Genomic DNA, 115,343 nt, shown 5'->3' on the forward strand with positions numbered 1-115,343 from the left:
GCGAACGTATTCCATGGGCTCCGGCTCGGCTGCGACGATTGCGTCGGCTGCCTGAGCGCCGGAAACTGCTGCGAGAGCTGCAGCGGAGCCGAGAAGAAGGCTCTTGATGTTCATTTCTGACCTCCAGACAAAATTAGGTCCGCGTTCTGGCGGATGCGGCTGATCGTCAGCGCCGAGCGCTCGGCTTTTGAAGGCGCGGAGAACCTGGTGAACCCAACGAGACCAGCGAGTAGTTATCACCGCGTTGCGCGGTTCGTCGCAGGCTCAAGCCCCTTGCCACGGTAGGTAACGGGGATACCGAGTTCCTCGTGGGTTCGCGCCAGCGTTTCCAACCAGGTCGCCAGTTCCTCCGGCACCTTTTCGTCCCCGGTCTCCATCGCCTCGATCCATGCAAGGTTGCAATGGAGAGCGCTTGCCAGATTGATCGGCGTCCAACGAAGAACGAGAAGGCATTGGGTGAAACGGGCGGGGGTCATCGGTTGTGCTCAAGGTTGCATGTGGAATGGATGAAGCAGGCTTTACACGCGGAAATAAGTCAAGGTGATGACTTGTTGCGGCCAAAAGCCGTGATCTTTTCGTGAGTTACAATTAAATGGGTAAAATGCCGCGGTGCCGCATGCAAATAACGCCTTTCGCGCGGCATTTGCCGGGAATGCCTTGACGCGATTGTCGCGCCCATGTGAAAATTGGCGAAACTATGGGGCTGACCGAGGTCTTCAGCGGGTTCTCTGCCCCTAGCCGGTGCGAATCGCCCGCCTTTGAGGTTGAATGGCCGCAAATCCAGAGGACCGATTCGGTCCTGGACAAGCGCTGAGGCGATCAACCGTTGCATGCACCCCTCTATCAGACCGCGATCAACATCGCCGCGAAGGCCGCGTTCTATCTGTCGCTCGCGATGCTGCTGCCGGCCGCAGTCGATCTGTTCTATGGTCATCCCAACTGGAGGGTGTTTGCCGGTTCGGCCTTTGCGACTGGTGGTCTGTCGCTTCTGGCGATCGCCGCCACGCAGGGCGGCTCGCCGCTGTTCAGCCGCAAGATGGGCTTTCTGGTCGTCAATCTTCTCTGGATCGTCGTGTCTCTCGTCGGCGCCGTGCCCTTCTGGCTGTCGTCGCTGAAGCTCGATTTCGCCAAGGCCTTCTTCGAATCGGTCTCCGGCATCACCACGACGGGCTCGACCGTCATCAGCGGGCTCGACCATGCGCCTCCGGGCATTCTTCTCTGGCGCTCGGTTCTGCACTGGCTCGGCGGTATCGGGATTGTGGCGCTCGGGCTCTTCGTCATGCCCTATCTCAGGGTCGGCGGCATGTCCTTCTTCAAGATGGAGTCCTCGGACACCACCGAAAAGCCGTTCGCCCGCATCGTCACCTTCACGCGCGCCTTCATCCTGATCTATGTCGTGATGACGGTGACGTGCACGATCATCTTCTCTTATCTGGGCATGAGCCGTTTCGACGCGATCAACCATGCTATGTCGACGGTCGCAACCGGTGGCTTCTCCACTCACGATGCCTCGCTCGGCTACTTCAACAGCCTGCCGATCCTCTGGGTCGCAACCTTTTTCATGACGCTGAGCAGCCTGCCGTTTTCGGTGCTCATCCTCTTCATCGTTCGTGGCCGGCTCGATACGCTGAAGGATCCGCAGATCATCGTCTTTCTGTCCTATCTGACGGCACTTGCGCTCGCCGCAAGTCTCTACCAGCGGATCGTCAACGGGGTCTCGGCGCATGAGGCTTTGGCGCACGGCTTCTTCACCGTCTCGTCCATCCTGTCGACCACCGGTTTTGCCAGCGACGATTACATGCTCTGGGGTGAGTTCATCGTCGCACTTGCCTTTGCCGCCACCTTCATGGGCGGCTGCTCCGGCTCGACGGCGGGCGGCATGAAGGCCTACCGCTTCATCATCATCTTCAATTCAATCCGCGCCGGTCTTTTCAAGCTGATCTACCCCAATGCGGTCCACACGGTGCGCTACGGCAAGACACTTGTCGACATAGACGTGCAGCGCACCGTGTTCATGTTCTTCACGGCCTACATGTTCATCTGGGCTTTCGGGAGCCTCGCCATGGGGGCGATGGGCTATGATCTCGTCACGGCGGTGTCGGCGGTCGCAACGGCGCTTTCAAACGTTGGCGCCGGGCTCGGCCCGATCATCGGGCCGGCCGGTAACTTCTCGACGCTGACCGACCCGGCGCTCTATCTCCTGTCGCTCATGATGCTGCTCGGCCGACTGGAAATCCTGACGGTCCTGGTCATCCTGACACCGCTCTTCTGGAGGGACTGAGCGACAGGTCGAAACGAGGCGCGCCCTGTCAAGCGGCCTCGGTCTTGCGGCGAGTGCTGGCGCTTTCGATGTAGTACTTCTCATAGCGGTGGCGATAATGCTCGGCACCGCCAAAGTCGCTGTACTTTGCCAGTTCCTGCATATCGGTCTTGTTGAGGATCACGCCGAGGATCTTGGCATTGATCTGCGGCTCCGAATGCAAGAGGTCGCGCACCAGGCGCGACGGCGTCCGGCCCCATTCGGCGACATAGAGGAAGCCGTCCGCAAGCGGCGCGAAGGCCTTGGCATCGACGACCGGGGCGAGTGCCGCGAGGTCGACGACGACATAGTCGAAGGACTTGCGTGCATTGTCGATAAGCTCGGCCATGGCCGGCGACGCAAGCAGCTCATGGCTGTCATACGGGCCATTTCCGTCCACGGCTTCACCTCCGACCGGCAGGATCGCAAGCTTCGTCTGCTGGTCGATCTTGATGCCCGCCGGCCAGGATGCCTGCCCGGTCAACGCTTCCACCAGACCCGCCTTCGGTGGCGGATTGATCATCTTGCTCAAACCCGGCTTGCGGATGTCGGCATCGATCAGAAGGGTCTTCTTGCCGCTTGCGGCAAGGAGGGCTGCAAAATTCGCGGCGATGATCGACTTGCCTTCATCGGGCACCGCCGAAGCGATGCCGATGACGCGCGAGCCGTTGCCGGTCAGCATACGGTCGCAGGCAAGCTTGGCGTTGCGGAAGGTCTCTGTGAAGGACGAGCGTGGAGCGTCGAGCACGATGCGGCTGAGGCGCTCGAACGACGGCGCCCCTTGCGTTACCGGTGGCGGCATCTTGTTCTTCATCAGCTTGGCGCGAACGAGATCCGTCGTTCCAGGGTGACGTGGGCCGACCAATGGAATGTAGCCGAACGACCGGTGCCCGAGGATGGCGCGCACGTCGCCTTCGAGCCGGAACGTCCGCTCGCGGAACTCCTGGAAGGCGGCAAACGCGCCGCCCGCCATCAGGCCGAGTACCGCCGAAAGGGCCAGCACCATCGTCTTCTTCGGGCTCGAAGGCGAGGCCGGGACGCCGGCGCTGGAAATCACCCGCGCCTTGGCGATCGGGAAGGAGCGCTGCTGAGAGGCCTGCTCGTAGCGGTTCAGATAGGTCTCATAGAGCGTCTTCAGCGCGGCTGCCCGCTGCTCCAGTTCGCGCAGGTGCACGAGCGAGACATTTGCATTTGCGTTGCGGCCGGTGGTGCCTTCTATGTTTTCGCGCAGCGACGCTTCGCGTGAGCGCGCCACCTCGTATTCGTTGCGGTAGCTTGCCGTCAGCTGCTGCAGTTCCTGGAAGATCTGGCGGCCGACATCGGTTTTCTCCTTGCGCAGCGACACGGCCTGCGGATGGTCGGCGCCGAAGCTCTGGCTGACGTCCTGTTCACGCTTGCTGACCGCAAGGTAGCGCGTGCGCAGATCGCGGATGACCGAGTTGTCACCCTCCTTGGCGGAAATCGTGGCGTTCTTGACCGCCGTCTCCGGTCCCTGGTCGACGATCGCCTGGAATTGCTTGTAGCGCGCCGAAGCGCTTGCGCTATCGGCCTGGGCAATGATCAGCTGGCTGTTGAGATCGGCGAGCTGCTGTTCCGACATGAGTTCGCCGCGCGCAAGCGTCAGGCCGTTTTCGCTGCGGTATTTTTCGACCTCGAGCGACGCGGTCTGCGTGCGCTGCCGAAGGTCTGCAAGACGTTCCTGCAGCCAGACCGAGGCCCGTTCGGTCGCCTCGAAATTGGCGTTGAGCTGGTCGTTGAGATAGGCGTCGGCATAGGTGCGAACGATGCCGGCGGCAAGCTGCGGATCGCTGGAACGATAGGCAAGCGAGACGACGGAGCTTCGCGTCACGCGTTCGACGGCCAGTCCCTGCTGGAGCAGTGCCGCCGCCTTTTGCCTCCGGCCGTTGCGGGCCATATCCTCGGAAATCTCCGGCCCGCTCGAGAAGATGCCCGTAACGGACTTCAACCCGTCCTTGACGACGTCGAACGGCGAGCGCGGTGGATTGAGGACGGTATCGTTGTCGGCAAGGTTCATCTTGTCGACGACACGCAGGGCGAGTTCGCCGGATTTCAGGATTTCCACGGCGCTGGCAATCTGGGTGTCGAGCAGGGCGCTGTTTTGCGGCGGCGCCTGTTCTTCGGCAAATTTCGACAGGTTCTCGTCGAGAAGGACCTGCGTTGCCGATGTGTAGAGCGGTGTTGCGAAGACCAGGTAGGCGACACCGAGCGCGATGAAGAGCGCCACAAACAGGCCGACCATTCTGGCGCGACGCAAGACGACCGAAAACAGACGATCGAGGTCGATGAAGCCGTCGGGCTCCTCCACGTTGCGCGGTACGACACTGTTGAAGGGGAGACTTCTTTGATTCATTGGGTCGCTCTGTCCGTTTCCCTTTGGTCCGAAGGCTGGCGCCTCTTCTTTTCAAAAGAGGCGCCGAAGCCAGTTATGCGGCGCGGATGCGGCCTTCGTGAGACAGGACCATGTCCTTGACCGAGGCATAGACCGCGTCGCCGAGATCGGAACGCGCCAGCGCGAAGGCGACATTGGCCGCGATGAAGCCTTCCTTGGAGCCGCAGTCGAACGTGCGCCCATCATAGGGATGAGCGTGAAACGCTTGATTTTGCGACAGTTTCAGCATGCCGTCGGTTAGCTGGATCTCGTTTCCGGCGCCGCGCGGCTGATGGGCGAGTATGTCGAAGATCTGCGGCTGCAGGATGTAACGACCATTCAGATAAAAATTGGACGGGGCTTCGCCCATAAGCGGTTTTTCGACCATTTGGGTGACTTCGAAGCCATAGGGGACGGCCGTACCCTTGCCGACGATGCCATATTTCGAGGCATCTTCCGGAGCGCATTGCTCGACGCCGACAACGTTGCCGCCGGTCTGACGGTAGAGGTCGACAAGACCGGCCATGCAGCCGCGTCCGCCGTGGCAGAGCATGTCCGGCAGGAGCAGTGCGAAGGGCTCGTCGCCGATGAGATCGCGGGCGCACCAGACGGCATGGCCGAGGCCGAGCGGCGCTTGCTGGCGGGTAAAGCTGACGGAACCGGCGCGCGGCAGCATCTGCTCCAGTTCGGAAATCTGGGCGTTCTTACCGGAGCGGGTCAGCGACGAGATGAGTTCAGGCGTGTCGTCGAAGTGGTCTTCGATCGCCTGCTTGTTGCGGCTGGTCACAAAAACGATGTGCTCGATGCCCGCTTCACGGGCTTCATCGACCGCATATTGCACGACCGGACGATCGACGATCGTCAACATCTCCTTCGGTATCGCCTTCGTCGCGGGAAGAAACCGCGTTCCATTGCCGGCGACCGGGATCACAGCTTTCCTAACGGTCCTGATACGGTCCATGGTCTTATCCTTTACTTACGTGTGGGCTTTCGCCCGAGGTGGGTCGTTCGGCCGCCACCGTCGAGGTGGCAGGCTTCATGCGTGCGATTGGCGCAAGTAGCCGGCGCAATCGCACGGCGATCGGCATTCTGAGGTGCCGAAGCGCTCTGGGGTTGGTCAGAGCCACCTGGGTGGCTCCGGCCAACGATTTGGATTTCAGGTGTTCGACAAGGCGAAGGAAGGCGTGCGCCTCGACGAGGCTTTTGTCGCGCCGGCGCTGCATCGCTAGCGCCTCGGCATCGAGCGTGTGCCTGGCAAGGAATTCCCGGTCGGCCGTCATCATCGCGTCGATGTGGCGCAGTTCGAGCACGCGCGAAATCGAGCCCTCGCGGATGTGATAGCAATAGCCGGCCGAGGGATCGATGACGCATCGGCCGCCATGGGCAAGCGCCGAGGCGAGCAGGATGTAGTCCTCGCCGATGCGGATCGTTTCCTCGAAGCGCAAGCGATGTTCGTTCAGAAACCGGCGCTCAAAGATCGGCTTCATGTAGCCGAAATTGAAGGTGGAGCGGAAAAGCACGTTGGAACCGATGAAGGCCGCAAGCGTCAGCGTCCGACGGCGCTCAAGCTCGGCTTCGGGAAACATGCGCTCCAGCCGCCCATCGAGATTGAGGACGTCGATGTTGTCGACCACAATCGAAGCTTCGGTCGAGGAAGCAAGGCCGATCATGCGCGACAGCCGCTGAGGGCTAACCGTGTCGTCCGCGTCAAGAATGGCGATCCAGTCGCCACGGGCCGCTTCGAGGCCGGTATTGCGCGCGCCGCCGGGCCCGCGGTTCTCGGCAAGTCGCAGCAGCCGCACGCGCGGATCAGCGAGTTCTTCGACGACCGCACAGGTCTCGTCCTTCGAGCAATCGTCGACGACGATCACCTCGACGTCGACGCCCTTCTGCGCAAGCGCACTGTCGATGGCGCGTCGGATCGTGTCGGCAGCATTATAGGCCGCGATGACGAAGCTGACGTCGGGCGCGCGTTGCGTCATCAAGCGGTCGCCGCTCCGTATTGCTGGAGTTCGCGCACACCAATGAGGCCGCTGACGACGCCCGCATGCATGATTGCGCGAAGCGCGTAGCGCGAGCGAGCGACCGGCGATCCGAGCAGCATAAGACTTGCGATGGCGCAATAGCCTGATTTCGCCGTCGCGCGGACGATTTCGGCAACTCGGCTGCCGGCTTGGCCCGGTTCACTCAAGAGCCGGCCATGGGTTTGGCCGGAACGGAAACGACGCTTTGCAAGCCAGGCAAGTCGCGCGCGTTTCTCCGGTACCGGTTCGAAGACCAGCGCATCGGGCGCATAGGCCAGACGCCCACCATCCGCATGCATGTGGCGGAAGAACTCCGTATCCTCACCGCCTGTCTGCCCGAGCGCCAGATTGAACCGCCTGTTGAAGACGACCGGGCGAGTGAGATCGATCAGAACATTGCAGGTGTAGCCCGTGCGGATCTCGCCATCGACCCAGACCGGCCGGGTTGAATGAAAATCGCCGCGGCGCATCCAGTTCGGGGCAGACAGCGTGTATTCGGCACGAACCGGGCCGAGCACGACATCGGCGCCGGTCGTTAGGGCGGTATCGAGCAATTGCACGAGCCAGGTCCTCGACACCGTCTCGTCGTCGTCGACGAAGGCGAGATAGTGCCCGGTGCTGTTGTCGAGACAGGCGTTGCGGGCGATGGAAATGTTCGACGCCGGGCAATGCACGTAGAGGATCTGGCAAGGCATGGTCGGGCGCATCTGGTTGACGAGCGCCTGCGCGCTCGGCGTCACGTCGTTGTCGGCGACGATAATGCGGATCGCCACATCGGCAGGCACGGTGATGAGCGCGAGGGAATGCAGCGTTTCTGCAAGCTCCGGCCGGCGAAACGTGCACACCGCTATGTCGATCTGTGTCCGGGCGACGGTGTTGGTCATGGTGCCACCCTCCGGTTACGCGTGGTGAGCAATTCCCGCCAGAAGCCGGCCGACCAGGCAAAATGCATGACCATTGCCGAGATGGCCGCGAGCGGGCCGTAGGGGTTCTTCTGGCCGAGCGCCATCCACATGCCGTAGCCGATGCAGGCCACAGCCCAGAGCACGACCGGAACGACCGCAAGCCAGCTGACGACCGCGAGCAGTGCGCCGACAGCGACCGGAGCGACGGCAAGCGGCAGCAACTGCCTGAGGCTCGGCCAGGCGCGATGCTTCAACACATTGCGCGCGCGTCCGCGCCCATAGGCGAAGTACTGGCGGAAGAGCGGCCCGACCTTGGCGCGGGGGTAGTAGACCATGCTGGTCCGGTCGGTCATCCAGATGCGATAGCCCGCCTGGCGGAAGCGATAGTCGAACTCCGCGTCTTCGTTGTGGCTGAAGATCTCGTCGTAGCCGCCGATCGCCTGGAAGGCGGAAATGCGCATCAGTGCATGGTGACCGTGATCGGCCCAGTGGCTCGCCGCGCCGAGACGGTGCTTGGCGCCGCCATTGCCGAGCTTGGAATTCTGGGCGTAGGCCGTGGCCTTCTGGAAGGGCGTGAAGCCAACCGTCTGCATGGCGACGACGACGGAGTCCGCGCCGGTCAGAAGAGCCTCCTCGACGAGGCGCTCGCAATAGTCATCCGGATAGGTGCCGTGCGCGTCGATGCGGATCATATAATCGAAATCGGTGCCATGGCGTGCGACGGCGAGATTGATCGCAGCACTCTGGATGCGTTTCGGATTGTCGAGCACCAGCACGGCCGGATCCTTCTCGGCGAGACGCGCCGCGATCTCACGGGTGCCGTCGGTGCTGCCGCCGTCGGCGATCAGGATGGCGCCGTTGAGGCGCCTTGCCGCGGGTAGCAAGGCTTCGGCGAGGCCCTGCAGATGTTCCGCCTCGTTGAGGCAGGGAATGACGATGAGGACACGTATGCTCATGACAATCCACCTTCGTTTTGGGGCGTTGAGGTGTTTTGATGTGCTTGCGGAAAGTCCAGCGCGATGCGCGGCGGAGCGGCGGACGTGACGGCCGACAGACGGCGCACGAGGCCCTCGCAATCGCTGCGATTGAAGATCCAGGTTTCCGGCGCGCAGGCGGCGATCCGCCGGGATGTGGCGTCGTAAATCTCGGAGGTCATCGACCCCATGAGCGCGGCAAGCGCGTCGGCATCAGCTTCTTCGAGCAGCACGCCAAGGCCACGTATGGCCAGAAACCGCGCGGTCTCGGTGCCGCGAAGCGCAATCGGCACCCGCCCGAAGCGGCAGCCTTCATAGAGCCGGTTCGGGAGCAGCCATTTGGAGTTCTGACCTTCCTCGAAGAAGTCGATCGCCCAGGTGAAGTGCACGTCGGAGTAGATCGCGCCAAGCTCTTCCGGGCTGCGATAGGGGCCGTGGAACGTCATGAAAGGTTCGTTGCGGATGAAGCCGTCGAAATCGTCGAACTCGCGATAGGCCGGCCGGCCGCGCAGCACGATCTCGAAGCGACCCTCCATGCGGCGCGAGAAGGCCGCCAGCAGCGCAAGTGATTTGCGGCAGCGCAGAGCACCGAACCAGCCAATCCGCCATGGGCCATGTGTCGGTGCGGCGGCAGCGGTCACCGATGGTCGCGCATCGGTTTCGTCGAGCTCGAGCACTTTGTTCTCAAGCATCATGGTCGGTGCCGAGATACCCGATAACGGGCGGAAATAGTTCTCGACGAAGGCGGGAGAACTGGTGATCAAAAGGCGCGCGTCACGGCCGAGCAGGCGCTCGCTTGTCCGCAACGCCTTGCCAGCGATGCCGGGGGAAAGGAGTAGGCGGTGAATGTCGAGGCATTCGTAGACGATTGGGACGTCGCCCCCGAAGAGGCTGACGGCCTTCCTGGCGATAGCCAGCATGTCGAGATTGCGGGCTATGATCAGGTCTGGACGTTCGACGCCGCGCAGCGCCTGCTTCAGCGAGAGACAGCTCTTCGCGATCGCACCGACGCGCTGGACGAACCGGCCGTCATGGGTGTTGCCGAGCTCGACAGGGACGATGCCCTCGATCGCCGCGAGCGGGTTTGCGTCGCGCCTGAACCCGGCAAGCGTCACCTTTGCTCCGCCGGTAAGCAACATCAGCACGCGTCGGCGAACGGCGGGGTCGGCAAGATCCTGGGCGAAGTAAAGTATCTGCAGCATGAACATCCAGTTTTCTGTCCGGCTGCGCCGGACATGGTTCAAATTTTGCGCCTTGCAGCGGCGAGAGCCACGCCCACCGACGCGGCTCCCGATCGTCGGCTAGTTTATTTTGCAGGCAATCGACTCGGGGAACTGGCACTCGTCTCCCGGCGCGGTGAAGGCGACCCGGTCGACCTGCATCATCGAGGGACCCTTGTAGGCAAAGGCGCCCATCCAATCCGTCAGGGTATCGGTTCCCCAAAGGCTGAAGAAAATCTTTTGCGGATTGGGCGGGATCTTTGCTGGGTCGGTGACCTCGTGGACCAGTTCGCCATTTACGTAATAGCGAATACGCTCCTTCTCCCAGACGAAAGCGTAGTCGTTGAAGCCCTGGTTGGCGCCGCCCGGCACGTCGACCAGCTTCTCGTTGCCGCCCTTGGCGGAGACGTATTGATTGATCTGGACCTTTGCCGGGTTCTTGCCGAGCACTTCGAAATCGATCTCGTCATGCGGCTTTTTGTCGGCCGGACCGATATAGGTGAAGAAGGCGGAGTTGAGCCCCGAGCCGTCGGCCGTCTTGATCCGCGCCTCGTAGGTGCCATAGCTGAAGCGCTTGCGCGTCTGAATTTCGCCGCAGGCGTAATTGCGCTCGCCGAGTTTTCCTTCGGCAAACGTCAGTTCGGCGATGCCGTTGACGACCTTCGCCTGTTTCTTCGACCAGGTGCAGTTCTGATGCGCGCCATTGTTCCAGCCGTCCGAGACGTACCAGACGGCGGTGTCGAGTGTATCGAAGTTGTCGATGAAAGACGCACCCGTCGTGGTCTCTTCGGCCATGGCCGGACCGGCAAGGCCGACGGCGACAAGGGTGAGCAGGGCGAGGCGGTGAGGTCGTTTCGATCTCATGGTCAGGTCCTTTGCTGGGGGGAGGGACCGGCGCGAACAGCCCCTGTCCGCGCACGCATGTCGCGGGCGGAGCCGGTCCGGCTGCCGGTGAGAATGGCGGTGAGGGCTGGCAGCCAGCGCGCGGAAAGAGCGTAGGCGCCCGCGAGGAAGGCGATTGTTATGAGCGGAACCGCGCAGTAAAACGCCGGGTAGTAGCCGATGTCCGAGCGGTTCCAGATCATCCAGAAGAGCACGAGTAGCGGAAAGTGCGTGCAGAAGATCCAGAAGCTGAGACCGCTGCCGCGCGAAAGCTGAGCGCCGATGTTTGTCCGCACGAGAAGTGCCGAAACCGCCCAGGAACCGACGATGCCGGAAATCGCTATCAGGCTGCGCAGCATCTCGAGCCACACCGGAAAATTCGGGCCAAACTGATAGAGCAGGATGGACAGGAGCACGGCTGCGCTCAGGAACGCGATGGTAATCGGCCAGGAAAAGCGATCGAAGCTGCGGACATCGATGCGATGCAGGCTCATGTAGATGCCGGCGCTAAACCCGAAGAGGATCGACTTCTTCAAAAAGATGCCGTTCGGAACGGGCAGCACCGCATAGGCGAAGAGGACGGCGAGCGTCTGTGCCGGATAGCGCTTGATCAGCCAGGCGAGCGCTGGCGAAAGAACGATACAAAGCAGGAGGTCGCGCAGAAAATAGAGCGGCAGATTGATTGGTAGATCCTCGAGCGCGAAGGCAAAGCTCAGCCACTCTCTGGGGCTGGCTCCGATGACCTCCGGCAAATAGCCCGAACTGATGTCCTTGCTCTGCGCGACGAAAACCAGCGCGAGAAACGCCAGGTTCCACAACAGGAATGGCAAAAGTACCGTCCGAGCCTTGGTCTTCAGCGTCCGGCCATAGTCGAAATTTTCGAGACCGCGACGGAATAGGAGATAACCGGAAATTGCGCTGAGGCAGGGGACGCCGACACGGAAGAGGCTGTCGCCCAAGAAAATGCGCAACCAGTCGATGCCGCCATAGGTGCCGACATACGGACTGGTCGCCGGATCATAAGGCACATGCACAAAGACAATGCCTGAGATCAGCACGATGCGCATCAGATTGATCCGCGAGGAGATATTCGCGTTCACATCAACGATATCCGTCACCCCCATCTGGCAGCGCGTTTAGAAGCGGCCGTTTCAACAGAGCAGACCAGAGCCCGCACCCAGAAGATTAGGCTCGGGCACGGATCAAAATATGGCGCCGCAGCAAACGAATCGGCCTTGGTTTGCTGCGGTGCAGCATTAGAAATCGCGGCAATACTAGGAAAATAGGCCTATCCCCGCACTTGGACTGGGAAAAAACCATGACGAGGGCGTCAGTTGCGGAATATTAACGGCCGCTGATTTTCTGATGCTTCTGCTTGTTAATGCGCATATGTAACGCCGAAAAGTTGTGCGCTTTTTCTTCTGTTTTTCAGTTGAGACAATGCCGCGGATCTCATTCCTCGCCGAAATGCGGCAAGGGTGGGGCAGTCTTTAGCGCTATTCCAGCCGTTATTCGGCGGCGGCTGGTACCGAGCTCGAAGCACCGCGGGAACGAACCATATCGGTGAGCTTTGCCAGCAGCGACCGTTCGGTAACGAGTACCAACACCAGATAGATCAGGGCACCGATCGCGGCGCCAACAAGAACCTGGAGCACCGCGCTTGGAAGAAGCGTGCCGTAGTGGTCCAGCAGCAGCCTTACGACGACAGCCATGATGAAAGCCGAGACCAGCGGCCTCACCGAAATCAGGAACCCGCGCAGGAAGGGCAGCTGGTCGGCGCGAAAGACAACCCAGGAATAGCCGACAAGCGTCGCTAGGTTGACGAGGCAGAGGGCGATCATCGCTTCGACGAGCGATCCGCCGATCGCGGCATAGGCGACGGCGGCAGTGGTGGCGATTGCCCGGATCACCGCCCACCAGAAGAGGGTCGTGCCCTGGCCGATACCCTTGAGATAGGGAATGTAGGTGCTGCAGGGTGTCAGCAGGCCCTTCGACAGGGCGAGCAGGCCGAGCACCGGCCAGGCTGAGGCCCATTGCTGTCCGAAGAGCACGAGCATCGCCGGCTCGGCAAGCGCCCAGAGGCCGAACATCATCGGCGCGAGCAGCACGGTGGTGACCTGCGTGCTGAGCATCAGCGCTTGCGAGCGCCGCTGGCGATCCTCGCCCATATGGCTGAAGGCGGGAAAGAGAACGCCCATGACTGCTGAAAGGACGATCTGGTTCGGAATGCTGGAAAAGCGGTTCGCCGCCGAATAGGCGCCGGCATCCGAAAGGCCGAGATAACGGCTGATGACGACCATCGGCGATTGGAAGGTGACGAAGTTGGCGATCTCGGAGCCCATCATGCCGAAGCTGAAGCGGCAGAGCGAAAGTACGCGCCGTGCCGAAAACACGAAACGCGGGACATAGCCGGAGACGGCGTAGAGACCGGCCAAACGGATGAATGCAGAAACGAAAAGCTGGGCGAGCAGCGACCACACCCCAAAGCCGAGAAGCGCCGCCCCGACCGCGATGAGCGCGCCGAGGATTTCGGAGAGCATGGTCCAGACCGCGTCTTTGCTGAAATTCATCCGCCGGGCAAGCAGTGAATAGGCAACATCGCCGGCAAGCTGCAACGGGATGAGCAGGCTCATGATCTGGAGCAGATGGCTTGCCTCCGGCGCACCGAGCAGGCTCGCCAGCGGTCCGGCAAAGACGAAAAGCCCAAGCGCCATCATCAGCGAAACCACCAGATTGGCCCAGAAAGCGGAGTGGATGAGTTCCATGTCCTCGTCGCGCTGGATGATCAGAGCGGAGGCAAGACCGGCGCCGCCGATCATCGCCAGAAACTGCACGACGGTGAGCGCGACGGCGACCGTTCCGAACTCCTCGGGCGTCAGGATACGGGCAAGAATCGGCACGGTGACAAACTTCAGCCCGAATGTGCCTGTCTTTGAAAGGACGCTCCAGCCGACGTTCCGAGTCACAGACTTGGCATTTACGTTTGAAGGCATGTGAGCATCCCGTGATGCCTTTGAAGGATTTCCGACAAAGGGCAAGCGCTAGATTTGAGGTCGCGACCCGGTGGGAGGAGACCACGAAATACTCTTTTAGAGAAACCGCAGGGGCGAAAAGATGGCGAAGCTGACTGTTATTATTCCCTACTACCAGAAGGAGCCGGGTATTCTTCGGCGCGCTCTCGCGTCCGTCTTTGCCCAAAGCTATCAAGACTTCCATGTCCTGGTGATAGACGATCAATCTCCCTACTCGATCGACGAGGAGTTGAGGCCGCTTGCCGATGGCGAGCGGGCGCGCGTGACGGTGATCCGGCAGGACAACAAGGGTCCAGGCGGCGCGCGCAACACCGGGCTCGACAACGTTCCGGCCGACGCGGCGTTCGCCGCGTTCCTCGATTCCGACGACATCTGGACCACCGATCATCTCCAGAATGCCGTCGACAGCATGAGCCGCTTTGGTGCCGACTGCTACTGGGCGTCGATAACAGGCGGGGAGGCGTTCTACTACCATTTCGGCATCGCCGATCTCGAGGCAAGCGATACGGTCGTGCGCTTGCAGGAAAGCCCGCTTGTCGTCGAAATTCCCGATCTTTCCAATGTCATGCTGCGGAACTGGAGCTTCCTGCACCTGTCTTGCATGGTGGTTGGTCGCCGGCTTTTCGAGACGGTGCGCTTTGATGCCGAGCTGCGTCTCGCGGCCGAGGACGTGCTGTTCTTCTGCGACTGCATTCTGGCGGCAAATCGTGTCGTGCTTTGCGATGCAGCCGGTGCCGTGCGCGGGGAGGGCATCAACATCTTCCACTCGATCGACAACGATTCGCCGCAATTCCTGCAGCAGCAGTTCAACACCTTTGTTGCCCTCGAGACGCTTGAGCACCGGCTTTCGCGCAAGCCATCGGCCGTCGCGTCGATCCAGTCCTACCAGCACACGGCCCGTCGTCAGGCGCTCTGGAGCCAGGCGCGCCGGCTGAAGCGGCGGAAGTCGCCGCAGTTTCGACTGCTGGCACGTTGGGTCCTGCGCGATCCCAAGCTGTTGCAAAGCGCATTCGAGCTTGCCGTCGGCAAGTTTTCCCGTTCACGCTGATCCGGACAGAAACTCCTTTTGGAGGAAGAACAAGCCCGCCAGGCGCGGCATCGAACCTATCTCGCATTTGAAAGAAGGGACCGCCCATGAAGCCCTATTACTGGGAATCTCAGCACGGCAATTTCGGCGACGACCTCAACCTCTGGCTTTGGGATTTCCTGCTGCCGGGTTTTCGCGATGTCCATGACGACATCCTCCTTGTCGGCGTCGGCACGGTGCTCAACCGCGCGCTTCTGCCTGATGGCGTCCGCAAGCTCGTTATCGGCAGCGGTTTCGGCTACGGCAGCTTGCCGGACATGCGGGATGCCGCCGAATGGGACCTTCGCTGTGTGCGCGGGCCGTTGACAGCCGAGAAGATCGGCCTTGCGCCGGAGCGCGGTATTGTCGATCCCGCGGTCATGGTCGCCGACATGCCGGAATTCCGGAACCTGCCTAAGCTATACAAGCGCAGTTTCATTCCCCATTGGGAAAGTGCGATCGCCGGTATGTGGCCCGTCACCTGCGGCACCGTCGGCATGCACTACATCGACCCGCGCGGCGAGGCCAAGAGCGTGATCCGCGAGATCGCGCAATCGGAGTTCATTGTCGCCGAATCGATGCATGGGGCGATTCTTGCCGATGCATTCCGCGTTCCCTGGGTGGCGGTGACGACGTCGGACAGCATCAACAGCTTCAAGTGGAACGACTGGGCAAAAACCGTCGGCGTCGAATACCGTCCCCGCCATGTTCCGGTCTCCAGCCGCACCGAAGCCATGATCAAGGGCGCACGTTTCTGGGGCATGGGCTTCGAGGCGCAGACCGTGCCGGAGGCTGCGAACCTGCGATCCGCCGACGGCGAGGTGATCGTCGCGGCCAGAGAACCGCGTCAGACGTTCTTGCGCAGCGCGGCCAAGCAGGTGCTTGCGGCGCCGTCGACGCTTGCACTTTGGCAGGCCACTCGCGCAGAGCCGCAATTGAGCAGCGACAGCCGGCTCGCCGAACGCAAGGAACGCTTCCAGGATGCGTTGGCCGCCGTACGGCGCGCCTACTTCTAGGATGTGACAAACGACGCTCCGGACGAGATGCCGGAGCGTATTCCGCTCGCGATGTTCGACGTGGCGCCGACGCCGCAACGCGTGGTGCTAGCGCGCGTGCTCCGCGCCGATGGGCAGAAGGTAGCGCACTGCCGCGCCTCCGCCCGCCGGTGCCGCATCCTGGCGCGGCCTGAAGCGCTCCGTCTTGTCGGCGAAAATACCGGCGGTGACGGCCGGCGCGGCGCCCGGGCGCCGCATGAGGTAACCGATCGCAGCCATAGCACCGCGCTCTTTCTTGAGGTCGAGGAAGTGGCGGTGCTGGTAGCGGCCACGCACGTGACGCTCATGCCGTCGCACGGCAGCCGCTGCCTCACCGTCGAGGTCGTTTGCCGCGAGTATAACGCGGTCGGCCTCGTAGAGGCGCTTTAGATCCTCGGTCCGGTGGCTGCCGCTCAACGAATTGCCGCGCACGATCGCCGCATAGCCACAGCTTTGAATGACCTTGTAGCGTGCACCTTTGGCCAGTGCGCGAAGATAGAGGTCATAATCCTCCCCCAGACGAAGCGCCTCCTGATAGCGGATGCCATGCTTATCGAGGAAGCGGCGGCGCATCAGCGGCTTCAGGAAGCCGATCTCGCCACGTTTCACGCCCGGCTGCGAAATATTGCCCTCGACGAAATCAATGAGGCCGAGAAGGCGCGGCCGTGGCGGGAAGTCATCGACCCTTGGAGCCGCACCAGTCACTGCGGCCTCGCCCATGAAGGCGATATTGTCGGCGATGAAATCCCACTCCTCTACTGCGAGCAGCCTGCCGAGCCTGCCCGGTAGAAAGAAATCGTCGGCGTCGAGGATCGCCAGGACCGGGGCGCGGCTGATGGCAATCGCATGGTTGCGCGCTGCTGAAGGACCGCGATTGCTTTCAAAGCGTGCGATCGTCAGCCGTCCGCTGTGATCGTCGGCAGATCGCGCCGCGGCGACGGTCTGATCGGTGGAACCGTCATCCACCACGATCACTTCGGCGGTTTCCTGTTCGGCCAGCGCCGACGCGACCGCGCGGGCGATGGTCGCCTCGGCATTCTTCGCAGCAATGATGACGCAGACATCTGTCCGGGCGACTGTGGTCATGGGGGCCTCCAGTATCGTGTCTCGCGGGCAGCGCGGCGCCTAGGGGCCAAGTGGACTGCACCAGTTCTCGATCGCTGCATGACGCAGCCGGGTCATTGGCGACCGGCTAGATCATGCAGCCCGGCATGGAATCTTGCCGTAACGGGCCGCACCATGCAGGGCGATCATGTCGCAACCGCGTCAAAGGCGATTTTTTTGAAGAATGGCGAGGCAGGCTTGTCCGGCCGTGCGGTCAACGATTGAAGTGACCGGGCCGGTCCAGGCGGTGGCTATTGCTGCCCGGCTTGTCGTCATTGGCCGATTGCAGCACTTCAGCCGCTTTTTTTCCGCGCTCGCGCGCTTTCCTCCAGATTAGGAAAACGACCGCGAGGAAATAGCCGATCTGAATGAGGACCGCACAGATCGCCGTCTGGATCAGCGTGGATGTGAGAGAGCCATTGAGGAAATAGGTGACGACAGCAAAAACCGTCAGGGCGCCGATCATACTCACGAAGACGCGTGGTGCGTACATGGCACTAGCTCGCAATCGGTTCTATCGCTGCAGACGTCATCGCAAAATCGGCCTTTCCTCTGCAAATGTTAATATATTGGCGACGGACATCGGCTGCAACCGGCAATAGCCGCCGCTTTGGCACATAGAAACAGGCAAATCTTTATGTCGCGTTTCGAGCAGCGTCGATCGAATCAAAATCAGTTGATTGGCCTCGAACGCCATTGTGACGCGAGCCTGCGCTCGGCAGCTGATTTTCCACCTCCCGTCGGGAGACGGTCTCCGCATCGCCCGATGGTTGCCGCCACACTCACGTGCTGATCAACTTTTATTACAAGTTTGAACGATGTTGCGAGTCTTTGTGTGCGCCGCGAAGACTTGGTGCGACGCAGCAAAATTTGGGAAATACGGACGACCGTTAATTTTGGAGCAGGGGAAATCACGCTCCCGAAGCTCAAGGAAAACATCGGCCTGCGAAGATATCGCCACTTCTCCGGAAATGTAATTTGGCGCGCCAGAAACAATACAGGAATACGTGCGAGGTGATACTGTTTCTCGCAATAATATAACAGCGCCTGTCACGAGAAATATTTCATATTCGAAAGTGGTGATATACGCATTTTGGCCCCTGCTCGGATACTCGCCTTTATTTCGCCTTCAAAAAGCAAATCCTTACCGGACGTTCATTATTCACGATGAGCGCGCCCCAGTGTGGGCTGTAGGCCCCCCTGGGGAGACCGACAAATCGCCAAACGTAAATGGAGTCACCTCTATGAAGTCTGCGACCAGATCGGCCAATTCGCCGTTTTTCAGTGCCGCAGAGTTTGCGGCAATCCCACCCGTGGGTGGCGTTTCGAAGCGTGGCTTCGACGTGCTTGCCGCTTCCCTCGCCCTCGTTTTCTTAAGCCCGCTGTTCCTGATGCTCATGGCGCTGGTCAAGTTTTCCGACGGCGGCAGCATCTTCTACGGCCACCGCCGCATCGGCCATAACGGCAAGTCGTTCCGTTGCCTTAAGTTCCGCACCATGCGGCCTGATGGGGACCGTATCCTGCAGGACTACCTCAAGGCCAATCCGGCCGCCTACGAGGAATGGCGCGCGACGCGCAAACTGCAGGACGACCCGCGTGTCACGGTCGTCGGCAGTGTCCTGCGCAAACTAAGCCTTGATGAACTGCCGCAGCTCGTCAACATCGTGCGCGGTGAAATGAGCATGGTTGGCCCGCGCCCGGTGGTGGAGGACGAACTGGAGCTCTACGACAGCGCCGCCGTCTACTACCTGCAATCCCGACCCGGCCTTACCGGCCTTTGGCAAATCAGCGGGCGCAACGACGTATCCTACGCAACCCGCATCGCGTTCGATACCCAGTACGTCCAGAACTGGTCGCTGCTGAAGGACTTCTCCATCGTTGTCAGAACCATACCCGCCGTTTGCCTTTCGCGCGGCAGCTACTGACGAAACAGCGCCTGGAAAGCCCGCGCGACCGGTCGCGGGAAGGCGCCTTCATTCGGGAAGCCCAAATGAGAGAACATCATCTGTCGGGAAAGTCGCGCATGCCGCGCACGCTACCCCGTTTCCTGCGCCGGGCGGTTTTCATCGCCGCGGCGCTCACTTGTGCTTTTCCGGCTTGGGCCGATGAGTATCAGCTCGGCACTATGGATAGGCTGAAAATTCGCGTGGCCGAATGGCAGACCGCGGAGGGGGCTGTCCGCGACTGGTCGGTCGTCAGCGGCGAGTACACCGTTGGTCCTTCGGGTGCTCTATCCTTGCCCTTCATCGGCGACCTGCCGGCGGCGGGCAAGACGACGACCGAAGTTGGTGAAGCGATCGGCGAGAAGATGCAGACGCTCTTCGGTCTGCGCGATCGGCCGTCCGCCTCCGTCGAACTCGCGCAGTACCGCCCGGTTTATCTCGCGGGCGAGGTGCAGAAGCCCGGCGAATATCCTTTTGCCCCCAATCTGACGGTGCTGAAGGCCGTAAGCCTTGGCGGCGGATTGCGCCGTTCGGAAAGCGGCCAGCGCTTTGCGCGCGACTACATAAATGCGCATGGCGATTCGAGCGTCCAGACGTCCCAGCGCAACCGGCTGCTGATCCGTCGCGCCCGCCTTCAGGCTGAGATCGCCGAAAAGGATGGCATCGAACTGCCGAAGGACCTTCAGGGTGTTCCCGGTATCGACAAGCTTCTCGCAAACGAGACCGCATTGATGGCCTCGCGTGACAGGAAGCAGAAGCTGCAACTGGAGTCGCTCGCCGATCTGAAGTCCTTGCTCGAAAGCGAAATCCAGTCGCTGGCAAAGAAGACGGAAACCCAGAACCGCCAGCTCGAGCTCGTCGTTGAAGACCGCGAGAAGGTCGAAAGCCTCGCCGAAAAGGGCCTGGCGCTCAGCCAGCGCAAGCTGTCCCTGGAGCAGCGCGTAGCCGAACTGCAGGCCGCCCTTCTCGACATCGATACTGCTTCGCTGAAGGCGAAACAGGATGTCAGCAAGGCGGGCCAGGACGAAACCAATCTTCGCAACGATTGGGACGCTCAGCTGGCGCAGGACCTGCAGAACACCGAGGCCGAACTCGACACGCTTTCGATCAAGCTCGGCACCAGCCGCGACTTGATGGCCGAAGCGTTGCTGCAATCGGCCGAAGCCGCGCAGTCGAAGGACAATACGGCGGAGGCGACGATCGCCTATTCGATCATGCGCGAGCGCGACGGAAAGCCGACGGAGATCTCCGCCGACGAAAATACGCCTGTATTGCCGGGTGACGTGATCAAGGTCGAAGCCAACCTGGCAACGCAGTAGGAACGGCTGTGAAAATTTCGAAGGCGAGCCTGATTTCTCCCGATCGCAATGGTGTCTATGGCACTGTTGCGATCGCGCTATCGCTCTTCGTCTTCGCCTATTCCTCGCGCTTCGGACAGGCGTCGATCCTGCTCTACTATGGCCTGTGGCTGCCGCTGGTGCTGGTCGATTACCGTCGTGTGCTCGGCAACTACGGAATCCGCCTCTGGATCTTAGGATTTGCGATCTTCGCCTGCCTGTCGGTCTTCTGGTCGGCGGCGCCCGGTATGACGGCGCGAACGGGGATACAGTATCTCTCCCACGTGATCTGCGCCCTGATTGCCATGCGGGTTGTCGGCATCAGGACCCTGGTGCGCGGCGCGATTGCCGGAACCGGCGTCGTTCTCGTCTACTCACTCCTCTTCGGCGTCTACCACCTCGATCCTCTCGACGGCACTTACAGCTTCGTCGGCGCTTTCGCCTCGAAGAACCAGCTGGGATTCTACGCCTCGCTCGGCATCTATTTCGCCTTTGTCGCGCCGATCGCGCTTGGCGAACGCGGCCTGTGGTTCGCGGCAGCCAGCCTGGTCGCGTTGCTGTCGGCCTATTCACTTTTTGCCTCGCAATCGGCGACGTCGGTGTTGACCACAGTGGTCATCATCGGGGTGTGGCTGGGCATGCGGTTGGTCGGACTATTGTCGCCGGCACACCGCAAGGGGCTCTTCCTCGCCGCCGCCGTCTGTGGCGTCATGGTCGCCGTTGCGGCCATCTATGGTGGGGGCGTCGATCTTGTCCTCGGGCTTTTCGGCAAGGATTCCACCCTAACCGGACGGACCTATCTGTGGCAGCAGGGCATCGAGGCGGCCATGTCGTCACCGCTGGTCGGTGTCGGCTATCAGGCCTATTGGGTCCAGGGCTTCTCGGAGCCCGAACGCCTGTGGGAAGAGTTCTATATTGCCACGCGCTCCGGCTTCCACTTCCACAACACCTTTATCGAAGCGATGGTGGAGACCGGCGCGATCGGGCTCGTGCTTCTGTCCGGCATCCTTCTGATAACCGTGCTCGGGCATACCAAGCGGTTGTTGACGCAGGATCATGACACGCAATCTTCCGTGCTCTTCGGCATAGCGCTGCTTCTGCTAGTGCGGTCCTTCGTCGAAATCGACATCATGAACCCCTATCACATCGGCTCGTTCCTGCTCTATTTCGCCGCCGGAAAGCTGACTTTACCGGAAGCGCGCACGCACCAGAGCGTCGAAGATCGTCCGGCGCCGGCCGTATCGGAGATCCCGCTACGACTGAGGTATCAATGATCAGCGCCCCGACGACAACGATCTACGGCATTCAGTATCTGCGGGCCGTCGCAGCGCTCGGGGTCGTCGTCTTTCATGCCGCCGAGCGCACCGGGCACCACTTCGCAATTGGTGCTGCCGGCGTCGACGTCTTCTTTGTCATCAGCGGCTTCATCATGTGGGTGATCAGCGAACGGCGGCCGGTGTCACCGCTCGCCTTCCTCCGCGATCGCATCCAGAGGATCGCGCCGATCTACTGGCTCGCAACCGCGGTCATGGTCATCGGCGGCGTTGTTGGCCTGTTTCCCAATCTGGTCTTGAGCAACGCGCATGTGCTTTCCTCGCTGCTGTTCATTCCCATGCGATCGCCAAGCAGCGGCGAAATCTGGCCAGTGCTGGTGCAGGGGTGGACGCTGAACTACGAGATGTTCTTCTATGCGGTCTTCGCCTTGACACTGCTGTTGCCGCGGTCGAGACGGCTGCCGGCGATCGCTGGCTGTTTCTCGGCGCTGGTTGCCATCGGCGTTGCCGTCGACAGCGACAGCGCGCTCTTCGTCACCTATACGCGGCCGATCATTCTTGAATTCGTGGCAGGCATGATCGTCGCCGAGTTGTGGCTGAGAGGCAGGGTGCCCGGCGCAATGTCCGGCCTTATGCTTGTCGCCGGCGCGTTTTCAGGATTTGCGGCGGTCGCCGTGCTTCGCCTGCCTTTCGACGAATTCATCCTCGGGCCTTTGGCCGTCATGCTCGTCTTGGGAACGCTGGCGCTCGAAGCGCAGGGCTGGTTCCGCCCCAGCAGGCTGCCGATGATGCTCGGCGACGCATCCTACTCGATCTACCTCTGGCACACCTTTGCGATTTCGGTCGTGGTCAAGGCTTGTGGAATGATGGGTATAGGGCTGCTCACATCGGCGCTGCTGGCGGTCATTGCGGGGACCGCGCTCGGCGTTTTCGCCTATCTTCTGATCGAGAAGCCGCTGGCCACACGGCTGCGCTCGGGTTTTTTCTCAAGGCCGGTGCAGCACACGGCCTGACAAATCGGAGCCGTCTGGCGCGGCGATCACCGCCGCGCCAGACGTGGTCTGTATCTCAGACACCCTGATTACGACGGGAATGCCAGTTCCAGGCCGTGCGCGTGATGTCGGTGAGACCGTATTTCGGAACCCAGCCGAGAATGTCGCGCGCCTTGTCGTTGTTGGCGACCAGGGTGGTCGAATCCCCTTCGCGGCGGTCGACGAGATCGACCTGGAATTCGCGTCCCGAAACCTCGGAAATCGCCGTCAACAGTTCCTTGACGGTCGTGCCGGTGCCTGTGCCGAGGTTGAGCTCGACGCTGTCGCCGCCCGAAAGCAGGTATTCGACCGCGCGCACATGGGCGTCGGCAAGATCAAGCACGTGGATGTAGTCGCGCACGCAGGTGCCGTCGCGGGTGTCGTAGTCCGTGCCGAAGATCTTGAAACTCTGGCGTCGGCCGAGGGCCGCGTCGATGGCGAGCGGGATGGCATGCGTCTCCGGCTCGTGCCACTCGCCGATGCGGCCTTCCGGATCGGCGCCAGCGGCGTTGAAGTAGCGCAGGATCACCGAGCGCAGGCCCTTGTACTGCCCGTAGTCCTTCAGTGCCTGTTCGCACACCCATTTGGTCCGGCCGTAAGGGTTGATCGGCGCCTGGCGGTGCTGTTCGTCGATCGGCACGCTCTCCGGCAGGCCATAGGTGGCGCAGGTCGAAGAGAAGACGAAAGCTTCGACGCCCGCGGCAAGGGCAGCCGAAAGCAAGGTCAGCGTGCCGATGACATTGTTGTCGTAGAAGGAAACCGGGTCTTTCACCGATTCACCCACCTCGATCATCGCGGCAAAATGCAGGATGGCGCGTGGCTTGTGACGGGCAAGGACTTCGTCGAGCCGCTTTCGGTCGCGGATATCACCCTTTTCCAGCACGCCCCATTTGACGAATTCTTCGTGGCCGTTCGAAAGGTTGTCGTAAACGACAGGCTCGAAACCCTTGTTGGCGAGTTCGAGGCACGTATGCGAGCCGATGTAGCCGGCACCGCCGACGACGAGGACTTTATTGCTTTCCATGATGCTTACGATCCTTGGGAGGTTCAGAGAAATTGCCAAGATTTTTCAACGGATGACGACAATGGTGTCAATGCCGCGCGCAATCAAGCACGTGTCCATGTCGCGTATGTGGCGGTGGTTACCAGCGGGCTTCTTTCCACACTTCCGTCGATCCCGGCCCTTCAAAATTGGTGGGAAAAATGCGGGAAGGGACAATTATCTCCCCGGCGACGGCGCGCTAGATGCTTCTTTCGGTTCGGGTAAAACATATAGCATATTAATTTACTAGATTTAATTGATTACGCCAGCCGCAGTCGTACCATAGCCTCCAGATTTCTGAAGGAAGGCTCTCATGACGACGAAACTGAAACGCTTGGCACTGACGCTCGCCACACTTGCGACCACTGGCCTGGCTCTGAGCGACGCGCAGGCGCAAGCGGCAGATCCGGTCAAGGGCGGTACGCTGATCTATCTTGAGCAGCAGGCCCATACGAACCTCTACCCGCCGGCCGGCGGCTTTTATCCGAACGGTGGCATCCTCAACCAGATCACCGACAAGCTGACCTATCAGAACCCGAAGACACTGGAGATCGAGCCCTGGATCGCTGAATCCTGGACGGTCAACGCGAATGCGACCGAATATACGTTCAAGATCCGTCCGGGCGTGACGTTCTCCGATGGCTCGCCGCTTGACGCGGCTGCGGTTGCCAAGAACTACGACGTCTTCGGTCTTGGCAACAAAGCCCTGAAGCAGCCGGTCTCCGAGGTCATCAACAACTACGAGCGCAGCGAAGTCGTCGATCCGCTGACGGTCAAATTCTACTTCAAGAAACCGTCGCCGGGGTTCCTTCAGGGAACGTCCGTGATCGGCTCGGGCTTGGTCGCGGCAAGCACGCTGGCGCTGCCCTTCGAAGAACTCGGCGACGCCACGAAAATCATCGGCTCCGGCCCATTCGTCGTCGAGAGCGAGACGATCGGCAAGGAACTGAACCTGAAGGCGCGCGACGAATACAATTGGGGCCCGGCCAAACTCGAACACCAGGGCCGCGCCTATCTCGACGGCATCAAGTACATCATCACCGGTGAAGACAGCGTGCGCATTGGTGCACTGCTCGCAGGGCAGGCGGATTTCATCCGCCAGGTCCAGGCCTATGACGAGGGCCAAGTCGAGGCGCAGGACTATCAGATCTACGCGCCTTCCACCCGCGGGGTGAACAACAGTGTCGTCTTCCGCCCAGACAACCCGTTGGTGTCCGACATCAGGGTGCGTCAGGCGCTGCTGCATGCGACCGACACCAAGGAAATCGTCACCACATTGTTTTCTGCCAATTATCCGCAGGCAACCTCGATCATCGCGTCGTCGGCCCTCGGCTACAAGGATATCTCGGCCAAGCTCGCTTTTGATCCGGCGAAGGCCAAGGCCCTGCTCGATGAAGCGGGCTGGTCGGTCGCCGCCAACGGTCTGCGCCAGAAGGACGGCAAGGAACTGGTGCTGACAGCTTATGAATCGCTGCCGCAGCCGCAGAACAAGGAAACGCTGCAACTGGTCGCGCAGCAGTGGGGAAAGGTGGGCGTCAAGCTGAGCGTTCTTGCCGGCGATAGCGGCAGCAAGACGGTGGATGATCTCGATCCGCTGAAGACGCCGGTGTCGCCTGCCATGGTCGGCCGTGCCGATCCCGATGTGATCAAGAGCCAGTACTATCCGAAGAACCGCGATGTGCTGCGCCAGAAGGGCGGGCTTAGCGACAAGGTCCAGAGCTTCGTCGATACCAAGCTGAATGGTCTGCTCGATGCGCTCGCGTCCGAGCCGGATCGCCAGAAGCGCCTCGCGATTGCCGGCGAGGTTCAGGATTACGTCGTCGATCAAGCCTATGCGATCCCGATCTTCGAGGAGCCGCAGGCCTATGCAGGTGCGCCCTACGTCCAGGGTGTGGCATTCGAGGCCGTCGGGCGTCCAAGCTTCTACAGCACCTGGCTTGCTGAACATTGATCGGTTCGACGGCCACCGCAACGCCGGTGGCCGTCGTCTCTGAAATCCGCCTGCGAGGAACGGATCATGTCCGCCTATTTGTTCAATCGTGTTGCTCAGGCTCTGTTTGTGCTTTGGGCCGCATTCACGATCTCTTTCGTGCTGCTGCAGGCAATGCCCGGCGATGCGATCCTCATTAAGTTCCAGAACCCCGATCTCGGCCTGACCGCCGAACAGGTCGCCGAAATCCGCGCCTCTTATGCGGTCGATAGCTCCATGCCGGTGCAATACGCGCGGACTATCGGCAAGTTCCTGGCCGGCAACTTCGGCTACTCGGTTCAAGCCGGTGTTCCGGTTTCAAGTCTGCTTGCTGCGCATCTGCCGGCAACGCTGAAGCTCGCGGGGCTCGGCTTCCTGCTAGCTGCGATCCTGGCGACCGTCATCGCTTTCGTCTCCAGTCTCGCGCCGTTTGCGTGGCTGCGTGGCGCGCTGCAGTCGGTTCCGTCGCTCTTCATTTCTATCCCGACCTTCTGGCTCGGCATCATGCTCATCCAGATCTTCTCCTTCCGCCTGAAACTCGTGCCCGTCATCAACCCTGGTCCCTGGCAGGAATTGATCCTGCCGGTCGCAACACTTGCCGTGCCGATTTCCGCGCCACTGGCGCAGGTGCTCGTTCGCAACATCGACGAGGTGATGACACGCCCCTTCGTCGCCGTGGCGCGGGCAAAGGGCGCCACTCGCCTTTGGGTTCTCTGGCGGCACGTCGCGAAGAACGCGCTGCTTCCGACGCTGACGATTGCCGGCGTGTTGTTCGGCGAACTGATTGCCGGGGCGGTGGTGACCGAGACCGTCTTCGGGCTGAACGGCATTGGCGGGCTGACCGAACGCGCCGTGGGCAGCCAGGACGCAGCCGTGCTTCAGGCGATCGTCGTTCTGTCTGCGCTGGCCTTCGTGATCATCAATCTCGCTGTGGACCTGCTCTATCCGGTGCTCGACCCACGCCTCAGGACCAAAACAGGAGCCGTTGCATGACGACCTTCGATACGCTTCACGATGACGCCGTTGCGGCGCCAAGGGCAAGGAGCGAGCGGCGTTCTGGCGCGGCATCGCGGCTGCGCCGTGTACCCGTAGGACTGGCCCTTTCCTGGCTTATCCTCGGTTCTGTTTTCCTCTGGGCGGTCGCCCCCTCGTTCTTCACAGGCTACAACCCGCTTGAGGGCGTCGGCGGCGCGCAGTTGCAGCGGCCGAGCGCTGATCATCTGCTCGGAACCGATGCGCTCGGGCGCGATCTCTATGCGCGCATCGTCTACGGGGCCGTTCATTCCCTGACAGGTGCTTTTGTCGCCGTTGGGCTGGGACTTGCGGTTGGCACCGGTCTCGGCGTCGTCGCTGGTTCGGTGCGGCGTCGCTTCGACGATGCGATCATGCGCGTTGTCGACGTGCTCCTGTCGATCCCTCCGCTGCTGCTTTCGCTCAGCATCATTATCCTGCTCGGCTTTGGAACTGTGAACGCGGCAATCGCTGTTGGGGTCACCTCGGTCGCAGGCTTTGCCCGGCTGGCGCGGGCGGAAGTCGTGCGCGTGCGTCGCAGCGATTATGTCGAGGCGGCCTTCGGCAGTGGCGGGACCTTTGCCTCGGTTCTGTGGCGCCATATTCTGCCGAATTCCTTAACCTCGGTCGTCGCCTTTGCCGCGCTGCAATTCGGATCGGCCGTACTGCAGATTTCGACGCTCGGATTTCTCGGCTACGGCGCGCCGCCGCCGACCCCGGAATGGGGGCTGCTGATCGCCGAGGGGCGCAATTACATTTCGACCGCCTGGTGGCTGACCACCGCGCCCGGCATCGTGGTTGTCCTCGTCGTGCTGGCTGCCAATCGCGTCAGCCAATCTTTCGGGAGGGCCGCAGCATGACCGTCATACCTGGATCTTTTCCCCCCGTTCTCGAGGTCGAGGATCTTTGCATTGCCTACGCTGACAGCAGCGGCGAACGCCGCGCCGTTCATGACGTTTCGTTTCGCATCAATCCAGGTGAGGTTGTGGCCCTTGTCGGTGAATCCGGTTCCGGCAAGACGACGACCGCACAGTCGATCATCGGTCTGCTCGCTGCGAATGGCCGAGTGGAACGCGGAACCATCAAGCTGAATGGAACCGACATTGCCCGCTGGACGGATCGGCAACTGGATACGGTGCGCGGCGCGAGGATCAGCCTCGTGCCTCAGGATCCGGGAAGTTCGCTCAACCCGGTCAAGACGATCGGCTCGCAACTTGGCGAGATGTTCCGGATCCACGGCGCGCTGAGATCCGACGAGATCGAGGCCCGGGTGCTCTCTCTTCTGGCCCGCGTCGGCTTGAGCGAGCCGGCACTTCGGGCGCGGCAGTATCCGCATGAACTGTCGGGCGGCATGCGCCAAAGGGTCTTGATCGCTATGGCGATTGCGCTGAAGCCGCAGCTGATCATCGCAGACGAGCCGACGAGCGCGCTCGACGTCACAGTCCAGAAGCGCATTCTTGATCTCATCGACGAGTTGCGAACGGAGTATGGTACGTCCGTGCTTCTGGTGACCCACAATCTCGGTGTTGCCGCCGACCGGGCCGATCGGATCGTCGTCCTACAGGGCGGCCGGATTCAGGAGCAGGGCGCAACGGGCGCTGTTCTGGCCGCACCACGCAGTCCCTACACGAAACAACTGCTTTCGGACGCGCCATCCTTTACCGCCCCCCCGAGGTTGGCAACGGTTCGACCACCCGTTGCGGAGGCTCCGGACGATATCGTCGTCGTCGAGGGCCTTGTCCGCGAATTCGTTCGCAAGGACGGCGGGTCCCCGCTACGCGCCGTCGACGAACTGAGCTTTCGCGTCCGGCGCGGAACGACCCATGCGATCGTCGGGGAATCCGGTTCTGGGAAGACGACGACGATCCGCAACATCGTCGGCTTTGACAGGCCGACGGCCGGGCGGATTGAGATCGACGGCACCAATGTCTCGGGCCTGAGCGGAGAAGGGCTTCGGCAGTTCCGCCGCAAGGTCCAGCTCGTTTACCAGAATCCCTACGGCTCGCTGGACCCGCGTCAAAGCGTGCTGAAGATCGTGACCGAGCCGCTGACGAATTACCCGGGGCTCCTGCGTTCTGATCGTGAGGAGAAGGCAAGGGCGATCCTTGGCCGCGTCGGTTTGCCTGAGGACGCATTTGCACGGCGGCCCCATGCGCTTTCCGGCGGCCAGCGCCAGCGTGTTGCCATCGCCCGGGCGCTCGTGCTCGATCCGCAACTGGTTGTGCTCGACGAAGCGGTTTCCGCACTCGACGTCAGCGTGCAGGCCCGCATTCTCGACCTCTTGGACGAACTGCAGGGCGACCTCGGGCTCACCTACCTCTTCGTTTCCCACGACCTCGCCGTGGTGCGTCAGATCTCGGACACCGTTTCGGTTCTGAAGGATGGGCGTCTGGTCGACGGCGGAACCGTTTCCGACGTCTTCGAAAACCCTCGCAGCGATTACACCCGTGAGCTGATCAATGCCATTCCCGGACGCAACCGCCGGGCTGCGGCCTGAAGCAGCGGACTACAGACAGGACCGACCATGATTGAGACGACGCCACGCAAACGCCTTGGCTTTTTTACCCGGCTGCTCGACGACGTTCAGGCGGGCACCCGCTACTACTACGCAAAGGAGCAGATCGTCACCGCCGAGCGTTTCGGCTTTGACACGGCCTGGGTCGCGCAGCACCATTTCCACGCGGACGAAGGCGGCCTTCCGGCGCCTCTGGTTTTCCTTGCTCATGTCGCCGCGGAGACGACGCGCATCCGCCTCGGGACCGGTGTCATTACGCTGCCGCTCGAAAATCCGATCCGGGTGGCCGAGGACGCCGCCGTTTTCGATCTGCTCTCCGGCGGGCGACTGGAGGTCGGGTTCGGGACCGGCGGCACGCCGTCCTCCTTCACGGCCTTTGGCTTGGAAAGCGCCGATCGCGGCGCGATCTTCGGCAGGCATCTCCAAACGGTTCTCGACGCTTGGGCAGGTCGTGGCCTTCCAGGCGGAGATCGCCTCTACCCGTCAGCGCCGCAACTGCTCGGCCGTATCTGGCAGGCAACCTTTTCGGTGGCGGGTGGCGAGCGGGCGGGGCGGGCCGGCGACGGCCTGATGTTGTCACGCACCCAACCGCGGCCAGAAGACAATCCGCACGCTTCGCTGGCGGAGTTGCAAAACCCGATCATCGACGCCTATCTGCATGCGCTTCCTTCCGGCCGCGCGCCGCGTATCCTCGGTTCTCGCAGCCTGTTCGTTGCCGACAGCCGCGCCGAAGCGTTGCGGCTTGCCGAGGTTGGGTTGAGACGGGGTGCGGAACGACTGATCGCTAGCGGTCATACAGTTCCCGGCAATTCACTTGCCGATCTGATTGCGGCCTTCGACGTGCATGTCGGCTCCGTTGACGACGTCATCGCCAGTCTCAGCGCAGATGAGACGCTGGAGCGTGTCACCGATCTGGTGTTCCAGGTTCATTCCGTTGATCCGCCGCACCCATTGATTCTGCGCTCCATCGAGCTCATCGCCAGCAAGGTCGCTCCGGCGCTCGGCTGGTCGCCACAGGAGAAATTCCATGCCCGGCGTTTCGGCGCCGTCGGTTGAAACGGACAGCTGGTTCCATTTTTCAAAGGAGACGACGTCATGACCACCACGTCACCGGATATCATCGATCTGCTGGCCGGCATCACCGCCGGGTCGGCGCTCGACCGCATTCGCGCCCAACGGCCGGAAACCCGCGAACAGGCGCAGAAAAGCTATCTTGCACTCTTTCAGCCCGCGGATTTCGGCGACGTGTCGGCGGCGGAGCGGCATGCGATCGCAAGTTTCGTTGCCGGCCTGCACCGTCAGCCAGACATTTTCGAATTTTACAGCAGTCCTTTCGAGGATAGCGACACCGATCGCTGGTTGATCGAGGTTATCAAGGCCGAGATCGGGTCAGGACGGGCAACAGGGCCATACGGCAACTATCCGGACGGGCCCCTTAATGGAGAGAATGAAGCCGGTCCACTCTATCAAGTATCACGGTCAAGCCGCGAGGTGCTCGGCCGTAAGCTGTCCGCCGCGCTGGACCACGCCCACCTGCTCGTCTTCCATTTGCGTGATGCCAGCCCGCAGGCGTTGCAAGCCTTGCTCGACGCTGGCTGGACGACAAATGGTGTCGTGACCCTGTCGCAGCTGATTTCCTTCGTTGCGTTTCAGATCCGCGTCATCACCGGTCTTGGCTTGCTGTCGACCGCCACGAAGCGCGCTGCGGCTTAAGAACTCAAGAGGACATGCGAATGACCGAACATGCCATCATCCCGATCGTTGAAAATCCGCCTGTTACCTTCACGCAGGCCGAGATCGGCTGGACACCGTGGCTGCAGCCCTTGCCTGAGGAAGAGCTGACGGAGCGTCACCTCAAAGGCCTGGTCGAGGCTGGGCGCGCAAAGTCGCCCTACTTCCGCCTGCTCGTGCGCGATCCGGAAGTGCTTGAAGCGCGCACGAAAACTGACAAGGACATCTTCTACAACACCCGCTCGGGCCTGCCGCGCGCCGAGCGCGAACTGGCGGCGACCGCCGCGTCTAGATATAACGGCTGCATCTTCTGCGCCTCGGTACATTCGCGCTTCGCTTCGCATCACTCAAAGCGCACAGAGGATGTGCAGAAGCTCCTCGACGAGGGCGTCGGAACCGATCTCGGCGAACGCTGGAATGCAATCGTCGCCGCTTCTGTGGCGTTGACGGCGACCCCGCCCGCCTTCGGAGAGGAGCACATCTCCCGACTTTCGGCAGCGGGCCTCGACGAACTGGAGATCGCCGACGTCATCCATGGTGCCGCCTTCTTCAACTGGGCAAACCGGCTGATGCTCTCACTTGGAGAGCCGACACCGGCAAACTAAGCCGCTCACGCGATCCGCCGTAACTGGCACAACATATAGAGAGCCCGCAAGGTCGAGAGATGTTGCGGGCCTCCTTCATCCGAGTTTAATCGGGTTAGAAGTTACGCTGCAGACGGACGTAGCCGAGAACCTGGTCGTCCGACTGCCACCTAGATCGCTCTCGGCTCCGCTGCTGCTCTCGCAGCGCATTTTCCGGCGCCCAGGCCGCCGATCCCATCGTTGCAGCGGAGCCGGAGCCATGGAATACGTTCGCGTTTGCGACGCTTCGGCACTGGATACTTCTACATCCCGGGCACCGAAATCTGCCTCAAGATCGGTGGCTTCATCCTCTTCCAAACCTCGTTTGGTAGAGCCGGCCTTTAAGAAGAGAGACATCCGGTGAAAGCGCCGTCAACTATGAACAGTAGGCGGCGCAATTATTTTCTAGCGATATATTTGGAGGTTCTAGGCTTCTCCGGCACTCAGGACCTACTGCGTCGTCGCCACCGGCGGCTCGGTGTTTCGCCTTACGACCTTGCCTTCCTCAGCCTTGTAGAAAAACTGACTTGAGACGAGCCAGCCCTTCAGGGGGCGAAGCGGCGGAATGCAGGTCAGCAGCATGAAGGGCCCGGTCACCAGTAGGTGTATCCAGAGCGGTGCGCTGTATTGAACTTCCAGCCAGACGCCAAGGAAAACACTCGGTACGCAGGCAAAGCAGATGACGAAGAAAGCGGGGCCATCGGCCGGATCGGCAAAGGAGTAATCCAGGCCACAGACTTCGCATTCCTTGCGCATCTTCAGGAAGCCGTTGAACAAGTGCCCTTGCCCGCAGCGTGGGCAGCGGCCGCGCAAGCCAGTCTGCATGGGCGGGATCGGCGGCCAATCACTATCGGAAGACATGTTTGTTCCTTTCAGGCGTTCCGGTTGGCGCTGGAGTTTTGCGCCGAGATTGCCTGGATATGCGGCCGCTTCTTCTTCTTGGGGCCGCATCAGGCTCGCCAAGATTAGGCGCCGAAAAACATACATTGTCAATTTATTGTATGCATACATGTCTGCGACAATTTCGCCCGCCGACCATTTACACCACACCATTTACACCACGAAGCTTGAGGCGGCGGGGGGCTGGCCGATGAGGTCGTTGATGACAAGAAGGCTGCGTCGCAGCTCCGCGTGGCCGGCAGCCGCGCCGAGGCCGAGGCGGACGGCTTCCGGTGGCGCGCCGAGCGCAAAGGCGTCGCTTGCAACGACACTGATGCCGGCTGCCTGCAATCGCGCGCTCAGTTCGCCGCGTGTCCAGGGCGGCGGCAACTGCAGCCAGGCGTGAAAGGCGTGCGGATGCGTTTGTGCGACGCCGGCTGGAAGAAGCTCGGAGACAATGCGCTGTCGCGCCGCCGTCTCGCTGCGTATGGCTGCGAGCACGGCGTCAGCCGTCCCGTCCTCGATCCAGCGCGTGGCGATAGCGGCCGCAAGAGGGGACGCCATGCCGACAGTGGCCCGGATCGCGCCTTCGACGCGGACCGAGCTTCGGCTGTCCGGCACGACAAGATAGGCGATGCGCAAGGCCGGCGACAGGCATTTCGCAAGGCCGCCGACATAGTAGACGAGGTCAGGCGCCAGCGCCGCCAACGGGCGCGGCGTCGAAACGGGAAGGGCGCCATAGGCATCGTCTTCGATGATCGCTACGTCGTGCCGCCGGGCAATTGTGACGATCGCCTGGCGCCGTTCGAGCGAAAGTGTCGTTGTCGTGGGATTGTGAAGCGTCGGATTACAATAGAGCGCTTTCGGCGTTTCCTTCGCGCAGAGTTCTTCGAATGCTTCGGGCAGGAGGCCCTCTCGATCCATGGCGAGGCCGTGCAGTCTGATGCCGAGATGTGCTGCGAGCGCGCGGAGGCCGGGGTAGGTGATTGCCTCGGCGCAAATCATGTCACCGGCCTTGGTCAGGCTGCCAAGCGTGGCAAGCAGAGCCCCTTGCGCGCCAGCGGCAATCAGAACGCGCTCAGCCGGAACCTCGCCCAGCCTGGGTTTCAGCCATGCGGCGCCTGCAGCACGGTTGTGCAGGGTGCCGCCCGGCGGCTGGTATCGCATCAGGAGTTCGAGCCCATGCTCGGCCTGCAGCGCCGCCATGTCGTCCCAGAGCCGAGCGGCGAGCATCGGGTCGTCGAACAACGGCGGCAGGTTCATGCTCATGTCGATGAGGCCGCCTGCCGGCGTACGGCCGGTTCGGATGCGTCGCGTTTTCACGTAGGTGCCCTGGCCGACCCGGCCCTCGACGAGGCCGCGATGCCGGGCTTCGTTATAGGCGCGACTGACGGTGGTGAAGTCGATCCCCAGCGCCTCGGCAAGCGTGCGCTGCGGCGGCAGACGCATCCCCTCGGAAAGGCGCCCTTCGCGGATATCGGCAGCGATGGCGTCGGCGATCGCGAGATAAAGCGGTCCATCCGATTTACGGATTACCGGTTGCCACGAAATTCCCAAGCGCACGTCCGTCATCGCGATTACCTCATGCTAATTGTATGGATATTGCATGGTTATCCGATTGAGGGCAAGTGTTAACAGTGGGAATGCAGCGGCGCGCCCGCGACCAAGCGTCGCCTAGCGTGTCACGCTTGCCGTTGCCAGCAACGCGCCGAAGCCGACGAGCAGGGCGCCGAAGGTGCGATCGATCCAATGGCGAAGCGCGATAAGACGAAGCCGTACCGTGCCGGAGGAAAAGAACAGGGCAACGATTGCGAACCAGATCAGATGTGCGGCAGAGATAAACGCGCCGTAACCCATCTGGACGGGCAGAGCCGTGGTCGGCCCGACGACTTGCATGAACAGGCTGACGACAAAGATCGTCGTTTTGGGGTTGAGCGCGTTGGTGAGAAACCCCACACGCAGCGCACCAATGTCGGAGAGGGCGGGATGTGCGGCCAAGCCCGTCGTTTCGGCTGGCTTGGTGCGTAGCATCCTGATGCCAAGCCAGATCAGATAGGCGGCGCCGACGAACTTCAGAACTGTGAAGAGAAATAGCGACTGGCGAATCAAGAGGCCGACGCCGAGCAAAGTGTAGGCGACATGGACCCAGACGCCGGCGGCGATACCGAGCGCCGTCAGGACGCCGGCCCGCCGCGACAAAAGCAGGCTGTTGCGTGTCACCATCGCGAAATCCGGTCCCGGACTGATGACGGCAAAGATTGTAATGGTTACTACAGCTAACAGTTCAATCATTGTCTTTCCCGTTCGTCTCTTTCACTAATGTCTGAATAACTTGATCGATGAGAAGCGACTAACGATGAGTTCTGACCATTTTGGTGAGCTGCACTCACAGATCTCGGCGATGCGGCTTCCGCCGCTGGCGGCGCTGCGCTGTTTCGAGGCGGCGGCCAGACTCGAGAGCTTCAGTCGCGCCGCGGACGCGCTCCATCTGACGCACGGCGCGATCAGTCGCGCGGTCCGGCTTATCGAAGATGAACTCGGCGTGGCGCTGTTCGAACGCCGCAGCCGGCGTGTCTTCCTGACAGAAGCCGGGCGAAAGTTGGCGGCGGCCGTGCGCGAAGGTTTCGGTCTGGTGGAGAGTGCCGTCCGGGAGATCAGGGACGTGGCGCGGACGCCGGCGCTGGTGGTGTCCTGCGAGCCGACCCTTCTGATGCGCTGGCTGATACCGCGCCTTCCTGATTTCCAGGCGCGGCATCCGGAGGTGTCTATCCATCTCGTTGCCGGAGGTGGGCCGGTGTCCTTGGGCCGTGGCATCGATCTGGCGATCCGACGCGATGATTTTCCTCGAGCGGGCGGCACGCATGCCGTGCCGCTCTTTCCGGAGCGAATAGGTCCGGTCTGCCGAACGGACAAAATCGCCCTGTTTTTTAACGAGGCTGAGGCCGGCTCTTTGCCTCAATTGCGCAAGGACGCGATCCCCTTGCATACGCGAACGCGGCCAAATGCGTGGGAGACCTGGGGGACGACGGCAGACCGCGCCGCACCCGAACAACGCGGCCAAGTCTTCGAGCATTTCTATATCAGCCTTCAGGCGGCCATCGCCGGGATCGGCGTGGCGATCGGGCCTTGGCAACTCGTCCGCGACGATATCGACAATGGCATCCTGGCCGCGCCATGCGGATTTATCGAAGACGGTCCGGCCTATCATCTGCTGTCGCCGTCAGCGATCGGCGACCATGGACCAAGCGCGGCGTTGCGTGACTGGCTGCTGGCCGTATCGATCTGAAACGAACCGTTTTCATTTCTGTCATTTGCATAAAGGCGAGCAACGTCATACGTTTAACGAACACGCGCGCATGACCGGCGATGCCAGTCGGCGGAAAGGCGCGCGAAGCACCTGATATGCAATCGATTCGACCCTCGGGTCCTGGAGCGGCGCCATGAACATCCTCAAAATCAATCTCGGTCAGGAGCGCGGTACGCTGCGCCCGGCTAGCGCAAAGGCATCGAGGATCGTGGCCGACGTCATGAAGGCACTGGTCGTTCCGGCGGCGGCTATAGGCCTAGTGGCGTTCGCAGCGCCGTCGATGGCGCATGCCGCCAGTTGCAAGGATTCCGCATCGCCTGGAGCCGATTGGACCGACTGCAACAAGAAAGCGCTTATGCTCGGCGGCAGCGACCTTCAGGGTGCCAATCTCGTCAACACCGACTTCACCTTGACGGATCTGCGCGGTGCGAACCTGACAGAAGCCAATCTGGAAAAGGCAACTCTGGTTCGATCCTCGATTGCGGGGGCTACCGCGAATGGCGCGAACTTCTCCAAAATCGAAGCCTATCGGTGCAATTTCGCAGGCGTCTCCGCCGAGAAGGCATCGTTCGTCAATTCCGAGCTGCAGCGGGCCAATTTCAGCGGTGCCCGCCTGACGGGGGCAAGCTTTGAAAAGGCCGAACTCGGCCGGGCGAATTTCGACAAGGCGGAGCTCACCGGAACCCGGTTTACCCATGCCAACCTTTCGCGCGCGGACCTGACCAGCACGAGTTTTTCCGGCCCGATCGATTTCCAGGGGGCGTTCATGTTCCTGACACGTATCGAGGGCGTCGACCTGTCCGAGGCAACCGGACTTGAACAGGAGCAGGTCGACATGACTTGCGGTGACAGCTCGACCAAGCTTCCCGCCGGCATGAGCACGCCGGCGGGCTGGCCCTGCGCCAGCGACTGATCGCCGTCACAAAGCCGCGGCCCAATCGGTCGTTATGCCAAATGCCGCTTTGCGGCAATCGCAAGGCATTCCTTGAAGGCTTGCAGGTCGGTCAGGCGATCGGCCTCAGGCACTTCGCGCTGGACGAGCCTGCCTTCCCTTCGCAGAACGCCGCCATCGAGCATCAGGTTGTCGGCCATATCGAAGTCTTCGATGCTGAGCCCGTCCGGACCGGCCATGCGGCCGTCGAGGCGCAAGCCGGCCTTGCCGCCGTAGTGGTCGTGCAAGATGCGCTCGTAGTAGCTGCGGGAGGTGTTCGTATAGGCATAGACGTGCTTGCTGTGACCGCACATGAAGCCGAGTTCGAAGACCGTGCCGACATCGGCGCTGATGCCGCGAAACGGTGTCAGGTTGGCGATGATCATGTCGGCGGCAAGCATCATGCCTTCGTCGACGGCGTAGATCGCAAGGCCGCGCTGATGCTTGGTCGGAGCCGGCGGAATCTCAAGATCGCCGGGCACGAGCGGTGTGAACCCGGCTGCACGCGCCAACTCTGCCTTCAATTTCTGAATCTCCGCCGCATTGGGCAGAAACACTTCCGGGCCAGCGAGATAGACTTTCACGCGCATTTCTCCTCACATTTTCGAGCGGCCAATCTAGGAGAGCTGCAGCGCCGAGCCTAGCCATGGACTTCAGCTTGCCCACGGTTTTTTGGAGCGTGGGAAGCAGGTATGCTGGCTGAGCGCATTGCCCCACCGGTGGAGACGCCCGTGGCCCGCCATGTGCCACCTTCGGCCAATTCCGGAGATTTGCGCATGCCACGCGGGCGAGCTGGACATGCGGACGTGTCAAAATCTGCAGCCGATGTCAGCGGGGGCTGCGATCGCAACCGCCGCCACCGGCGCGCGCACCATCCCACGGGAAGGCTCGCGGGTCGTTGGTGGCAAGGTCTCCGCCACGTTCACATGCGGAAACACTCCTAAATACGCGTGTTTCCTAACGAATCCTGTTTGCACGCAGGCATGCCAGAATGCCCGCCGCCGGTTTGCAAGGGCGCTTCTCCGGTTTCGATTCGCTCCATGGTTGCCGCTTCCCCCTTATTTTTCCCTTGCCCTCGTCCGCTGGTGGGCCGTCGTTTTCACCGCCGTATGCGACTTTAAACAATCATGCATACAAAATTGTCGACAAAATAGTTGACATTGTCGCCGACAGCTTCAAATCTAGGGCAACTTGCTCACGAGTGGGTGAGGGCGCCTGCATATGGCGACTGATGAGAAAACAGAGGGAACGACATGAAACTGAGAAAGCATCTCCTCGCGGGGTTGGCATTTGCCTTTCTCGCATCCTCGGCCTCCGCCGAAACGCTGCGTTGGGGTAGCCCGCGGGATATCTTCTCGCTCGACCCCTATTCCTATGGCAGCACCTCGAACCTGGCCTTCCTCAACCACGTGTACGAAGGCCTGACCCGCTATACGCCGGAGTTCAAGGTCGAGCCGGCGCTCGCCACGAGCTGGGAGATGGTCAAGGACAGGGTCTGGCGCTTCCATCTGCGCAAGGGCGTAAAGTTCCAAAACGGCGCCGAGTTCAACGCTGACGACGTCGTCGCCTCCATGGCCCGCGTCAGCCATCCGACCTCGCCGCTGCGCGGCAACATTCCGGCCTATGTCTCGACCACCAAGGTCGACGATTACACGGTCGACATCGAAGTCAATTCGCCGAACCCGCTCTTCCTCAACGACATGACCAACATCTTCATGTTCGACAAGGACTGGCTGGTCGACAACAAGTCCGAGCTGCCGACCGATGTCGGCGCCAAGGTCGAAGGCTACGCCACCTACAACACCAACGGCACCGGCCCGTTCAAGGTCGAATCGCGCGTGCCCGACAGCAAGACCGTTCTCATCAAGAACGACGGCTGGTGGGATACGCCGAAGCACAATCTCGACCGCATCGAATTCATGCCGATTACCTCGGCCGCAACCCGCGTTGCAGCGCTGCTTTCGGGCGAAATCGATCTGACCGATGGTGCGCCGGTGCAGGATCTTGAGCGCCTAAAGAGCTCGCCGGACATCAAGGTCATCGAGCGCACCGACCTGCGCACCGTGCACATGGTCTTCAACCGCCACGAGACCTTCGCCGACGGTCGTGAAAACTTCTTCAACAACATCAAGGTGCGCCAGGCGATTGACCATGCCATCGACCGCCAACTGATCTTCAAGCGCGTGATGCGCGGCAAGTCGCATGTCGCCGGCACCATGGTTGCTCCGGAAATCCCGGGCTACAGCGCCGAACTCGATGTGCCGACCGCCTATGATCCGGAACTCTCCAAGAAGCTGCTCGAAGAGGCAGGCGCCGTCGGCAAGGAGTTCACGCTCGTATGCATGAACGACGAAAGCGTCAACGAGGAAGACGTCTGCAGCGCACTGGTCTCTATGCTGTCGCGCGTCGGCCTGAAGCCAACCCTCGACATCGGTCCGCGCGCCGTGCAGGCGCCGAAGCGCGCCGGCGGCAAGTCCGACGCCTACATGATCGGCTGGGCCAACGAGCCGACCCTCGATGCCTATTCGATCCTGGTTCAGGTTCTCTCGACCCGTGAAGGCGCGGCCGGCGTCGCCAACTATGGCGGCTGGTCCTATCCGGAACTCGACGCGATGGTGAAGAAGGCCGCGCTCGAGATGGATCACGACAAGCGTCTGGCGATCGAAACCGAGGCGCTGAAGTTCGCCAAGGATGAGGTCATCATGATCCCGTTGCATCAGCAGCCGATGGCCTGGGCAATGTCGAAGAACGTCACGGATGTGACCATTCGGGCCGACAACAAGCCGCGTCACTGGCTGACCCGTATCGGCGATTGAGTTTTCTTGCCCCGGCAGAGCGTGCTTTGCCGGGGCTCCTCATTCAGCGAGAAACCCAATGATTGTCTTTCTCATCAAGCGGCTGGCCAATGCCGTGCTGGTCATGCTCGCCGTCGCGCTGCTCGCCTTCCTGATCTTCCGCTTCGCCGGCGATCCGGTCGAGTTGATGGCCAACGAGCAGATGTCGCAGGCCGACCGTATCGAGCTGCGCGAAAAGCTCGGGCTCAACGATTCGTTCCTCACCCAGTTCGGTCGCTTCGTCGGCAATGCCGCCCAGGGCGATTTCGGCATCAGCTACCGCAACGGCCAGGACGTGATGAAGCTCATTGCCGAGCGCTTCCCGGCAACGATGGAACTGGCGCTGGTCGCAACCGTCCTGTCGCTCCTGATCGGTCTTCCACTTGGTGTCCTGACCGCTATCCACCGAGGGCGATGGTATTCCGAGGGGTTGCAGTTCGTCAGTATCATCGGCGTCTCCTTGCCGAGCTTCGTCGTCGGTATCCTTCTGATCCTCGTCTTCGCCGTAACACTCGGCCTCGTACCTGCTTTCGGGCGCGGCGATGTGGTGCAGCTCGGCTGGTGGAGCACCGGCCTGTTGACGTCGTCGGGGCGCGCATCGCTGCTTCTGCCGTCGCTCGCACTCGCGCTCTACCAGATCACTCTGGTCATGCGTCTGGTGCGCGCAGAAATGATGGAAGTGCTGCGCTCGGACTTCATCAAGTTCGCACGCGCCCGTGGCGTGCCGCGGTGGCGGATCTATTTCCGACATGCGCTCAGGAACTGTCTGATGCCGGTTGTCACCATGACGGCGATGAACTTCGGCTCGCTGATCGCCTTCGCGCTGATCACCGAAACCGTGTTCCAGTGGCCGGGCATGGGCATGCTCTTCATCCAGGCGGTCACCTTCCTCGATATGCCGGTCATGGCGGGCTATCTCTGCATCGTCTCCTTCATCTTCGTCACGCTCAATACGCTCGTCGATATCGCCTATGCGGTCATCGATCCGCGGTTGCGCGATGCAACCCGCTGAGGTCGTTGCCATGACAGATCACGTCCAGCAAACCACACCTGCGCGCAAGCCTTCGCGGCTTGCCCGCTGGCGCCAAAGCGATCTCTGGTGGTCCTTCACCCACAAGCCTTCGGCAATCATCGGCGCGATCATCCTTACGTTCCTGATCGCGACCGCCTTTGCAGCACCTTTGATTGCGCCGCAGAACCCCTTCGATCCGGCTCAGCTCGAGCTCTGGAACTCCGAGCTGCCGCCGATCTGGGAGGCCGACGGCCAATGGCCTTACGTGCTCGGCACCGACACGCAAGGGCGCGACATGCTCTCGGCCATTCTCTATGGCTCGCGCATCTCGATCCTGATCGGCGTCGCCTCGGTTGTGCTTTCGCTCGCCGTCGGCCTTAGCCTCGGCCTCGTTGCCGGCTATTTCGGCCGCTTCATCGACAACTTCCTGATGCGCATCGGCGACGTGCTTCTGTCGATCCCGACGATCCTGATCGCCATTCTCGTCAGTGCCGTCGCGCGCCAGATGCTGCCGCCGGAACTGCGGGACGTTGGCTCTGCCGCCGTTCTGGTGCTGGCGATCACGCTCAGCGCCTGGGTGCAATATGCCCGTACCGTGCGCGCCCAGACGATCGTCGAGCGCGGCAAGGAATACGTTCAGGCGGCGCGTCTTCTGAAAACGCCAGCGCGGCGCATCATGCTGAAGCACATCCTGCCGAACACGCTGACGCCGATCATGGTTGCTGCGACCCTCAACTTCGGCATGGCGATCCTGACCGAAGCGACGCTTTCATTCCTGGGTATCGGCATGCCGCCGAGCCAGCCGAGCCTTGGAACGCTGATCCGTCTCGGCAACCAGTTCCTGTTTTCGGGCGTATGGTGGGTGGTGCTCTTCCCCGTCGTCCAGCTTTGCCTTCTCGTGGTTTCGGTCAACCTTCTCGGTGACTGGCTGCGCGATGCGCTCAATCCGAAATTGAGGTGAATGATGTCCAATCTCCTGATCCGTAACGTCAGGCCCAATGCCGGCGAAGCGACCGACATCCTCGTGCGCGACGGCAAGATCGCCGCCTTCGGCAAGGGCCTCGCCGCCGATGGCGTGGCCGTGGAAGACGGCAACGGTCATATCGTGATCTCCGGTCTGATCGAGGCGCATACCCATCTCGACAAGTCGGTCTGGGGCATGCCCTGGCACGTCAACGCCAAGACCGCAACGCTGCGCGAACGCATCGATTTCGAACGCGAAAAGCGGCTGGAAATCGGCATCGACCCGCACCGTCAGTCCATGCGCCAGGCGATCATGCTCGCTGCCAATGGCGCAAGCCACATCCGCAGCCATGTCGACATCGACACCACCCACGGCCTTCGGCTGATGGAAGGCATCATCGAGACCCGCCAGGTGCTGAAAGATGTCATCGATATCGAGGTCGTCGCATTCCCGCAGTCGGGCCTCGTCACGCGGCCCGGCACTGTCGAGTTGCTCGACAAGGCTCTGAGCAATGGCGCGGAAGTCCTTGGCGGCATTGACCCCTGTGGCATCGATCGCGACCCGAAGGGCCATCTCGACGCGATCTTCGGCCTTGCCGAAAAACATGGAAAGCCGATCGACATTCACCTGCATGAGCAGGGCGAACTCGGCGCCTTCAGCATGGAGATGATGTTCGAGCGCATCCGCGCGATCGGCATGCAGGGCAAGGTCGCAATCAGCCACGCCTTTGCGCTCGGCGCACCGGATTATCTGCGCGTCGGCGGTCTCATCGAACAGATCGCCGAACTCGATATCCGTATCGTCACGACAGGCTCTCCGTCTTCGACCGTGCCTTCGATCCTGCGTCTGAAGGATGCCGGCGTGAAGGTTGCTGCCGGCTGCGACGGTATCCGCGACACCTGGGGTCCGTGGGGCCAACCCGACATGATGGATCGTGCCCGCATCCTCGGCATGAAGAACGGCCTGCGCCGCGACGTCGATCTCGAACATGCGCTTTACGTCTGCTCCAAGGGCGGCGCCGACGTCATGGATATCAAGGGATATGGCCTCGATGTTGGCTGCGATGCCGATTTCACCCTGCTCACCGGCGAGACGCTGGCGCATGCCGTCGTCGACGTCGCGCCGCGGCCGCTGGTCGTCAAGCGTGGCCGCGTCGTCGCCCGCAACGGCGTTGCGGAGGTGGCGATCCCATGACCAACATCAAGGATTTGACGCTCGGTGAGCGCGCCGAAGGACGCACGCTTCTGACAGCACAATGGGTGCTCGGGCACCGCGACGGTTCGCACCGGCTGATCCCGAACGGCGAAGTCGTCATCGAGGGCGGCACGCTGCTCTATGTCGGCCCACGTTTCGAAGGAGAGGTGGCACGCCGCATCGATCTCGGCGCAGCCATGATCAGCCCCGGGCTCATCGACCTCGATGCGCTGTCTGATCTCGACACGACGATCTTAGCGATCGACCATCAGCCTGGTTGGGCCAAGGGTCGCGTCTGGCCGCTGAGCTACATCGAGCGCGGCCCCTATGAGATGTACACGCAGGAGGAGCTGGCGTTCCAGAAGCGCTTCGCCTTCGCGCAGCTTCTCTTGAATGGCATTACCACCGCAGCGCCGATCGCCTCGCTTTTCTATCGTGAATGGGGCGAGACCGTTGCTGAATTCGCCGCCGCATCCGACGCCGCAGGTGACCTGGGTCTTCGCGTTTATCTGAGTCCGGCCTATCGCGCCGGCGGCATGATGGTGACGGGGCCGGGTCAGCTCGAAGCGATCTTCGACGAGGCAAGGGGTCTGAAGGGCCTTGACGACGCGATTGGCTTCATCCGTGACCATGAAGGTCGCCATGGTGGCCTGGTGAAGGGCCTGCTGGCTCCCGACCGGGTGGAAACCTGCACCGAGAAACTGCTGGTGCGCACCGCCGATGCGGCGCGCGACCTCAATTGCCCGATCCGGCTTCATGCTGCGCAGGGCACGATGGAGGTCGACACCGTCCGCCGCCTGCATGGCAAGACGGCGCCGGAATGGCTGGCGAGCTTCGGTTTGTTGAGCGACCGGCTGATTGCGCCGCATGCGACCCAGGCGACCGACAACGATCTGCGTCTCTATGCCGAAAACGGCGTGAGTATCGTGCACTGCCCGCTGGTTTCGGCCCGCGGCGGAAGCACGCTCAACTCGTTCCGCTCGGTCAAGGCCCGCGGCGTCAATATTGCCATGGGCACCGATACGACGCCGCCGGACATGCTGATGAACCTACTCGTCGGCCTGATCGCTGCCCGCGTCGTCGAAGGCGACCCGTCAGCCGTCAGCTGCGCCGATCTCTTTGATGCTGCGACACTTGGCGGCGCCAAGGCCCTCGGTCGCTCGGATCTCGGTCGCCTGGAAACGGGCGCCCGTGCCGATATTGCCGTGTTCGATCTTATGGACCATCACATGGCGCCGGCGATCGATCCGATCACGACGCTCGTCGTCGGTGGTTCCGGACGCGTCACCAAGGCTGTCTTCGTCGATGGCCGTCTGTCGATGCGCGATGGCGAGGTGGCAGGCTTCGACATGAACGCGGCACGCGCGCAGGCACAGGTCCAGTTCGATGGCCTGATTGCCAAGTATCCGGAGCGGAGCTTCGGTCACCCGCCTGTCAGCGAGATCTTCCCGCCGAGCTACCCATTGGAGGTGCAGCGATGACTGAACATACCTCATCGGCCGTGCTCGACGTGCGCGATCTCTGCGTCGAATTCCCTGGCCGCCATGGAACAGTGCAGGCGCTATCCGACGTTTCGCTCAGCATTCGCCCCGGCGAAATTCTTGGCGTCGTTGGTGAATCCGGCGCCGGGAAGTCGATGACCGGTCTTGCTGTCCAGGGTCTTCTGGAGCCGCCTGGCCGCATTTCCGGCGGCGAGGTCTGGGTCGGCGGCCGCCGCATCGACCAGCTCGACGACAAGCAGATGCAGCAGGTGCGCGGCCGGCAGATCGGGGCGATCTTCCAGGACCCGTTGACCTCGCTGAACCCGCTCTTCACCGTCGGGGCGCAGCTAGTTGAAACCATCCGCCTTCACCTGAAGCTTTCCAAGGCCGATGCCAAGGCGCGGGCGATCCAGCTCCTGAAGGAAGTTGGCATTCCGGCGCCCGAGGCACGCTATGACCACTACCCGCATCAGTTCTCGGGTGGCATGCGCCAGCGCGTCGTCATCGCCCTGGCACTTGCCGCGGAACCGAAGCTGATCATCGCCGACGAACCGACGACGGCGCTCGACGTCTCGATCCAGGCGCAGATCACCTCGCTGCTTCGCCGTCTTTGCGATGATCACGGAACGGCGGTCATGCTCGTCACCCACGACATGGGCGTGATTGCCGAGACGGCCGATCGCGTCGCGGTCATGTATGCCGGGCGGCTCGTCGAAATCGGCCCTGTCGCCGAGGTGCTGAAAAACGCCCGTCATCCCTATACGCGGGGCCTGATGGGCTCGATCCCGGCGCTTGGCCGCCGCGTCGAGCGGCTGAACCAGATCGACGGTTCCATGCCGCGGCTGAACGCGATCCCCGCCGGCTGCGCCTTCAACCCGCGCTGCCCGGATGCCGGGCCGCGTTGCCGCAAGGATCGGCCCGAACCGGCGCCGGTCGGGACCGGCGTCGCCGCATGCTGGCTCAATGCAGGAGGAGTGCTATGAGTGATGCCCTGACGGTCAACGACCTGACCTGCAATTTCGACGTTTCGGCACCCTGGCTGAACCGCGTCATCGAGCGCAAACCGCGGCAGTTCGTGCGCGCCGTGGACGACATCAGCTTCAGCGTGCCCATGGGCGGCTGTCTGAGCCTCGTCGGCGAATCTGGCTGCGGCAAGTCGACGGTGGCGCGGCTGGTCACAGGTCTTTATCGCGCCAGCGAAGGCGAGGTGCGGTTTGCACCGAGCAAGAACGGCGAGCCGCTCTCGGCCCAAATGATCTTCCAGGATCCCTATGCAAGCCTCAATCCGCGCTGGCGGGTGCGCAACATCATCGCCGAACCGCTGCGCGAGTTGAAGCTGCGCAACTCCGAAGCCGAGATCATGGACCGGGTCGGCGAACTGCTGACGATCGTCGGCCTTGCGCCCTCGGACGGTGCCAAGTTCCCGCACGAGTTTTCGGGAGGCCAGCGCCAGCGTATCTCGATTGCCCGCGCGCTTGCCGGCGAGCCGGAGTTCCTCGTCTGCGACGAGCCGACCTCGGCGCTCGACGTGTCGGTCCAGGCGCAGATCCTCAACCTCATGCGCAAGCTGCAGGACGAGATGGGGCTGACCTATCTGTTCATCAGCCACGACATGAGCGTGGTTCGCCACATGTCGGACCGGATCGCCGTGATGTATCTCGGACGCATCGTCGAGGAGGCAGACACCGAGACGCTCTTTGCCAATCCGAGGCATCCCTATACCCAGCTGCTGCTGGAGACGATCCCGGATATTACCCATCCAAAGCGCGGGCGCAGCATTGCGGCGAGCGAAGTGCCAAGCCCGCTGAACCCGCCGTCCGGCTGTACCTTCCATCCGCGTTGCCCGTTTGCAGACCAGCGCTGCAAGAGCGAGCGGCCGGAGATGCGCAGCTTCGCTGACGGCTCGCGTGCCGCCTGCCACCGCATCGAAGAAACTGTGAAGGCGATCAACGCAGCGTAACGCCCACCTCTTTCCCTGAAGACTTGGGCTCCGTGTCGTACCAGTCGCGGAGCCTCTTTTTTGCCGCCGGCAATTTCAGTATTTGCGCCAAGCAATTCCCATGCCCCTTTCGCATCGCTGTCGTGAGGCAAATGCTAGGCTGCTAACCGGAATTCAACGAAATAGACCGATGACCATTCCCGGGCTCAAGCACTCACGTTAGGGTAGGGGCCAATGGTCGGACCGCTTCCCGCTCGGGACATCCGACCGGGATCGAAATGCGTTGATTTGAAGAGTTGGCTTATGAACACGACCTCCGACACCGATTTCCCCGTCCTCAATGCCGTTGAAGCCCGCGTTCTCGGATGCCTGATCGAGAAGAAGGAAACGACGCCCGACGTCTATCCGCTGACGCTCAATTCGGCGCATTCGGCTGCCAACCAGAAAACGGCGCGCGATCCCGTCATGGCGCTCGAGCAGGTCGAGATCCACCGCGCTCTCTCGTCTCTGGGGCAGAAAGGGTTGGTCCGGCAAGCATTTGCCTCGCGGGTCGAGCGCTACGAGCACCTCGCAGCCAACCGCTTCTCGCTGACGTCGCCGCAGATCGTCGTGCTCGGCCTGCTTCTTCTGCGCGGCCCGCAGACGGCCTACGAGCTTTGGGCGCGCAGCGAGCGCATGGCGCGGTTCTCGTCGATCGAGGAGCTGAAGGACAATCTGGATCTGATGATGGGCCGCCGGCCGCCGCTCATCGTTCAACTGAACCGGGGTGCCGGCCAGCGCGAAGACCGCTTCGCGCATCTCTTGTGTGGTGAAGTCGAGCAGCCTGCCGAAAGGGCGGCCGTGTCGTCGGCGCCGAGCGGTTCGGCCCTGTCGGCTCTCGAAGAACGACTGAAAGCGCTTGAGCGGAAGGTGGCGACGCTCGAGGAGCAGCTTGACGCCCTGACGCGCTGACAGCGCGGCGCCGGAAACAAACTGTCCCGGGCGCCATGTGCGCCCGGTGACATATTCGGATGCGCTCAGCTGGCGTCGACCAGCCGGCAGGCCGGCGCTTCCTTGGCGCGCGGATAGTCGTACGCACCGACCTTCGAGGTGGCATAACCGCCCCCGACGAGCGCCTCGGCAAGCTTCACGGCTGCCGTCACGCCGTCGATCACAGGCATGCCGGTACGCGCCTTCAGGCGGTCGCAGAGCTCAGACATACCGGCACAGCCGAGGATGATCGCTTCGGCGCCATCCTCCTGGCGTGCTTTCAGGATCTCCTGAACCAGCATCTCCTCGGTGTGGGCCAGATCCTCCTCCAGCGCCAGCACGGGCATGTCGACCGATCGCACCTTTCGGCAGCGATGGCCGGCACCGTAGGCCTCGGCGAGGTCCTCGATGATCGGCACGGAGCGGGGCAGGGTGGTGATGATCGTAAAGCGGGTCGCAATGTTCATCGCCACCTGCACGGCCGCCTGACAGATGCCGATGACCGGACCGCGAGCGATCTCGCGTGCAGCGCCAAGTCCGGGATCGTCGAAGCAGGCGATCACATAGGCATCGATGCCGCGCGCTTCGCCTTTGCGGATTTCCGCAAGCATCGCTGGCACAGCCATCGCTTCGTCGGCATGGCCTTCGATGCTGGCTGGGCTCGATGTCGGGTTGATCGATTCGAGCTGGGTGTCGGCTGCAGCGACGCGCTCGGCGCTGCGATGCGCCTGTTCGGTCATCGAGCGGGTGGAGTTCGGATTGATCAGCAGGATACGCATGGATCAGCTCGTCTTCCGCATGGCGTTTGCAAGGGGGGCATAGGCGGTAATGTCGGGCGTCGGCATGACGAACTGACGATCCGATGTGATGTAGTTGTTGGCGTGCAGCCGTGCGATCGGCTGGTATTGGGACGGGTCGACGTAGCGGCCTTCCTCGTCGAGGCAGTCCTTACGCACGTGCATATGCACGACCTCGCCGAGAACGATGACGCGGCGGTCATATTCGATCAGCCGCTCAACGCGGCATTCCATCGAGCAGGGTGACTCGACGATACGGCGGGCGCTGACCTTGAGGCCGTCAGCCGCCGTCAGTCCGGCGATTGCCACTTCGTCGACATCCGGCTCGAAGGACAGGCCGCAGACCAGCATCTGGTCGGCGATCGCCATGTCCACCATGTTGACGACGAACTCGTTGGTGCGCCGGATATTGGCGACCGTGTCCTTCTCTTCCCCGTTCGGGCGGGTCTGGATACCGAGAATGACGATCGGCGGGTCGTGCGAGAAGACATTGAAAAAGCTCATCGGCGCGGCATTGTCCTGTCCGCTCGGCGAGAGCGTCGAGACCAGCGCGATCGGTCGCGGACCGATGAAGTTCGTCAGCAGGCGGTAACGGTCCTGGGCCGGCAGTTCTGTGAAATCGAAGTCCATCGGAGCTCTCAATTGGCGCCGCGGCCCGGTCTATTTGCCGGTCGCACGGTCGTGTTTAAGCGGTTGCCATTGCACATCAAGTTGCGGTACACAATATTGTCTACAATTTTGTAGTCAATATCTAACTGCAGCGGATGGAATTGACTTTGAGCGCCGCACGGCGAGAGTAAGCGAACGGCTAAGGGAGATTTCATGTATAACGCGGACGAAGTCGCCGGTGCTCCGACGGCGATCATTTGCGAGAAGATCTGGCTTGCGATTGCAGAGCGTCGGCTACGGCCGGGAACGCGATTGAAAGAAGAACAACTTGCCGAAATATTCTCCGTCAGCAGGGCTCGCATCCGCCAGGCACTGACCGCGCTCGAGCGCGATGGCCTGGTGACGATCATGCCGAACCGGGGCGCCTTCGTCTCCGAGCCTTCGGTAGACGAGGCACGCGATGTCTTCGTTGCCCGCAGGGCGATCGAACAGCGGGTCGTCGAGCGGCTTTGCGAGCGCGCCAATCCCAAGGATATCGTCCGGTTGCGCGCCCATATCGAAGAGGAGCGCATTGCCGGCCGATCCGGCAATCTCTCTGATATCGTTCGGCTTTCCGGTGGTTTCCACCTGTTGCTCGCGGAGCTTTCGGGGTCTGCCTTCCTCTTCGGTATCCTGCGCGACCTCGTGTCCCGGACATCCCTGATCACCGCAATGTACCGGTCGAACCACCTGCACAATTGCGGACCGGACGAACATCTGGCCGTGGTCGAGTACATCGCGTCACGCGACGTCGCGAGCGCGATCAAGGAAATGGCCGAGCACCTGAACCACGTCGAAGCGGAGCTGGACCTGGACGAGGAGAAAGACCAGCCCCGCGATCTTCGCACCGCATTGCTTTGATGCGGCGCGCGCGACCCATTGCACCGCACTTTAGAGGAGGCGGTGCCTGCAAGCAGACTGAAGGAAGATATGACCAACCGTAGTTACTATGCGCCGCATGGCGGCAACCCGCCCCAAACCCAACTCCTTTCGGATCGCGCGGTCTTCACGGAAGCCTATGCGGTGATTCCGAAGGGGACGATGATGGACATCGTCACCAGCTATTTGCCGTTCTGGGACAAGACCCGGCTGTGGATACTGTCCCGGCCGCTCTCCGGTTTTGCTGAAACATTTTCACAATATATCATGGAAATCGCTCCGGGCGGCGGCAGCGACCGGCCGGAACTCGACGAAGGCGCCGAGGGCGCGATCTTCGTCGTCGAGGGCGAATTGACCATCACGCTCGACGGGAAGGCGCATAAGATGCAGCCGGGCGGCTTCGCCTTCATTCCGCCGGCGAGCAACTGGACCGTTCGCAACGGAAGTGAAGCGATCGTTCGCTTCCACTGGGTGCGCAAGGCTTACGAGTACGTCGATGGCCTGCCCACGCCGGAGGCCTTCTTCACCAACGAGGCCGAAATCACCCCGTCGCCGATGCCGGGCACGGAAGGCAAGTGGGCAACGACCCGCTTCGTCGACCCGACGGACCTGCGCCACGACATGCACATGACGATCGTCACCTTCGAGCCCGGCGCGATCATTCCCTTTGCCGAGACGCACGTGATGGAACACGGCCTTTATGTGCTCGAAGGCAAGGCCGTCTACCGGCTCAATCAGGACTGGGTCGAGGTCGAGGCCGGCGATTACATGTGGCTGCGCGCTTTCTGCCCGCAGGCCTGCTATGCTGGCGGTCCGGGCAAGTTCCGCTACCTGCTATACAAGGACGTGAACCGCCACATGAAGCTGAAATCACGCTGAGTAGTTCACCTTAGGCCAAGAAAAACCGCGCATTCCAGGGATTGCGCGGTTTTTCTTTTTTTCCGCCAGATAAAGCCGTTTCCAGATCCTGGCTCTCAACGCTTCGCCGTTTGCCAACCGTGGACCGGACTATCAGTCCACCAGTTGCGGATCGGCCGGCTGCAGGCTGCGCGGCTGGAGACGCCTGAGCGTGTTGCCGGTCGGGTTCTTGTCGAGGTGGAGCACGCGGGTAAAGAAGTCGCTGCCGCGTTCGGTGCGTCCGATGTTGACGATCGCAACACCTTGAAGCTCGTCGTCCATGAACTTCAGCACGCGCTGGTAGGCGTCGTCCTCAAGGGTATCGAGCGCTTCGTCGATGATCAGCCAGCGCGGCTTGTGCAGGCTGAGCCTAGCGATGGCGAGGAGGCGCTGCTCGGCCTCGCTGAGGTTCATCTGCTTTCGCGCATCCTGGTCGAGCCGGCCGCTCAGCCGACCAAGGCCGACCTTCGAGAGAACGGCGGCGAGTTCGCCCTTGCTGTAGGTATCGGGCGGGCTCGGATAGGCGAGCACTTCTCCAAGCGTGCCCGGCGGGAAATAGGGAGACTTCGGCACAAAGGCGAGGCCGTCGTCGACCGGCAGTGCAATGCGGCCGTGCCCCCAGGGCCAGAGCCCGGCGATCGCGCGGAAGAACGGCGCCTTTTCGACCTCAGGCGCGCCGGTGACGAGCACGCGTTCGCCCGGATCAATGGTGACGCTCGGCTCGCGAAGCTGGATGCAGCCGGTCGGCGAGACGATTTCGATGTTGTCGAAGCTCATCTGCGGCGTATCGGAGGTCCTGAAGTCGATGCGCTTGTCGCCCTCATGCCGTTCGTCGGTCATCAAGAGCGCCGAGCGGAAGGCGGCGACGCGCAGCAATGTGGCGCGCCAGTCGGCGATCGCGCCGATATTATCGACGAACCAGCGCAGCGACGCATGCACCTGATTGAAGGCGCCGACGGCCATCATCAACCCACCGAAGCTGAGGTCGCCGGCGAAATAGACTGGTGCGGCAATGACGATCGGTGCGACGACGGTGATCCAGCCATAGCCGCCGGTCACCCAGGTGAGCCGCGTAACCGCACGCAGCAGGCCGTAGCTGATCTCGAGCACCGAGGCGAGGTCGCGCTGCAGCCGCTTTTTCTCATTGGCCTCGCCTGATGAAAGCGAAACGGCCTCGATATGTTCGTTGACGCGCATCAGCGAGAAGCGCAGCGCCGCCTCCCGGGCATAGTGTTCGCCATTGAGCGCCACCAGAGGCCGGCCGACGAGCCAGCTCAGCCAGGAGGCGGTGCCCGCATAGAGGATCGCGGCCCAGACCATGTAGCCGGGAATGTCGAAGGAATAGCTCGCGACATGGAAGACGAAACCGTCGGACAGTGACCACAGCACGCCGATAAAGCTCACCAGCAGAATACCGGATTGGAAGAGGCCGATCGAAAGTCCGGCCGAGAGATCGGTCAGGTGGCGCGCGTCCTCATGGATGCGCTGGTCCGGGTTGATGCCGATGGCGCCGGCATTCGCCAGCCGGAACGCGCGCGTCGGGCGCATCCATTCGGTGATCAGGTCCTGGGTCAGGCCTTCGCGCAAGCGCAGCTTGATGACCTGGCCGAGCCAGGTTTGCAAAACATTGAGAACGAGGAGCACGCCGGCGATCTGGGCGAAGACGACGAGCTGATGGAGAAAGGCCGGAAGGTCGCGTCGCTCGAGCGTGTCGTAGAACGGCTTGTACCATCGGTTGAGGATGATCTGACCAAAGGCTGTCACAACGATGACAACGATGATGCTTATGCTCAGCCAGATGATCTTGTTGCGCAGTGGCGAGGCCATGAAGGCCCGATGCATCATCCGCAATTGATCACCGAGGGATTGTTCGTCGCTGGGTTCTATCCGGCCGCTATTTTTGCCGTTCGTCCGGTTCGACATCGGTGCGAATCTCTCCTTCCCGGTCTCCTCGAGTAGAATATAGCCTGCCTTACCCTCTCTCCCTAGCGCGGATTGTCTGCGCCCACATGTAACCGCGGTCACAGGGCGGATCGTAAAAACCGTGACAATGCGGCACACTGCCCGAATTGCGGCGGGAAAGTTGAATTGCAACCCTCCGCAGAGGGTTCATAGTTTCGTGAGCGAGGTCGGAACACGGCACCGAGGGAGGAGCCTGCATGTCGGCGCATCTCGATCAAATCCGCGATCAGCAAAGAGAGACCTGGGACCGCTTCTCCGCCGGCTGGAAGAAGTGGGACGCACTGGTGCTTGGATGGCTCGCCCCCTTCGGCGAGGCAATGATCCGGCAGGCGGCCATCAAGGACGGCGACCGGGTGCTTGACGTCGCTGCGGGAACTGGAGAACCAGGCCTGACGGTGGCGGCGTCGATACCGAAGGGCCGCGTGACTGTCACCGACCTTTCAGAGCGCATGTTGCAGGTGGCGACGGAGAACGCCAGGCATCGCGGTCTTACGAATTTCGAAACGAGGGCCTGCGACGCTGGCGCCTTGCCGTTTCCGGAAGCAACATTCGACGCCGTCCTCTGCCGGTTCGGTTTCATGTTTTTTCCCGACGTTGCAGCGGCAGCCCAACAGTTGACGAGGGTCGCAAAGCCCCAGTCGCGTGTATGCGCTGCCGTGTGGGGTGCACCGGAAAAGAACGCCTGGGCAACGACGATCATGGCGACGATCGCCCGGCACGTCGACATGCCGAAGCCTCCGGCCGGCGCGCCCGGCCTGTTTCGCTGCGCGTCTGCAGGCCTGATGAAGGCCGTTTTCGAGGATGCGGGATTGCACGACATCCACGAGGAGGAGGTCACCACCACGATGGTCCACGAGACCCCGGAGGACTACTGGGCCTTCATGACCGAGATCGCCGCACCCGTCGTCGCCGGACTGGCACAGGCGGATGATCAGACGCGCAACCGCATCCGCAGCGAGGTTCTCGATCTGGCAGGCCAGGCGATCCGGGCGGGCAAGGTGGAACTGTGCGCGACGGCAACGATCGTCGCCGGCACGCGACCATAGCAGAAGGGAACGACGGGGAGGGGAGGTTTCCATGGACAAGCGATCGGCAGCGTCCAGCAGGGTGGAGGAAACGCTCGACCCGCAAGACTGGGCTGAATTGCGGGCTCTGTCGCATCGCATCGTCGACGATGCGATAGACTATCTCAGCCAGGTCCGGGAACGGCCGGTATGGCGCAACATGCCCGATATGGTGCGGGAGAGCTTTTCTGCCCCGCTTCCCAGGACACCAAAGCCGCTCGAAGAGATCTACGCGTCGGTCGCGGAAAACGTGCTCGGCTATCCCATGGGCAACATCCACCCCCGCTTCTGGGCCTGGTACATGGGGTCGGGAAACTTCACCGGGGCGCTTGGCGAATTTCTTGCTGCCGTCCAGGGGTCGAACGTCGGCGGCGGCAACCATGCCGCCGCACTCATGGACCAACAGGTCGTCAATTGGTGCAAGGAAATGCTGGGGTTTCCGACGACGGCCAGCGGCACGCTCGTCAGCGGCGGCTCGGTCGCCAACATTGTCGGCCTGACGGTTGCCCGCAACGTCAAAGCCGGGATCGATGTGCGTGCGCGTGGCATCGGCGATCGGCCGCTCTGCTTCTACGGTTCGGACCAGAGCCACAGTTGCCATCGCAAGGCGGTGGAACTGTTCGGCCTCGGCGACCGCGCCCTCCGGCGCGTTGCGACGGATGCCGAGTTGCGCATCGATATCGCGGCCTTGCGCCGTGCGATCGAGCAGGATCGCGCGTCCGGTCGGCTGCCCATCTGCATCATCGCCAATGCCGGAACGGTGAATACCGGCGCCATCGATGACATCCAGGCTCTCGCCGATCTGGCTGCAGAGTTTGGCCTCTGGCTCCACGTCGACGGCTGTATCGGCGCTCTGCTCCGGATCGCGCCCGAGAATGCCTGGCGTGTCGCAGGCATCGAAAGGGCAGATTCCATCGCGCTGGACCCGCATAAATGGCTGCATGCGCCCTTCGAGGCAGGCTGCGTCCTCGTTCGCGATGCGGCCGCGCACCGCGGCACCTTCGCCGTTACGCCGGAATATCTGGAGTCAACCGTGCGGGGTCTCGCTTCGGCGCCCTGGCTCTATGACTATGGCCTGCAGACGTCGCGTGGTTTTCGTGCCCTGAAAATCTGGGTGTCGCTGATGGAGCACGGCATCGAGAAGTTTGGCCGCCTCGTCGACCAGAATGTTGCTCAAGGCCATTATCTGAGCGGCCTCGTCGAGGCAGAGCCCCAACTCGAACTCGTGGCGCCGACCAACATCAACATCGTCTGCTTCCGTTACCATCCGGAGGAAATGACGCCTGAGCGATTGAAGGCAGTGAACACGGAAATCATGCTGCGGCTTCAGGACGAGGGGACCGCCGTCATCTCCGACACGACGGTACACGGCGAGCATTGCCTGCGCGTGGCAGTCAACAATCACCGGACGCGACGGGAGGACCTGGACCTGTTTGTGCGCGAAGTTGTGAGACTCGGACGGGAGATTGTCGCAGGCGGCGGCATCGGCTGACACATAGTTCTGCGAGGCTCCAAGCGTCACCGGGTTGCGGCCGGTTCTTGCGCCGGCAGGGTTTCTGGCGCCGGCGCGGCTTGGAGCACGCGAACCATCTCAGCGATCGCGGCTTCCCGCTGCGGATCCTTGCCGGCCGCATAGGCAAGCGGAAAGGCCATCTGCACATCCGCGCGATGCCCACCCCCTCAAGCCTCAGCTCGTCGCCGATGACCGCATCCGAAACCGCCACTTCCAAGAGGCTGTCGTCCGGTAGCACATACGCACGCACGGCCGGCAAGCAAAGCACCGGCCATCCGCTCGCCGACCAGCGAGATCGCATGCTGCCGCAGCGTGTCTCTCCAACTTTTTGTTCTCACTGGGTACTGACGCGGCGTCGCCAGTCTGTTTGCCTGGCTGCAATGAAAGCTGAAAAACGACACCGCTAAGGTTTAATGTTGGCTACCGAAGGCACTACCCGGAGGTCCCGCAAATGGCGGGCCAAAATCGTGGCGGCGAATGCAGCGCCCCGGCTGTTGAAATGTCCGTCCGGCCCATAAAAGGTTTCTGGTTGGAGTTCTTTCTCGAGTGCTGACGTTAGATCGATTACGTCTACCCCTGCCGCGGAAGCGCTTCCCAGAACCCGAGTTCGCAGCGGTTCATACGCGTGCGCCGCGGACAGAGGTCCGATATATCGGTCGAGCTGCGGCACATAGACCAATGTGAATGACCCGCTCCAGCCCATCGCGATGGTCTTTGCTCTCCGGAGGGCTTCGCCAAACTCGGGAATCGCGGGCGTCGCTTTCGGAAAGATTAGGCCCAGTCGGGTGAAAGTTTGCTGCAGCGCGATGAAATTCCGAAGGATCTCAGTTTTTGTAAACAGGTCGGCGGCTGTTACTGGCCGGCTATTGATATCGTCCATCATCGACTTAGCGCGCTGCATCATCTCGTTCGCGGTTGAAGGCGTTCCAAAATCGGCGCTTTCGACGAGAGCCGGAAGCAGCCAGGGCCGCCCTAGTTCGGCTTGGAGGTTTTCCCAGTCATTGCCCTCAAAAAAGACCATAAAAACGTGGCGTGGTTTGAACATCGGGCCAAACCGCCCCAGCGTCGCCAGCTCTGTCAGCGGTCCGTTACCGCGAATTCCCATGCCGATGGCATGAACGCCTTTTCGGCGCAGCTGCGACACCATGTTTTCTTCCGGACGCAAACAAAAGCCCTCAACGAAAGAATCACCTAGCAACATCGATTCTAAATGCGTTGTCTCATACAGTGCATCTGGATTATTGAAGCCGTACCGATCGGCGCGGTAACTAACAATACTATCCGGTCCAGAGCAAAGCACGACCTGCGTCTTCGGGAAGCCTGACAGAATCGCTTCGCGCAATTTGGTTGCGCCGGATAGCTGGTTGAGCTGTGCGAGCGTGAATCCTCGGACCATGTCTTCCCGTTGCGCCATCGCCTCGCTTTGCTGCTGTGATAGCTGCCCGAGCATCGATAGACGAACCGGTATGGAGCGCAGGGTGAGCAGCGCCTCGAAGAGAAAAAGCCCCATCAGGACACTTAAGCCGTAGATACCCACGCCGGTTGCCACCCTTGGGGGAGCACGGAGTCCCACACAAAGGACGGTCAGCGCGAATGCCGTAGGGACGAGAACGTATCGCACGAGGAGGGGGCCGGTGGAGGCATACTCATCGAAATGCCAAACCGCGTAGACTGGGCTCAGCAGCCAATAGGATGCAAGTGCCCCACATAAGATCGCCGAAGTTTTTCTAGAACCCATCGCGCTAACGTCCGATTGGATAATTCTTTTAAATTTTCAGGTAACTCACTAAAGTCGTGTAGATATTTATTTACATATACTGCTCCCGAGCTTCTCTGACGAAGCGCCAGCGTGCGCCCCATTTCTCCAGGAGGAGTGAGCTATTAATACAGATTAGTTCCCTGGGAGATCCACTTTCTGCGCCAAACGGCGATGGATTCCGTTGTAAACCTCTATCCATCTATCGAGTTACGTGCTTGTCAGCGTCGGGAATGCGAGATGCGTATAGTCGCGTTTCAGGATTTTGACGAAAGCCTTCGACATACCGCTTGATTGAGGGCTGGCGACCGGCGTGAAGTGTGGGACCAGATTGAGGGCCTGAGCAGACGCCTTTGTTTCCCTTGCTGTGTAGGCAGATATTCGATGGAATGTGGAGCCATGCCTGCCACCGAAGCGTTTCTCGACTGCTTCCAACATAGCGGGCGTCAGAACCCGAGATCCGGCGTTGGCGACCGCCGCCCACGCGATGATCTGCCCATCAAACGCGTCAGTGGTGAACCGAGGCAGTCCGCAGGTGAACACCAGGCCATTGGACGGCGACGTCAAGTTGCGATCTCGAAGCTGCGCGCAATGATGAATGTGCTGATCTACTTTGGCCCTTCCCTTGACCTTCGTTTCCTTACGCATTCCATAGCCTGCCACAGTTCGAACAGGGGAATAGCTTGTGCTGCCGGGGGCCGGATTTATACCGTGGACGCGAATAGGTGACCGATGTCGACATGCGTGGCCTCTGTAACATCGATATTTACTTAAATAAGATTATATCGTGGGTTGCACGAGTCAAGGTGGTCGACGGACGTCGATGAATTGGAGGAAATCTCGGTGAATCCGTAGCGGGATGGTTTGAACAGAGCGACAGGCCATCCAAAGAGCGACCGAATTTTCCGCAATTGAGGGCACCGAGTTCTTGTCTGTGCTCTCAACAGAACAAGCGACCTCTTGGCGATGTCGATCTCGCATGCGCACTCCGCGCGGACTTCAACACTGGGCTCCCTGCAAGCGAGCATCAAGCGTCTAGCCGAAGACGGGGACGGCGCAGAATTTCGGTTTTGCGTCCGGCTGAGTGTTCTCGCGCCGCCAACGCGACGGTGTCCCATAGCGAAAGGATATGCTCGGCATCGTAGCGCCGGGCATTGGCTTCGGCTTTGGCGGAAAGGTGGGAGCGCAACGTCTCGTCGCCCATCAGGTTGGAGAGGGCTTCGGCCAGGGCGTTGATGTCGCCGTTTTCGACGAGGATGCCGTCGTCGCCGTTGGCGATCATGTCGGTCGGGCCCCATTCGCAGGCGAAGGAGACGACGGGAAGGCCTGCGGCCATGGCTTCGAGCAGGGCGATGCCCCAGCCTTCGTAGCGGGATGACAGGACAAAGAGGTCGGCGGTTTCGACCCAGAGGCCGGGTTTTGCGGTGACGCCGGGCATTTCCACCCGATCGGCCAACCCGAGCGCGTCACGCTGGGTTTCCAGCGCTTTTCTCGCCTCGCCTTCGCCCCAGATGACGAGCTTCCATTCGGGGTGGTCGCTGGCCACCTTGGCGAAGGCTTCGAGCAGCAGATCGAAGCCCTTTTGCTCAGTCAGGCGCCCGACGGCGGTGAGCACATTGTTGCCGCGCTTCTTTTGCCAGCCGTCGGGCAGATTGATCGCATTGGCGATCACGCAGCCGGAGCGGCGCACATTCGGCGGGAAATAATCCAGTGCGCCTTTGGTCATGGTCACCAGCGCAAAAGCGCGCGGGTAGAGGCGAAGCTGCAGCCATTTCCATAAGGGGCCAAAGGGCTGCACCGCGGGGTTGTTGCGCTCGGACACGATCACCGGAAGCCTGAGGCCTCGTGTTGCGAGCAGCGTCAACACGTTCGTGCGCGTCAGGAAGCTCAGCACGAAGTCGGGACGGGTGCGGCTGATCGTCGAGCGCAGTCGGTAGAGCCGCCTTGCCACCAGCCAGGCGGCCCGCAGCTTGCCGGCCTTCTGAACCGGCACGTCAAGCCGCTCGATGGTGACGCGCGGATCGAGCCTGTAATAGGGTTCGGAGGTCGGCGCTTCGAGCGTAATCACCGTGACGGTGCAGCCGAGACAGGCCCAGTGGCTGGCAACGAGACTGACGACGTGCTCGGTGCCGCCGGCGCCGAGTGCAGGAACAATAATGGTTATGCGCGCGCCTGCGAGGTCCGCCACTCCGAGTCCTGCACTTTCGCTACTCTCAGCTCGTTTCAGTTATATTATGGCGTCCTTAAATTCGGCGCAATCGCTCTTTCGGAGCATTCAGACTGTCTCTTCCGCGGCCAAGAATATGCCGCCAGGGTAGGAGGTCTGGTTGTAGTAACGCCAAAAATCGCCGGGCTATTGAACGGAAAGCGCGGATTGACCTGGTAGCACAGCGCCCGCATTTGCACAGTCAGCGTCGCTCGCGTAGTTCGAAATTCGCCAGAAGCGCGATGTAGAGAAAAGCCCATCCGTGAAACAGCGCTGTGCAATAGATGACGTTGTAGCTAACGTTGGTCCAGACAGTCCCGATCTGGTCGCCATGCTCAATCAGCCCATGACTGAGGAAATCGACGCCGGCGTTGATCGCTCCGGCGCCGAGCGACAGGGCGGAGCCGAGCAGAAGCTTGAAGAGGATAGACTGGTCACGGAAGCGAAAGAGCACCGCCGCCATCGCATAGGACATGAGTGTTCCGCTCAGCATTAGGATGAGCGTGATCGGCAAGATCGCTATTGGGTCGTATCCGAGGGAAGCCCAGAGCGTGTTGCTGATGACGAACTGCATCAACTGGTAAAGGAACCCAAGGAAGAGCGTTGCCCGTCGAAGGCTTGCGGTATACTCCGCCCCTCTAGGTGAAACCGTGTCATTTTCTCGTGCCATGTGGGTATTATCCTTCAGGTCCATACGGTTGTCGACTGCCGCTTGTCGACGAAATCAAGCCGTTTGTAGCAAGCCGAATTCTCGCTTTCTGCGGGCGAAGGACGTCTGCTTTGCCGACGAGCCGGCCTTGAGTTGTCCAGAGATGCCTTCAAGATGTGCTTCTTCGGATGCGAAGTACGAGAGACCGCGATCCCTGGTCGACGGGCCGATACATAGATCTTTACGCGAGTAACTGTCCGGCAGCCCCTGCTTCGTTACCGCAATCTGGCGCGCGTTCGACAGGAGGTTAGCGACCAGAACTGCTTCGCAGCGGGATTCGACGGTAAATGCAGTCGATAAGTGGTCCCACAAACATCCGCTATGTCCGCCCTCAGCGCTATGCGCTGATCGCTAGACTGGGCGTTCGCGCATGGCGACGCCTCGCGCGTCGCCTGTTGAAATGATGTCGCGCAGTGCGGTAAAATAAGCTACACCTAATATATCGTAGCGCTGGTATCAGTTTGAATCATGAGACCTGACATTGTGGCAATTGGCGCGCCTGCTGGAGGGGTAGAAGGCGTCACGGATCTCGTTGGGCGACTGCCGGAAAACCTGTCGGCGGCCGTCCTAGTGGTTCTTCACCGCTCGCCATTCCCCGATAGCTTTCTGCCAGAGACTTTGAGGCGGGTGGCCCATTTGCGTGTTGTTGTTCCAATCGAGGGAGCTCCCCTTGAGATAGGGGCATGCTTCGTCGGACCGCCGGACAAGCTCCTGACCGTCGGGTCCGGACCCCGCACGCACCTCCTCGCCGACGGATATTACCGAGGGTACACGATAGATGCGCTCTTTACGTCACTCGCCCATAGCGCCGGGAGACGGGTAATTGGTGTAACCCTTACAGGGCTGTTGAAGGATGGAAGGCTAGGACTGAGGGCCATTAAGGAGGCTGGCGGCACGGTGGTAGTGGAGGAGCCTAAAGCGACCGAGATCCCGGAAATCCACTTTGGTGCGTTTAAGAGCGAAATCGATTTCACTGGAACGGTTCCCGCAATTGCTGATTTTATTTGCGAACGGGTACGATCGGGCCGACAAAGCCCACGTGGGTTATGAAGTAGATCGCCTAGATCAGATTGAGAGCATCTAGGATGGAGGCATCGGGACGGATGCGGACCTGCGCATCAATATTGATGCCTTGCGCGGCGCGATCGCCAATGCCGGGACGGTGAACACGCGCGCCATTTCGATGACAGTCAAGCTCTCGCCGATCTGGCGACCGAGCAAGACCTCTGGCTCCACGTCGACGGCTGTTTCGGCGCCCTGTTTCGGATTGCGTCTGAGTTTGCCTGGCGCGTCGCAGGCATCGAAAGGGCAGATTCTGTCGCGCTCGATCCGCACAATTGGTTGTATGCCCCCTTCGAGGCGAGCTGCGTTCTCGTTCGAGATGCGGCCGCGCCCCGCGGCACCTTCGCCGTTACGCCCTGGACCTGTTAGTGAATGAAGTTGTCAGGCCCGGGCGGGAGATCGTCTCAGGCGGCGGCATCGGCTGACGCTATAGTCCTGCGGGGCGTCACCGGGTTGCGGCCGGTTCTTGCGCCGGCGCGGTTTCGGGCGCCGACGTGGCTTGGAGAACGCGAACCATCTCAGCGATCGCGGCTTCCCGCTGCGGATCCTTGCCGGCCGCATAGGCAAGCGGAAAGGCCATCTGCACATCCGGCGCGATGCCCACCCCCTCAAGCCTTAGCTTGTCGCCGATGACCGCATCCGAAACCGCCACTTCCAAGAGGCTGTCGTCCGGTAGCAAATAGGCACGACCGGCAAGCAGAGCACCGGCCGTCCGCTCGCCGACGAGCGTGATCCCGTGTTGCCGCAGCGTGTAGGCAAAGAGTTCGAGGCCGCTGCGGGTTCCGTTGTCGATCAGCGCGACCACAGGCTTTTGCCAGCGGAAATTGGCAAGCGTGGCTTCGCCCCGGCGTGGAATCAGCCGGAACGTCGGCGTACCACCGACCAGAAACTCGGCTGCGTCTGCCGGCCCGCCGCCCCAGCGTCCGCGCAGGTCGACGACGAGGCCTTCCGCATCCTTCAAGCGGCCGCTCGAAAGCGCCTCGGCGACGAGATTGAGCCCGTTTCGCGTGGAAAGGGTCCAGAGCCGCACATAGCCGACCTTCCGGCCGCCGGTCTCGACCAGTGCGATGCTCTCTTCGATCGCGCGCTCGAACATTTGAAGTGGTCGTAAGCTTTCGACCGGAACCTGCAGCGACAATGGCTCCGCATCGCGGTGGCGGCGGAGCCGAAGTTCGACCGTGCGGCCGACCTTGTCTTCGAAGGATCCGATCTCATGATAAGCCTGCCCGTCGACCGAAAGGATCTGGTCGCCAACGAGGAGGCCCGCCTTCTTTGCAGCCGATCCGTCATAAACATCGCTGACGAACCGCTGCCCATTCTTAACCGTCGTCACCATGCCGATGCCGGGATAGCGCGCGGCGCCATCCGGCGGAAAAAGACGCCGCATATCGTCACGGATGGCGAAGCGAAAAATGTCGGCGAGCTCGAAATAGTCGATCGTGTCGGCTTTGAAACGTCCGGTATGGGAAACCCCGAGACTTGCAAGGACGGACGCGATCGCCGCATCGACGCGGGAAGACGCGCTCGTCCTGGATAGTGCCGCAACGGGATCCGTGATCTCGGCCTGGGCGGTGGTATTGAAACGGTCGAGCGCCTTGCCGTCATAGAAGTTCGCGTTCACGAGTTCGATCACCCGGTCGAATGTCGGCTCGCCGGAGCGTGGCAGCTCCGCGGCCCACGCCATAGCGGCCGTCGACATGACGAGGCTGGCGATCAACGCTGTACACCTTAGTCTCGGCCGCATGGTCGTTGCTCCGGTTTCGCGCCGCCGATTATCGACAAAAGCGCGCGCACCTGCCGGCAAAATCGCGTGATCACGCCGTGATCCCCGCCCGGCACCCCGATCTGCCGAACCCACTGCGGCCAAACCTTTCAAGTTCGTGTCAGGTTAGGGTGGCTTGTGTGTTGCATCGATCGCTCCGGGGACAGAGGCGATTGCCCTCTCCTTTGGCGTGCTCCGGAAAAGAAAGGAAAGTGCGAATGGTTGGCAAGGCCCCGCATCTACACGTGCACGACAACAGCCACCGCCGGGACGAGGTTTTCGCCGCACCGGACCAGAATGTCGGCGACTTCGCCTTCAATGCAACCGTGGCCGCCGTCTTCGACGACATGGTCAGCCGATCGGTTCCCTACTACGGCGAAATCCAGCGGATGGTTTGCGAACTCGCCAGCGACTTTGCCGAAGCCGATACCAACCTCTACGACATCGGTTGCTCGACCGCGACGACGCTGCTCGGGCTCGACGCCATGGTTGATCCCGCCGTGCGCTTCGTCGGCATCGACAACGCTCCCGACATGATCGAGAAGGCGAAGGAAAAGATCGTCCAGGCAAATTCCAACCGGGCGATTGATCTCAGGGGCGGCGACCTGCACCACGGCATCGAAATCCACAATGCCAGCGTCGTCCTGATGCTTCTGACCTTGCAGTTCGTGCGCCCCCTCTACCGCGAGCGCGTCATGCGCTCGATCTATGACGGCCTCAACGAGCGCGGCGCTCTGCTGCTCGTCGAGAAGCTGACCAGCGAAGACTCGACGTTCAACCGCTTGTTCATCGAGCACTACTACGACTACAAGCGCCGCAACGGCTATTCCGAGATCGAGATCGCCAGGAAGCGCGAGGCGCTTGAAAACGTGCTCATTCCGTACCGCCTGGAGGAAAATTTCCAGCTGCTGAAGGAAGTGGGTTTCCGCAGCGTCGAGGTCTTTTTCCGCTGGTATAATTTCTGCGGCATTGTCGCGATCAAGTAGGACGGACCGACCATGATCGCGATCGGCAATTTTCTCTTCCGCTTCCGCAACCAGCTTTTTCCCGCGATCATCGTGGTGTTGTTCCTGCTGATGCCGCCGCCGGCGTTGGTCTTGGACAACCCGCTGCTGACGCTGGCCAAGGACGCGGTCGCGATCCTGGTCATTCTGGCAGGCCTCGCGCTTCGCGCGACGGTCGTCGGCTATAAGTACATCCAGCGTGGCGGCCTGAAAAAGAGGGTCTACGCCAAGGACCTGGTAACCGAGGGCATGTTCGGCGTTTGCCGGAACCCGCTCTATGTCGGCAACATGCTGCTCTACTGCGGCGTTTTCCTGCTGCACGGCAACCCGCTGCTCATCGTGATCGGCATCGGGCTCTTTGCCTTCATGTACCAATGCATTGTCTATGCGGAGGAGGCTTTTCTTCTTCGCACCTTCGGCGAAGCCTATCAGGTCTATTGCCGTGACGTGCCGCGCTGGGCGCTGCGCCTTTCAAACTTCAGCCAATCCACGGAAGGCATGGCGTTCAACATCAGACGTGTCGTCGGCAAGGACTATTCGACCGTCTCGGCGGCCATGATCGCGGTGCTCGCGACAGAGATGTACAAGCTCGCGACCTACGAGCCCTCAGGCCGGAATGTTGGCGTCCTGGCCGTTCTTGGCGGCGCGATGGCTCTGGTCGGGATCGCGACGGCGGTGATCAGCTACAAGAAGAGGCGCGGGGCCCTTCGCGATCCCGTCGCCTCCTGAAATCCTCCCATTCTTGCGCCCTGTATGCGGCGGCCGAGACGGGCAGCCTCACCGCATTTCGCCGCTTGGGCGCTCAAGGACTTGACGGCCATCCCCGATCGACCCTAGGCAAGGACGAACAAGTGTCCGGTGATATCTTGAGAGTCCTACTAGTCGAAGACGATCAGGTTCTGGGGGAGGCGCTGCGCGACCATGTCGCCGCCGCCGGCCACGCGGTCGATTGGTTCAAGCGCATCCTCGATGCGGTGGCGGCGACCGATACGGTAACCTACGGACTGCTCCTGCTCGATCTGCGATTGCCCGATGGCGAAGGGCTGACGCTCCTGCGCTCTCTCCGCGCGCGCGGCGATGGCACGCCCGTAATCATTCTGACGGCGCACGACCAGATATCCGACCGGATCGAGGGGCTCAACAGCGGGGCGGACGACTATCTGGTCAAGCCCTTCGATCTCAATGAACTGACGGCCCGCATGCTGGCCGTTTCCAGGCGCTATACGGGCAACGCGACGCCGACGGTCAAGCTGCCCGGCATCGAGATCGACCAGGTTCACCGCAAGATCGCCGTTAATGGTGACAGCCAGAGCCTGAGCGCTCGGGAATGGGCCGTTTTGGACAAGCTGGCCGCGCATCCCGGCGCCCTCGTGTCGAAGGCGCAGTTGCACGACGCGCTTTACGCCTTCGGTGCCGAGATCGAAAGCAATACGGTCGAGGTCTATATCAGCCGCCTGCGCAAGAAGATCGGGCCTGACCGGATCGAGACCGTGCGCGGCCTCGGCTACTGCCTCAGGTGATCGCATGTCCGACAAGAGGAGCATGACCCGCAGACTGGCCATTGCGCTCACCAGCGTCGTCGCCCTCTTTTGGTTTGTTGCGCTCGGGCTTGGCGTCTATGTGATGCAGGACGAGTTCACCGAAATCTTCGACAGCGGCGTGCAGGAAACCGCCGAACGATTGTTGCAGATCGTGGCTAACGAGACGACGAGGGACGCGCCCAGCGGCTTGGCCCAGGCGTCGGTTACGGCGCCCGCGCTCAATTCGCAATTCCTTACCTACCAGGTGCGCGACCGCGACGGCCGCGTGCTGTTTGAAGACGGCGCGCCGGAGCCCTTTGCGGTTCCCCTTGCGACCGGCTTCTCGCAGACCCCCACCCATCGGATCTACACGGCCGGAACGACTGACGGATCACTCTATGTGCAAGTTGCCGATGCGATCGAACATCGCACAGAAGCGCTCATGGAAGGCGGAACGGCGCTGCTTTTGCCGCTGCTCGTGCTGATACCGGGTAGCATCCTTGCGATCGTCTTCGTCGTTCGCAGCACGCTGTCGCCCGTGTCGCAGCTGCGCGACGATATCCTGACCAAGGACAGCGGTAATCTGGCGCCGATCGACGAGGCGACGCTGCCGCGCGAACTGCGGGCGATCGCGCGTTCCGTGAACCTGCTTCTGGCGCGGCTGAAGGCGGGCCTAGAGGCGGAGAGGGAATTCACCTCGAACAGCGCCCATGAGCTGCGGACCCCGATTGCCGGTGCGCTCGCGCAAACCCAACGGCTGGCGCGCGAGGTGCCGCCGGCATACCAACCGCGAACCGCCCAGATTGAACGTGCGCTCGTGCATCTGAGCCGGCTTGCCGAGAAGTTGCTGCAGATGTCGCGCGCCGAAGCGGAGATTGCCATTTCGGACGAGCAGCACGATCTGCTGCCGGTGTTGATGGTCGTGATGCAGGATCTGGAGCGATCCGCGCTCGGCGCCAACCGCCTGAACGTTCAGGTCGCCAAGGGCACCGTACTTGAACGGCCGATCCGCGTGGACGCCTTTGCGATCGTCTTGCGCAATCTTCTTGAAAACGCCCTGATCCACAGTCCGCCGGGCAGCCGGGTCGATCTCCATGTCGACCCAATGGGTATCCGCGTCACGAACGAAAGCGCTGTTGTCGCCGAGGACGTCCGCGCCAACCTGACCAAGCGCTTCGTCCGCGGGCCGACCGAGGCCTCCGGTTCCGGGCTCGGGCTTGCCATCGTTGAGCGGCTGGTCGCGCAGATGCAGGGCCAATTGCTCATCGCTTCGCCGGCGCGCGGCAAGACGCAGGGGTTTGAGGTCGAAGTCCGCCTTTGACGGCTGCAGGACCGGTCAATCCGGTCGCGTTTCCGTTCCTCGCAATCAAGGTCACGCGAGGAAAGGACGAACAAGCGGGACGCCTGTAACTGCGCCCCGCCTGCCTCTGGATCTTACTGCTGGTCGAGCGCGCGGCTGAGGCTCAGCGCCGCGATCGTGCAGATCGCACCCGAAATCAGGTAGCCGCCGATGAAGATGATGCCAAAGCTGCTGGCCAGCCCGAGTGCCACGAGCGGCGCGAAAGCGGCGCCGACGAGCCAGGCGAGGTCCGACGTCAGAGCGGCACCCGTGTAGCGATAGTACTGGGTGAAGCGCGAGGAGACGGCGCCTGAGGACTGGCCGAAGGAAAGGCCAAGGATGGCGAAGCCGATCAGGATGTAAGCGTCCTGGCCCTTGCCGCCGGCATCGAGCAGGAAGGGGGCCGAGAAGCTGAAGATCGCGATCAGGATCGCACCGATCATCAGCTGGTTGCGGCGACCGACCCGGTCGGCAATTACGCCCGAAAGCACGATGCCGATGGCGCCGACGACGGCACCTGCCACCTGAACCCACAGGAATTCAGCCGCCGACTGGCCGCCGTTGAGCGTCACCCAGCTCAAGGGGAAGATGGTGACGAGGTGGAACATTGCGAAGCTTGCGAGCGGCACGAAGGCGCCGAGCACGACGTCGATGCTGTGCTTGCTCAGCATCTCGAAGACCGGCCGCGCCTCAAGCTCCTTGGCTTCCATGGCGGCGCCGAACTCCTTGCTGGCGACGATGCGCAGGCGCGCGAAAAGCGCCACGACGTTGATCGCAAAGGCGACGAAGAACGGATAGCGCCAGCCCCAGGCGAGGAAATCTTCCTGCGAAAGGTTGCTGACGAAATAACCGAAGAGGATGCTCGCAAGCGCAAAGCCGATCGGCGCGCCGAGCTGCGGGATCATCGCGTACCAGCCGCGGTGATTCTGCGGCGCATTGAGGTTCAGCAGCGATGCGAGGCCGTCCCAGGCGCCGCCGAGCGCAAAGCCCTGGCCCAGCCGGAACAGCGCCAATAGCGCCACCGCCCAATATCCGATTGTGTCATAGCCGGGCAGGAAGGCGATTGACGCCGTCGAGCCACCGAGAATGACGAGCGCGATCGTCAGCTTCGTGCCGCGCCCGTAGTTGCGGTCGACCCACATGAAGACGAAGGAGCCAACCGGGCGGGCGAGGAAAGCGAGCGGGAACAGCGCGAAGGACATGAGCGTCGCGGTGACCGCATTGGGCGCGAACGGGAAAATCAGCTTCGGAAAAACGAGGATCGAGCCGAGGCCGTAGACGAAGAAGTCGAAGAATTCCGAGGTTCGTCCAATGACCACGCCGATGGCGATGCTGCCCGGGGACAGAGGCTTGTCGTCCTCGTGAATGCGACGTGCATCCCGCTCGAGACCAGACGATGTTGGGTTAGCGACCGAAACCATGAATTTCTCCGACGATCGAACGTCTTGTCGTTAGAGTGTTGACCAATTGGCGTCTGATATCAAGAATGCCGTGCACGTACCTGCGCACATGCCTCATTCGAGTTCGTGCCTAACGTTCGCTGGAACAGCCGGCATCGAACCGACAATATGCCTTTGCGCCCGTACAAACGCGCATAGAGCGATACGGTCGTCACTGCACTGCGGCAAAATGTTGCGCTGCGACGATGGACCTCACTTCCATGCCCGATCATGCCCGAGTAATGCCGACTAGACAAAACGCAAGTTGAGGCCGCAATGCCGAAGCCATACAGTTTAGCCGGACGATCGACGATTGCCGTCCTGTTGCTCTCCGTTCTCTCGGGATGCAACATGGTGGTCATGTCGCCTTCCGGTGATATCGCCGCGCAGCAGCGGGATCTGATCGTTATTTCGACGGTCCTGATGCTGTTGATCATCGTTCCCGTCCTTTTCCTGACGCTGTTCTTTGCCTGGCGCTATCGCCAGTCGAACACGGCCGCCAAGTATGATCCGGAATGGCACCATTCCACCGGCCTCGAAGTCATCATCTGGTCGGCGCCGCTCGCGATCATCATCGCGCTCGGCGCGATCACCTGGGTCAGCACCCACAAGCTCGACCCCTATCGACCGCTCGATCGGATCGATGCGGCGCGCCCGGTGACCGAAGAGATGAAGCCGATCACCGTCGAAGTCGTCGCGCTCGACTGGAAATGGCTGTTCTTCTATCCGGAATACGGTATTGCCACGGTCAACGAGATGGCGGCGCCGGTCGACGTGCCGATCAACTTCAAGATCACTGCCTCGTCGGTGATGAACTCGTTCTACGTTCCGGCGCTCGCCGGCATGATCTATGCCATGCCCGGCATGCAGACCAAGCTGCACGCCGTCATCAACAAGGCAGGCGAATACGAGGGCCTTTCGTCCAACTACAGCGGCGACGGCTTCTCGCACATGCGCTTCAAGTTCCACGGCGTGGACCAGGCGGGCTTTGACGCCTGGGTTGCCCGCGTCAAGCAGAACGGCACGATGCTCAATCGCGACGCCTACCTGAAGCTCGAAAAGCCGAGCGTGAAGGAGCCGGTGCGCTACTACGCTTCCGTCGAAAACGGCCTCTATGAAGCCGTTCTCAACATGTGCGTGCGCGAAGGCCAGATGTGCATGAAGGATATGATGCACATCGACATGATGGGCGGAGCCGGCGTCGAAAGCCATGAGAACCGCGCCAAACTCGAGCATGACAACCGCCATACGGGCGGAGTGACCGAAGCGGCCGCACCGGCCGCGACCTTCCCCGAAACCGGTAACCCCGCCAAGAGCGAGGAACCGGCCGAGGGCGTCAAGGAAGAGCAGCCCGCGGCTGAGCCCATGAACCACGACATGCACAAGACGCACTAGGACTTTCGCGCGCTCGCCGGCTTTGATCCAGCGAGCGCCAGGGCCCTTCGGGCCGCAATTCGAGACATATTGGAAGACCCATGTTTGGTGACACCAGCCTCACGCAATTCATCTTCGGGCGGCTTACCTGGGAAGCGATCCCATACCACGAGCCGATCCTTGTCGTGACCTTCGCAGCCGTGGCCGTCGGCGGCCTGGCGATCCTCGCGCTGATCACGAAGTACAAGCTCTGGGGCTATCTCTGGAACGAGTGGTTCACGTCGGTCGATCACAAGAAGATCGGCATCATGTACATCATCCTGGCGATCGTGATGCTTTTGCGCGGATTTGCCGACGCGATCATGATGCGCATACAGCAGGCGATCGCCTTCAACGGCAACGAAGGCTATCTCAACCCGCACCATTACGACCAGATCTTCACTGCCCACGGCGTGATCATGATCTTCTTCGTGGCGATGCCCTTCGTCACCGGTTTCATGAACTATGTCGTGCCGCTGCAGATCGGCGCGCGCGACGTCTCGTTCCCCTTCCTCAACAATTTCTCGTTCTGGATGACGACGGGCGGTGCGGTCATCATCATGATGTCGCTGTTCGTCGGTGAATTCGCGCGCACCGGCTGGCTCGCCTATCCGCCGCTCTCGGGTGCCGACTACAGTCCCGGCGTCGGCGTCGACTATTACATATGGGGCTTACAGGTGGCGGGCGTCGGGACGACCTTATCCGGCATCAACCTGATCGCCACGATCGTGAAGATGCGCGCTCCGGGCATGACCTTCATGAAGATGCCGGTCTTCACCTGGACGTCGCTGTGCACCAACATCCTCATCGTCGCGACCTTCCCGATCCTGACGGCGACGCTTGCGCTGTTGTCGCTCGACCGCTACCTCGGCTTCAACTTCTTCACCAATGACCTTGGTGGCAATCCGATGATGTACATCAACCTCATCTGGATCTGGGGCCACCCGGAAGTCTACATTCTCGTACTGCCGGCCTTCGGCATCTTCTCCGAAGTCGTCGCGACCTTCTGCGGCAAGCGCCTGTTCGGTTATACGTCGATGGTCTACGCCACCTGCGTGATCATGATCCTCTCCTACCTGGTGTGGCTGCATCACTTCTTCACCATGGGTTCGGGTGCTTCGGTGAACGCCTTCTTTGGCATCACCACGATGATCATCTCGATCCCGACCGGGGCGAAGATGTTCAATTGGCTCTTCACCATGTATCGCGGCCGTATCCGCTACGAACTGCCGATGCTGTGGACGATCGGTTTCATGGTGACCTTCGTCATCGGCGGCATGACCGGCGTCATGCTGGCGATCCCGCCGGCCGACTTCGTGCTGCACAACTCGCTATTCCTGATTGCCCACTTCCACAACGTCATCATCGGCGGTGTGCTGTTCGGGCTGATGGCCGGCCTTGTCTACTGGTGGCCGAAGGCCTTCGGCTACAAGCTCGATCCCTTCTGGGGCAAGATGAGCTTCTGGTTCTGGCAGATCGGCTTCTTCTTCGCCTTCATGCCGCTCTACGTGCTCGGCCTGATGGGGGTCACCCGGCGTGTCAGCCAGTTCGAAGATCCCTCGCTGCAGATCTGGTTCATCATCGCCGCCTTCGGTGCGGTCCTGATCGCTATCGGCATCGCGTCCTTCATCATCCAGCTTGTCGTCAGCTTCCTGCGTCGCGACCAACTGCGTGAAACCTCCGGCGATGCCTGGGACGGCCGCACGCTCGAGTGGTCGACCTCGTCGCCGCCGCCGGACTACAACTTCGCCTTCACGCCCGTCGTTCACGACCATGACAGCTGGTACGACATGAAGAACCGCGGTTACGAGCGTCCGCTCGAAGGCTTCAAGCCGATCCACATGCCGAAGAACACCGGCACTGGCATCATTCTCTCCGGCATCAGCGTCGTGCTCGCCTTCGCGTTGATCTGGTACATCTGGTGGCTGGCGGCGATATCCTTCATCGCCCTGATTGCGGTCTCCATCGGCCATACCTTCAACTACAACCGTGATTTCTTCATTCCCGCGGAAACCGTCGCGGCGACCGAAGACGCACGCTCGAAACTGCTTGCGGAACGGATCTGAAACGATGAGCCAAACCCAAGTCCAAGAAACAGAAAAGCCGCAGTTCTACCTCAAGGAAGAGCACCACCCGGAGCACAGCACTATGCTGGGCTTCTGGCTCTACCTGATGAGCGACTGCTTGATCTTCGCCGTTCTCTTCGCCACGCACGGTGTGGTCGGGCGCAACTACGCGGCAGGTCCCGCACCAGCCGACCTGTTCGACCTCAACCTGATCGCCATCAACACGGCGATGCTGTTGTTCTCGTCGATCACCTACGGCTTTGCCATGCTTCAGATGGAGCGCAACGCCAAGATGGAGACGCTGTTCTGGCTCGGCGTCACCGGCGTGTTCGGAGCGATCTTCCTCGCGCTCGAGCTCTATGAGTTCTACCACCTGATCCACGAGGGTGCCGGTCCGACGCGTTCGGCCTTCCTGTCCTCGTTCTTCACGCTGGTCGGCACGCACGGGCTGCACGTCACTTTCGGCATCATCTGGCTGATCACGCTGATGGTGCAGGTCAAAAAACATGGCTTGAACCCGGAAAACCGCCGCCGCCTGATGTGCCTCTCCATGTTCTGGCACTTCCTCGACGTCATCTGGATCGGCGTCTTCTCCTTCGTCTATCTGTTGGGAGTACTCGGATGAGTTCGCAGCATCCTGGCCACGAAAGCGCGTTCGAGCCTCACCACGCGCACAGCCATCCGGGCGACGCTGCCGGGCATGGTTCGCTCAAGAGCTACATGACGGGCTTCATCCTGTCGGTCATCCTGACGGCTATCCCGTTCTGGCTGGTCATGAGCGGCGCGCTCGACAGCAAGTTGCTGACCGCCGTGCTCGTCATGGGTATCGGCGTCGTCCAGATCGTCGTGCACGTTATCTACTTCCTGCACATGAACGCCCGTTCGGAAGGCGGCTGGACGCTGATGGCGCTGATCTTCACGATCATCATCGTCGGTATTGCGCTCGCCGGCTCGCTCTGGGTCATGCATCATCTCAATACCAACATGATGCCGATGACCCACGAGATGATGAAGAACATGCCCTGATCAGGGGCGGGTAGACGCGAACATGACCGGCGGCCGCGACGTGAAAGGGGAGGGTGCGAAAGCATCCTCTCGCGCCAGGTTCCTTCTGACCGGCGCGCTCCTGTTTCTCTGCGCCATCTTCGTGGCGCTCGGGACCTGGCAGATCCAGCGGCTCTTCTGGAAGCTCGATCTGATCGCTCGCGTCGATGCGCGTGTGCACGCTGACGCCGTCCCGGCCCCGTCGCGGCCGGACTGGGGCGGCATCACCCGAGAGAACGACGAATACCTTCGCGTCACGGCAACGGGTACCTTTAGCCACGACAAGTCGGTTCTGGTGCAGGCCGTAACCGAGCGGGGCGCCGGGTTCTGGGTGTTGACGCCGATGCGCCGCGAAGACGGCACGACGGTTCTCGTCAATCGTGGCTTCGTGCCCGCCGACCGGCGCGATCGGACTGCCCGCGCCGAAGGCGAAACGCCTGGGACCACCGGGATCACCGGGCTCTTGCGCATCAGCGAACCCGGCGGCGCCTTTCTTCGCTCCAACGATCCGGCTGGCGATCGCTGGTTTTCCCGCGATGTCGCGGCAATCGCCGCAGCACAAGAGCTGACGGATGTCGCGCCCTATTTCATCGACGCGGACGCGACGCCAAACCCAGGCGGCCTACCGATCGGCGGTCTCACAGTCGTCAGCTTCCGCAACAGCCATCTTGTCTACGCGCTGACGTGGTTCGCGCTGGCGGCCATGAGTGTGGGGGGCGCATACCTCGTCTTTCGAAGCCGGAAGAGGCCAAGCGCGGAATAACGATTCTCTTCGCGACGGCTGGCCGCCATTTTCGTGCACTCCTCCTGAAGTTGCTGACCTTGGGGCCGTCACTCGGCGCAGCTGAAGTTCAGTCGGCTGCGGCGCCAAAAAGTGTGATAGATAAGCCACATGGCAACGGCCGACCGCATTTTCTCCGGCAATGGTGAGTTGTGCGATTGACTCAGTACCTTCCACTTTATTAGCTGCCTCGACTGGGAGATGGGGCTAATTTTCCCGGCATATATTGGGGGTATTTATGGGGCTGCGGTGCGGAAGCGTCGCGGGCGGGAAGATTTTTTCGTCTGCATTCCAGGGTTTGTATTTCAGGACATTTTTCGCGGCGATTGGCATTCTTCTGGCTTCTGCCATTGGTGCCTCGGCGCAGGTTGTGACGATTTCGGCGAACCCGGCGACCTTCAATGCGGCTGGCGACACGATCAATTTCAGCTATGTGCTGAACCCCGGATCCTACAATATTCTCAGCATCGCGCCTGCGACCACCGCGAACAAGGGCGTCGTCGTTTCATGCCCGGCAATCCCGGGCGGCGGCACGACGTCTTCCGTGACCTGCACAGGCTCCTATCAGGTCGATTCCCTCGATGCGATGTCCGGCCAGTTTTCCGATTGGGTCACATTCACGGGCACGCGCACGGGCGGCAACTACACCGCCAACAGCAACAACATCGTCGTCAAGGCGGCCACAGGGGGACCGGTTGTCGTTGATGTCGTATCTTCCCCGAGACCGTCGCTGCCGGGCGAACAGGTTTCGGTGACGGCAACGGTATCGTCGATGGGCTGTAACGCCGGACAGTCTCCGCCTGGAAACGTGACGATCACGATCGGATCGCAGTCGACGACCCTTGGGTTGACGCCGACCGGGCCCGTCAGCACGGCATCGTCTGCGACCTTCCAGACATCGACGCTGCCCCTCGGACAGCACGCGGTTTCCGCCAGCTACGGTGGCGGCAGCGGCTGCAGCACCGGCACTGCGACCGGCGCCAGCCACTGGGTCGACACCAAACCGACGGTCGCGATCAACCAGGCAGGCTCGCAATCCGATCCCAGCGCCAAGACATCCGTTGCGTTCGATGTGGTGTTCAGCAAGTCCGTCACCGGCTTTTCCGCTGGCGACGTCCAGATTTCAGGCACGGCCGGCGCGACGACGGCGAGTGTTTCGGGATCGGGCGCCAATTACACCGTTTCGGTCAGCGGAATGACGCAGGCAGGCACGGTCGTGGCGTCCATACCCGCCGGCAAGGCCACGAGCGCGGCCGGCTTTACCAACGCCCTATCCACCAGCACCGACAATTCGGTTGCCTACGCACCGATTGCGATTTCGACTACAACGCTGCCGAACCCGGTCTACAACCAGGCCTATGCGGCGCAAACGCTAAGTGCCACCGGGGGATCGGGCACCTTGAGTTACGCAACGACCTCCGGTGCACTGCCCGCCGGCATGGCGATCTCGAGCGGCGGCGTCGTCTCCGGCACCCCAACGGCAAGCGGTCCGTTCAATTTCACAGTGACAGCGACCGATCCCGAAGGCTCGACCGCCTCGCGCGCATTCTCCATCACCATCGCTGCGCCGACGATCGCGCTCTCGCCGGCGACGCTTCCTGATCCGACCGCTGGCACCGCCTATTCACAAACCCTGGCGGCATCAGGCGGCGCAAGCCCCTACACATTCGCCGTCACGCAGAATGCCTTGCCCGCTGGCATGACGCTGGCGAACAACGGAGTGTTGTCGGGCACTGCATCGATCGGTGGCGCCGTCACCTTTACCGTTACGGCAACGGACGCCTATGGCGCGACCGGCAGCCAGGTCTTCACTGTCGACGTCGCGCCGACCGTGCCCGACGCGCCCACCATCGGTGCGGCCGTGGAGGGGGACGCCTATGCAGACGTGTCGTTCACCGCCCCGGCGTCGAACGGCGGCGCGACGATCACGGGCTATACCGTGACGTCGAACCCCGGCGGCATGACGGCCACGGATACGACGAGCCCGATCAGGGTGACTGGCCTGATCAACGGCACGAGCTATACGTTCACCGTGACCGCCACCAACAGCGCCGGGACAAGCACCGCGTCGGCCGCCTCCAATGCGGTGACGCCGCGATCCGCACAGACGATCACGTTCGCCAATCCGGGTACGCAGGCGTTCGGCACGTCGCCGACATTGACGGCGACGGCAAGCTCCAGCCTGGCTGTTGCCTTTACCTCGTCGACTGCCGGCGTGTGCACTGTGACGCCCGAGGGCGATTTGACCTTCCATCAGGCCGGCAGTTGCACCATCGCAGCCGATCAGGTGGGCAACGGAACGTACCTGGCTGCACCGACGGTCTCACAGACGTTCACGGTCGATGCCGTCGTACCCGGCGCACCGACGATCGGAACCGCAACCGCCGATGTCGCTTCGGCGTCCGTCGCCTTCACGGCGCCGGCGAGCACGGGTGGAGCGTCGATCTCTAGCTACACCGTGACGTCGAACCCGGGTGGCTTCACCGGGACGGGGTCGTCAAGCCCGGTCGTGGTGACGGGTCTCAGCAATGGGACCAGCTATACATTTACGGTGACGGCAACCAACAGTGCCGGCGCGGGGCCAGCGTCGGCGGCCTCGAACGCCGTCACGCCGCGCGCAACCCAGACGATCACCTTTGCCAATCCGGGCGCGCAGACGTTCGGGACCACGCCGACATTGACGGCATCGTCGGACGCGAGTTTGCCCGTTGCCTTCACATCCTCGACCGCGGCCGTGTGCACGATCACGCCGGGTGGTAGCATGACCTTCCACAGCGCGGGGACCTGCGCGATTGCTGCCGACCAGGGCGGCGACGGCACCTATCTGCCTGCGACGACGGTCACCCAGAGCTTTACCGTCAACGCGGTTGTTCCGGACGCCCCGACGGTGGGCACGGCTATCGCTGGCGATGGCGAGGTGTCCGTCAATTTTACCGCGCCGGTAAGCGCCGGCGGTGCATCGATCACCGGCTACACGGTCACGTCCAATCCCGGTGGTTTTGTTGGAACGGGCACGTCGAGCCCGGTCACGGTCGGCAGTCTCAGCAACGGCACCAGCTACACGTTCACGGTGACGGCGACCAACGCTGTCGGCGCGGGACCGGCCTCCAGTGCGTCGAACACGGTGACGCCCAAGGCGCCACAGACGATCACCTTCGCCAATCCCGGCCCGCAGGACTATGCAACGCCGGTGACGCTTTCGGCGAGCGCCAGTTCCGCTCTGCCGGTCACGTTCCAGTCTCTGACGACGCCCGTCTGCGTCGTCACGTCAACCGGCGATGTCACATTCCGCAATGGCGGCACCTGCACCATCGAGGTCTCGCAAGCCGGTGACAGCGCTTACCTGGCCGCGTCCAGTGTGAGCCAGTCCTTCCTCGTCTCCGCGCCGATATTCGCCTTCACGCCGGCGGCCGGCGCTTTGCCGACCGCAACCGTGGCAACGACCTACAGCCAGAGCTTCACGGCCAATGGCGGCACGGCGGCCTACAGCTACGCCTTGGCCAGCGGCGCGTTTCCGGCCGGACTTTCGCTCGACGCTGCCGGTACGCTGTCCGGCACGCCAACGGCGGACGGCAGCTTCACCTTTACGGTTCAGGCGACCGATACCCATGGCGCGACCGCAACCAGCGGCAGCTATAGCCTGGAGGTTCGCATCCAGGCGCCGATCGCCAACGCCACGACGGCAACCGTTGCCGCCAACTCGTCGGCCAACGGGATTACGCCGAACCTTACGGGCGGCACGGCCGCTTCGGTCGCTATCGCAGCGCCCCCATCGCACGGTACGGCCACGGTCGCGGGTAACACATTCAGCTATACGCCGGCGGCCGGCTTCTCCGGCGTCGACAGCTTCACCTACACGGCGGCGAATACGACCGGAACGTCCGCTGCAGCGACGGTCACGGTGACGGTGTCTCCGCCGACATTCGCCTTCACGCCGGCTGCGGGTGCGCTTGCCGGTGCGACCGTTGCAGACGCCTATGACCTGACGATCATCGCCGCCAACGGAACGGCTCCCTACACCTATGCGGTCACCGGTGGTGCACTTCCGGCCGGCTTGACGCTTGCTGCCGACGGTCGCCTGTCCGGAACGCCGACCGCCGATGGAGCGGCAACGTTCACGGTGACGGCGACCGACGCGAACAATGCGACGGGCACCGCGAACTATAGTCTCGCGGTCGCCGTCGAAGCGCCATCGGCCGGTCCGGTTGCAGCGACTGTTGCTGCGAACTCCAGCCCAAATGCTATCAGCCTCAGTCTGACCGGCGGGGCGGCAACATCTGTGGCGATCGCCACCGCGCCCGCGCATGGCACAGCTACGGCGACGGGGACAACGATCCTCTACACGCCTGATGCCGGCTATTCGGGCGCTGACAGCTTCACCTATACGGCAACGAACGCGACCGGCACGTCGGCGCCTTCAACCGTTTCCGTCACGGTCTCGCCGCCGATGCTGTTGTTATCGCCGGCAGGCGGGGCGCTTGCCAACGGCGTGCCCGGCGTTTCCTACAGCCAGAACATCTCAGCCAGCGCCGGCACGGCCCCCTACAACTACGCGGTCTCGTCGGGTGCTCTGCCGGGCGGTCTGTCGCTCGATGCCTCAAGCGGGACGATCTCGGGACGACCTTCGGCCGATGGCGATTTCGCCTTCACCGTGACGGCGACCGATGCCAATGGCGCGACAGGCCAGGCCAGCTATCAGATCGCCGTTGCCTCCGCCAGTTTCGTCTTTACCCCGTCGGCCGGTGGGCTTCCCGACGCGATGGTCGGCGAAGCCTATTCCCAACGCGTCTCGGCGACCGGTGGCACCGGCGCGCTGGTCTACAGCCTCAAGAGCGGCGCCCTGCCGAAAGGCATGGTGCTGAATATCTCCACTGGCGAATTGACCGGACCGCTCGCGGCCGATGCGGTGCCTGACAGCTATCACTTCACCATTGCTGTGACTGACAGCCGCGGCGCCAGCGGTTCGGCCGCCTATACGCTGAAACTGAACGCTCGTGCGGTGACGGTGCCCAATGTCGTCGTCGAGGTTCCGGCCGGTTCGACGCCGAAGGATGTCTATCTCAACGGTGGCGCCACCGGCGGTCCGTTCACCGACGCATCGGTTGCCTCGGTCTCGCCGCCCTTTGCCGGCACGGCCGAAATCATCGAAGGCGAGCTTGCCGCTGCCACCAGCTTCACGCCGGTCGGCTTCTATCTGAAGTTCACGCCGAACCCGTCCTATTCCGGCTCGGCGGTGGTCAGTTATACGCTCAGGAGCGCGCTAGGCTCGTCCAATATTGGCTCCGTCACCTACAAGATCGCGCTCGATCGGGAGGCTGCCGGCGAAGAGATCGACGGGCTGGTGCGCGATTTTGTGCGCAATCGCCAGAACCTGTTGTCGTCGACGGTCAAGGTGCCCGGCCTGATCGAACGGCGGCGGGCGGCGATGAGCACCGATCCGGTGACGACGGCGGTGACGCCGTCGGAAAAGGGTGCCCGCCTCGGCTTCTCCTCCAGCCTGTCGCAGATCCAGGCGGCGCGCGATGCCGCCGATGCGGCAGCAACCGGTCAAACCTTCGTGGCGACCGACCGGCCGTTCGACATCTGGGTGAACGGCAGTTTCCTGTTCCACAAGGATGAAGACGACAGAAACGACAAGTGGGGCAATTTCGCCCTGTTCTCGCTCGGCGCCGATTATCTCTTAAGCGATCGGGCGCTCATCGGCCTGTCGTTCCACTACGACTACATGACCGATCCGACCGACGCGGATGCCGAGCTTAAAGGAAACGGCTGGCTGGCCGGTCCTTATGCCTCGTTCGAGATCGGCCAGGGCGTCTTCCTCGACGCCAACCTGCTCTATGGCGGTTCGTCCAACGACATCGACACCGGCATCTTCACCGGCACGTTCGACACCACCCGCTGGATGGCGGACGTCAAGCTGACCGGCGAATGGCAACTGGATGAGGCGACGGTGCTGATGCCGAAGCTGAGAGCCGTCTACTTCAATGAAGAGACCGAGGACTACACCGTCAAGAACCCGCTCGGCGAGGTGATCGATCTCAAGGGCTTCATCGAGGAACAGGCCCGTCTCAGCATCGGCTTCGACGTCGAACGCACCCTGGAGCTAGAAAACGGGCTGATCCTGTCGCCGACAGTCGGCGCCGATGTCGGCTTTGCCTCGCTTGACGGCGAGGGTCTGTTCGGGCGGGTGTCGGCCGGGCTTGCGCTCAGCAACAACGACAACTGGGACCTCGACTTCTCGCTGCTCTTCAACATCGAGGGCGACGGTTCGAAGTCGGCCGGTGCCAAGGTCGGCGCCCGCGTCCGGTTCTGATCGCGCGCAACCGGTTCGGGCAGGCAGGCTGCCCGAACCGGCGCTCCACCGCTGCCTTTCCGCTCCCGATATGCACCGGTCCATGTGCGTTCTGACCGTTTAAATCGCGTTGGAAAGATTACGGGCTTCCGTCAAACATTAAAGATGAGTAATACAGGAAGGAATTAGCCGGAGGCGTCGCCTCGTCCTAGAGCATTGGATACGCCTAGATGTCGTTTCAACCGCGGATGCAGAACAAAATTTCCGGGTTCAAGGTGATCGGCGGGCTCCACCGGCGCGAATGGAACGGCATCATCGCCGACGTCTGGGACGTCGAATGCGAGGCGAGGGCAGGTGGCCACTACCTCTCGGATGATCCGCGCATGTTCATCGTGCTCGACGCTGAAGGCGGTAGCCGTTGCAACGTCAGACTTTCGCCCGATGGGCGCGGCGCGGTCGAGAACGAGCGCCAGCAGGCGCTTTCCTATATCCCGGCGGGCATGGAAATCTGGGCGGACATGGTCGATGTCAGGCGTATCCGCCACCTCGACCTGCATTTCAATCTCGAGGTTCTCGGCCGACGGCTGGAGGAGGAGCTCGATGCGGGGCGATGCGACACGCCACGGCTGATGTTTTACGACGAACGCTTCCTGCAGCTTGCACAGCTGATCGCCGCCGAGTGCCTCAATCCGCAGCCCTTGCACGATCTCTACGGCGATGGCCTGACGGTCGCATTGTTCATCGACCTGATGAAGCTTAATCGCAGCGATGCCCGCAAACGCAGCGCGCTTGCCACCTGGCAACTCCGCCGGGCGGTCGAATACATCGACGAGAACTGGGGGCGCAACATCCGCCTGGAGGAGCTGGCGTCCCTTGCCGGACTGTCGCAGTCGCACTTCAGTCACGCCTTCAAGGCGTCGACCGGCATGGCACCGCACCAGTGGCAGACCAATGCGCGGGTTGAGAGAGCCAAGCAACTGTTGCTGAAGAACGAGGCGTCGCTGACGACGGTTGCGGCCGAGACCGGCTTCTCCGACCAGGCGCACTTCACCCGGGTCTTCCGCAAGGTCGTGGGCGCGACGCCTGCGTCTTGGAAACGCAGCCGATTGAGCTGAGCAAGTTCCATCTTGAAGGGCGGTTGTTCGCATCAAATAGCCCAGAAACGTTCAATTTCCGCTGATCGCGACAAGAGCCACCGCAATAGTTGATATAAACACTCACCTTATTAGAGGGTGTAAGCCGCGCCGCCTGTAAGGCACTGCGGTGGTTCGGGTGAGATGGCAGACAGATGATGGTAAGAGGCAAGGCAGTACGGCTGACGGAGTGGTTGGCAAGCGGGGTCGCCGCCATTGCGGTTCTGGCCACCGGCGCGGCGATGGCGCAGGATGCGCCGGCGACAAGGCTGGAAACGATCGAGGCGACCGGCGCGAGGACGGAGAACGACGCCACAGGTCCGGTCGACGGCTATGTCGCCAAGGCGACGACGACCGGCTCGAAATCCGCAACTCCGATCGCTGAGATCCCGCAGAGCGTTTCCGTCGTCGGACGCGAGGAGCTTGACGACCGCGGCGTCGTCAACAAGGTCGACGAAGCGCTGCGCTACACGCCGGGCGTGATGGCCGAGCCCTTCGGCGTCGATCCGGATACCGACTGGTTCTACATCCGCGGCTTCGACGCGACGCAGACCGGCGTGTTCCTCGACGGCCTCAACCTCTTTTCCTACGGCTTTGGCGGGTTCCAGATCGATCCCTTCATGCTGGAACGTGTCGAGGTGCTGAAAGGTCCGGCTTCGGTGCTTTATGGCGGCGCCAATCCGGGCGGGATCGTCAGCCTCATCAGCAAGCGGCCGACGGGGGAAAACTCCGCCTATGTCGAGACCGGCATCAACAACAACGGCAATGCCTTCCTCGGGATTGACGTGAACCGGCAGCTGGACGACGCAATCAACTATCGCGTCACCGGCAAGATCTCAGGTGGCGACAACTATGTGGACCAACCGGAGGATCTGCGCGGCTTCATCCTGCCGCAGATCACCTATCAGCCCGACGACGCGACCAGCTTGACCGTCTACGGCCTGCTGCAGGGCCTCGACCAGGTTCATACCGGTGGCGGCTTCCTGCCCTATGTCGGCTCGGTCGTCGATGCGCCCTTCGGCAAGATCGACCGCAAGGCCTTCTTTGGCGAGCCGGACATCGATACCGGAACTTATGTGCAGCAGATGCTCGGCTACGAATTCAAGCACGAGTTCGACAGCGGCTGGCAGTTCAGTCAGAACCTTCGCTACGGTCATCTCTACAAGCACGAGAACGGGCCTTACACCTACGGCTACTACGATCCGAGCCTTCCTTTTCCGGTTTCGAACACGCCGGCGACCCCCGACAACCTGCTTTATCGCCTCGGCTTCGAGGCGACGTCGAAGGTCGATACGTTCGCCGTCGACAACCGGCTCGAAGGCGAGTTCGAGACGGGAGCGCTCGAGCATACGCTGCTCGTCGGCCTCGACTACAAGTTCTTCCGGCTGGACCACGTCCAGGCGTCGTCGGCGGGAACGCCGATCAGCGCTACTGATCCGGTCTATGGCGCGCCGCAACCCGCGAACGCCATCTACATCAACCAGGTGATCACACAGCAGCAAATCGGCGTCTACGCGCAGGACCAGATCCGCTTTGGCGACGGCTGGCTCGTCACGCTCAACGGCCGTTACGACTATGTCGACACCAAGACCGACAACGGGCCGACCTTCTGGGCGCCGACCCAGAATTCGAGTTTCGACTACAGCGAAGGCGCGCTTAGCGGCCGCGCCGGCCTTGCCTATGAATTCGACAACGGCCTCACCCCTTACGTCAGCGCCGCGACCTTCTTCAATCCGGTCGTGGCGGTAACGGCGACCGGCAACACGAAGCCCGAGGAGGGTGAGCAGTTCGAGGCCGGGATCAAGTACGAACCGACCTTTTTTGATGGCGTGCTGACGGCGTCCATCTACCAGCTGACCAAGCGCAACGCTCTCGTCACCGATCCGCTGACCAGCATCTCCACCCAGACCGGCGAAGTGCGTTCCCGCGGCATCGAGTTTGAGGGCAAGGTCAATCTCGACGAAAGCTGGAAGCTGATTGCGGGCCTCGATTTCATGGATATCGAGGTGACCGAGGACGCAAACCGTGCGCTGATCGGCAAGTCGCCCTATCTCGTCCCCGATACGCAGGCTTCGCTGTGGCTCGACTACACGGTGCAGCAGGGCGCGCTGGAAGGCCTCAGCCTCGGCGCCGGCGTGCGCTATCGCGGCGAGAGCTGGGCGGACAAGGAAAATACCGCGAAGGTGCCGGCGTCGACCGTCTTCGACGCAGCCCTGCGCTACGAGAAGGACGGCTGGGGCGCTGCCCTCAATGTCACCAACCTGTTCGACAAGCACTATGTCAGCGGCTGCAATGGCCTGCTTGTTTGCGGATATGGCGATGCGCGTACGGTCACGTTGAAGCTCAGCAAGACCTGGTGAGATCGTTCGGCTGATCGATGACCTGCTAAAGCAAACAGGGCGCTCGACCCGTGCCGGGGAGCGCCCTGTTTTTAACCCGGAGTGCCGCTATCGCACGCCAAAGGCGCCGACGGCTGAGAGCTCTCGAAACGGGTAGTGGCCTTTAAATGGAGAGGCCCGCCGCCTTTTCAAGGGCGAGAGCCCCCCTTGGAGCGAATTACTTCGCGCCGATTGCAGCAAGGCCTGCTGTCGCGCAGTTTGCGTCAACGTCGCCCGACGGCGCACCGCCGACACCGATGCCGCCGACGAGCGCCTTGCCGAACTTGATCGGCACGCCGCCGGCCTGGATGACCATGCGTGCGTCCATGTCGCGGAGACCTTCATTGGCGGGCTTGGAAGCGATGAATTCGCCGAGGCCAGCCGTGTCGCGCCCCATGGCCGCCGAGGTGAAGGCCTTGCCCTGGGCGCTGTTTCCGGTGTGCGGACCGGAATTGTCGGCCTTCAGCAGCACCTTGGTCGAACCGTCCCGTGCAACGACCGCGACGCTGACATTGTGGCCTTCGGCGGCGCATGCCTTCAGCGCTGCGTCGGCCGCCTTGACGGCCATGTCGAGCGGCAGGTAGACGGCGGTCGGAAGCTCCTGGGCGGTGGCGGCAACGGGAGCGAGAAGAGCTGCTGCAAGCACGATATTGCGGATCATCAATGGGTTCCTTTCCTGTTGATATGGAAAGGTTATTGCGGGACGCCGCCCATCGATATTCGTAGCTCTTCCATCACCATCCGTAGTTCTACGGAGTTTGCGTCCCTTCGAGCCAGATGCGGGTCAACTCCGCCTGCGAGGTGCTGCCGAGCTTGGCGCCGATCGCCGCGCGATGGCTTTCCACCGTTCGCGGCGAGAGGCCGAGCCCCTCGGCGATCTGGCGGGTGGTGAAACCTGCAGCGATGCGATCGAGAACCTCGCGCTCACGCTGCGTGAGCGCTGCCAACAGAGCAAGAGTTTCCGCCTTTTCCGCCCGTGCCTGCATCGTACGCACCAGTATTTCCTGCCCCTTGTGGATCGCGTCGATCAGGTCCTCTTCGTCTATGGGCTTGGAGAGAAAGTCGATGGCGCCGTTGCGGAAGGCGCGCCGGCAAGCTTCGATATCGCCATGGCCGGAAATGACGATTGTCGGCCAGTCCACGCCATTTTCGCGGAGCTTTTCCTGCAGCTTCAGCCCGGAGATCGCCGGCATGCGGATGTCGAGGATCAGGCAACCCGGCTCAAGGCGCGACAATTGCCCGAGAAAAGCCTGCGGATCGGCGAAGGGGATGACCTTGATGCCGACCGTCGAGAGCAGCAGGCCGAGCGCGCGGCGGACCGCATCGTCGTCGTCGACGAGATAGACGGGAACGGTCATTGTGTCTCTTCCAGACGGGCTCGCGCCTTGGGCAGTGTCACCCGGAAGGTGGCGCCCTCGTCGCCGGCCACCAATGTAATCTCGCCGCCGACGCGTTCCACCAGGCGTTGGCTGAGGGCGAGGCCAAGTCCCGTGCCCCCCGCCCGCGTCGTCATGAACGGGGTGAAAAGGCGCGGGCGCAAGGCTTCGGGAATACCTGGGCCATTGTCGACGACATCGAAAACCACCATGGAATCTTCTTGCCTCAAGGTCACGACCACGCCGGGCGCTTCGCCTGCGTGACCGTCAAGTGCTTCCATCGCATTACGCACCAGATTGAAGGCTACCTGCTCGATTTCGACCGGGTCGCCTGTCACGATCACCGGCGTTTCCGGCAGGTGGAACTCCAGCAGGATGCTGCGGGACCGGGCGTCCTGCTCCAGCAGCGCCTCGACATTGCCGAGCGCTCGGCGCAGGTCGAATGCACTCACAGGTACCGCATTCGGCTGCGACCAGTTGCGGAACCGCTCCAGAATACCGGAAGCCCGGCGCGCCTGACTGACGGTATCGTCGAGCACGGAGGCGAGCGCCGCCTGGTTTCCCTGGTTGAGGAGGCGACGCCCGGCTTGAGCCTGCGCGAGGATCGCGGTCAAGGGTTGGGTCAACTCGTGGGCCATGCCGCTTGCCATCTCTCCAAGCGCATTGACCCGTGAGGCATGGCTAAGCCGCGAATCGAGCGCGCTCAGCCGTGCCTGCTGTTCCGCCGCGCGGGTTCGCGCCCGTTGGCGCAAGGCCGCCAAGCCTGCGAGATAGGCGAGCGTCAGGGCGACGAACGTCAGGCCAGTCTGTAGGGGCGGAAACATATCGGAGAGACCGATATCCATACCGGTTTCGAGCAAGAGCGGTTGTGACGCGCTGCTGAGCGGCCTGGAGAAGCGGATGGCATTGGGCAGCGTGGCCGGCTGAAGCAGATTGTGCCCGTCCGGCAGCGAAAGCCGGACGGCCGTGCTCGATCGGGACCAGAAAGGCCCGCCATCGCCGATCAGCTTGCCGGCATCGATGGCGAGCATCAACCCGTAGCGCGCCTCGTTCGTGTTGGGGCTGCGCTTGACCATCATGTAATGATCGGGGCGCTGCGGATGCGGCAGAAGCGCAATCCGGCCGTCGGAAGCTTTGGCCGCCGCACGAATGCGCTTGGCCGTCGCCGCATCCAGCGGACCGGTCCCGATCGTCTCTGTCTCCGGATCAAGCGAGACAAGCTGGACTTCATCAATGCGCGGATAGAAGCGGGTAATCGTGCGCGCGACATCCAGGAAGAGATCGTGCCGGCGCCCTTCGGACGCAACCGCCACGGCCGAAAGCGCCGTCAAATGGGCATCGTGCTGATCGGCGCGCTGGGAGGCCAGCCCATGGAGCACGGTACTTTCCTGCTCCAGTTCGGCAACGAGGGACTGTCGCTCACGAGCGCCGAGGGCCACGGCCCCGACAAGCAGGAGGAGACACCAAAGGGCAGCAAGAAAAAAGGGTCGTTCAAGAAACGGACGGTTGTTCGGTAACATTGATCATTCTTGTCATTTGCAGGCTTTCTTGCACAGCCTTCCATTGCTGCTGTCCGGCTGCGCGGGGCGCCTGCCGGGGAAAATACGGTCCCGACGACAGAAAATCCAGAGCGCGTCGCGCGGCGCTACCCCGAAGGATCGCCAAGCACGGCCGGCCGTTTCAGCTCGGCTTTCGCACGATCACGAGCTTCGCCTTGAGGATCTGCACGACCTCGTTGCGCTGGTTGATTGTCTGGCTGACGACGACGGCGATGCCGCGGTCCGGTTTCGAGCGCGAGGGAATGATCTCGACCACCTCGCTTTCGACACGCAGGGTATCGCCGGGCCGCGTCGGGGCCGGCCAAGTGATGTCTCCGCCCGCGCCGATGAGGCCACCGGCGAAAGGCAGGCCGGTCTCCACGTTCAGCCGCATCGTGATCGCCGCCGTGTGCCACCCGCTTGCGACCAGGCCCTTGAAGAGCGTGTCACTGGCGGCCGCCTCGTCCAGATGAAACGGCTGCGGGTCAAACTGTGCGGCAAAAGTCTTGATCTGCGCCTCGTCGACCGTATGCGTCGCGCTGGTAAAGCGTTGTCCGACGTGAAGATCCTCCAGATAGAGACCACCCGGTCTGGAACCTTGCATGGGCCTTCCTCCTTCCATCGTATCTTCGAATTAGTGTGCGCCACCCGCGCCGGCGCCGCCGAGTTGGATCTTGCGGGTGAAGAGCAGCGCGATGGCTGCAAGCGCCAGCACGATCCCGATCACCGCGAAGGTATCACTGAAACCGAGGATCAGCGCCTGCCGGCGAACCGTAGCACCGATCACGGCGATCGCCTTGTGCTGTGCGACGGCGGCATCGGTGACGCCATGCGCCATGAAATGCCGCGTCAGATCGCCGATCCGGTCGCGGACTTCGTCGCGATAGACGGTCACCGACTGGCCGATGATGTTCGAGTGAAACTGCTCACGCTTGGTCAGCACCGTCGCAAGGGTGGCCGTGCCGACGGCGCCGCCGAGATTGCGCAGCATGTTCGACAGGCCCGAGGCGGCTGCCGCATCGCTTGGAGCGATGCCGGCGGTGGTGATCACCGTGATCGGCGTCAGCACCAGCGCCTGACCGATGGCGCGTACGATATTCGGGATGAAGAACTGGTCGCCGGCGCTGTCGAGCGACAGCGTCGTATTCATGAAACAGCTGGCCGCGAAGATGCTGATGCCAACGAAGCCGATATAGCGCACGTCGAACCGCTTCATCAGCGCCGGCACGAGCGGGATGATGAGAAGCTGCGGCAGCCCGGTCCAGGCAAGCACGAGGCCAATCTGCTCGGCATTGTAGCGCTGCACCTGGCCGAGATACTGCGGCAGGATGTAGACCGTGCCGAACAGGGCGACGCCGACAAGCACGTTGACGAGAACGCCGACCCCGAAATTGCGCTGCTTGAGCAGGCGCAATTGCACCAGCGGCTTTTCGACCTTGAGCTCTATGATGATGAAGGCGATCAGGAACACGGCCGCCGTCAAAGCGAGCTTGACGATGAACGGCGATTGGAACCAGTCGTCCTTGTTGCCTTCCTCCAAAACCGTCTGCAGCGCCGAAAGGCCGATGGCCATGGTAATAATGCCGGCCCAATCGCCCTCCTTGAGCAGGGACAATTGCATCGGCTTCTTCTCAAGGGTGAAGTAGAGCGCAATTACCATCACCAGGCTCGGCGGGGCGTTGACGAAAAAGATCGACTGCCAGCCATAATTCTCGGTGAGATAGCCGCCGATCGTCGGGCCAATCGCCGGGGCGAAGGTAACGGAGAGCGCAAACAGCGCCAGGCCGAGCGGCTGCTGCGCTTTGGGCAGGCGGGTCAACACCATGGTGAAGGCCATCGGAATGAGCACGCCGCCGGCAAAACCCTGCAGACCGCGCAGCGCAATCATCGAGCCTAGATCATGGGCAAACGCACAGGCCGCCGAAAACAGCGGAAACAGGACGGCGTTCGCCAGCATGTAGCGCCGGAACGAGAACACGCGGCTCAAATAATCGGTGAGCGGGATCACGACGATTTCGCCGATGAGATACGAGGTCGATATCCAGGCGCCGTTGTCGACGCCGGTACCGATGCCGCCTTCGATATCGAGCAGTGAGGCGTTGGTGATCTGGATGTTGAGGATCGCCATGAAGGCGCCGATCAGGCCGGCAAGAACGGAAATCCAGGCCGTCGCACTTGCCTTGTCGGGCGACGTTGCTGCGGGCTCACGCACGCCGGGCGAAACCATGGGCATCGTGGTGGTGGACATTGCATCCTCCTGCCAACCCTTAAAGCTGGGAACGGCGCCTGAGCGTCCTTCAGTTTATGCTTGCCGACACGGCGGCGACCGCTGTTCCTGCGGTTCGGGTGTCGATCGTCGGGTAGACGGACATGCCGGGCCGCAGCACCACGTCGTGCGGACTGTCGCGATTGATCACGATCTTGACGGGGATGCGCTGCACCACCTTGGTGAAGTTTCCCGTCGCATTGTCGGGCGGCAGCAGCGCAAATTCCTGGCCGCTTGCCGGCGAGATGCTGTCGACGTGGCCCTCGAAGACCTGGCCCGGGAAGGTGTCCACCTCTATCGCCACGGTCTGGCCGGGAACGACATCGGCAAGCTGTGTTTCCTTGAGGTTGGCAACGATGTAGGCCGCGTGCGTGGGCACGACTGCCATCAGCTGTGTCCCGGCCTGCACATATTGACCGACGCGCAAGGTGCGGTTGCCGATCACGCCGTCGATCGGTGCTGCGAGCGCGGTGTAGGAGAGGTTGAGCTCGGCCTGATGATCGGCCGCCTTCGCGCTGTCAAGCGCGGCCTTTGCTTGTGCGACTTCGGCTTTGATCACGTCGAGCTGCTTGACCACGCTTGCGAGCGCTGCCGTGTCGCGCGTCACCGCGGCCCTTGCGGCGGCAATGCGTGAGGCCGCCTGTTGCGCGTTCTGCAGGGTACCGAAGCCTTGCCTTGCGAGCTCCGAATAGCGCCTGTCGTCCTGCTCGGCGAAGGTTTGGTCGGCCTTGTCGGCCTCGACCGTCGCCTTGGCCGAATCGATCACGGATTGCTGTGCGATGAGAGCCGATTGCTTGTTTGCGATATTGGCCTCGGCGGCTTCGACGCCGGCCCTGGTCTGTTCGAGGCTGACTGTGAAGTCCCGATCGTCGATGCGGGCGAGAACCTGTCCGGCCTTGACCTGCTGGTTGTCGGTGACCAGCACCTCGGCGATATGGCCCGAGACCTTTGGGGCAATGGTCGTGCTATCGGCCTTCACATAGGCGTCGTCGGTCGACACCTCGAAGCGACCCGTCGTCCAGTAGGCCCAACCGAAATCGGTCGCGCCGGCGACGGCGGCGATGGCAACGGATGCGAAAAGCACATTGCGAAGCCAGCGCCTGCGGGTTCCGATAGCGTTCGTGGCGATCACAGTCGGGATGACAGGCAGCGTCCGCTGTGCCTCCACGCCGGGCACGGCCTCCATCGTTTTCATAGGCTGGGCATTTTCGATGCTGAATGACTGCTGGCTCATTTCCGGTTCCTTTCACCGGTGCGGCGCGCGTCGAAATGAACGGTTGGCCAAATAAGGAAACTTTATGCTTTCCAAAATATTCGCGCCGCCGATTGCTGTCAAACGAATTTGGAAAGTTTGGCCGTTCCATAATCTGAGCTGTCACCCAGGTAACATGATTACGAGGCGTTCGCGATCGACGGCGCCCGCGCCATCTTCAGTTGGCCGAACATGACCGCTATCTCAATGCGGCTACCGGGGCGCATATTCCGCGTGAACCTCACGACCCGGTTCTGAGGTATTTGTCACGCCGAGCCCTTAAAGCCCGGCCTGTCGCATCTCGCTTGCCAGAAACTCGGTGAAGGCCTTCACCTTCGGCAGCAACAGCCGATTGGTAGGATAGACCGCGTAGATGCCGCGTTCGGCGAGCTTGTGACCAGGCAGCACCTGGCAGAGCTTGCCCTCGGCAAGCAACGGCGTGGCGATGAAGGAGGGCAACACGCCAATGCCGATGCCCGCCTGAATCATTTCGCTGAGCATCAGGCTGTTGTCGGCGACGAAACGTGCCGGCAGGTCGATCATGACGGCGCCGTCAGGCCCTTCCAGCCTCCAGCTGCCGGGCTGGTCGGCCAGGCGATAGGTGAGGCAATGGTGGCTCTTGAGATCGGCAACGGTCGCGGGCGTGCCATTGTCTGCGAGATAGGCCGGGGCGGCGCAGATGACTTGGCCAATGTCGCCGAGCCGCCGGGCGATCAGCGATGAATCCGTCAGAGCCGCACGCACCCGGATGGAAACGTCAAAGCCTTCCGAAACGACGTCGAGCACGTGGTCGTCGAGCGTCATGTCGACCTTCAATTGCGGATGAAGTGTCATGAAGCGCGCGAGCATCGGCGCAAGCACGGTCAATCCGAAGGAGAGAGGCGCATTGAGCCGGAGCCGGCCGTTGATCTCGCCTGCCTCGCCGGAGGTGGTGCGCTCCAGATGATCGAGCTCGTCGAGAAGCCGGCAGCATTCGGAAAAATAGGCGCGTCCGTTTTCCGACAGGCTCATGCGCCGGGTCGTGCGCACGATGAGCACGGCCCCGAGCCGTTCTTCCAGTTGCCGGACCTGCTTGCTGATCGACGCGTTCGACTGTCCGAGCTCCTCCGCCGCCTTGTTGAAGCTCTGAAGTTCGATGACGCGGCGGAACGAACGCATGGCGGCCAGCAGATCCATATTTTCTCCAGAGTAAATTATATTTTCAATTCATCGCTGATTATTCTCTTCAGCGCCAGCAATAAGGTGAGCCCAGCTTCCTGATATCGCGGGAAGACCAGAAGAAGGAGTTCATCATGTTCAACACCGCAGTCCTCGAGCGTGTCTTGGTCGCTTCTCTCGTCGCCAGCCTCGTCGGCGGCCCGGCCTTCGCGCAGGAGGTCGGCAAGAGCCCGTGGGGGCCGAAGGACGAGATCGGGCGCCTCAACCTCATCACGCCGGATTCCCGCGCCGCCATTTTGTCGCGGATCGAGGGGAGCAAGTCCTACGACCTCGCGGTCGAGTATTTCATCGGCATGCCCAGCTGGGAGGCGGCCGGGGACCCGCCCTACCAGATGTGGATGACGCACACGCCGAATGGCACTCTGGTCTCCGATCCGATGAAGGTCGGCAAGGAGATGAACGCCCATGTCAGCTACACCGGCTCGGCGGTTTCTATGTATGCCCACATGGGTACCCACATTGACGCGCTCAATCACTTCGGCCTGAACGGCAAGATCTGGAATGGCTATGCCGCTGCCGATCACCTCGGGGACCAGGGTTGGACCATCACCGGCGCCGAAAAGCTGCCGCCGATCGTCGCGCGCGGCGTGATGATCGACGTCGCGGCAGCCAAAGGCATGCAGATGCTGCCCGACAACTACCGGATCACGCGCAAGGATCTCGAAGACGCGCTGAAAAGCCAGGGCGTGACGCTGGCGGAGGGCGATGTCGCCTTGATCCGCACGGGTCGCATGCAGAACTACGAAGACAAGTCCGCCTATATGAGCAACCCTCCCGGCCTCAGCATCGACGCGGCAAAGTTCCTCGTCGAGGACGGCGGCGCCATGGTGGTGGGCGCAGATAACCTGAGCTTCGAAGCCTTCCCGGCCGAAACGGAAAACAACTACATTCCCGTTCACACCTACCTGCTCGCGCAGCAAGGCGCTCCGATCATCGAGCTCATCAATCTCGAACAACTGTCCAAGGACAGGGTCTACGAGTTCGCCTTCGTTGGTGCGTCGTTGAAGTTCCGTGGCGCCGACGCAGCTCCGATCCGGCCGGTCGCCTTCCCGTTGCGATAGGCGGATGCCGTTAGGCCATCGACTGACGCGAGTGCCGCGGGATTGCGCCCGCGGCACTCGCCGTTTCCGCAACAAACGCCGCCCGATATCCCTGCCGCATGGCGACGTCCGTACACGAAAAATCTTGACATTGCACGAACGTGCACGAAATTACTGGACCGCATCACAACCATTATCAATGGAGGGCAGCATGAGCATTGCGCACCGAATTCAAGTGGAAGACGTCACTATTCTCTCGGATGATTGGTACGTCCTGAAGAAAACCACCTTTTCCTTTCTGCGCGGCGACGGGAGCTGGCAGCGGCAGTCACGGGAAACCTACGATCGCGGCAACGGCGCGACGATCCTGCTCTACGATCTGGTCCGCCGCACCGTGATCCTGACCCGACAGTTTCGCTACCCAGCCTTCGTCAACGGCCATGATGACCTGCTCGTCGAGGCGCCGGCGGGACTGCTCGACAACGCCGAACCGGAAGCGCGCATCCGCGCGGAAACGGAGGAGGAGACGGGCTTTCGCGTGCGCGACGTGCGACAGGTGTTCGACGCCTTCATGAGCCCAGGCTCGGTGACCGAGCGCCTGCATTTCTTCGTTGGCGAGTACCAGCCCGGCGACCGCACATCCCAAGGCGGCGGTAACGAAGACGAAGGCGAGGATATCGCAGTTCTCGAACTTGGCATAGACGAGGCGCTTGCCATGATCCGCTCTGGCGCCATCTGCGATGGCAAGACGATCATGCTTCTGCAGTACGCCGCCTTGAACCTGTTCTCCAACCGAGTACCGGTCGGCGGCGTTGCAGATTGAGGCTGCGGCGTCCAACCGCCTCTGGGTCGGCGTCGATAACCCGGTTTTCCGACGGCTGTCGAAAATGCTCCGCGACGTCAGCCGGTGACCGCACCTTCGCTGGCCGGGCGCACCAGGGCCGCATACTTTGCCAGCACGCCCCGCCGATAACGCGGCGCAGGCTGGAGCCACAACGCCCGCCGTCGGGCGATCTCGTCTACCGGCAGGTTAAGCTGCAGGAGCCGCTTGCCAGCGTCGATCGTGATCTGGTCACCATCCTCGACGAGGGCGATCGTTCCGCCTTCGAACGCTTCCGGGGAGACATGGCCGACGACCATGCCCCATGTGCCACCGGAAAACCGCCCGTCGGTGACAAGGCCGACGCTCTCGCCGAGACCGCGCCCGATGATCGCCGATGTGGGAGCGAGCATTTCCGGCATGCCCGGTCCGCCTTTCGGGCCGAGATAACGAAGGACGAGGATATCACCTGGCCTTATTGTGTCGGAGAGAATGGCATCCATGGCGGACTGCTCGTCCTCAAAGACCCGCGCCGGACCGGTCATGACGGGGCGCTTGAGCCCGCTGATCTTCGCGACCGCCCCGCCTTCAGCGAGATTGCCATTGAGGATCGCGAGATGTCCTTCGCGATAAAGCGGTGCACTGAGCGGCCGGATGACCTCCTGCTCTGCGGTGGGCCTATCCGGCACGTGCGAGAGTTCCTCTCCGATTGTCCTGCCGGTTATCGTAAGACAATCACCGTAGAGCAGGCCCGCGTTCAACAGGAGTTTCAGTACCTGCGGCACGCCACCGGCCTTGTGAAGGTCGACGGCCATATAGCGGCCGGACGGCTTCAGGTCGCAGATCACCGGAACCTGGCGACGCACGCGCTCGAAATCCTCCAACGTCCAGTCGACCTCAGCCGCATGCGCGATCGCCAGGTAGTGCAGCACGGCGTTCGTCGAGCCACCCGTCGCCATGACGAGTGTGATTGCGTTTTCAATCGATTGCCGCGTGACGATGTCGCGCGGCCTGATGCCCTTCTTCACGGCATCCACCAGGACGCGTGCCGATTCGACGGTGCTGTCGATCTTCTCCCGGTCGGGATTGGCCATGTTCGACGAGTAGAGCAGGGACATGCCCAGGGCTTCAAACGAGGAACTCATCGTGTTGGCCGTGTACATGCCGCCGCAGGATCCGGTCGTCGGACAGGCATTTCGCTCTATGCCTTCGAAATCCTCCGCGCTCATCTGGCCTGCCATGTAGGCGCCGACGGCCTCGAATGCCGAAACGACCGAGAGGCTCTGCCCCTTCCAGAGACCGGGCTTTATCGTGCCGCCATAGACATAGATGGCCGGGACATTGGCGCGGAGAATGCCGATCATGCCGCCCGGCATGTTCTTGTCGCAGCCGCCGAGCACCAGAACGCCGTCCATCCATTGACCCTGCACCGTCGTCTCGACGCAGTCGGCAATCACCTCACGCGAGACGAGGGAGTATTTCATGCCCTCTGTTCCCATGGACATGCCGTCCGAAATCGTCGGCGTCCCGAATATCTGTGGGTTAGCTCCAGCAGCCTTGATCGCGGTTACGGCCGCGTCCGCGAGTGGCTGCAGCCCGGCATTGCAGGGCGTGATCGTCGAGTGGCCATTGGCAATACCAATCATCGGCTTGGCGAAATCGGCCTTCTTGTATCCGAGCGCATAATACATTGCCCGGTTCGGCGAACGGGCGACGCCTTCTGTAATCTGTCTGGATCGTTGGTTGTGCATCTTGGCCTCCCGAATTGGCCTCCCGAAATCGAGACCAACCTACTGGCGCGCAAAAGAGTTGTGAAATATATTTCTGACGCCAATTTAGGTCGCTAAACATATTAATGAGCAACATGGACCTGAGACAGATTCGCCAGTTCGTGGCGGTTGCCGAGGAACTTCATTTCGGCCGCGCCGCCGAACGCCTCAACATGACGCAACCGCCGCTCAGTCAAGCGATCCAGGCGCTGGAAAGAGAACTCGGATTGCGGCTTTTCGATCGCACCAAACGCGAGGTGAAACTCACGCCCGTCGGCGAGCAATGGTTTGTGCATGCCCGACGCGTTCTGGCAGAGGCGACAGCGCTGCCTGATATCGCGAGAAAGCTTGCACGCGGCGAAATGGGGCTCCTGCGCCTGTCCTTCGTCAGTACTGTCGACTATAGCCTGCTGCCAGCAGCCGTCGCTCGCTTTCGGGCTGCCTATCCAAACGTCGAGCTCTCTCTGCGCGAAGCGACAAGCGACGTGCAGATCGATGCCGTGCTGAGGAGCGAAGTCGATGTCGGCATCGTCATCGCTCCGCCATCCAGTTCGCTGAGCCAAACCCTGAGCTATCGCCCGATCCTTCGCGAACCGCTGATTGCCGCGGTCCCGTCATCCTGGATAGACGAAGGGCGCGACGGCTTCTGCGAGGGGATACTCGAACCTGCCGCGTTCTTCGCCGCGCCACTGATCCTCTTTCCACGGCGGTCCGCGCCGATCTTTCACGACCTTGTTTCGGGCTACTTCGCCGAGCATCGCTCAGCCTTCTCCGTCTTCCAGGAGGCTATACAGATGCAGACGATCATCGGACTGGTGGGCTCCGGGATGGGTGTCGCACTGGTTCCGCAGTCCATGACCAGGCTGCAGCGAGACGGGGTGACCTATCTGCCGCTTTCCGGGCGCGTCCCGACAGTTGAAACTGGCTTGCTTTGGCGCACCAATGATCGGAACGCGGCATGCGCAAACTTTCTCGCTGTCGCCAATGCGTCGGTTCATCAGCCTGCGCAAGCGCTATAACCGACAGGTGGATCCTGCGAAGGACGCAATTCGCAAATGCGAGGCGATGTATGCGCCTCCTCACCTCGCTAACTTGCTTCGGCGGATATCCATGCCGCTCCTGTCTGACCGTGGTGGAAACCATTGGAAAACGGCCTGTTTGGGTAAACGCCACAAAGATCCGCCTGTGCTTCACGTGGCCAGCATCGCCCGGCGATGACATCGTCGAAGATGCGGGCCACGGCCGCCATGTCGCAATCCTGCGGCGACAGCCGAACGCGGGAAACGCCGGCGGCGGCAAGCTCTGGCAGTTCCTGCAGCAGCACCTGGCAGGTGTGCGACATGGTCTGTACGCCGTTCAGCGCCAGAAAAGGCTGGCTGTCGAGGGTCTCGACGGTCAGGCCGTCAGGGTCTTCGCCGCAGATGAACTGGCAATTGTCCTTGATCAGCCCCTTGGAGCGGGCATGGGCGCAACGCGCCGAAATCGCCAGCGGTACGCGGCCGAACGCGAAGACCTCGAAGGCGACCCCCGGACTTTCCTCGATAATGCCGCGCACCGACGTCATCGGCAGTTCTGGCGGCAGACAGATGCTCATCGCGCCCCTCGAGGCCAAGAGCCGGGCAGTCGCGCCGTTATAGACGTTGACCAGCGGCCCGATAGAATGCGGCTTGCCGGCAAGCAGGTGCAGCGCGGATAGGTCATTGACCTCGATCGGATGGGCGCTGTCACGCACCAGCCCGCGCACCAACTGGCTTTCACGTTCCAGCGTCACCAGCGCGAGCGAGGCGAGGCTCACCTGCTTGCCGGCATTCTCCAGCCGTTCGATGACCTCGCCGACATGGGGCTCGATGAAATGCAGCCGCTTCGAGCAGACGGCCTCGCCGATCGTGACGTGGGCGATCGGCGCTTCGTCAGCGATGCGGAAATAGAAATCGCGCCATTTGGGGCCATCCCAGAGATAGTAGACCGGGCCGAGGCTCAGGACGGGCTTGGATGGGCTTGTCGATATGGTCATGGGCCGATTACCTCCAGCGCTTTTCGTAGGCGCCTGTTGTCGTCTTCTGGCCTTCGCTGAGCGCCTTCAGCCGCGACACCAATGCGGGCCGCTCGGTGGCGCTGGCGGTCAGCGCCCGCCGCATCACTGACACGACCTCGGCGACATAGGCCTTGCCGCGCTGCCGGCCCTCGATCTTCAGCGCGCTGACGCCGGCGCTGCGCAGGGCATCGATATGGTCCATGACGTCGAGTGAAACCGGGTCCTCGAAGGCGTAGCCGCGGTCCTCCGCAATGTCGAAGCGCCCCTTGCAGAGCGTCGGATAGCCAGCGGCTTCGCCCGCCGGGAAGCGGTTGATAGTGTAATCGCCGAGCTCGGACACCAGCTCGCGTCCGTCCTGGCGATAGCGCACGTGGCTTGCGGGCGAGCAGACACCGTTCATGTTGGGCGACTTGCCCGTGGCGTAGGAAGAGAGCGAACAGCGCCCCTCGGCCATGACACAGAGGCCGCCGAAGGCAAAGACCTCGATCTCGCAATCGATCTGTTTGGCAAGGCGAGCGATGTCGGCGATCGTCAGGGTGCGCGGCAACACAACGCGTTTTGCCGCGAAGGTCTCGACGAGGAAGCGCACGGCGTCGGCATTCGAGGCCGAGGCCTGGACGGAAACGTGCAGCCGCTGCTGCGGATGGCGTTCCACCGTATAAGCCATCAGGCCGAAATCCGCGAGGATGACGGCATCGGCACCAAGTGCCACGGCGTCATCCACCGCCTGATGCCAGAGCGTCTCCTGGCCGGCGCGCATGAAGGTGTTGATCGCAACAAAGGTCATCACCCTGCGCTGCTTGGCATAGGCAATTGCCGTTCGGAGTTCGTCGCGCGAGAAGTTCAACCCCGGAAAATTGCGGGCGTTCGTCTCGTCGCGAAAGCCGCAATAGACCGCGTCGGCACCGGCATCGACGGCTTCGCGGAAGGCAGCTGGCGTGCCGGCGGGGCAGATCAGTTCCATTGGGGAGCCTCCTCCTTGAGAACGCGGCCAAGCGCACGTTCGCGGATCTTTTCTCCCGCGCGGCGCACGAGCGGGGCCAGCGGTCCGGCCATGTCAGCGAGATCGCTTGGAAGGTCGATCTCGCAGTCGTCGAGTGCGTTGCGCAGCGCCAGCATCGCCTCCATGTCGCCGCTGACGGCAAGATCGCGCGAAAAGAACACGGCGTCGCCGTCGATGCGGCCCTCGAGCAGCGCCAAGAGCAGTACGAGCTCGCCTTCCATGCAGGCATCGGAAACCGGCGTGCGCTCCTTGCGATGTACGGAGATGCGCGGCACGGCCGGTTCGACAAGGAAGCCGATCGGCAGGTCAGACGGCTGGAAGGCGTAGCGCTTGGCTGCATGATCCGCGAGACGGTCGAAGAGGCCCGGATGGCTCGCGATCACATGGGCAAAGACGCGCTGCACCACGCTTTCGATGGCGACGATGGGAACGAAGCTAAGGGGGGCGGTGATCGCGAGCGGAAGTGTCATTTGCTACCTGTGGAGCGTCGGAATCGAACGATGCGGCGCATGCTAGTCGCCTGCTGCCGGTCGTTGTTTGCGCCACGTCAAAGACAAGGGCCATTCGCCGCCACAAACAGGCTCCATGAACAGGACCTTTCGCCCGTCAAAGGGCTTTGCAACGCTTCAGGATTTTATCGACGCGCTCGAGCGCGAAGGCGATTTGAAGCGGATTTCGCGACCGGTTTCGCTGGTGCATGAGGTGACCGAAATCCACCGCCGCGTGCTTGCCGCCGACGGGCCGGCGCTTCTCTTCGAGCGGCCGGTCGATGCGACAGGCGCCGCACAACCGATCCCGCTTCTGACCAATCTCTTCGGGTCGGAACGCCGGATCGAGCGTGGTTTCGGCCTGGCGCCGGGCGGGCTCGATGCGCTTGCGGGTGAACTTGCGGACCTGCGCGATCCGAGAGCGCCGCAGTCGCTGCGCGACGCCTGGGATCGGCTGCCTCTGCTCCGATCGGCGATGTATATGCGGCCACGAAAGGTAACGCGTGCGCTGTGTCAGGAGGTCGTCTGGCGCGATCAGGAAATCGACCTTGGGCGCCTGCCGGTTCAATGGTGCTGGCCGGGAGAGCCGGCGCCGCTGATTACCTGGCCACTGGTGATCACGCGCGCGCCGGATGATCCGTTCGATGTCAATGTCGGGATCTATCGCATGCAGGTGCTAGGGCCCGATCGCGCCATCGTGCGCTGGCTCGCCCACCGCGGCGGCGCCCGCCACCATCGTCTCTGGCAACGCCTGGGTCAGGACATGCCGATCGCGGTCGTCATCGGTGCCGACCCAGCGACGATCCTTTCTGCGGTCATGCCGCTGCCGGACGGACTGAGCGAGCTGAATTTCTCAGGCCTGCTTCGGCGCGGCAGGACGCAACTCGTGAAGGCGAAGACCGTGCCACTTTCAGTGCCGGCCAATGCGGAGATCGTGATCGAGGGTACGGTCTCGGCGAGCAAGACCGCGGAGGAGGGCCCCTATGGCGACCATACCGGCTATTACAATTCGGTGGAGCCGTTCCCGGTCATGCGTCTGTCGGCGATCACCATGCGTCGGAATCCGCTCTATCTTTCCACCTATACCGGCCGACCGCCGGACGAGCCTTCGCGGCTCGGAGAGGCGATGAACAGGCTGTTCGTGCCACTGGTTCGCAAGCAGTTTCCGGAGATATCCGATCTCTGGTTGCCGCCGGAGGCCTGCTCCTACAGAGCCATGGTCGTCGCGATCGACAAGCGTTATCCCGGTCAGGCCAAGCGCGTGATGATGGGGCTTTGGTCTGTCTTGCCGCAGTTCAGCTACACCAAGCTGATCATCGCCGTCGACCCGGATATCGACGTGCGCAACTGGTCCGACGTAATGTGGGCTCTTGCGACCCGCTTCGATGCCAGCCGCGACGTGACCGTGATCGAGGGCACGCCGATCGACTATCTCGACTTCGCGTCGCCACGCTCCGGCCTCGGTGGCAAGCTCGGGCTCGACGCCACCAACAAGATCGGCGCCGAGACCGACCGTGAATGGGGGCGGGTGCTCGAAATGTCGCCGGAGGTCGTGGGTCAGGTCGATGCGATCTGGGCCGGTCTCGGGCTTGGAGGGCTGACCCGATGAACCGGTTGAAGATCGTCCTCGGTGTCACCGGGGCTTCGGGTGCTGCGATTGCGGTGCGCATCGCGGAGCGGCTCAGCGAAATCGAAAGCGTCGAGCTGCATCTGGTTCTGTCGCCGGCGGCGCACCGCACGCTCGCGCATGAGGTCGGCGCAGGCGCTCTTCCATCCCTGCTGCGTCTGGCCGCGCGGACCTATGACCACGCCGATATCGGCGCGGCGATTGCGAGCGGATCGTTTTCGACGGCCGGCATGATCGTCGCGCCGTGCTCCATGCGCTCACTTGCGGCGATCTCTGCCGGCATGGCCGATAACCTCGTGGTACGGGCAGCCGACGTGCATCTGAAGGAGCGGCGCAGGCTGGTGCTGATGGCACGCGAGACACCGCTGCATCTCGGTCACCTGCGCAATATGTGCGCCGTCACGGAAATGGGGGCGATTATCATGCCGCCGGTGCCGGCCTTCTATCATCGGCCTGAGAGCGTCTCGGCCATCGTCGACCATCTGGCGGCCCGAGCGATCGACCTGCTGGCACTGCCGATCACCCCGCAGGCTATGGCCTGGCAGGGTGAGGACCAAAAATCATCGTGATCTAGGAGACGGTGGCCTGAAGCAGCGGATCGGCGCCGAACAGGACCTCGTGACCGCCAAGCAGCAGCCACACGGCAATCGCGACGGTGGCAAAGGCGGCGATGATCATCACGGGATCGGCGCGCAAACGGGTTTCGCCTCGAATGATGGCCGCAAAGGGCCAGACTGACGTGCCCTTCGAGGCCGCTTGCCAGTTGTCACCCAAACGCCGGCGGGCACGCTTTTCAAGCATCAAGAAGCCACCGGCGGAAAACAGTGCGAAACCGCCGAAAAGAACCAGCGCGCGCAAGTCGCCATTGGGCACGATGTGACCGGCGGCCCAGAGCAGGAAGCCCCAGAGCACCGGGTGACGGGTGATCGTTACGATGGCGCCGGGCCGCTCGTTTCCCTGATAGATGGAGATCGACAGCGCGTTTTCGCTGAAGAGGCCAGCCAGCACGAGAAAGATGCCGAGTGGCGCCAGCACGAAGGTTACCCAGGCCTGCCAGGCCGCCGGTTCCCAGAGCGGGATGAAATCGAGCTGAAGGGCCGCGTGAAAGACGAAGCCGAGAGCAAGCACGGAAAGAAGCGAATACACCGCGAAATAGGTCGAGCGACCGAGCCGGTCGATCAGGCCCTGGCGTAACGCCGGCCAGGCCGGCACCAGATGGAGCAGCAGGAAGACGGCGAAGGCGAGGAGAAAATAGGTCATATCGGTTGTCTCACGCATGGCGCCAGAGAAGCAGGCGCTCCGTTGCGACATGGCGGCGAACAGTTTCGAAGAAGCCCCGCAGCATGTAGCCGATCGCATCCCAGCTGAGCGATGGCCTGTTGTCGAGAACCGCCTTCAGCACACGTACCAGCTCGACGGCTGCCCGATCGTCCTGGTCATGCTCGGCGCGCAGCCGTGCGATCAAGGCGTAACGGCCGTCGTCTGCCCGCTGAATTTCGACTGCTGGAAACAGGATCATTTCCTCCAGCGCGTGGACGCGCCTGAGCTTTTCCGGCAGCTCCGTCAGGATCACGCGGCAGCTCGTCAGGTCGATGCGGCGCGGGATGGAATCGGCCAGCGTCTCGAGGCGATCACACAGGGATAAAAGCTCGCGGTAAGCCTGCCCCAGCTCGTGATGTTCTGAAAATTGCTGCTGCATCGATCTGCTCCGTTGAGTGTTGGTTCGAACTACACCCGACGGCAATGATCCTCTTTGACATTTCTCAAAGTCTGCAGATCAGCGATCGAGAAACAGAACGATGGCGATCGCAACGGAGGAGAGGATCGCCGACAGCGTCGCGCCGCGCTGAAGCACGCCCATGCGATAGAGCACGAGGGCGAAGACGATGATGATGGGGGTGGCGACGGAAAGGCCGATCTGTGCGTCTGTCATCGGAAGGCTCCTTTGTTGTCAGCCAATAGCCCCGCCCCCTGCCGGCTTCTTTGCTCAATCGCAAAGACAGGGTGCGCGCTCGCGCCTAGCTCGAACGATGTTTTTTGAACGGAGGCGCTGACATGGATGCCCGCAGTCATCCGATTGCCGCAACGGTGGAAGAGGATACGACGGACGCCTTGCTGCTCTGGGTGCTCGTCTGGAGTGAACTTGCCGCGTTCGGTATTCTGCTTGTCGGCTTCCTGATTGTGGGTCTTCTCCAGCCGGACGCGTTTGCCGCCGCCCGCTCGCATCTCGATCCGCTGCTTGCCGGTATCAACACGCTTGTTCTTTTGACAAGCGGCTGGCAGGCGGCCTTGGCGACGAGGCCGAGTGCATCGCTTAAGCAGCGTCGGCGGGCGCTGGTGAATGCAGCACTTTTCGGCTTCGCCTTCGTGGGGATCAAGCTCTTCGAATATAGCGCCGAGGCCGGCGTTGCCGGCGATCCTCAGTTCGGCTCCTTCTTCGAGCTCTATTTTCTCGTCACGGGCTTCCATCTGCTGCACGTCGTCTTCGGTGCCTTCGTGCTCATCATCGTTGCCTGGCGACCGAAACCCGGCAATGTCGAGCTGATCACCACGCTCTGGCACGTGATCGATCTGGTCTGGATCGTGATGTTCCCGCTCGTCTATCTCGTGTGAGTGCCATGACCGATCGCAATCCCAGACAATTGTTCAAGACCTGGCTGCTGCTTGCCGTAGCCGTGATGTCGGGCATGGCGCTGATGGCGGTCGCCGGGCCGGCCACCCTCGTCATCGTCGTGTTGCTCGGGCTCGCCATCGTCAAAAGCCGGTTCGTCGCGCTCGATTTCATGGGGCTCCGGCAGGCGCCGTCGGCCCTTCGTCTTGGCCTTTTGATCTGGCCCGCAGCACTCGTCCTCGTCGCTGCAGCGAAGCTGGTCCTGAGCACTGCTTTCATCAGCTGAGGCTAGCCGCGGACTTGTTTGCCGAAACGCAAAGAAGCCGCCGCCGATTTCCCTAGACATGAGGTCGCCCCGATTGTTGCCGGCTGCGCCGCACGGGGAGGGGATCAGATCAGCCGGCCGCACTCTCAGCGGCCAACTGAAATCGAAAGGACCACGTGATGGCAGAACGCCTCACCAAAACCGGGGCCCGTAACGTCTTTTACGGCGGGTCCTTCTTTTTCTTCGCAATCTTCGTCGGGCTGACCGCCCACAGCCACTACTACATGCGGACGACTTCGACGGATGAAACGACGCTGACCGATGCGGTCGCCCGCGGCAAACACGTCTGGGAAAAGAACTCCTGTATCAACTGCCACACGCTTCTCGGCGAGGGCGCCTATTTCGCGCCCGAGCTCGGCAACGTCTGGAAGCGATTCGGCGGCGAGGCCGATCCGGATGGCGCCCGCGATACGCTTAAGGCCTGGATGGCTGCCCAGCCGACCGGCATCGAGGGACGGCGGCAGATGCCGCAGTTCAATCTCACCGAACAGGAACTCAACGACCTCGCCGACTTCCTCGAATGGACGAGCCGCATCAAGACCCAGAACTGGCCGCCGAACGAGGCAGGTTAAGCGAACCGAGTGGAGTGTGACACCATGAAATACCAAACCCAAAAGGTCGCGATGCTCTATTTCTACGGAGCGCTTGGCCTGTTTCTCGCCCAGGTGCTGTTCGGCGTGCTTGCCGGCACCATCTACGTCCTGCCCAACACGCTCTCCGAGCTCCTGCCCTTCAACATCGTGCGCATGGTCCACACCAACGCGCTGATCGTCTGGCTGCTCATGGGCTTCATGGGCGCGACCTACTACCTGCTGCCGGAAGAGGCAGAAACCGAGCTCTACAGCACGAAGATCGCCATCGCGCAGTTCTGGATCTTCCTGATCGCCGCTGCCATTGCCGTCGTCGGCTACCTCATGCACATCCACGAGGGGCGTGAGTTCCTCGAGCAGCCCTTCGCGATCAAGGTCGGTATCGTCATCGTCGCGCTGATGTTCCTCTACAACATCACGCTGACGGTGTTGAAAGGCCGCAAGACGACCGTCACCAACATCCTGATCTTCGGGCTTTGGGGTGTCGCGATCTTCTTCCTCTTCGCTTTCTACAATCCGATCAACCTGGCGCTCGACAAGATGTACTGGTGGTACGTCGTCCATCTCTGGGTCGAAGGCGTCTGGGAACTGATCATGGCATCGGTGCTCGCCTTCCTGATGATCAAGCTCAACGGCATCGACCGTGAGGTCGTCGAAAAATGGCTCTATGTCATCGTCGGCCTGGCGCTCTTCTCCGGCATCCTCGGCACGGGCCACCACTACTACTGGATCGGCGCGCCGGGCTACTGGCAGTGGATCGGTTCGCTGTTCTCGACGCTGGAAGTGGCCCCCTTCTTCACCATGGTGGTCTTCACCTTCGTGATGACCTGGAAGGCCGGCCGCAAGCATCCGAACCGCGCAGCCCTCCTCTGGTCGATCGGCTGCTCGGTCATGGCCTTCTTCGGCGCTGGCGTCTGGGGCTTCCTGCACACGCTGTCTTCGGTGAACTACTATACCCACGGCACTCAGGTGACCGCGGCCCATGGACACCTCGCCTTCTTCGGCGCCTACGTGATGCTGAACCTCGCGGTCATGGCCTATGCCATCCCGGAGATCCGCGGCCGTGCGCCCTATAACCAGTGGCTGTCGATGGTGAGCTTCTGGATCATGTGCACCGCCATGTCGGTCATGACCTTCGCGCTGACCTTTGCCGGTGTTCTCCAGGCGCATCTGCAGCGCGTGCTCGGCGAAAGCTACATGGACGTCCAGGACCAGCTGGCGCTGTTCTACTGGATCCGCCTCGGTTCCGGTGCCGTCGTCCTGATCTCGGCGCTGATGTTCATCTGGGCCGTTCTGGTGCCCGGGCGCGAGCGCAGCGAGAAGCTCGCCGGCATCGTCCAACCCGCTGAATAACCGACCAGCCGGCGCGGTTCGCCGCGCCGGCATCTCCCCAAGAATTCCCAGCATGGAGACTTGCCATGAGCCCTGTCCAATCTGCCGTCAGTCGCGCGGCGCTCGATATCCCCGCCTACAGCCCCTCCGGCAATGAATGCGCGCTGTTCGAAAGCGCCTGGGTGCGACAGCTGCCGCTGCTCTTGAAGGGACCGACAGGATGCGGCAAGACCCGCTTCGTCAGCCACATGGCAGCGAAGCTCGGCCTGCCGCTTTCGACCGTTTCCTGCCATGACGATCTGGCCGCCGCCGACCTTACCGGTCGCTATCTGCTCAAGGGTGGCGACACCGTCTGGGTCGACGGCCCCCTGACCCGGGCCGTGCGCAACGGCGGCGTCTGCTATCTCGACGAGATCGTGGAAGCCCGCAAGGACGTCGCCGTCGTCCTGCATCCACTGACCGACGACCGCCGCATGTTACCGCTTGAACGGACCGGCGAACTGCTCGAAGCACCGTCGAGCTTCATGCTGATCGTGTCCTACAATCCCGGCTACCAGAACCTTTTGAAGAGCCTGAAGCCGAGCACCCGTCAGCGCTTCGTGGCGATCGAGTTCGATTTCCTGCCGCGCAACGCCGAGATTTCAGTCGTTTCGCAAGAGAGCGGACTGCTGGAGAGCCAGGTGGCGCCGCTCGTCAACCTCGCGCAGCGCCTGCGCGCTCTGAAAGGGCATGATCTCGAAGAAGGCGTGTCGACCCGGCTGCTCGTCTATTGCGCCTCGCTGATTGATGCCGGAATGCCGGTGAAGGATGCGGTCCGGGCCGCGATGATCGAGCCTCTGACCGACGAACCGGATGTGCGCTCAGCACTTCTCGAAGTGGCCGGTTCTCTGATCGCCTGAGGTGAGCCATGCTTGATTTCCTCGAGCTCGAAGAAACCGTCGGACGAGCCTGGCACCGTTTCGTCGGCAACACCAGAACCTGGCGGCGTTATCCGGAGGAGGCGGTGAAGCTCGCCGACATGCTGCCGGTGCTCGGCGTTTGCTTTCGCGGACATGGCGGCGAGCCAGCGGTGCAGATCGTGCCCGCCCGCGGGCGCACGTCGACCCATCGCTTGCGGTGGCGGCAGCGCATGGGACTTGGCGAAGAGAAACTCGTCCAGCCGGCGCGCGACCACGCGTCCTTGATGCTGCCGGGCGAGATCGACATTTTTCCGACGAAAGACCTGAACCGGGATCTCTATCACTGGCTCGTCGCCTATATGGCGACGATGCCGGTCGACCCCGTCAGCGAGACCGATCCGCTCCGTCGTGACCTGGCGCTGATATCGCGCGCGCTGGAGACGGTCGAGGACGTCTTCCAGCGGTTCCCAGGCCTTAGGCGGCGCTATCGGCGTCTGGCCGAGGCTACCCTTGCCGAGCGGAAGCGGGGCGCTCTGCCGTCGATCGAGCAGCATCTTGAAAACCGCGTCCTGCGGCTGTTGCGCAGGGCCACAGGCGAGGCAGATACGACGCTGCCGGTGATCTTCCCGCATCGTGCGCCGCCCGGCTACCTGCCGATGCTGCCGATGCCGCTATGGCCGGACACGCTGTTGCGGGCCGAAACCACGACCGTGCGCGACGAAGATGTGGCCGCGACAGCGGGCACGCAGAGTGAGGGTGTCGAGGTTGAGCGCCACGTGGCGGTGCGCGAAAACCCGGAGAACCGCAAGGGCGAACGCAGCCCGTTCATCCTCAATCGCTTCGAGAAGATCCTGGCCATGGCCGAGATGGTCAACGTCGACCGTCCCGGCGACGACAGCGACGACCACGACAGCAAGGCTGCCGAGGAACTGGACGACATGACGCTCGGCGAGCGCAAGGGACGGCCCTCGGCGCGATTCCGCTTCGATCTCGATCTGCCGCCGGAAGCCGTCGATCCGACGCCGCTGACGGCCGAGCTGACCTATCCCGAATGGAACTACCGGACCGGGCAGTACCTCAAGGACCATTGCCGCGTGCTGGCAATGCCGGCTTCCGCCCAGGAAGAGCGGAGCGAACTGACCGAGGAAAGCCGGAGCTTGATCCGCCGGGTGCGGCGCCAGTTCGAAGTGCTGCGCCCGCGGCACGAGATGCTGCGTGCACAACTTGACGGCGCCGATCTCGATCTCGACGCGGTCGTGCGTGCCCGCACCGATCTCGCCGCCGGCGGCCAGGGCAGCGACCGCATCCATCTGATGAGTCGGCCGCAGGTGCATGACCTGGCGGTGACGATCCTCGTCGACGTGTCGCTGTCGACCGATTCCTGGTCAGACAACCGGCGGGTGCTCGACGTGGAAAAAGAAGCTTTGCTCATCCTTGCGCACGGGCTGTCGGCCTGCGGCGACAACCACTCGATCCTTACCTTCACCTCAAGGCGGCGTGACTGGGTGCGGGTGGAAACCGTGAAGGCCTTCAACGAGGCTATGGGGCCGCTGGTCGAAGCGCGCATTGCCGCACTGAAACCCGGCTACTATACCCGCATCGGTGCTGCGATCCGGCATGCCTCGGCCGAGCTTCGTCGGCAGCCGAACCGCAAGAAGCTCTTGCTTGTTCTGACCGATGGCAAGCCCAACGATATCGATCACTACGAGGGGCGTTTTGCGCTCGAGGATAGCCGTCGCGCGGTCACGGAGGCACGGCGCAGCGGCATAAACACCTTCGCTGTCACGGTCGACCGGGAGGCGAAGTCCTACGTGCCCGCCATGTTCGGCCAGAACGGCTATTCCGTAGTCGGCAACATCTCGCGGCTGCCGGCGGCACTGCCGGCGATCTACCGCAATCTGGTGGGGTAGGGCGGTCCCCAAGTCGAGAGAGAAGCAAGAGGCCCTGCAACCGCCGGGCCTCTTTGATTCAACGGAAGCCGTATGCCCGCCGCGCGTGCGCCGTTTCGCGGCCATTCGGGACGGATTTGCCGATCCGCTCGCGGCTATTCTCGGGGGGAGGAGGCTGGGTCTCGATGCTCGGGAAAAGCCGGCATGACGTGTTGGATGGGCAGTTTTGCCAAAGTGTATCGCTGAGCTGCCAGCGATAAGCTTGGAAACGGCTCGTTTTCAGGGAGCGCAGTTGCCCCAAACTTCGTCATCGTCGCCCTTGAGGCGAGGATCCAAGGCGCATCCGAACGTATTTCGTGGCACAAAACAACGAAGTGCTCGGGTCGAGCATGACGTAAGAGACGGACGGCGCTTTGCCGGCGTGATTGCGCCGGGAATGCTTGGCAATAGCCAAACCTTCCCGGCGACCAGCGCCCTCAAGCCGCCTTGCTGTGCACCCTCTGGGACTCGTCGATATAGGCGTCGAAGGCCGCCGCCACCGCGCGGATGACGAAGCGGTGCTCGGGACGCACCGTGATGACGCCATCAGCGATATCGATCACGCTATCCTTTCGCAGTTCGGCCAGTTTGCTATTGCCGTCGACGAACGATTGCCAGTCCCGGCCATGCGCTGCGGCGATTGCGGACATATCCGCGCTGAAATCGCACATCAGCCGTTCGATGATCGCGGCGCGCAAACGGTCCTCGTCGGTCAGTCGGTAGCCCTTGGTTGTTGCGAGCCGTCCCGATGCGATGCGGCTTGCATAGACGCCGGGGGGGACCTCGTTCTGGACATAACCGTCGTGCGAGCGGCCGATTGCCGAAGCGCCGAAACCTATCAGCGTTTCGCAAGTGTCGGTCGTATAGCCCTGGAAGTTGCGGCGGAGCTGCCCAGCCTCCTGGGCGGTGACGAGATCGTCGTCAGGAAGCGCAAAATGATCGAGGCCGATCTGGCGGTAGCCGGCTTTGACCAACGCTTCGCTGATCGCCATCGCCTGTTCGGCGCGGGCGGCACTGTCGGGCAGCGCGTTCTCGTCGATCATGCGCTGGTGCTTCTTGAAGCTCGGCACATGGGCGTAACCGAAAACCGCGAACCGTTCCGGTCGCATCGCCGCGGCCGCTTCGACCGTCTCGACGCAGGAGCGCACCGTCTGATGCGGCAGGCCGTAGATCAGGTCGAAATTGATGCCACCGATGCCCGCGCCGCGCAGATGGTCGACGGCTTCGGCCGTCTGCTTCTCGCTCTGGATGCGGTTGATCGCCTTCTGCACGACGGGATCGAAGCTCTGCACGCCGAGGCTGGCACGCCTAACGCCGCCTTCGCCGAGTGCCTCGGCCATGGCAAGCGTCAGCCGGCGCGGATCGATCTCGACGGCGACATTGGCCGATGGTGACAGCGCGAAGCGCTCGCCCATCAACGTCATCAGCGCAAGGAATTCACGTGGCTCGATGATCGTCGGCGTGCCGCCGCCAAAATGTACCTCCGAGACCGGAAGCGGCTGGCCAATGGTATCGGCGACCATGCGGATCTCGTCTCGGAGTACATCGAGATAGTCGAGGATCGGGTCGTCCTTCTTGGTGATCGTCGTGTGGCAGCCACAGTACCAGCACATGGAACGACAGAAGGGGATGTGCAGGTAGAGCGACACGTTCTGCCCCTCGGGGATCGCCTTCAGCCAGTCGCCGTAGGTGTGATCGTCGACATCAGCGGCAAAGCGCGGTGCGGTCGGGTAACTCGTGTAGCGCGGCAGGCGCATTTCACCGTATTTCAGGAGCGCGGAAGCTAACATTTCGTCCTCATCTGGGTGGCGATGGATACAGCTTTTGTAGGCCGCGCCGGCAGGCACCTCTTTGCGAAAAGTCAAGGACGGGGTTGGTCGAGGCCAAAGCGAGATTTGTTTGCGCTTCGACAAAATGTCGCGGCGGCGCTGTCGCTAGGTTGCGGAAATCCGGGGCGTGTGCGCCGGCGCTTCCCGGATCATCATCAAACCACGGCGCTCAGAAGCGGACAACCATGACCATTGCAGAGACCGACAAGCCCTTTATCGATGTGCGGACGATCCCGCCGGTAGAACGCCATCCGAAAATCTTCGGCATGTTGAACGCACTTGCCGAGGGTGGCGCCTTCATCATCGTTAACGACCACGATCCGCGTCCACTGCACTACCAGCTGGAAACCCGCTATCCGGGCGAATTCACCTGGGAATACCTCGAGCAGGGGCCGGAGGTCTGGCGAGTTGAGATCGGTCGGCAACAGTCCTCCGGCTGTGACTGCTGCTGCGGCGGGCACTGAGCCCCTGGTGTCCTTCAAGAGCGGGGTGAGAAAAAGCGTGCGTCATTTTCCGCTCTCATCCCGCTCCCACTTAGCAGAATCGATCACGCTTGTTCGGCTCGACCAGAGCCATCGTGATCCAAGGGTTGAACCACCATGTTCGCAGCCACGCTATCCCGCTGGACCATGTCCTATTTCGCGGCCGCGCTGATTTTCCTCGTCCTTGGCGAGACCATGATGGTTCTCGGCTTTGGTTATCCGGTCTTAGCCCTTGAGGCGCCTGAAACGCTGGCGCTCGTCCATATTGTCGCTCTCGGTTGGCTAAGCCTGCTGATGACCGGCGCATTGCTGCAATTCGTACCTGTTCTCGTCGGCCAGCCGCTGTCCTTGCCGACCGTCGCCCTGCCGGCGCTCCTCTTTCTTATCGTCGGCATCGCCACCCTGACCCTCGGCTTCGTCGGTCTTTCCGGTGCGATCGATGTTCCCGTGACGCTGCTTCCTCTTGGAGCCGCTTTCTCGATCGTTGGCTTTTCGGTGCTGGGCTTTTCCTTCGCAGTCACGCTTTGGCATGCACGCCCCCTACCACTACCGGCCCGCTTCGTCGCGGTCGGCCTTGCCGCTCTCTTCGGCACGATGCTGCTCGGCGGCGTCTATGCTGGCGTGCTCTCGGGCCTGATCGACGCGGCGGGCGCGATCGACCTCACCGTCGATGGTCTCTCGCTTCATGCCTCCCTCGGCCTCTGCGGCTGGTTGAGCTTCACCACCATGGGCGTCAGCTATCGACTTTTGACCATGTTCATGCTGTCGCCAGACAAAGAGCGGACAAGCAGCCGTGTTGTCTTCATGCTTGGTGCCTTTTGCCTCGGCGTTCTGGCGGCCGCAGTGCCCGTCATTCTCGTGGGCACCGTTGGTCGCTCGCCGCTTTTCCTCCTTGCCGTCGGTTCCGGCGCGGCCGTGGTCGCGATCTATGTCGGCGATATCCTGCGTATCTATCGGGAGCGCCGGCGCAAGGCGATCGAACTCAACAGCCGCGCCAGCATCGGCGCCTTCGTGTCACTGGTCGCCGCGGCTATGCTCTTCGTCGCGCTGCTCTCGGCCGGCCGCCTTGATGAGGCTATCGGCGCCGTTATTTATCTCGCCACCTTTGGATGGCTGACGGGCATGGGGCTCGCCCAGCTCTACAAGATCGTGCCGTTCATGACCTGGCTCGAATGTTACGGGCCGGCGCTTGGGCGCATGCCGACCCCGAGGGTCCAGGACCTCGTCAGCGAAACGTCCGCCCTTCGCTGGTTCCGGCTCTTTTATCTGACGGTCGCGGTTGGCTCGCTCGCCCTCCTGATCGGCAGCGCGCCTATTTTTCGTTTTGCAAGCCTCGGCCAGTTGATTGCCGTCAATGCGCTCATCCTGGAGTTCGTGCGAACACGGCGACTGATCAACGTTCCGGCCGAACTTCGATTGCCTGATGGACTTGTTCGACCAGGCCTGTTTCTGCCATCTTTTCCTCACGGAGGTTCCCATGAGCCAAGATCCTTATGAACTCGACGTCCGACCGCACTTGCGCGGCGGCAGCGACCCGTTCCAGGCCATCATGAATGCAGTCGACAGCCTGGCGCCGGGCCAGGCGCTGAAGCTGATCGCGACCTTCCGGCCCGTTCCGCTCTTCAGCGTCATGGCGGGTCGCGGCTTCACCCATCAGGACCGCCCGCTCGACAATGGCGACTGGGAGGTTCTGTTTACGCCCGAAGGCGAGGTCGAGGGGATCAGGCTTTCGGTCAGCGAAACGGATCTCGACGCCTGGCCCGACCCGAGCCGCCAGCTCGACCTGACGGAGCTCGATCCGCCGGAGCCTATGGTGCGCATTCTGGCAACGGCCGAGAAGATGGCCGAAGGCGAGGTTCTGTTCGCCTTGCTCGCGCGCGAACCGTTGTTCCTTTATCCGGAGCTCGCCAAGCGCGGCCACAAATGGGCCGGCAATTTCGATGCGACCGGCGAGACCTACCGGATCCTCATCCGCATCGGTGGGAGGCGTTCCCATGTCGGCGCCTGAAACCCTGGACCTCGAGGCGAGGATCCGCGATGCCTTGCGCATCATCATCGACCCCGAAATGGGCAAGAACGTCGTCGATCTCGGCCTGATCTATGACATCGACGTTCAGGAGGGCGGCATTGCCCGTGTCACCATGACGACGACGATCAAGGGCTGCCCGGCGACTGCCTTCCTCAAGGAAGCGGTGCAGAACTGCGTCTGGTATGTGCCGGGTGTCGAATATGCCGAGGTCCGGCTGACGTACGAGCCGCCGTGGACGCCTGACATGATCGCCGACGGCGCGTTGGAACTTGGCCACGGCAGCATCTTCTAGGACCAGCCTTTTAGAAAAGAAAAGGCGCCGCATCTGCGGCGCCTTTTGCGTTGGGTATCGACGTCCGGTCAGGGTGAGGCGCGCGGCGCGCGGCGCTCGCGCACCAGCATCGGTCCGTATTCGAGCGTGAACAGCACAAAGGCCGCGATCCACAATGCACCCGAGAGAGCGATCAGGTGATGATAATGCTCCGGCAGCACCTCGGCCAGCGGCCGGATTAGCGCGGCGCCCGCGATCGCGACATAGGAGGCGCTGGTGAGTGTCGATCCCACCAGCGGCCGCCCGGTATGGCCGCGAGTGGCGCGCGTCATCACGGCGAGCATCATGAAGGCGATCACGCCGACGGTCAGCACATGCATGACCGGGTAGTCGCTGAGGAGCTCGATCGCGCCGGCCGATATGGCCAGGAAGCCGAGCGGCACGAAGGCGTAAGCCGCGTGCAGAACGAAGAGCAGCTTCTCCGGCCAGGTCGGTGATCCGTGCCAGCGCAGCAACCGTACCGTATGAAAGGCGCACGCGATCACCGCAATCGCTGCGGTGACGATGTGAACGGGCGCGAAGGTCCAGGCACCGAGCGCTGCAACGCCGATCAGGATCGCCGCGGTGTCGAACCTGTTGTAGGGCACGGGGAAATCGGTGCGGCCAACTTTGTTCAGCCAGTTGCGAGTGAAGCTCGGCACGATGCGTCCGCCGACGATCATGATCAGCATGGTGTAGGCCCCGATCGCCAGCCGCGCTGCGGCGTCGACATCGAGATTGCCGAGGACCGAGAGGTGGAACCAGATATTGGCGGCCGACAAAATTATGAGCCCGCCGATCACCTTGAGGTCCTTCCACTTGCGACCGACGATCACCTCGCGCGCGCAGATCAGCAACAGCACCGGCAGAAACAGCGCCTCGACAGCGGCTGCGACGGGTAGACCGATGATGCCGCTCGACAGGAGAGCAACCCGACCAATGACCCAGAGTCCGAAGAGGGCAGCGAGCGGTCGGCCGGAAACCGGCAGCCTTCCCGTCCAGTTCGGGATCGCCGTCAACAGAAAGCCGCCGAGAACGGCGGAGGAAAAGCCAAACAGCATCTCATGCGCGTGCCAATGGGCGGCACCGTAGTCGCCGGCTAGGTCTAGTCCGAGAATCAGTGCGGCGATCCACAGCGCCATGGCGCCGATCGCCCAGAGGGCGGCTGCGAGGAAGAACGGCCGAAAGCCATAGGAGAAGAGCACCGGGCCGGTGGTCGAGAGTCCGCGCGGAATGCCGCCGCTCGGTTTCGGTCTTATCAATCTGTCCAACATGGTCGTGTTCCTCGTCGTGCGTCCTTGCGGACTTGCGGATGAGGCTTGATCTATCAATGGGTTCGAAGGCCCTCTTTGCGAAAACGCAAGTATCGCTGCCCGGTCGGACCGCCGACGTCGCAAGGCGTAAAGAAAAGCGATCTCCTCGCAACGATTTGTTCCAAGACAAAGACGAGATTCGTCTGTGGTTCTACTTCTCTAGTGACTGCTGGGGGACCGGTGGTCGAGACCGGAGGTGAGGCCGCCCGAGTCGGCGCCGCCCACCCTAACTCGTTGAATACAGGCGCGTTTCGCAGAAGGCCAATCCCGGCCGCTGGAACGCGCCGAAGGAGAGCAAGATGACTGAAAAACTTCAGATGACCCGCCGGACGATGCTTGCCGGCGCTGCCCTGGCGGGCGCGGTTGCGCCGCTTCTCCACACCGCTCAGGCGCATGCCGCTGGCGCTGCCGCGGCAGCCGGTGCTGCCCCCGTCGATATCTCGACCCTGCCTCGCGTGAAGGTCGACCTCGTCAAGCCGCCTTTCGTGCACGCCCATGACCAGGTCGCCAAGACCGGACCGCGCGTCGTCGAGTTCACCATGACGATCGAGGAAAAGAAGCTGGTGATCGACCGCGAGGGCACCGAGATCCACGCGATGACCTTCAACGGTTCGGTGCCTGGTCCGCTGATGGTGGTGCATGAGAACGACTATGTCGAACTGCGGCTGATCAACCCTGACACCAACACGTTGCTGCACAACATCGACTTCCACGCCGCAACCGGTGCGCTCGGCGGCGGGGCGCTGACCCAGGTGAACCCGGGCGAGGAAACCACGCTCCGTTTCAAGGCGACCAAGCCCGGCGTCTTCGTCTACCATTGCGCGCCGGAGGGCATGGTGCCCTGGCACGTCACCTCGGGCATGAACGGCGCCATCATGGTGCTGCCGCGCGACGGACTGAAGGACGAGAAGGGCCAGCCGCTGACGTACGACAAGATCTACTATGTCGGCGAGCAGGACTTCTACGTGCCGAAGGACGAGGCCGGGAACTACAAGAAGTACGAAACCCCCGGCGAAGCCTATGAAGATGCTGTCAAGGCGATGCGCACGCTGACCCCGACCCACATCGTCTTCAACGGTGCGGTCGGCGCGCTGACCGGCGACCATGCTTTGACTGCGGCCGTGGGCGAGCGTGTGCTCGTCGTCCATTCGCAGGCCAACCGCGATACGCGGCCGCACCTGATCGGCGGGCATGGTGACTATGTCTGGGCGACCGGCAAGTTCCGCAACCCGCCGGATCTCGACCAGGAAACCTGGCTCATTCCGGGCGGAACCGCGGGCGCTGCCTTCTACACCTTCCGCCAGCCGGGTGTGTACGCCTACGTCAACCACAACCTGATCGAGGCGTTCGAGCTGGGTGCCGCCGGCCACTTCAAGGTGACCGGCGAATGGAACGACGATCTGATGACATCGGTCGTCAAGCCGGCGTCGATGTAGCCGGGTGACAGCGGATGATCGTGGGGCCGCGCTCACAGCGACCCCACGCGCGAACAAAGGCACGCGCTTGCCGGCGCGTGCCACTTCCCCCGGAGACCTTCCATGCCCACCACCAAGAAAACTGCGGTTTCGCTCCTCTCGCTAGCAGCACCGGTCGTCCTTTTGGCGGCAATCGGCGGCGTGCTTTCGGCGAAGGTGGGGCTGTTCGACGATCTCAAGGACGGCATCGATCCGTCGATCAGGCCGCCGGTGACCGTGACGATCGCGCCGCGACAGATGAGCTATCGGGCGGAGGGACACTTCCTGAAGAACGGTTTTGCCGTCGACGCGCCGATCGTGGTGGTAGCCATCAAGCAGCCGCTCGAGATCATGAAGTATCAGGTGACGCGCGACGACTACGAGCGCTGCGTCGCCGATGGCGGCTGCCAGCAGCCGGAGGGCGGCCATGGCGCCGGCCTGTCGGGTGTGCCGATGACCGGGGTCAATTACACGGACGCGACCGACTATGCGGCATGGCTGACCAAGAAGACCGGCGAGGTCTGGCGCCTTCCGACCGACCAGCAATGGGCGTTTGCCGCCGGGTCCAAATTCCCCGACGATGCGCTGGGGATCGACGGCACCAAGGACAATCCGGCGCTGCGCTGGCTTGCGGACTACGAGCGCGAATCCAGCCGGCAGAGGGCGAAGAACCCGATGCCGCTGCCCACGGGCGCCTTCGGTGAGAACGAGTATGGGGTTGCCGATCTCGACGGCAATGTCTGGGAATGGACCGAGACCTGCCACCGCCGCGTCACGATCGGCGACGACGGCGAGGTGCTGAAGGAGGCTCCCGCTTGCGGCATCTTCGTCGTCAACGGCAAGCACCGGGCGTCGATGAGCTTCTTCATCCGGGATCCGAAAAGCGGCGGCTGCGCCGTCGGCGTGCCGCCCGACAATCTCGGTTTCCGGCTCGTGCGCGACGGCCGCTGGTATTCGGGCTACCTCTATGCCTTTGAACGGCGGCTCCACAGTGCGGGCTGAGATGAGACGGCCGATGAAATTGCTGGGAAAACCGTCGCTCGGGCATAAATGCCGGGTCCTTTTGCAGGACCCGGCACTATGCTAGAGCAAAGGCAATTTCAAATCGGCAGGATATAGGGCCAACGTGGCTGCACTCGATCGCACACTCGTCAAATCGCTCCCCCTGTTTCAGAAGATGAGCGACCCGGAACTGGACACGCTGCTGACGCGCGCCACGGTGCGGCGCGT

At 62.1% G+C, this 115,343-nt stretch carries 101 protein-coding genes and 4 pseudogenes (1 of these 105 running past the window's edge); 61 read left to right on the top strand and 44 right to left on the bottom strand.

The genetic code is table 11. The features are described 5' to 3' along the window. Positions 1–114: pseudogene (locus tag IB272_RS35625) on the bottom strand (porin); the annotation flags it as partial. A 122-nt stretch (positions 115–236) separates the two neighbouring features. Further along, positions 237–476, bottom strand: coding sequence for a hypothetical protein (locus IB272_RS22590; RefSeq protein ID WP_112983565.1), 240 nt, complete (start codon positions 474–476; stop codon positions 237–239). A gap of 350 nt (positions 477–826) precedes the next feature. Between IB272_RS22590 and IB272_RS22595 the strand changes: the two genes are divergently transcribed. Beyond that, on the top strand, positions 827–2,281 hold the full coding sequence (locus IB272_RS22595; RefSeq protein ID WP_034798022.1) for a TrkH family potassium uptake protein: 1,455 nt from the start codon (positions 827–829) through the stop codon (positions 2,279–2,281). A gap of 28 nt (positions 2,282–2,309) precedes the next feature. On the opposite strand, the gene IB272_RS22600 is transcribed toward IB272_RS22595, so the two are convergent. From IB272_RS22600 to IB272_RS22640, 9 genes are all read right to left on the bottom strand, one after another. After that, a complete protein-coding gene (locus IB272_RS22600) occupies positions 2,310–4,670 on the bottom strand; it encodes a polysaccharide biosynthesis tyrosine autokinase (RefSeq protein ID WP_192445083.1) in 2,361 nt (786 codons plus the stop codon). 73 nt (positions 4,671–4,743) lie between these two features. Continuing rightward, positions 4,744–5,649 carry a UTP--glucose-1-phosphate uridylyltransferase gene (locus IB272_RS22605; RefSeq protein WP_034798018.1) on the bottom strand — a complete coding sequence of 302 codons (906 nt, stop codon included), beginning with the start codon at positions 5,647–5,649 and terminating at the stop codon, positions 4,744–4,746. A gap of 4 nt (positions 5,650–5,653) precedes the next feature. Continuing rightward, complete coding sequence (locus IB272_RS22610) at positions 5,654–6,670, bottom strand: glycosyltransferase family 2 protein (protein ID WP_192445085.1); 1,017 nt, start codon at positions 6,668–6,670, stop codon at positions 5,654–5,656. Next, positions 6,670–7,596, bottom strand: coding sequence for a glycosyltransferase family 2 protein (locus IB272_RS22615; RefSeq protein ID WP_060529220.1), 927 nt, complete (start codon positions 7,594–7,596; stop codon positions 6,670–6,672). Before IB272_RS22615 ends, IB272_RS22610 begins: the two co-directional genes overlap by 1 nt. Then, on the bottom strand, positions 7,593–8,573 hold the full coding sequence (locus tag IB272_RS22620) for a glycosyltransferase family 2 protein (RefSeq protein WP_060521079.1): 981 nt from the start codon (positions 8,571–8,573) through the stop codon (positions 7,593–7,595). Before IB272_RS22620 ends, IB272_RS22615 begins: the two co-directional genes overlap by 4 nt. Next, on the bottom strand, positions 8,570–9,793 hold the full coding sequence (locus IB272_RS22625) for a glycosyl transferase family 1 (RefSeq protein WP_112983636.1): 1,224 nt from the start codon (positions 9,791–9,793) through the stop codon (positions 8,570–8,572). Before IB272_RS22625 ends, IB272_RS22620 begins: the two co-directional genes overlap by 4 nt. 99 nt (positions 9,794–9,892) lie before the next feature. Then, positions 9,893–10,681 (bottom strand): glycoside hydrolase family 16 protein, encoded by a 789-nt coding sequence (locus tag IB272_RS22630; protein ID WP_192445185.1) that lies wholly within the window; start codon positions 10,679–10,681, stop codon positions 9,893–9,895. Continuing rightward, entirely contained in the window at positions 10,678–11,793 is a 1,116-nt protein-coding gene (locus tag IB272_RS22635) for an acyltransferase (RefSeq protein WP_090297405.1), read from the bottom strand. The genes IB272_RS22630 and IB272_RS22635 overlap by 4 nt, the downstream gene beginning before the upstream one ends. A gap of 408 nt (positions 11,794–12,201) precedes the next feature. Then, positions 12,202–13,686, bottom strand: a complete 1,485-nt coding sequence (locus tag IB272_RS22640) for a lipopolysaccharide biosynthesis protein (protein WP_060529218.1) — start codon at positions 13,684–13,686, stop codon at positions 12,202–12,204. A 121-nt stretch (positions 13,687–13,807) separates the two neighbouring features. Here IB272_RS22640 and IB272_RS22645 point away from each other — a divergent pair, with 121 nt between their 5' ends. After that, complete coding sequence (locus IB272_RS22645; RefSeq protein WP_060610506.1) at positions 13,808–14,773, top strand: glycosyltransferase family 2 protein; 966 nt, start codon at positions 13,808–13,810, stop codon at positions 14,771–14,773. A gap of 86 nt (positions 14,774–14,859) precedes the next feature. Beyond that, the gene (locus IB272_RS22650) at positions 14,860–15,807 is read left to right on the top strand and encodes a polysaccharide pyruvyl transferase family protein (protein ID WP_034797971.1); all 948 of its coding nucleotides are present in this window, start codon (positions 14,860–14,862) and stop codon (positions 15,805–15,807) included. An 87-nt stretch (positions 15,808–15,894) separates the two neighbouring features. Here IB272_RS22650 and IB272_RS22655 read toward each other — a convergent pair whose 3' ends face one another. Together IB272_RS22655 and IB272_RS22660 are read right to left on the bottom strand one after the other, a co-directional pair. Beyond that, positions 15,895–16,911, bottom strand: coding sequence for a glycosyltransferase family 2 protein (locus tag IB272_RS22655; RefSeq protein ID WP_060521084.1), 1,017 nt, complete (start codon positions 16,909–16,911; stop codon positions 15,895–15,897). Between the two features lie 232 nt (positions 16,912–17,143). Continuing rightward, a complete protein-coding gene (locus IB272_RS22660; protein ID WP_060582949.1) occupies positions 17,144–17,422 on the bottom strand; it encodes an exopolysaccharide production repressor protein in 279 nt (92 codons plus the stop codon). Positions 17,423–18,173: 751 nt separating this feature from the next. Here IB272_RS22660 and IB272_RS22665 point away from each other — a divergent pair. The 4 genes from IB272_RS22665 to IB272_RS22680 all read left to right on the top strand — a co-directional run bounded on the left by IB272_RS22665 (position 18,174) and on the right by IB272_RS22680 (position 22,496). Next, on the top strand, positions 18,174–18,854 hold the full coding sequence (locus tag IB272_RS22665) for a sugar transferase (RefSeq protein WP_034797965.1): 681 nt from the start codon (positions 18,174–18,176) through the stop codon (positions 18,852–18,854). Between the two features lie 65 nt (positions 18,855–18,919). Beyond that, positions 18,920–20,191 carry a polysaccharide biosynthesis/export family protein gene (locus tag IB272_RS22670; protein WP_192445087.1) on the top strand — a complete coding sequence of 424 codons (1,272 nt, stop codon included), beginning with the start codon at positions 18,920–18,922 and terminating at the stop codon, positions 20,189–20,191. A gap of 8 nt (positions 20,192–20,199) precedes the next feature. Then, complete coding sequence (locus tag IB272_RS22675) at positions 20,200–21,483, top strand: O-antigen ligase (protein ID WP_192439208.1); 1,284 nt, start codon at positions 20,200–20,202, stop codon at positions 21,481–21,483. Continuing rightward, a complete protein-coding gene (locus IB272_RS22680) occupies positions 21,480–22,496 on the top strand; it encodes an acyltransferase (protein ID WP_192445090.1) in 1,017 nt (338 codons plus the stop codon). The genes IB272_RS22675 and IB272_RS22680 overlap by 4 nt, the downstream gene beginning before the upstream one ends. A 55-nt stretch (positions 22,497–22,551) precedes the next feature. Here the strand turns inward: IB272_RS22680 and galE are convergent, their stop codons facing one another. Further along, a complete protein-coding gene (gene galE / locus IB272_RS22685) occupies positions 22,552–23,538 on the bottom strand; it encodes a UDP-glucose 4-epimerase GalE (protein WP_089044804.1) in 987 nt (328 codons plus the stop codon). 331 nt (positions 23,539–23,869) lie between these two features. On the opposite strand from galE, the gene IB272_RS22690 reads away from it, so the two are divergent. From IB272_RS22690 to IB272_RS22725, 8 genes and pseudogenes are all read left to right on the top strand, one after another. Then, positions 23,870–25,507, top strand: a complete 1,638-nt coding sequence (locus IB272_RS22690) for a TIGR04028 family ABC transporter substrate-binding protein (protein ID WP_060529211.1) — start codon at positions 23,870–23,872, stop codon at positions 25,505–25,507. Positions 25,508–25,573: 66 nt separating this feature from the next. Further along, on the top strand, positions 25,574–26,518 hold the full coding sequence (locus IB272_RS22695; RefSeq protein ID WP_112977327.1) for an ABC transporter permease: 945 nt from the start codon (positions 25,574–25,576) through the stop codon (positions 26,516–26,518). After that, positions 26,515–27,396 (top strand): ABC transporter permease, encoded by an 882-nt coding sequence (locus IB272_RS22700; protein WP_112977328.1) that lies wholly within the window; start codon positions 26,515–26,517, stop codon positions 27,394–27,396. Before IB272_RS22695 ends, IB272_RS22700 begins: the two co-directional genes overlap by 4 nt. Then, positions 27,393–29,033, top strand: a complete 1,641-nt coding sequence (locus tag IB272_RS22705) for an ABC transporter ATP-binding protein (RefSeq protein ID WP_089044807.1) — start codon at positions 27,393–27,395, stop codon at positions 29,031–29,033. The genes IB272_RS22700 and IB272_RS22705 overlap by 4 nt, the downstream gene beginning before the upstream one ends. Before the next feature lie 27 nt (positions 29,034–29,060). Next, positions 29,061–30,107, top strand: coding sequence for a putative FMN-dependent luciferase-like monooxygenase (locus IB272_RS22710; RefSeq protein ID WP_112983581.1), 1,047 nt, complete (start codon positions 29,061–29,063; stop codon positions 30,105–30,107). 39 nt (positions 30,108–30,146) lie between these two features. Further along, complete coding sequence (locus tag IB272_RS22715) at positions 30,147–30,764, top strand: CMD domain protein (RefSeq protein ID WP_089044809.1); 618 nt, start codon at positions 30,147–30,149, stop codon at positions 30,762–30,764. A 20-nt stretch (positions 30,765–30,784) separates the two neighbouring features. Further along, complete coding sequence (locus IB272_RS22720; protein WP_060582940.1) at positions 30,785–31,387, top strand: alkylhydroperoxidase domain protein; 603 nt, start codon at positions 30,785–30,787, stop codon at positions 31,385–31,387. 153 nt (positions 31,388–31,540) lie between these two features. Further along, a pseudogene (locus tag IB272_RS22725) lies at positions 31,541–31,738 on the top strand (porin); the annotation flags it as partial. 117 nt (positions 31,739–31,855) lie between these two features. Here the strand turns inward: IB272_RS22725 and IB272_RS22730 are convergent. The 3 genes from IB272_RS22730 to IB272_RS22740 all read right to left on the bottom strand — a co-directional run bounded on the left by IB272_RS22730 (position 31,856) and on the right by IB272_RS22740 (position 34,576). Further along, positions 31,856–32,266 carry a DUF983 domain-containing protein gene (locus IB272_RS22730; protein WP_060529243.1) on the bottom strand — a complete coding sequence of 137 codons (411 nt, stop codon included), beginning with the start codon at positions 32,264–32,266 and terminating at the stop codon, positions 31,856–31,858. A gap of 192 nt (positions 32,267–32,458) precedes the next feature. Then, positions 32,459–33,856: a PLP-dependent aminotransferase family protein gene (locus IB272_RS22735; RefSeq protein ID WP_192445092.1), complete on the bottom strand. Its 1,398-nt coding sequence runs from the start codon at positions 33,854–33,856 to the stop codon at positions 32,459–32,461. A gap of 102 nt (positions 33,857–33,958) precedes the next feature. Next, positions 33,959–34,576 (bottom strand): LysE family transporter, encoded by a 618-nt coding sequence (locus IB272_RS22740; protein WP_192372282.1) that lies wholly within the window; start codon positions 34,574–34,576, stop codon positions 33,959–33,961. Positions 34,577–34,616: 40 nt separating this feature from the next. Here IB272_RS22740 and IB272_RS22745 point away from each other — a divergent pair, with 40 nt between their 5' ends. Continuing rightward, positions 34,617–35,570 (top strand): LysR substrate-binding domain-containing protein, encoded by a 954-nt coding sequence (locus tag IB272_RS22745; RefSeq protein ID WP_246810404.1) that lies wholly within the window; start codon positions 34,617–34,619, stop codon positions 35,568–35,570. A 241-nt stretch (positions 35,571–35,811) separates the two neighbouring features. Continuing rightward, positions 35,812–36,504 (top strand): pentapeptide repeat-containing protein, encoded by a 693-nt coding sequence (locus IB272_RS22750; protein WP_034798066.1) that lies wholly within the window; start codon positions 35,812–35,814, stop codon positions 36,502–36,504. Between the two features lie 32 nt (positions 36,505–36,536). On the opposite strand, the gene IB272_RS22755 is transcribed toward IB272_RS22750, so the two are convergent. Next, entirely contained in the window at positions 36,537–37,112 is a 576-nt protein-coding gene (locus IB272_RS22755; protein ID WP_060521100.1) for a nucleoside 2-deoxyribosyltransferase, read from the bottom strand. A gap of 663 nt (positions 37,113–37,775) precedes the next feature. On the opposite strand from IB272_RS22755, the gene IB272_RS22760 reads away from it, so the two are divergent. The 8 genes from IB272_RS22760 (at position 37,776) to IB272_RS22795 (ending at position 46,897) form a co-directional block, all read left to right on the top strand. Beyond that, the gene (locus IB272_RS22760; RefSeq protein WP_192445094.1) at positions 37,776–39,338 is read left to right on the top strand and encodes an ABC transporter substrate-binding protein; all 1,563 of its coding nucleotides are present in this window, start codon (positions 37,776–37,778) and stop codon (positions 39,336–39,338) included. A gap of 58 nt (positions 39,339–39,396) precedes the next feature. Further along, the gene (locus IB272_RS22765) at positions 39,397–40,368 is read left to right on the top strand and encodes an ABC transporter permease (RefSeq protein WP_034797927.1); all 972 of its coding nucleotides are present in this window, start codon (positions 39,397–39,399) and stop codon (positions 40,366–40,368) included. A gap of 10 nt (positions 40,369–40,378) precedes the next feature. Further along, entirely contained in the window at positions 40,379–41,329 is a 951-nt protein-coding gene (locus IB272_RS22770) for an ABC transporter permease (RefSeq protein WP_060529200.1), read from the top strand. Positions 41,330–41,332: 3 nt separating this feature from the next. Beyond that, positions 41,333–42,526, top strand: a complete 1,194-nt coding sequence (locus IB272_RS22775; RefSeq protein WP_192439215.1) for an amidohydrolase family protein — start codon at positions 41,333–41,335, stop codon at positions 42,524–42,526. After that, on the top strand, positions 42,523–44,007 hold the full coding sequence (locus tag IB272_RS22780; protein ID WP_192445096.1) for an amidohydrolase family protein: 1,485 nt from the start codon (positions 42,523–42,525) through the stop codon (positions 44,005–44,007). The genes IB272_RS22775 and IB272_RS22780 overlap by 4 nt, the downstream gene beginning before the upstream one ends. Then, positions 44,004–44,990: an ABC transporter ATP-binding protein gene (locus IB272_RS22785; RefSeq protein ID WP_192445098.1), complete on the top strand. Its 987-nt coding sequence runs from the start codon at positions 44,004–44,006 to the stop codon at positions 44,988–44,990. The genes IB272_RS22780 and IB272_RS22785 overlap by 4 nt, the downstream gene beginning before the upstream one ends. After that, positions 44,987–45,967 (top strand): ABC transporter ATP-binding protein, encoded by a 981-nt coding sequence (locus IB272_RS22790; protein WP_234798773.1) that lies wholly within the window; start codon positions 44,987–44,989, stop codon positions 45,965–45,967. The genes IB272_RS22785 and IB272_RS22790 overlap by 4 nt, the downstream gene beginning before the upstream one ends. Before the next feature lie 282 nt (positions 45,968–46,249). Continuing rightward, on the top strand, positions 46,250–46,897 hold the full coding sequence (locus tag IB272_RS22795; RefSeq protein ID WP_192445100.1) for a DUF480 domain-containing protein: 648 nt from the start codon (positions 46,250–46,252) through the stop codon (positions 46,895–46,897). Positions 46,898–46,962: 65 nt separating this feature from the next. On the opposite strand, the gene IB272_RS22800 is transcribed toward IB272_RS22795, so the two are convergent. Further along, on the bottom strand, positions 46,963–47,694 hold the full coding sequence (locus IB272_RS22800) for an aspartate/glutamate racemase family protein (RefSeq protein WP_060521103.1): 732 nt from the start codon (positions 47,692–47,694) through the stop codon (positions 46,963–46,965). Positions 47,695–47,697: 3 nt separating this feature from the next. Then, complete coding sequence (locus IB272_RS22805) at positions 47,698–48,342, bottom strand: flavin reductase family protein (protein WP_192445102.1); 645 nt, start codon at positions 48,340–48,342, stop codon at positions 47,698–47,700. Between the two features lie 192 nt (positions 48,343–48,534). Between IB272_RS22805 and IB272_RS22810 the strand changes: the two genes are divergently transcribed. Further along, positions 48,535–49,221, top strand: coding sequence for a GntR family transcriptional regulator (locus IB272_RS22810; protein ID WP_060521105.1), 687 nt, complete (start codon positions 48,535–48,537; stop codon positions 49,219–49,221). Positions 49,222–49,290: 69 nt separating this feature from the next. After that, positions 49,291–50,118 carry a bifunctional allantoicase/(S)-ureidoglycine aminohydrolase gene (locus IB272_RS22815; RefSeq protein WP_110819110.1) on the top strand — a complete coding sequence of 276 codons (828 nt, stop codon included), beginning with the start codon at positions 49,291–49,293 and terminating at the stop codon, positions 50,116–50,118. Between the two features lie 132 nt (positions 50,119–50,250). On the opposite strand, the gene IB272_RS22820 is transcribed toward IB272_RS22815, so the two are convergent. Next, a complete protein-coding gene (locus IB272_RS22820) occupies positions 50,251–52,059 on the bottom strand; it encodes an ABC transporter ATP-binding protein/permease (protein ID WP_034797910.1) in 1,809 nt (602 codons plus the stop codon). 236 nt (positions 52,060–52,295) lie between these two features. Here IB272_RS22820 and IB272_RS22825 point away from each other — a divergent pair, with 236 nt between their 5' ends. Beyond that, entirely contained in the window at positions 52,296–53,144 is an 849-nt protein-coding gene (locus tag IB272_RS22825) for a methyltransferase domain-containing protein (protein WP_113080008.1), read from the top strand. A 31-nt stretch (positions 53,145–53,175) separates the two neighbouring features. Next, entirely contained in the window at positions 53,176–54,654 is a 1,479-nt protein-coding gene (locus IB272_RS22830; RefSeq protein ID WP_192445104.1) for an aspartate aminotransferase family protein, read from the top strand. Positions 54,655–54,680: 26 nt separating this feature from the next. Here the strand turns inward: IB272_RS22830 and IB272_RS34995 are convergent. The 5 genes and pseudogenes from IB272_RS34995 to IB272_RS22850 all read right to left on the bottom strand — a co-directional run. Further along, a pseudogene (locus tag IB272_RS34995) lies at positions 54,681–54,986 on the bottom strand (hypothetical protein); the annotation flags it as partial. A 92-nt stretch (positions 54,987–55,078) separates the two neighbouring features. Then, positions 55,079–56,212, bottom strand: coding sequence for an SGNH/GDSL hydrolase family protein (locus IB272_RS22835; RefSeq protein WP_348646622.1), 1,134 nt, complete (start codon positions 56,210–56,212; stop codon positions 55,079–55,081). Positions 56,213–56,677: 465 nt separating this feature from the next. Further along, a pseudogene (locus IB272_RS35000) lies at positions 56,678–56,941 on the bottom strand (IS3 family transposase); the annotation flags it as partial. A 517-nt stretch (positions 56,942–57,458) separates the two neighbouring features. After that, complete coding sequence (locus IB272_RS22845; RefSeq protein WP_089044820.1) at positions 57,459–58,658, bottom strand: glycosyltransferase family 4 protein; 1,200 nt, start codon at positions 58,656–58,658, stop codon at positions 57,459–57,461. Positions 58,659–58,839: 181 nt separating this feature from the next. After that, complete coding sequence (locus IB272_RS22850) at positions 58,840–59,307, bottom strand: hypothetical protein (protein ID WP_162728869.1); 468 nt, start codon at positions 59,305–59,307, stop codon at positions 58,840–58,842. Between the two features lie 1,245 nt (positions 59,308–60,552). Here IB272_RS22850 and IB272_RS22860 point away from each other — a divergent pair. Next, complete coding sequence (locus IB272_RS22860) at positions 60,553–60,777, top strand: pyridoxal-dependent decarboxylase (protein WP_348646806.1); 225 nt, start codon at positions 60,553–60,555, stop codon at positions 60,775–60,777. A 76-nt stretch (positions 60,778–60,853) separates the two neighbouring features. Here IB272_RS22860 and IB272_RS22865 read toward each other — a convergent pair whose 3' ends face one another. Beyond that, complete coding sequence (locus tag IB272_RS22865; protein ID WP_246802639.1) at positions 60,854–62,107, bottom strand: S41 family peptidase; 1,254 nt, start codon at positions 62,105–62,107, stop codon at positions 60,854–60,856. Between the two features lie 281 nt (positions 62,108–62,388). On the opposite strand from IB272_RS22865, the gene cmoA reads away from it, so the two are divergent. The 4 genes from cmoA to IB272_RS22885 all read left to right on the top strand — a co-directional run bounded on the left by cmoA (position 62,389) and on the right by IB272_RS22885 (position 66,015). After that, positions 62,389–63,156 (top strand): carboxy-S-adenosyl-L-methionine synthase CmoA, encoded by a 768-nt coding sequence (cmoA, locus tag IB272_RS22870; RefSeq protein WP_034790738.1) that lies wholly within the window; start codon positions 62,389–62,391, stop codon positions 63,154–63,156. A gap of 12 nt (positions 63,157–63,168) precedes the next feature. Next, positions 63,169–63,903, top strand: coding sequence for an isoprenylcysteine carboxylmethyltransferase family protein (locus IB272_RS22875; protein WP_192445108.1), 735 nt, complete (start codon positions 63,169–63,171; stop codon positions 63,901–63,903). A gap of 137 nt (positions 63,904–64,040) precedes the next feature. Continuing rightward, positions 64,041–64,694: a response regulator transcription factor gene (locus IB272_RS22880; RefSeq protein ID WP_060610856.1), complete on the top strand. Its 654-nt coding sequence runs from the start codon at positions 64,041–64,043 to the stop codon at positions 64,692–64,694. Between the two features lie 4 nt (positions 64,695–64,698). Further along, positions 64,699–66,015, top strand: a complete 1,317-nt coding sequence (locus IB272_RS22885; RefSeq protein WP_060521112.1) for an ATP-binding protein — start codon at positions 64,699–64,701, stop codon at positions 66,013–66,015. A gap of 113 nt (positions 66,016–66,128) precedes the next feature. Here IB272_RS22885 and IB272_RS22890 read toward each other — a convergent pair whose 3' ends face one another. Further along, the gene (locus tag IB272_RS22890; protein ID WP_034790732.1) at positions 66,129–67,454 is read right to left on the bottom strand and encodes an MFS transporter; all 1,326 of its coding nucleotides are present in this window, start codon (positions 67,452–67,454) and stop codon (positions 66,129–66,131) included. Between the two features lie 294 nt (positions 67,455–67,748). On the opposite strand from IB272_RS22890, the gene cyoA reads away from it, so the two are divergent. The 8 genes from cyoA (at position 67,749) to IB272_RS22930 (ending at position 82,561) form a co-directional block, all read left to right on the top strand. Beyond that, positions 67,749–68,867, top strand: coding sequence for a ubiquinol oxidase subunit II (gene cyoA, locus IB272_RS22895; RefSeq protein WP_034790699.1), 1,119 nt, complete (start codon positions 67,749–67,751; stop codon positions 68,865–68,867). 80 nt (positions 68,868–68,947) lie between these two features. Then, positions 68,948–70,951, top strand: a complete 2,004-nt coding sequence (gene cyoB, locus IB272_RS22900; protein ID WP_089044826.1) for a cytochrome o ubiquinol oxidase subunit I — start codon at positions 68,948–68,950, stop codon at positions 70,949–70,951. 4 nt (positions 70,952–70,955) lie between these two features. Further along, complete coding sequence (gene cyoC / locus IB272_RS22905) at positions 70,956–71,576, top strand: cytochrome o ubiquinol oxidase subunit III (RefSeq protein WP_034790695.1); 621 nt, start codon at positions 70,956–70,958, stop codon at positions 71,574–71,576. Continuing rightward, positions 71,573–71,977, top strand: a complete 405-nt coding sequence (gene cyoD / locus IB272_RS22910) for a cytochrome o ubiquinol oxidase subunit IV (protein WP_034790693.1) — start codon at positions 71,573–71,575, stop codon at positions 71,975–71,977. Before cyoC ends, cyoD begins: the two co-directional genes overlap by 4 nt. Positions 71,978–71,999: 22 nt before the next feature. Then, complete coding sequence (locus IB272_RS22915; RefSeq protein WP_051659207.1) at positions 72,000–72,758, top strand: SURF1 family protein; 759 nt, start codon at positions 72,000–72,002, stop codon at positions 72,756–72,758. Positions 72,759–73,146: 388 nt separating this feature from the next. Then, positions 73,147–79,089, top strand: a complete 5,943-nt coding sequence (locus tag IB272_RS22920) for a putative Ig domain-containing protein (protein WP_192445110.1) — start codon at positions 73,147–73,149, stop codon at positions 79,087–79,089. A 209-nt stretch (positions 79,090–79,298) separates the two neighbouring features. Beyond that, on the top strand, positions 79,299–80,183 hold the full coding sequence (locus tag IB272_RS22925; RefSeq protein ID WP_034790688.1) for an AraC family transcriptional regulator: 885 nt from the start codon (positions 79,299–79,301) through the stop codon (positions 80,181–80,183). Positions 80,184–80,356: 173 nt separating this feature from the next. Then, positions 80,357–82,561: a TonB-dependent siderophore receptor gene (locus IB272_RS22930; protein ID WP_192445112.1), complete on the top strand. Its 2,205-nt coding sequence runs from the start codon at positions 80,357–80,359 to the stop codon at positions 82,559–82,561. 196 nt (positions 82,562–82,757) lie between these two features. Here the strand turns inward: IB272_RS22930 and IB272_RS22935 are convergent, their stop codons facing one another. The 3 genes from IB272_RS22935 to IB272_RS22945 form a co-directional block, all read right to left on the bottom strand. Beyond that, positions 82,758–83,240, bottom strand: a complete 483-nt coding sequence (locus tag IB272_RS22935; RefSeq protein WP_112976907.1) for a heme-binding protein — start codon at positions 83,238–83,240, stop codon at positions 82,758–82,760. Positions 83,241–83,328: 88 nt separating this feature from the next. Beyond that, positions 83,329–83,937 carry a response regulator gene (locus IB272_RS22940; RefSeq protein ID WP_060529182.1) on the bottom strand — a complete coding sequence of 203 codons (609 nt, stop codon included), beginning with the start codon at positions 83,935–83,937 and terminating at the stop codon, positions 83,329–83,331. Continuing rightward, positions 83,934–85,334 (bottom strand): ATP-binding protein, encoded by a 1,401-nt coding sequence (locus IB272_RS22945; RefSeq protein WP_250806614.1) that lies wholly within the window; start codon positions 85,332–85,334, stop codon positions 83,934–83,936. Before IB272_RS22945 ends, IB272_RS22940 begins: the two co-directional genes overlap by 4 nt. Here IB272_RS22945 and IB272_RS35005 point away from each other — a divergent pair. Next, positions 85,326–85,472 carry a hypothetical protein gene (locus IB272_RS35005; protein WP_246802634.1) on the top strand — a complete coding sequence of 49 codons (147 nt, stop codon included), beginning with the start codon at positions 85,326–85,328 and terminating at the stop codon, positions 85,470–85,472. The genes IB272_RS22945 and IB272_RS35005 overlap by 9 nt on opposite strands. A 163-nt stretch (positions 85,473–85,635) precedes the next feature. Here IB272_RS35005 and IB272_RS22950 read toward each other — a convergent pair whose 3' ends face one another. The 4 genes from IB272_RS22950 to IB272_RS22965 form a co-directional block, all read right to left on the bottom strand. Next, on the bottom strand, positions 85,636–86,097 hold the full coding sequence (locus IB272_RS22950) for a MaoC family dehydratase (RefSeq protein ID WP_112976905.1): 462 nt from the start codon (positions 86,095–86,097) through the stop codon (positions 85,636–85,638). 30 nt (positions 86,098–86,127) lie between these two features. Further along, a complete protein-coding gene (locus IB272_RS22955) occupies positions 86,128–87,741 on the bottom strand; it encodes a DHA2 family efflux MFS transporter permease subunit (RefSeq protein WP_246810405.1) in 1,614 nt (537 codons plus the stop codon). A 49-nt stretch (positions 87,742–87,790) separates the two neighbouring features. Further along, positions 87,791–88,993: an HlyD family secretion protein gene (locus IB272_RS22960; RefSeq protein ID WP_192445114.1), complete on the bottom strand. Its 1,203-nt coding sequence runs from the start codon at positions 88,991–88,993 to the stop codon at positions 87,791–87,793. Positions 88,994–89,290: 297 nt separating this feature from the next. Beyond that, positions 89,291–90,187, bottom strand: a complete 897-nt coding sequence (locus tag IB272_RS22965) for a LysR family transcriptional regulator (protein WP_060521125.1) — start codon at positions 90,185–90,187, stop codon at positions 89,291–89,293. Between the two features lie 116 nt (positions 90,188–90,303). On the opposite strand from IB272_RS22965, the gene IB272_RS22970 reads away from it, so the two are divergent. Continuing rightward, positions 90,304–91,290: a cyclase family protein gene (locus IB272_RS22970; RefSeq protein ID WP_060583494.1), complete on the top strand. Its 987-nt coding sequence runs from the start codon at positions 90,304–90,306 to the stop codon at positions 91,288–91,290. 190 nt (positions 91,291–91,480) lie between these two features. Next, entirely contained in the window at positions 91,481–92,092 is a 612-nt protein-coding gene (locus IB272_RS22975; RefSeq protein ID WP_192445116.1) for an NUDIX domain-containing protein, read from the top strand. Positions 92,093–92,169: 77 nt separating this feature from the next. Here IB272_RS22975 and ilvD read toward each other — a convergent pair whose 3' ends face one another. Further along, positions 92,170–93,840 carry a dihydroxy-acid dehydratase gene (gene ilvD / locus IB272_RS22980; RefSeq protein ID WP_110819124.1) on the bottom strand — a complete coding sequence of 557 codons (1,671 nt, stop codon included), beginning with the start codon at positions 93,838–93,840 and terminating at the stop codon, positions 92,170–92,172. Between the two features lie 113 nt (positions 93,841–93,953). On the opposite strand from ilvD, the gene IB272_RS22985 reads away from it, so the two are divergent. Further along, complete coding sequence (locus IB272_RS22985) at positions 93,954–94,877, top strand: LysR family transcriptional regulator (RefSeq protein WP_192445119.1); 924 nt, start codon at positions 93,954–93,956, stop codon at positions 94,875–94,877. 68 nt (positions 94,878–94,945) lie between these two features. On the opposite strand, the gene IB272_RS22990 is transcribed toward IB272_RS22985, so the two are convergent. From IB272_RS22990 to IB272_RS23000, 3 genes are read right to left on the bottom strand one after another with little or no spacing between them, the layout of a single operon-like run. Next, the gene (locus IB272_RS22990) at positions 94,946–95,872 is read right to left on the bottom strand and encodes a U32 family peptidase (protein WP_192445121.1); all 927 of its coding nucleotides are present in this window, start codon (positions 95,870–95,872) and stop codon (positions 94,946–94,948) included. 7 nt (positions 95,873–95,879) lie between these two features. Continuing rightward, positions 95,880–96,857, bottom strand: a complete 978-nt coding sequence (locus IB272_RS22995) for a peptidase U32 family protein (protein WP_034790618.1) — start codon at positions 96,855–96,857, stop codon at positions 95,880–95,882. Then, on the bottom strand, positions 96,848–97,366 hold the full coding sequence (locus tag IB272_RS23000; RefSeq protein WP_034790616.1) for an SCP2 sterol-binding domain-containing protein: 519 nt from the start codon (positions 97,364–97,366) through the stop codon (positions 96,848–96,850). Before IB272_RS23000 ends, IB272_RS22995 begins: the two co-directional genes overlap by 10 nt. Before the next feature lie 115 nt (positions 97,367–97,481). On the opposite strand from IB272_RS23000, the gene IB272_RS23005 reads away from it, so the two are divergent. Further along, entirely contained in the window at positions 97,482–98,993 is a 1,512-nt protein-coding gene (locus tag IB272_RS23005) for a UbiD family decarboxylase (protein WP_192445123.1), read from the top strand. Beyond that, positions 98,990–99,580, top strand: a complete 591-nt coding sequence (locus tag IB272_RS23010) for a UbiX family flavin prenyltransferase (RefSeq protein WP_034790605.1) — start codon at positions 98,990–98,992, stop codon at positions 99,578–99,580. Before IB272_RS23005 ends, IB272_RS23010 begins: the two co-directional genes overlap by 4 nt. Before the next feature lies 1 nt (position 99,581). Here IB272_RS23010 and IB272_RS23015 read toward each other — a convergent pair whose 3' ends face one another. From IB272_RS23015 to IB272_RS23025, 3 genes are all read right to left on the bottom strand, one after another. Beyond that, a complete protein-coding gene (locus IB272_RS23015; RefSeq protein WP_034790603.1) occupies positions 99,582–100,271 on the bottom strand; it encodes an NnrU family protein in 690 nt (229 codons plus the stop codon). A 10-nt stretch (positions 100,272–100,281) separates the two neighbouring features. Continuing rightward, complete coding sequence (locus IB272_RS23020; protein WP_051659203.1) at positions 100,282–100,710, bottom strand: hemerythrin domain-containing protein; 429 nt, start codon at positions 100,708–100,710, stop codon at positions 100,282–100,284. Between the two features lie 78 nt (positions 100,711–100,788). Further along, positions 100,789–100,944 (bottom strand): hypothetical protein, encoded by a 156-nt coding sequence (locus IB272_RS23025; protein ID WP_089044838.1) that lies wholly within the window; start codon positions 100,942–100,944, stop codon positions 100,789–100,791. A 122-nt stretch (positions 100,945–101,066) separates the two neighbouring features. Between IB272_RS23025 and IB272_RS23030 the strand changes: the two genes are divergently transcribed. The 6 genes from IB272_RS23030 to IB272_RS23055 all read left to right on the top strand — a co-directional run bounded on the left by IB272_RS23030 (position 101,067) and on the right by IB272_RS23055 (position 106,678). Then, on the top strand, positions 101,067–101,624 hold the full coding sequence (locus tag IB272_RS23030) for a cytochrome c oxidase subunit 3 (protein ID WP_089044839.1): 558 nt from the start codon (positions 101,067–101,069) through the stop codon (positions 101,622–101,624). Positions 101,625–101,629: 5 nt separating this feature from the next. Further along, on the top strand, positions 101,630–101,908 hold the full coding sequence (locus tag IB272_RS23035; protein WP_034790601.1) for a cytochrome C oxidase subunit IV family protein: 279 nt from the start codon (positions 101,630–101,632) through the stop codon (positions 101,906–101,908). 158 nt (positions 101,909–102,066) lie between these two features. Continuing rightward, positions 102,067–102,519, top strand: coding sequence for a cytochrome c (locus IB272_RS23040; RefSeq protein ID WP_034790599.1), 453 nt, complete (start codon positions 102,067–102,069; stop codon positions 102,517–102,519). 24 nt (positions 102,520–102,543) lie between these two features. Further along, positions 102,544–103,890 carry a nitric-oxide reductase large subunit gene (locus tag IB272_RS23045; protein ID WP_060521134.1) on the top strand — a complete coding sequence of 449 codons (1,347 nt, stop codon included), beginning with the start codon at positions 102,544–102,546 and terminating at the stop codon, positions 103,888–103,890. 65 nt (positions 103,891–103,955) lie between these two features. Then, complete coding sequence (locus IB272_RS23050; RefSeq protein WP_060521135.1) at positions 103,956–104,768, top strand: CbbQ/NirQ/NorQ/GpvN family protein; 813 nt, start codon at positions 103,956–103,958, stop codon at positions 104,766–104,768. An 8-nt stretch (positions 104,769–104,776) separates the two neighbouring features. Beyond that, on the top strand, positions 104,777–106,678 hold the full coding sequence (locus IB272_RS23055; RefSeq protein ID WP_060583505.1) for a nitric oxide reductase activation protein NorD: 1,902 nt from the start codon (positions 104,777–104,779) through the stop codon (positions 106,676–106,678). Positions 106,679–107,133: 455 nt separating this feature from the next. Here IB272_RS23055 and hemN read toward each other — a convergent pair whose 3' ends face one another. Further along, complete coding sequence (gene hemN / locus IB272_RS23060) at positions 107,134–108,486, bottom strand: oxygen-independent coproporphyrinogen III oxidase (RefSeq protein WP_192445125.1); 1,353 nt, start codon at positions 108,484–108,486, stop codon at positions 107,134–107,136. Positions 108,487–108,710: 224 nt separating this feature from the next. Between hemN and IB272_RS23065 the strand changes: the two genes are divergently transcribed. The 4 genes from IB272_RS23065 (at position 108,711) to IB272_RS23080 (ending at position 111,328) form a co-directional block, all read left to right on the top strand. Next, the gene (locus IB272_RS23065; protein ID WP_034790571.1) at positions 108,711–108,989 is read left to right on the top strand and encodes a DUF2249 domain-containing protein; all 279 of its coding nucleotides are present in this window, start codon (positions 108,711–108,713) and stop codon (positions 108,987–108,989) included. 135 nt (positions 108,990–109,124) lie between these two features. Continuing rightward, entirely contained in the window at positions 109,125–110,504 is a 1,380-nt protein-coding gene (locus tag IB272_RS23070) for a hypothetical protein (RefSeq protein WP_060521138.1), read from the top strand. After that, entirely contained in the window at positions 110,485–111,015 is a 531-nt protein-coding gene (locus tag IB272_RS23075; protein WP_110819132.1) for a DUF2249 domain-containing protein, read from the top strand. Before IB272_RS23070 ends, IB272_RS23075 begins: the two co-directional genes overlap by 20 nt. After that, entirely contained in the window at positions 111,002–111,328 is a 327-nt protein-coding gene (locus IB272_RS23080; RefSeq protein WP_034790566.1) for a metal-sulfur cluster assembly factor, read from the top strand. The genes IB272_RS23075 and IB272_RS23080 overlap by 14 nt, the downstream gene beginning before the upstream one ends. A gap of 68 nt (positions 111,329–111,396) precedes the next feature. Here the strand turns inward: IB272_RS23080 and IB272_RS23085 are convergent, their stop codons facing one another. Next, positions 111,397–112,620: an NnrS family protein gene (locus IB272_RS23085; protein WP_060583513.1), complete on the bottom strand. Its 1,224-nt coding sequence runs from the start codon at positions 112,618–112,620 to the stop codon at positions 111,397–111,399. Between the two features lie 338 nt (positions 112,621–112,958). On the opposite strand from IB272_RS23085, the gene nirK reads away from it, so the two are divergent. The 3 genes from nirK to IB272_RS23100 all read left to right on the top strand — a co-directional run. After that, on the top strand, positions 112,959–114,095 hold the full coding sequence (gene nirK / locus IB272_RS23090) for a copper-containing nitrite reductase (RefSeq protein WP_060583514.1): 1,137 nt from the start codon (positions 112,959–112,961) through the stop codon (positions 114,093–114,095). Positions 114,096–114,197: 102 nt separating this feature from the next. Continuing rightward, on the top strand, positions 114,198–115,115 hold the full coding sequence (locus IB272_RS23095) for a formylglycine-generating enzyme family protein (protein WP_192445127.1): 918 nt from the start codon (positions 114,198–114,200) through the stop codon (positions 115,113–115,115). Between the two features lie 124 nt (positions 115,116–115,239). Next, positions 115,240–115,343, top strand: the 5' portion of a protein-coding gene (locus tag IB272_RS23100) for a Crp/Fnr family transcriptional regulator (protein WP_034790556.1). The gene runs 595 nt beyond the window's last position; 104 of the gene's 699 nt are visible here — the first part of the coding sequence; it begins with the start codon at positions 115,240–115,242; the stop codon falls past the right edge of the window.

Source organism: Ensifer sp. ENS08 (assembly GCF_014852195.1).
GTDB classification, from domain to species: domain Bacteria; phylum Pseudomonadota; class Alphaproteobacteria; order Rhizobiales; family Rhizobiaceae; genus Ensifer; species Ensifer adhaerens.

Bases quoted from the DNA above. Each gene is read 5' to 3' on its own strand.
- IB272_RS22590 (WP_112983565.1), bottom strand. From the start codon at position 476: ATGACCCCCGCCCGTTTCACCCAATGCCTTCTCGTTCTTCGTTGGACG.
- IB272_RS22600 (WP_192445083.1), bottom strand. From the start codon at position 4,670: ATGAATCAAAGAAGTCTCCCCTTCAACAGTGTCGTACCGCGCAACGTG.
- IB272_RS22605 (WP_034798018.1), bottom strand. From the start codon at position 5,649: ATGGACCGTATCAGGACCGTTAGGAAAGCTGTGATCCCGGTCGCCGGC.
- IB272_RS22610 (WP_192445085.1), bottom strand. From the start codon at position 6,670: ATGACGCAACGCGCGCCCGACGTCAGCTTCGTCATCGCGGCCTATAAT.
- IB272_RS22615 (WP_060529220.1), bottom strand. From the start codon at position 7,596: ATGACCAACACCGTCGCCCGGACACAGATCGACATAGCGGTGTGCACG.
- IB272_RS22620 (WP_060521079.1), bottom strand. From the start codon at position 8,573: ATGAGCATACGTGTCCTCATCGTCATTCCCTGCCTCAACGAGGCGGAA.
- IB272_RS22625 (WP_112983636.1), bottom strand. From the start codon at position 9,793: ATGCTGCAGATACTTTACTTCGCCCAGGATCTTGCCGACCCCGCCGTT.
- IB272_RS22640 (WP_060529218.1), bottom strand. From the start codon at position 13,686: ATGCCTTCAAACGTAAATGCCAAGTCTGTGACTCGGAACGTCGGCTGG.
- IB272_RS22645 (WP_060610506.1), top strand. From the start codon at position 13,808: ATGGCGAAGCTGACTGTTATTATTCCCTACTACCAGAAGGAGCCGGGT.
- IB272_RS22650 (WP_034797971.1), top strand. From the start codon at position 14,860: ATGAAGCCCTATTACTGGGAATCTCAGCACGGCAATTTCGGCGACGAC.
- IB272_RS22655 (WP_060521084.1), bottom strand. From the start codon at position 16,911: ATGACCACAGTCGCCCGGACAGATGTCTGCGTCATCATTGCTGCGAAG.
- IB272_RS22660 (WP_060582949.1), bottom strand. From the start codon at position 17,422: ATGTACGCACCACGCGTCTTCGTGAGTATGATCGGCGCCCTGACGGTT.
- IB272_RS22665 (WP_034797965.1), top strand. From the start codon at position 18,174: ATGAAGTCTGCGACCAGATCGGCCAATTCGCCGTTTTTCAGTGCCGCA.
- IB272_RS22670 (WP_192445087.1), top strand. From the start codon at position 18,920: ATGAGAGAACATCATCTGTCGGGAAAGTCGCGCATGCCGCGCACGCTA.
- IB272_RS22680 (WP_192445090.1), top strand. From the start codon at position 21,480: ATGATCAGCGCCCCGACGACAACGATCTACGGCATTCAGTATCTGCGG.
- galE (WP_089044804.1), bottom strand. From the start codon at position 23,538: ATGGAAAGCAATAAAGTCCTCGTCGTCGGCGGTGCCGGCTACATCGGC.
- IB272_RS22690 (WP_060529211.1), top strand. From the start codon at position 23,870: ATGACGACGAAACTGAAACGCTTGGCACTGACGCTCGCCACACTTGCG.
- IB272_RS22695 (WP_112977327.1), top strand. From the start codon at position 25,574: ATGTCCGCCTATTTGTTCAATCGTGTTGCTCAGGCTCTGTTTGTGCTT.
- IB272_RS22700 (WP_112977328.1), top strand. From the start codon at position 26,515: ATGACGACCTTCGATACGCTTCACGATGACGCCGTTGCGGCGCCAAGG.
- IB272_RS22705 (WP_089044807.1), top strand. From the start codon at position 27,393: ATGACCGTCATACCTGGATCTTTTCCCCCCGTTCTCGAGGTCGAGGAT.
- IB272_RS22710 (WP_112983581.1), top strand. From the start codon at position 29,061: ATGATTGAGACGACGCCACGCAAACGCCTTGGCTTTTTTACCCGGCTG.
- IB272_RS22715 (WP_089044809.1), top strand. From the start codon at position 30,147: ATGACCACCACGTCACCGGATATCATCGATCTGCTGGCCGGCATCACC.
- IB272_RS22720 (WP_060582940.1), top strand. From the start codon at position 30,785: ATGACCGAACATGCCATCATCCCGATCGTTGAAAATCCGCCTGTTACC.
- IB272_RS22730 (WP_060529243.1), bottom strand. From the start codon at position 32,266: ATGTCTTCCGATAGTGATTGGCCGCCGATCCCGCCCATGCAGACTGGC.
- IB272_RS22735 (WP_192445092.1), bottom strand. From the start codon at position 33,856: ATGACGGACGTGCGCTTGGGAATTTCGTGGCAACCGGTAATCCGTAAA.
- IB272_RS22740 (WP_192372282.1), bottom strand. From the start codon at position 34,576: ATGATTGAACTGTTAGCTGTAGTAACCATTACAATCTTTGCCGTCATC.
- IB272_RS22750 (WP_034798066.1), top strand. From the start codon at position 35,812: ATGAAGGCACTGGTCGTTCCGGCGGCGGCTATAGGCCTAGTGGCGTTC.
- IB272_RS22755 (WP_060521100.1), bottom strand. From the start codon at position 37,112: ATGCGCGTGAAAGTCTATCTCGCTGGCCCGGAAGTGTTTCTGCCCAAT.
- IB272_RS22760 (WP_192445094.1), top strand. From the start codon at position 37,776: ATGAAACTGAGAAAGCATCTCCTCGCGGGGTTGGCATTTGCCTTTCTC.
- IB272_RS22765 (WP_034797927.1), top strand. From the start codon at position 39,397: ATGATTGTCTTTCTCATCAAGCGGCTGGCCAATGCCGTGCTGGTCATG.
- IB272_RS22770 (WP_060529200.1), top strand. From the start codon at position 40,379: ATGACAGATCACGTCCAGCAAACCACACCTGCGCGCAAGCCTTCGCGG.
- IB272_RS22775 (WP_192439215.1), top strand. From the start codon at position 41,333: ATGTCCAATCTCCTGATCCGTAACGTCAGGCCCAATGCCGGCGAAGCG.
- IB272_RS22780 (WP_192445096.1), top strand. From the start codon at position 42,523: ATGACCAACATCAAGGATTTGACGCTCGGTGAGCGCGCCGAAGGACGC.
- IB272_RS22785 (WP_192445098.1), top strand. From the start codon at position 44,004: ATGACTGAACATACCTCATCGGCCGTGCTCGACGTGCGCGATCTCTGC.
- IB272_RS22790 (WP_234798773.1), top strand. From the start codon at position 44,987: ATGAGTGATGCCCTGACGGTCAACGACCTGACCTGCAATTTCGACGTT.
- IB272_RS22795 (WP_192445100.1), top strand. From the start codon at position 46,250: ATGAACACGACCTCCGACACCGATTTCCCCGTCCTCAATGCCGTTGAA.
- IB272_RS22800 (WP_060521103.1), bottom strand. From the start codon at position 47,694: ATGCGTATCCTGCTGATCAATCCGAACTCCACCCGCTCGATGACCGAA.
- IB272_RS22805 (WP_192445102.1), bottom strand. From the start codon at position 48,342: ATGGACTTCGATTTCACAGAACTGCCGGCCCAGGACCGTTACCGCCTG.
- IB272_RS22810 (WP_060521105.1), top strand. From the start codon at position 48,535: ATGTATAACGCGGACGAAGTCGCCGGTGCTCCGACGGCGATCATTTGC.
- IB272_RS22815 (WP_110819110.1), top strand. From the start codon at position 49,291: ATGACCAACCGTAGTTACTATGCGCCGCATGGCGGCAACCCGCCCCAA.
- IB272_RS22820 (WP_034797910.1), bottom strand. From the start codon at position 52,059: ATGTCGAACCGGACGAACGGCAAAAATAGCGGCCGGATAGAACCCAGC.
- IB272_RS22825 (WP_113080008.1), top strand. From the start codon at position 52,296: ATGTCGGCGCATCTCGATCAAATCCGCGATCAGCAAAGAGAGACCTGG.
- IB272_RS22830 (WP_192445104.1), top strand. From the start codon at position 53,176: ATGGACAAGCGATCGGCAGCGTCCAGCAGGGTGGAGGAAACGCTCGAC.
- IB272_RS22850 (WP_162728869.1), bottom strand. From the start codon at position 59,307: ATGGCACGAGAAAATGACACGGTTTCACCTAGAGGGGCGGAGTATACC.
- IB272_RS22865 (WP_246802639.1), bottom strand. From the start codon at position 62,107: ATGTCGACGGCCGCTATGGCGTGGGCCGCGGAGCTGCCACGCTCCGGC.
- cmoA (WP_034790738.1), top strand. From the start codon at position 62,389: ATGGTTGGCAAGGCCCCGCATCTACACGTGCACGACAACAGCCACCGC.
- IB272_RS22875 (WP_192445108.1), top strand. From the start codon at position 63,169: ATGATCGCGATCGGCAATTTTCTCTTCCGCTTCCGCAACCAGCTTTTT.
- IB272_RS22885 (WP_060521112.1), top strand. From the start codon at position 64,699: ATGTCCGACAAGAGGAGCATGACCCGCAGACTGGCCATTGCGCTCACC.
- IB272_RS22890 (WP_034790732.1), bottom strand. From the start codon at position 67,454: ATGGTTTCGGTCGCTAACCCAACATCGTCTGGTCTCGAGCGGGATGCA.
- cyoA (WP_034790699.1), top strand. From the start codon at position 67,749: ATGCCGAAGCCATACAGTTTAGCCGGACGATCGACGATTGCCGTCCTG.
- cyoB (WP_089044826.1), top strand. From the start codon at position 68,948: ATGTTTGGTGACACCAGCCTCACGCAATTCATCTTCGGGCGGCTTACC.
- cyoC (WP_034790695.1), top strand. From the start codon at position 70,956: ATGAGCCAAACCCAAGTCCAAGAAACAGAAAAGCCGCAGTTCTACCTC.
- cyoD (WP_034790693.1), top strand. From the start codon at position 71,573: ATGAGTTCGCAGCATCCTGGCCACGAAAGCGCGTTCGAGCCTCACCAC.
- IB272_RS22915 (WP_051659207.1), top strand. From the start codon at position 72,000: ATGACCGGCGGCCGCGACGTGAAAGGGGAGGGTGCGAAAGCATCCTCT.
- IB272_RS22925 (WP_034790688.1), top strand. From the start codon at position 79,299: ATGTCGTTTCAACCGCGGATGCAGAACAAAATTTCCGGGTTCAAGGTG.
- IB272_RS22930 (WP_192445112.1), top strand. From the start codon at position 80,357: ATGATGGTAAGAGGCAAGGCAGTACGGCTGACGGAGTGGTTGGCAAGC.
- IB272_RS22935 (WP_112976907.1), bottom strand. From the start codon at position 83,240: ATGATCCGCAATATCGTGCTTGCAGCAGCTCTTCTCGCTCCCGTTGCC.
- IB272_RS22940 (WP_060529182.1), bottom strand. From the start codon at position 83,937: ATGACCGTTCCCGTCTATCTCGTCGACGACGACGATGCGGTCCGCCGC.
- IB272_RS35005 (WP_246802634.1), top strand. From the start codon at position 85,326: ATGGAGCACGGTACTTTCCTGCTCCAGTTCGGCAACGAGGGACTGTCG.
- IB272_RS22950 (WP_112976905.1), bottom strand. From the start codon at position 86,097: ATGCAAGGTTCCAGACCGGGTGGTCTCTATCTGGAGGATCTTCACGTC.
- IB272_RS22955 (WP_246810405.1), bottom strand. From the start codon at position 87,741: ATGTCCACCACCACGATGCCCATGGTTTCGCCCGGCGTGCGTGAGCCC.
- IB272_RS22960 (WP_192445114.1), bottom strand. From the start codon at position 88,993: ATGAGCCAGCAGTCATTCAGCATCGAAAATGCCCAGCCTATGAAAACG.
- IB272_RS22965 (WP_060521125.1), bottom strand. From the start codon at position 90,187: ATGGATCTGCTGGCCGCCATGCGTTCGTTCCGCCGCGTCATCGAACTT.
- IB272_RS22970 (WP_060583494.1), top strand. From the start codon at position 90,304: ATGTTCAACACCGCAGTCCTCGAGCGTGTCTTGGTCGCTTCTCTCGTC.
- IB272_RS22975 (WP_192445116.1), top strand. From the start codon at position 91,481: ATGAGCATTGCGCACCGAATTCAAGTGGAAGACGTCACTATTCTCTCG.
- ilvD (WP_110819124.1), bottom strand. From the start codon at position 93,840: ATGCACAACCAACGATCCAGACAGATTACAGAAGGCGTCGCCCGTTCG.
- IB272_RS22985 (WP_192445119.1), top strand. From the start codon at position 93,954: ATGGACCTGAGACAGATTCGCCAGTTCGTGGCGGTTGCCGAGGAACTT.
- IB272_RS22990 (WP_192445121.1), bottom strand. From the start codon at position 95,872: ATGACCATATCGACAAGCCCATCCAAGCCCGTCCTGAGCCTCGGCCCG.
- IB272_RS22995 (WP_034790618.1), bottom strand. From the start codon at position 96,857: ATGGAACTGATCTGCCCCGCCGGCACGCCAGCTGCCTTCCGCGAAGCC.
- IB272_RS23000 (WP_034790616.1), bottom strand. From the start codon at position 97,366: ATGACACTTCCGCTCGCGATCACCGCCCCCCTTAGCTTCGTTCCCATC.
- IB272_RS23005 (WP_192445123.1), top strand. From the start codon at position 97,482: ATGAACAGGACCTTTCGCCCGTCAAAGGGCTTTGCAACGCTTCAGGAT.
- IB272_RS23010 (WP_034790605.1), top strand. From the start codon at position 98,990: ATGAACCGGTTGAAGATCGTCCTCGGTGTCACCGGGGCTTCGGGTGCT.
- IB272_RS23015 (WP_034790603.1), bottom strand. From the start codon at position 100,271: ATGACCTATTTTCTCCTCGCCTTCGCCGTCTTCCTGCTGCTCCATCTG.
- IB272_RS23020 (WP_051659203.1), bottom strand. From the start codon at position 100,710: ATGCAGCAGCAATTTTCAGAACATCACGAGCTGGGGCAGGCTTACCGC.
- IB272_RS23025 (WP_089044838.1), bottom strand. From the start codon at position 100,944: ATGACAGACGCACAGATCGGCCTTTCCGTCGCCACCCCCATCATCATC.
- IB272_RS23030 (WP_089044839.1), top strand. From the start codon at position 101,067: ATGGATGCCCGCAGTCATCCGATTGCCGCAACGGTGGAAGAGGATACG.
- IB272_RS23035 (WP_034790601.1), top strand. From the start codon at position 101,630: ATGACCGATCGCAATCCCAGACAATTGTTCAAGACCTGGCTGCTGCTT.
- IB272_RS23040 (WP_034790599.1), top strand. From the start codon at position 102,067: ATGGCAGAACGCCTCACCAAAACCGGGGCCCGTAACGTCTTTTACGGC.
- IB272_RS23045 (WP_060521134.1), top strand. From the start codon at position 102,544: ATGAAATACCAAACCCAAAAGGTCGCGATGCTCTATTTCTACGGAGCG.
- IB272_RS23050 (WP_060521135.1), top strand. From the start codon at position 103,956: ATGAGCCCTGTCCAATCTGCCGTCAGTCGCGCGGCGCTCGATATCCCC.
- IB272_RS23055 (WP_060583505.1), top strand. From the start codon at position 104,777: ATGCTTGATTTCCTCGAGCTCGAAGAAACCGTCGGACGAGCCTGGCAC.
- hemN (WP_192445125.1), bottom strand. From the start codon at position 108,486: ATGTTAGCTTCCGCGCTCCTGAAATACGGTGAAATGCGCCTGCCGCGC.
- IB272_RS23065 (WP_034790571.1), top strand. From the start codon at position 108,711: ATGACCATTGCAGAGACCGACAAGCCCTTTATCGATGTGCGGACGATC.
- IB272_RS23070 (WP_060521138.1), top strand. From the start codon at position 109,125: ATGTTCGCAGCCACGCTATCCCGCTGGACCATGTCCTATTTCGCGGCC.
- IB272_RS23075 (WP_110819132.1), top strand. From the start codon at position 110,485: ATGAGCCAAGATCCTTATGAACTCGACGTCCGACCGCACTTGCGCGGC.
- IB272_RS23080 (WP_034790566.1), top strand. From the start codon at position 111,002: ATGTCGGCGCCTGAAACCCTGGACCTCGAGGCGAGGATCCGCGATGCC.
- IB272_RS23085 (WP_060583513.1), bottom strand. From the start codon at position 112,620: ATGTTGGACAGATTGATAAGACCGAAACCGAGCGGCGGCATTCCGCGC.
- nirK (WP_060583514.1), top strand. From the start codon at position 112,959: ATGACTGAAAAACTTCAGATGACCCGCCGGACGATGCTTGCCGGCGCT.
- IB272_RS23095 (WP_192445127.1), top strand. From the start codon at position 114,198: ATGCCCACCACCAAGAAAACTGCGGTTTCGCTCCTCTCGCTAGCAGCA.